Source organism: Streptomyces sp. NPDC046821 (genome assembly GCF_040645335.1).
Classification (GTDB): Bacteria; Actinomycetota; Actinomycetes; order Streptomycetales; family Streptomycetaceae; genus Streptomyces.
The window spans coordinates 228943-344285 of the sequence record NZ_JBEYYB010000010.1; the positions used below are offsets into that span (position 1 = coordinate 228943).

The 115343-nt window shown below is 69.9% G+C and carries 101 protein-coding genes, 8 tRNA genes and 1 other RNA gene (2 of these 110 only partly in view); 52 read left to right on the forward strand and 58 right to left on the reverse strand.

What is annotated here, in order from left to right:
• The 7 genes from pheA to ABZ893_RS22080 all read right to left on the reverse strand — a co-directional run.
• A protein-coding gene (gene pheA / locus ABZ893_RS22050) for a prephenate dehydratase (protein ID WP_361406341.1) crosses the window boundary here: on the reverse strand, window positions 1-779 show its 5' portion. Its footprint begins 157 nt before the window's first position; 779 of the gene's 936 nt are visible here — the first part of the coding sequence; its start codon is at window positions 777-779; the stop codon falls past the left edge of the window.
• 9 nt (window positions 780-788) lie between these two features.
• The gene (gene efeB, locus ABZ893_RS22055) at window positions 789-2042 is read right to left on the reverse strand and encodes an iron uptake transporter deferrochelatase/peroxidase subunit (protein ID WP_361406344.1); all 1254 of its coding nucleotides are present in this window, start codon (window positions 2040-2042) and stop codon (window positions 789-791) included.
• 8 nt (window positions 2043-2050) lie between these two features.
• Window positions 2051-4066 (reverse strand): copper resistance protein CopC, encoded by a 2016-nt coding sequence (locus ABZ893_RS22060; RefSeq protein WP_361406347.1) that lies wholly within the window; start codon window positions 4064-4066, stop codon window positions 2051-2053.
• A gap of 14 nt (window positions 4067-4080) precedes the next feature.
• The gene (locus ABZ893_RS22065) at window positions 4081-4644 is read right to left on the reverse strand and encodes a copper chaperone PCu(A)C (RefSeq protein ID WP_361406350.1); all 564 of its coding nucleotides are present in this window, start codon (window positions 4642-4644) and stop codon (window positions 4081-4083) included.
• Window positions 4641-5321 carry an SCO family protein gene (locus ABZ893_RS22070; protein ID WP_361406353.1) on the reverse strand — a complete coding sequence of 227 codons (681 nt, stop codon included), beginning with the start codon at window positions 5319-5321 and terminating at the stop codon, window positions 4641-4643. The genes ABZ893_RS22065 and ABZ893_RS22070 overlap by 4 nt, the downstream gene beginning before the upstream one ends.
• 128 nt (window positions 5322-5449) lie before the next feature.
• On the reverse strand, window positions 5450-6199 hold the full coding sequence (locus ABZ893_RS22075; RefSeq protein ID WP_361406356.1) for a YcnI family protein: 750 nt from the start codon (window positions 6197-6199) through the stop codon (window positions 5450-5452).
• Window positions 6200-6358: 159 nt separating this feature from the next.
• Window positions 6359-7174 carry a hypothetical protein gene (locus tag ABZ893_RS22080; RefSeq protein WP_361406359.1) on the reverse strand — a complete coding sequence of 272 codons (816 nt, stop codon included), beginning with the start codon at window positions 7172-7174 and terminating at the stop codon, window positions 6359-6361.
• 214 nt (window positions 7175-7388) lie between these two features.
• Here ABZ893_RS22080 and ABZ893_RS22085 point away from each other — a divergent pair, with 214 nt between their 5' ends.
• Complete coding sequence (locus ABZ893_RS22085; RefSeq protein WP_361406361.1) at window positions 7389-7850, forward strand: ATP-binding protein; 462 nt, start codon at window positions 7389-7391, stop codon at window positions 7848-7850.
• A 68-nt stretch (window positions 7851-7918) separates the two neighbouring features.
• Here ABZ893_RS22085 and ABZ893_RS22090 read toward each other — a convergent pair whose 3' ends face one another.
• Both ABZ893_RS22090 and ABZ893_RS22095 read right to left on the reverse strand, forming a co-directional pair.
• A complete protein-coding gene (locus tag ABZ893_RS22090; RefSeq protein WP_361406364.1) occupies window positions 7919-9388 on the reverse strand; it encodes an aminopeptidase P family protein in 1470 nt (489 codons plus the stop codon).
• Window positions 9389-9553: 165 nt separating this feature from the next.
• Entirely contained in the window at window positions 9554-11062 is a 1509-nt protein-coding gene (locus ABZ893_RS22095) for a PP2C family protein-serine/threonine phosphatase (protein WP_361406367.1), read from the reverse strand.
• Between the two features lie 461 nt (window positions 11063-11523).
• Between ABZ893_RS22095 and ABZ893_RS22100 the strand changes: the two genes are divergently transcribed.
• Window positions 11524-12219: a bifunctional DNA primase/polymerase gene (locus ABZ893_RS22100; protein WP_361406370.1), complete on the forward strand. Its 696-nt coding sequence runs from the start codon at window positions 11524-11526 to the stop codon at window positions 12217-12219.
• Between the two features lie 56 nt (window positions 12220-12275).
• Entirely contained in the window at window positions 12276-13004 is a 729-nt protein-coding gene (locus ABZ893_RS22105; RefSeq protein WP_361406373.1) for a hypothetical protein, read from the forward strand.
• 253 nt (window positions 13005-13257) lie between these two features.
• On the opposite strand, the gene ABZ893_RS22110 is transcribed toward ABZ893_RS22105, so the two are convergent.
• From ABZ893_RS22110 to ABZ893_RS22120, 3 genes are all read right to left on the reverse strand, one after another.
• On the reverse strand, window positions 13258-14220 hold the full coding sequence (locus ABZ893_RS22110) for a DUF5926 family protein (RefSeq protein ID WP_361406376.1): 963 nt from the start codon (window positions 14218-14220) through the stop codon (window positions 13258-13260).
• Window positions 14221-14347: 127 nt separating this feature from the next.
• Window positions 14348-14968, reverse strand: coding sequence for an ATP-binding protein (locus ABZ893_RS22115; protein ID WP_361406687.1), 621 nt, complete (start codon window positions 14966-14968; stop codon window positions 14348-14350).
• A gap of 80 nt (window positions 14969-15048) precedes the next feature.
• Entirely contained in the window at window positions 15049-15879 is an 831-nt protein-coding gene (locus ABZ893_RS22120; RefSeq protein WP_361406379.1) for a glycerophosphodiester phosphodiesterase, read from the reverse strand.
• A gap of 190 nt (window positions 15880-16069) precedes the next feature.
• Between ABZ893_RS22120 and ABZ893_RS22125 the strand changes: the two genes are divergently transcribed.
• Both ABZ893_RS22125 and ABZ893_RS22130 read left to right on the forward strand, forming a co-directional pair.
• Complete coding sequence (locus ABZ893_RS22125) at window positions 16070-17575, forward strand: trypsin-like peptidase domain-containing protein (protein WP_361406382.1); 1506 nt, start codon at window positions 16070-16072, stop codon at window positions 17573-17575.
• A gap of 63 nt (window positions 17576-17638) precedes the next feature.
• Window positions 17639-17723: transfer RNA gene (locus ABZ893_RS22130), tRNA-Ser, on the forward strand.
• A gap of 62 nt (window positions 17724-17785) precedes the next feature.
• On the opposite strand, the gene ABZ893_RS22135 is transcribed toward ABZ893_RS22130, so the two are convergent.
• Window positions 17786-18691 carry a bifunctional DNA primase/polymerase gene (locus tag ABZ893_RS22135; RefSeq protein WP_361406385.1) on the reverse strand — a complete coding sequence of 302 codons (906 nt, stop codon included), beginning with the start codon at window positions 18689-18691 and terminating at the stop codon, window positions 17786-17788.
• A gap of 332 nt (window positions 18692-19023) precedes the next feature.
• On the opposite strand from ABZ893_RS22135, the gene ABZ893_RS22140 reads away from it, so the two are divergent.
• From ABZ893_RS22140 to ABZ893_RS22180, 9 genes are all read left to right on the forward strand, one after another.
• A complete protein-coding gene (locus ABZ893_RS22140; protein ID WP_361406388.1) occupies window positions 19024-19338 on the forward strand; it encodes a hypothetical protein in 315 nt (104 codons plus the stop codon).
• A gap of 208 nt (window positions 19339-19546) precedes the next feature.
• A complete protein-coding gene (locus ABZ893_RS22145) occupies window positions 19547-20734 on the forward strand; it encodes an acyl-CoA dehydrogenase family protein (protein ID WP_361406391.1) in 1188 nt (395 codons plus the stop codon).
• A gap of 56 nt (window positions 20735-20790) precedes the next feature.
• A complete protein-coding gene (locus tag ABZ893_RS22150; protein ID WP_361406690.1) occupies window positions 20791-21735 on the forward strand; it encodes a bifunctional MaoC family dehydratase N-terminal/OB-fold nucleic acid binding domain-containing protein in 945 nt (314 codons plus the stop codon).
• A gap of 1 nt (window position 21736) precedes the next feature.
• On the forward strand, window positions 21737-22813 hold the full coding sequence (locus ABZ893_RS22155) for an acyl-CoA dehydrogenase family protein (RefSeq protein ID WP_361406394.1): 1077 nt from the start codon (window positions 21737-21739) through the stop codon (window positions 22811-22813).
• Between the two features lie 23 nt (window positions 22814-22836).
• Window positions 22837-23301: a MaoC family dehydratase gene (locus tag ABZ893_RS22160; protein WP_361406693.1), complete on the forward strand. Its 465-nt coding sequence runs from the start codon at window positions 22837-22839 to the stop codon at window positions 23299-23301.
• The gene (locus tag ABZ893_RS22165) at window positions 23298-24464 is read left to right on the forward strand and encodes a lipid-transfer protein (RefSeq protein WP_361406395.1); all 1167 of its coding nucleotides are present in this window, start codon (window positions 23298-23300) and stop codon (window positions 24462-24464) included. Before ABZ893_RS22160 ends, ABZ893_RS22165 begins: the two co-directional genes overlap by 4 nt.
• A gap of 52 nt (window positions 24465-24516) precedes the next feature.
• Entirely contained in the window at window positions 24517-25629 is a 1113-nt protein-coding gene (locus ABZ893_RS22170; protein WP_361406398.1) for a glycoside hydrolase domain-containing protein, read from the forward strand.
• 197 nt (window positions 25630-25826) lie between these two features.
• Window positions 25827-26441, forward strand: a complete 615-nt coding sequence (locus ABZ893_RS22175) for a SigE family RNA polymerase sigma factor (protein WP_361406401.1) — start codon at window positions 25827-25829, stop codon at window positions 26439-26441.
• Between the two features lie 151 nt (window positions 26442-26592).
• On the forward strand, window positions 26593-28242 hold the full coding sequence (locus tag ABZ893_RS22180; protein ID WP_361406404.1) for a long-chain fatty acid--CoA ligase: 1650 nt from the start codon (window positions 26593-26595) through the stop codon (window positions 28240-28242).
• A gap of 92 nt (window positions 28243-28334) precedes the next feature.
• On the opposite strand, the gene ABZ893_RS22185 is transcribed toward ABZ893_RS22180, so the two are convergent.
• Together ABZ893_RS22185 and ABZ893_RS22190 are read right to left on the reverse strand one after the other, a co-directional pair.
• Complete coding sequence (locus ABZ893_RS22185; protein WP_361406407.1) at window positions 28335-33140, reverse strand: PAS domain-containing protein; 4806 nt, start codon at window positions 33138-33140, stop codon at window positions 28335-28337.
• A gap of 274 nt (window positions 33141-33414) precedes the next feature.
• Complete coding sequence (locus tag ABZ893_RS22190; RefSeq protein WP_361406696.1) at window positions 33415-33861, reverse strand: SSI family serine proteinase inhibitor; 447 nt, start codon at window positions 33859-33861, stop codon at window positions 33415-33417.
• A gap of 322 nt (window positions 33862-34183) precedes the next feature.
• Between ABZ893_RS22190 and ABZ893_RS22195 the strand changes: the two genes are divergently transcribed.
• The 10 genes from ABZ893_RS22195 (at window position 34184) to ABZ893_RS22240 (ending at window position 42917) form a co-directional block, all read left to right on the forward strand.
• Window positions 34184-34277: transfer RNA gene (locus ABZ893_RS22195), tRNA-Ser, on the forward strand.
• A 374-nt stretch (window positions 34278-34651) separates the two neighbouring features.
• Window positions 34652-34724: transfer RNA gene (locus tag ABZ893_RS22200), tRNA-Arg, on the forward strand.
• A gap of 160 nt (window positions 34725-34884) precedes the next feature.
• The gene (locus ABZ893_RS22205) at window positions 34885-35061 is read left to right on the forward strand and encodes a hypothetical protein (RefSeq protein WP_361406410.1); all 177 of its coding nucleotides are present in this window, start codon (window positions 34885-34887) and stop codon (window positions 35059-35061) included.
• A gap of 66 nt (window positions 35062-35127) precedes the next feature.
• Entirely contained in the window at window positions 35128-35250 is a 123-nt protein-coding gene (locus ABZ893_RS22210) for a hypothetical protein (RefSeq protein ID WP_361406413.1), read from the forward strand.
• A 9-nt stretch (window positions 35251-35259) separates the two neighbouring features.
• A complete protein-coding gene (locus ABZ893_RS22215) occupies window positions 35260-36147 on the forward strand; it encodes a DUF2797 domain-containing protein (protein WP_361406416.1) in 888 nt (295 codons plus the stop codon).
• A complete protein-coding gene (locus ABZ893_RS22220; RefSeq protein ID WP_361406419.1) occupies window positions 36148-37017 on the forward strand; it encodes an amidohydrolase family protein in 870 nt (289 codons plus the stop codon). It begins immediately after the preceding gene.
• A gap of 77 nt (window positions 37018-37094) precedes the next feature.
• Window positions 37095-37844, forward strand: coding sequence for a response regulator transcription factor (locus tag ABZ893_RS22225; RefSeq protein WP_361406422.1), 750 nt, complete (start codon window positions 37095-37097; stop codon window positions 37842-37844).
• Window positions 37841-39481 carry a HAMP domain-containing sensor histidine kinase gene (locus tag ABZ893_RS22230; protein WP_361406425.1) on the forward strand — a complete coding sequence of 547 codons (1641 nt, stop codon included), beginning with the start codon at window positions 37841-37843 and terminating at the stop codon, window positions 39479-39481. The genes ABZ893_RS22225 and ABZ893_RS22230 overlap by 4 nt, the downstream gene beginning before the upstream one ends.
• Window positions 39482-39507: 26 nt before the next feature.
• Window positions 39508-40812, forward strand: coding sequence for a bifunctional glycosyltransferase family 2/GtrA family protein (locus ABZ893_RS22235; protein ID WP_361406428.1), 1305 nt, complete (start codon window positions 39508-39510; stop codon window positions 40810-40812).
• Window positions 40809-42917, forward strand: a complete 2109-nt coding sequence (locus ABZ893_RS22240; RefSeq protein WP_361406431.1) for a glycosyltransferase family 39 protein — start codon at window positions 40809-40811, stop codon at window positions 42915-42917. The genes ABZ893_RS22235 and ABZ893_RS22240 overlap by 4 nt, the downstream gene beginning before the upstream one ends.
• 4 nt (window positions 42918-42921) lie before the next feature.
• Here ABZ893_RS22240 and ABZ893_RS22245 read toward each other — a convergent pair whose 3' ends face one another.
• Complete coding sequence (locus ABZ893_RS22245; protein WP_361406434.1) at window positions 42922-43803, reverse strand: endonuclease/exonuclease/phosphatase family protein; 882 nt, start codon at window positions 43801-43803, stop codon at window positions 42922-42924.
• 230 nt (window positions 43804-44033) lie between these two features.
• Between ABZ893_RS22245 and ABZ893_RS22250 the strand changes: the two genes are divergently transcribed.
• Window positions 44034-45542, forward strand: coding sequence for an MFS transporter (locus ABZ893_RS22250; RefSeq protein ID WP_361406437.1), 1509 nt, complete (start codon window positions 44034-44036; stop codon window positions 45540-45542).
• Between the two features lie 130 nt (window positions 45543-45672).
• A complete protein-coding gene (locus tag ABZ893_RS22255) occupies window positions 45673-46458 on the forward strand; it encodes a TetR/AcrR family transcriptional regulator (protein WP_361406440.1) in 786 nt (261 codons plus the stop codon).
• Window positions 46459-46527: 69 nt separating this feature from the next.
• Here the strand turns inward: ABZ893_RS22255 and ABZ893_RS22260 are convergent, their stop codons facing one another.
• From ABZ893_RS22260 to ABZ893_RS22275, 4 genes are all read right to left on the reverse strand, one after another.
• Complete coding sequence (locus ABZ893_RS22260; RefSeq protein ID WP_361406443.1) at window positions 46528-46989, reverse strand: PPOX class F420-dependent oxidoreductase; 462 nt, start codon at window positions 46987-46989, stop codon at window positions 46528-46530.
• A 215-nt stretch (window positions 46990-47204) separates the two neighbouring features.
• A complete protein-coding gene (locus tag ABZ893_RS22265; protein WP_361406446.1) occupies window positions 47205-48023 on the reverse strand; it encodes a YceI family protein in 819 nt (272 codons plus the stop codon).
• A gap of 235 nt (window positions 48024-48258) precedes the next feature.
• The gene (locus ABZ893_RS22270; protein ID WP_361406449.1) at window positions 48259-50781 is read right to left on the reverse strand and encodes an MFS transporter; all 2523 of its coding nucleotides are present in this window, start codon (window positions 50779-50781) and stop codon (window positions 48259-48261) included.
• Window positions 50782-50794: 13 nt separating this feature from the next.
• Window positions 50795-51289 (reverse strand): MarR family transcriptional regulator, encoded by a 495-nt coding sequence (locus tag ABZ893_RS22275; RefSeq protein WP_361406452.1) that lies wholly within the window; start codon window positions 51287-51289, stop codon window positions 50795-50797.
• Window positions 51290-51464: 175 nt separating this feature from the next.
• Between ABZ893_RS22275 and ABZ893_RS22280 the strand changes: the two genes are divergently transcribed.
• Complete coding sequence (locus tag ABZ893_RS22280; protein ID WP_361406455.1) at window positions 51465-51674, forward strand: hypothetical protein; 210 nt, start codon at window positions 51465-51467, stop codon at window positions 51672-51674.
• Between the two features lie 76 nt (window positions 51675-51750).
• Here the strand turns inward: ABZ893_RS22280 and ABZ893_RS22285 are convergent, their stop codons facing one another.
• From ABZ893_RS22285 to ABZ893_RS22325, 9 genes are all read right to left on the reverse strand, one after another.
• Window positions 51751-52611, reverse strand: a complete 861-nt coding sequence (locus ABZ893_RS22285) for a hypothetical protein (protein ID WP_361406458.1) — start codon at window positions 52609-52611, stop codon at window positions 51751-51753.
• A 69-nt stretch (window positions 52612-52680) separates the two neighbouring features.
• Window positions 52681-53541 (reverse strand): RNA polymerase sigma factor SigF, encoded by an 861-nt coding sequence (locus tag ABZ893_RS22290; RefSeq protein ID WP_361406460.1) that lies wholly within the window; start codon window positions 53539-53541, stop codon window positions 52681-52683.
• Between the two features lie 244 nt (window positions 53542-53785).
• Window positions 53786-54601 carry an RNA polymerase sigma factor SigF gene (locus ABZ893_RS22295; RefSeq protein ID WP_361406463.1) on the reverse strand — a complete coding sequence of 272 codons (816 nt, stop codon included), beginning with the start codon at window positions 54599-54601 and terminating at the stop codon, window positions 53786-53788.
• A gap of 189 nt (window positions 54602-54790) precedes the next feature.
• Complete coding sequence (locus tag ABZ893_RS22300; RefSeq protein WP_361406465.1) at window positions 54791-55084, reverse strand: Dabb family protein; 294 nt, start codon at window positions 55082-55084, stop codon at window positions 54791-54793.
• 31 nt (window positions 55085-55115) lie between these two features.
• The gene (locus ABZ893_RS22305; protein ID WP_361406468.1) at window positions 55116-55289 is read right to left on the reverse strand and encodes a hypothetical protein; all 174 of its coding nucleotides are present in this window, start codon (window positions 55287-55289) and stop codon (window positions 55116-55118) included.
• 186 nt (window positions 55290-55475) lie between these two features.
• Window positions 55476-55560, reverse strand: a tRNA-Ser gene (locus ABZ893_RS22310).
• 124 nt (window positions 55561-55684) lie between these two features.
• Entirely contained in the window at window positions 55685-56116 is a 432-nt protein-coding gene (tadA, locus tag ABZ893_RS22315) for a tRNA adenosine(34) deaminase TadA (RefSeq protein WP_361406699.1), read from the reverse strand.
• A gap of 103 nt (window positions 56117-56219) precedes the next feature.
• The gene (locus ABZ893_RS22320) at window positions 56220-56768 is read right to left on the reverse strand and encodes a hypothetical protein (RefSeq protein ID WP_361406471.1); all 549 of its coding nucleotides are present in this window, start codon (window positions 56766-56768) and stop codon (window positions 56220-56222) included.
• Between the two features lie 152 nt (window positions 56769-56920).
• Complete coding sequence (locus ABZ893_RS22325) at window positions 56921-57115, reverse strand: hypothetical protein (protein ID WP_361406473.1); 195 nt, start codon at window positions 57113-57115, stop codon at window positions 56921-56923.
• 94 nt (window positions 57116-57209) lie between these two features.
• On the opposite strand from ABZ893_RS22325, the gene upp reads away from it, so the two are divergent.
• Window positions 57210-57845 carry a uracil phosphoribosyltransferase gene (gene upp, locus ABZ893_RS22330; protein ID WP_361406476.1) on the forward strand — a complete coding sequence of 212 codons (636 nt, stop codon included), beginning with the start codon at window positions 57210-57212 and terminating at the stop codon, window positions 57843-57845.
• A gap of 24 nt (window positions 57846-57869) precedes the next feature.
• Here upp and ABZ893_RS22335 read toward each other — a convergent pair whose 3' ends face one another.
• Together ABZ893_RS22335 and ABZ893_RS22340 are read right to left on the reverse strand one after the other, a co-directional pair.
• Window positions 57870-58511: a LytR C-terminal domain-containing protein gene (locus tag ABZ893_RS22335; protein ID WP_361406479.1), complete on the reverse strand. Its 642-nt coding sequence runs from the start codon at window positions 58509-58511 to the stop codon at window positions 57870-57872.
• Between the two features lie 162 nt (window positions 58512-58673).
• A complete protein-coding gene (locus tag ABZ893_RS22340) occupies window positions 58674-58970 on the reverse strand; it encodes a type II toxin-antitoxin system VapB family antitoxin (RefSeq protein WP_003955420.1) in 297 nt (98 codons plus the stop codon).
• Window positions 58971-59091: 121 nt separating this feature from the next.
• Here ABZ893_RS22340 and ABZ893_RS22345 point away from each other — a divergent pair, with 121 nt between their 5' ends.
• Entirely contained in the window at window positions 59092-60735 is a 1644-nt protein-coding gene (locus ABZ893_RS22345; protein WP_361406482.1) for a helicase HerA-like domain-containing protein, read from the forward strand.
• Here ABZ893_RS22345 and ABZ893_RS22350 read toward each other — a convergent pair whose 3' ends face one another.
• Together ABZ893_RS22350 and ABZ893_RS22355 are read right to left on the reverse strand one after the other, a co-directional pair.
• Window positions 60736-61329: an HhH-GPD-type base excision DNA repair protein gene (locus tag ABZ893_RS22350; RefSeq protein ID WP_361406485.1), complete on the reverse strand. Its 594-nt coding sequence runs from the start codon at window positions 61327-61329 to the stop codon at window positions 60736-60738.
• Window positions 61330-61379: 50 nt separating this feature from the next.
• Window positions 61380-62141, reverse strand: coding sequence for a sulfite exporter TauE/SafE family protein (locus ABZ893_RS22355; protein ID WP_361406488.1), 762 nt, complete (start codon window positions 62139-62141; stop codon window positions 61380-61382).
• Window positions 62142-62243: 102 nt separating this feature from the next.
• On the opposite strand from ABZ893_RS22355, the gene ABZ893_RS22360 reads away from it, so the two are divergent.
• The 5 genes from ABZ893_RS22360 to ABZ893_RS22380 all read left to right on the forward strand — a co-directional run bounded on the left by ABZ893_RS22360 (window position 62244) and on the right by ABZ893_RS22380 (window position 66479).
• Complete coding sequence (locus ABZ893_RS22360) at window positions 62244-63137, forward strand: LysR family transcriptional regulator (protein WP_361406491.1); 894 nt, start codon at window positions 62244-62246, stop codon at window positions 63135-63137.
• A gap of 78 nt (window positions 63138-63215) precedes the next feature.
• Window positions 63216-63542: a cupin gene (locus ABZ893_RS22365; protein WP_361406493.1), complete on the forward strand. Its 327-nt coding sequence runs from the start codon at window positions 63216-63218 to the stop codon at window positions 63540-63542.
• A gap of 113 nt (window positions 63543-63655) precedes the next feature.
• On the forward strand, window positions 63656-64543 hold the full coding sequence (locus ABZ893_RS22370; RefSeq protein WP_361406496.1) for an isocitrate lyase/phosphoenolpyruvate mutase family protein: 888 nt from the start codon (window positions 63656-63658) through the stop codon (window positions 64541-64543).
• Between the two features lie 34 nt (window positions 64544-64577).
• A complete protein-coding gene (locus tag ABZ893_RS22375) occupies window positions 64578-65396 on the forward strand; it encodes a PP2C family protein-serine/threonine phosphatase (protein ID WP_361406498.1) in 819 nt (272 codons plus the stop codon).
• 126 nt (window positions 65397-65522) lie between these two features.
• Window positions 65523-66479, forward strand: coding sequence for an MASE1 domain-containing protein (locus ABZ893_RS22380; RefSeq protein WP_361406501.1), 957 nt, complete (start codon window positions 65523-65525; stop codon window positions 66477-66479).
• A 317-nt stretch (window positions 66480-66796) separates the two neighbouring features.
• On the opposite strand, the gene ABZ893_RS22385 is transcribed toward ABZ893_RS22380, so the two are convergent.
• The 4 genes from ABZ893_RS22385 to ABZ893_RS22400 all read right to left on the reverse strand — a co-directional run bounded on the left by ABZ893_RS22385 (window position 66797) and on the right by ABZ893_RS22400 (window position 71435).
• Window positions 66797-67462 carry a contact-dependent growth inhibition system immunity protein gene (locus tag ABZ893_RS22385; RefSeq protein WP_361406504.1) on the reverse strand — a complete coding sequence of 222 codons (666 nt, stop codon included), beginning with the start codon at window positions 67460-67462 and terminating at the stop codon, window positions 66797-66799.
• 34 nt (window positions 67463-67496) lie between these two features.
• Entirely contained in the window at window positions 67497-69551 is a 2055-nt protein-coding gene (locus ABZ893_RS22390; RefSeq protein WP_361406507.1) for an NACHT domain-containing protein, read from the reverse strand.
• 500 nt (window positions 69552-70051) lie between these two features.
• Complete coding sequence (locus ABZ893_RS22395; protein WP_361406510.1) at window positions 70052-70189, reverse strand: hypothetical protein; 138 nt, start codon at window positions 70187-70189, stop codon at window positions 70052-70054.
• Window positions 70190-70535: 346 nt separating this feature from the next.
• Entirely contained in the window at window positions 70536-71435 is a 900-nt protein-coding gene (locus ABZ893_RS22400) for a hypothetical protein (RefSeq protein WP_361406513.1), read from the reverse strand.
• A gap of 360 nt (window positions 71436-71795) precedes the next feature.
• Here ABZ893_RS22400 and ABZ893_RS22405 point away from each other — a divergent pair, with 360 nt between their 5' ends.
• Complete coding sequence (locus ABZ893_RS22405; RefSeq protein WP_361406516.1) at window positions 71796-72236, forward strand: pyridoxamine 5'-phosphate oxidase family protein; 441 nt, start codon at window positions 71796-71798, stop codon at window positions 72234-72236.
• A 189-nt stretch (window positions 72237-72425) separates the two neighbouring features.
• On the opposite strand, the gene ABZ893_RS22410 is transcribed toward ABZ893_RS22405, so the two are convergent.
• The 3 genes from ABZ893_RS22410 to ABZ893_RS22420 are packed head-to-tail and all read right to left on the reverse strand — an operon-like array spanning window position 72426 to window position 74756.
• Window positions 72426-73076 carry a contact-dependent growth inhibition system immunity protein gene (locus tag ABZ893_RS22410; RefSeq protein WP_361406519.1) on the reverse strand — a complete coding sequence of 217 codons (651 nt, stop codon included), beginning with the start codon at window positions 73074-73076 and terminating at the stop codon, window positions 72426-72428.
• 55 nt (window positions 73077-73131) lie between these two features.
• Entirely contained in the window at window positions 73132-74391 is a 1260-nt protein-coding gene (locus ABZ893_RS22415; protein ID WP_361406522.1) for an RNase A-like domain-containing protein, read from the reverse strand.
• Window positions 74392-74393: 2 nt separating this feature from the next.
• Window positions 74394-74756, reverse strand: a complete 363-nt coding sequence (locus ABZ893_RS22420; RefSeq protein ID WP_361406525.1) for a hypothetical protein — start codon at window positions 74754-74756, stop codon at window positions 74394-74396.
• A 205-nt stretch (window positions 74757-74961) separates the two neighbouring features.
• Here ABZ893_RS22420 and ABZ893_RS22425 point away from each other — a divergent pair, with 205 nt between their 5' ends.
• Window positions 74962-75621 carry an HAD family hydrolase gene (locus ABZ893_RS22425; protein ID WP_361406528.1) on the forward strand — a complete coding sequence of 220 codons (660 nt, stop codon included), beginning with the start codon at window positions 74962-74964 and terminating at the stop codon, window positions 75619-75621.
• Here ABZ893_RS22425 and ABZ893_RS22430 read toward each other — a convergent pair.
• Window positions 75602-76873: a transcriptional regulator gene (locus tag ABZ893_RS22430; RefSeq protein ID WP_361406531.1), complete on the reverse strand. Its 1272-nt coding sequence runs from the start codon at window positions 76871-76873 to the stop codon at window positions 75602-75604. The genes ABZ893_RS22425 and ABZ893_RS22430 overlap by 20 nt on opposite strands.
• Window positions 76874-77489: 616 nt before the next feature.
• Here ABZ893_RS22430 and ABZ893_RS22435 point away from each other — a divergent pair.
• The 3 genes from ABZ893_RS22435 (at window position 77490) to ABZ893_RS22445 (ending at window position 79468) form a co-directional block, all read left to right on the forward strand.
• On the forward strand, window positions 77490-77717 hold the full coding sequence (locus ABZ893_RS22435; RefSeq protein ID WP_361406534.1) for a hypothetical protein: 228 nt from the start codon (window positions 77490-77492) through the stop codon (window positions 77715-77717).
• 121 nt (window positions 77718-77838) lie between these two features.
• A complete protein-coding gene (locus ABZ893_RS22440) occupies window positions 77839-78888 on the forward strand; it encodes a radical SAM protein (protein WP_361406537.1) in 1050 nt (349 codons plus the stop codon).
• A 34-nt stretch (window positions 78889-78922) separates the two neighbouring features.
• The gene (locus ABZ893_RS22445) at window positions 78923-79468 is read left to right on the forward strand and encodes a class IV adenylate cyclase (RefSeq protein ID WP_361406540.1); all 546 of its coding nucleotides are present in this window, start codon (window positions 78923-78925) and stop codon (window positions 79466-79468) included.
• Between the two features lie 244 nt (window positions 79469-79712).
• Here the strand turns inward: ABZ893_RS22445 and ABZ893_RS22450 are convergent, their stop codons facing one another.
• The 5 genes from ABZ893_RS22450 to ABZ893_RS22470 all read right to left on the reverse strand — a co-directional run bounded on the left by ABZ893_RS22450 (window position 79713) and on the right by ABZ893_RS22470 (window position 86472).
• Complete coding sequence (locus ABZ893_RS22450; protein WP_361406543.1) at window positions 79713-81014, reverse strand: GNAT family N-acetyltransferase; 1302 nt, start codon at window positions 81012-81014, stop codon at window positions 79713-79715.
• A gap of 119 nt (window positions 81015-81133) precedes the next feature.
• A complete protein-coding gene (locus ABZ893_RS22455) occupies window positions 81134-82858 on the reverse strand; it encodes a mobilization protein (RefSeq protein WP_361406546.1) in 1725 nt (574 codons plus the stop codon).
• Window positions 82859-83506, reverse strand: coding sequence for a plasmid mobilization relaxosome protein MobC (mobC, locus tag ABZ893_RS22460; protein ID WP_361406549.1), 648 nt, complete (start codon window positions 83504-83506; stop codon window positions 82859-82861). It abuts the gene before it with no gap.
• A 108-nt stretch (window positions 83507-83614) separates the two neighbouring features.
• Window positions 83615-84502, reverse strand: a complete 888-nt coding sequence (locus ABZ893_RS22465; RefSeq protein WP_361406552.1) for a DUF2637 domain-containing protein — start codon at window positions 84500-84502, stop codon at window positions 83615-83617.
• A gap of 449 nt (window positions 84503-84951) precedes the next feature.
• The gene (locus ABZ893_RS22470) at window positions 84952-86472 is read right to left on the reverse strand and encodes a DnaB-like helicase N-terminal domain-containing protein (protein ID WP_361406555.1); all 1521 of its coding nucleotides are present in this window, start codon (window positions 86470-86472) and stop codon (window positions 84952-84954) included.
• 279 nt (window positions 86473-86751) lie between these two features.
• Between ABZ893_RS22470 and ABZ893_RS22475 the strand changes: the two genes are divergently transcribed.
• From ABZ893_RS22475 to ABZ893_RS22485, 3 genes are all read left to right on the forward strand, one after another.
• Entirely contained in the window at window positions 86752-87291 is a 540-nt protein-coding gene (locus tag ABZ893_RS22475; protein WP_361406558.1) for a helix-turn-helix transcriptional regulator, read from the forward strand.
• Between the two features lie 166 nt (window positions 87292-87457).
• A complete protein-coding gene (locus tag ABZ893_RS22480) occupies window positions 87458-87754 on the forward strand; it encodes a helix-turn-helix domain-containing protein (protein ID WP_361406561.1) in 297 nt (98 codons plus the stop codon).
• On the forward strand, window positions 87754-89517 hold the full coding sequence (locus ABZ893_RS22485; protein ID WP_361406564.1) for a tyrosine-type recombinase/integrase: 1764 nt from the start codon (window positions 87754-87756) through the stop codon (window positions 89515-89517). Before ABZ893_RS22480 ends, ABZ893_RS22485 begins: the two co-directional genes overlap by 1 nt.
• A 119-nt stretch (window positions 89518-89636) precedes the next feature.
• Here ABZ893_RS22485 and ABZ893_RS22490 read toward each other — a convergent pair whose 3' ends face one another.
• From ABZ893_RS22490 to ABZ893_RS22505, 4 genes are all read right to left on the reverse strand, one after another.
• Complete coding sequence (locus tag ABZ893_RS22490; protein WP_361406567.1) at window positions 89637-92780, reverse strand: type I restriction endonuclease; 3144 nt, start codon at window positions 92778-92780, stop codon at window positions 89637-89639.
• Window positions 92780-94117: a restriction endonuclease subunit S gene (locus ABZ893_RS22495; protein ID WP_361406570.1), complete on the reverse strand. Its 1338-nt coding sequence runs from the start codon at window positions 94115-94117 to the stop codon at window positions 92780-92782. Before ABZ893_RS22495 ends, ABZ893_RS22490 begins: the two co-directional genes overlap by 1 nt.
• The gene (locus ABZ893_RS22500) at window positions 94114-96075 is read right to left on the reverse strand and encodes a class I SAM-dependent DNA methyltransferase (RefSeq protein WP_361406573.1); all 1962 of its coding nucleotides are present in this window, start codon (window positions 96073-96075) and stop codon (window positions 94114-94116) included. Before ABZ893_RS22500 ends, ABZ893_RS22495 begins: the two co-directional genes overlap by 4 nt.
• A gap of 378 nt (window positions 96076-96453) precedes the next feature.
• Window positions 96454-96541 (reverse strand) — tRNA-Ser (locus ABZ893_RS22505).
• Between the two features lie 121 nt (window positions 96542-96662).
• Between ABZ893_RS22505 and ffs the strand changes: the two genes are divergently transcribed.
• The 6 genes from ffs (at window position 96663) to ABZ893_RS22535 (ending at window position 105894) form a co-directional block, all read left to right on the forward strand.
• Window positions 96663-96757: signal recognition particle sRNA small type (ffs, locus tag ABZ893_RS22510), an RNA gene on the forward strand.
• Between the two features lie 83 nt (window positions 96758-96840).
• Entirely contained in the window at window positions 96841-99120 is a 2280-nt protein-coding gene (locus ABZ893_RS22515) for a DNA polymerase III subunit gamma and tau (protein ID WP_361406576.1), read from the forward strand.
• A 213-nt stretch (window positions 99121-99333) separates the two neighbouring features.
• On the forward strand, window positions 99334-100587 hold the full coding sequence (gene purD / locus ABZ893_RS22520; RefSeq protein WP_361406579.1) for a phosphoribosylamine--glycine ligase: 1254 nt from the start codon (window positions 99334-99336) through the stop codon (window positions 100585-100587).
• A 314-nt stretch (window positions 100588-100901) separates the two neighbouring features.
• Window positions 100902-102881 carry a hypothetical protein gene (locus tag ABZ893_RS22525; protein ID WP_361406701.1) on the forward strand — a complete coding sequence of 660 codons (1980 nt, stop codon included), beginning with the start codon at window positions 100902-100904 and terminating at the stop codon, window positions 102879-102881.
• A gap of 476 nt (window positions 102882-103357) precedes the next feature.
• Complete coding sequence (locus tag ABZ893_RS22530; protein WP_361406582.1) at window positions 103358-104899, forward strand: N,N-dimethylformamidase beta subunit family domain-containing protein; 1542 nt, start codon at window positions 103358-103360, stop codon at window positions 104897-104899.
• Window positions 104900-104997: 98 nt separating this feature from the next.
• Complete coding sequence (locus tag ABZ893_RS22535; RefSeq protein WP_361406585.1) at window positions 104998-105894, forward strand: phosphoribosylaminoimidazolesuccinocarboxamide synthase; 897 nt, start codon at window positions 104998-105000, stop codon at window positions 105892-105894.
• Between the two features lie 54 nt (window positions 105895-105948).
• Here the strand turns inward: ABZ893_RS22535 and ABZ893_RS22540 are convergent.
• From ABZ893_RS22540 to ABZ893_RS22575, 8 genes are all read right to left on the reverse strand, one after another.
• Window positions 105949-106024: transfer RNA gene (locus tag ABZ893_RS22540), tRNA-Gly, on the reverse strand.
• A 23-nt stretch (window positions 106025-106047) separates the two neighbouring features.
• Window positions 106048-106656, reverse strand: coding sequence for a response regulator transcription factor (locus tag ABZ893_RS22545; RefSeq protein WP_361406588.1), 609 nt, complete (start codon window positions 106654-106656; stop codon window positions 106048-106050).
• Window positions 106653-107987, reverse strand: coding sequence for a histidine kinase (locus ABZ893_RS22550; RefSeq protein WP_361406704.1), 1335 nt, complete (start codon window positions 107985-107987; stop codon window positions 106653-106655). Before ABZ893_RS22550 ends, ABZ893_RS22545 begins: the two co-directional genes overlap by 4 nt.
• A gap of 17 nt (window positions 107988-108004) precedes the next feature.
• Window positions 108005-108799 (reverse strand): ABC transporter permease, encoded by a 795-nt coding sequence (locus tag ABZ893_RS22555; RefSeq protein ID WP_361406591.1) that lies wholly within the window; start codon window positions 108797-108799, stop codon window positions 108005-108007.
• Window positions 108796-109758, reverse strand: coding sequence for an ABC transporter ATP-binding protein (locus ABZ893_RS22560; protein WP_361406594.1), 963 nt, complete (start codon window positions 109756-109758; stop codon window positions 108796-108798). Before ABZ893_RS22560 ends, ABZ893_RS22555 begins: the two co-directional genes overlap by 4 nt.
• Before the next feature lie 125 nt (window positions 109759-109883).
• Window positions 109884-109959: transfer RNA gene (locus ABZ893_RS22565), tRNA-Gly, on the reverse strand.
• 80 nt (window positions 109960-110039) lie between these two features.
• Window positions 110040-110111 (reverse strand) — tRNA-Gly (locus ABZ893_RS22570).
• A 124-nt stretch (window positions 110112-110235) separates the two neighbouring features.
• Entirely contained in the window at window positions 110236-110574 is a 339-nt protein-coding gene (locus tag ABZ893_RS22575) for an Lsr2 family protein (protein WP_361406597.1), read from the reverse strand.
• A gap of 339 nt (window positions 110575-110913) precedes the next feature.
• Between ABZ893_RS22575 and purS the strand changes: the two genes are divergently transcribed.
• The 4 genes from purS to ABZ893_RS22595 all read left to right on the forward strand — a co-directional run.
• Entirely contained in the window at window positions 110914-111180 is a 267-nt protein-coding gene (gene purS, locus ABZ893_RS22580) for a phosphoribosylformylglycinamidine synthase subunit PurS (RefSeq protein WP_100598945.1), read from the forward strand.
• Complete coding sequence (purQ, locus tag ABZ893_RS22585) at window positions 111177-111860, forward strand: phosphoribosylformylglycinamidine synthase subunit PurQ (RefSeq protein ID WP_361406600.1); 684 nt, start codon at window positions 111177-111179, stop codon at window positions 111858-111860. Before purS ends, purQ begins: the two co-directional genes overlap by 4 nt.
• Complete coding sequence (purL, locus tag ABZ893_RS22590; RefSeq protein WP_361406603.1) at window positions 111857-114106, forward strand: phosphoribosylformylglycinamidine synthase subunit PurL; 2250 nt, start codon at window positions 111857-111859, stop codon at window positions 114104-114106. Before purQ ends, purL begins: the two co-directional genes overlap by 4 nt.
• A gap of 165 nt (window positions 114107-114271) precedes the next feature.
• Window positions 114272-115343, forward strand: the 5' portion of a protein-coding gene (locus tag ABZ893_RS22595) for a hypothetical protein (RefSeq protein ID WP_361406606.1). 194 nt of this gene lie beyond the right edge of the window; only the first 1072 of its 1266 coding nucleotides appear in the window; the start codon lies at window positions 114272-114274; its stop codon lies off the right edge, out of view.

Here is a 115343-nt window from a genome sequence, read left to right on the forward strand (position 1 = left end):
CCCATCAGCGCCTCGCTGACCCGGCGGTCCGAGATGTGACCCTCCGCGTCGATGGCGAAGCAGTAGTTCCCGATGCCCTCACCCGTGGGCCGGGACTGAAGCAGCATGAGGTTGACGCCGCGGACCGCGAACTCCTGGAGCAGTTCGAGCAGGGCGCCCGGGTGGTCGTCGCGCTGCCAGATGACGACGGACGTCTTGTCCGCGCCGGTCGGCGCGGCGGGGCGGGCCGGCCTGCCGACGAGGACGAAGCGCGTCTGCGCGTTCTCCGCGTCGTGGATCTCGGTGAACAGCGGCACCAGGCCGTAGCGCTCCGCCGCGAACTCGCCGGCGAACGCGGCGTCGTAACGGCCTTCCTGCACGAGGCGTGCGCCGTCCGCGTTCGACGCGGCGGACTCCCAGGTCACGTCGGGTGCCAGATGCGTCTTCATCCAGTTGCGGACCTGCGGCTGCGCGGCCGGGTGGGCCGTCACGGTCTTGATGTCGGTCAGCTTCGTGCCGGGCCGGACGAGCAGCGCGAAGGTGATGGAGAGCAGCACCTCGCGGTAGATCATCAGCGGTTCGCCGGCGACCAGTTCGTCGAGCGTGGTCGTGATGCCGCCCTCGACCGAGTTCTCGATCGGCACGAACGCGGCCTCGGCCTCACCGTTGCGTACGGCGTCGAGCGCGGCGGGCACGGACACCATCGGGACGAGTTCCCGGGTGGCGGTCTCCGGGAGCGTGCGCAGGGCAACCTCGGTGAAGGTTCCCTGCGGACCGAGATACGCGTAGCTGGCTGGCATGAGGTCACCCTAATGGGCCTCGAGCAGCGCCTGCCCCACGTATTCGCCCTTCGCCGCCCCGCCGGGCACGGCGAACAGGCCGCTCGACTCGTGCCGGACGAAGTCCGACAGCGCGTCGCCCCGGTCGAGCTTGCGCTGCACCGGCACGAAGCCGCGCAGCGGGTCCGCCTGCCAGCAGACGAACAGCAGCCCGGCGTCCGGGACCCCGTCCTGGCCGATCCCGTCGTGGTACGAGAACGGGCGGCGGAGCATCGCCGCGCCGCCGTTCTGGTCGGGCCGGCTGATGCGGGCGTGCGCGTTGATCGGGATGACGAGATTGCCGTCGGGGCCCGTCTTCTCCAGGTCCGGCTTCGTGGTCTCCGTACCGCCCGTCAGGGGAGCGCCGTCGGACTTCCTGCGGCCGATGACGTCCTCCTGCGCCTTGGTCGACAGCTTGTCCCAGTCGTCGAGGAGCATCCGGATGCGTCGTACGACGGCGTACGAGCCCCCGGCCATCCAGGCGGGGTCGCCCGACGCGGGCACGAAGATCCGCTGGTCGAAGTCGTGGTCGGCGGGCTTCGGGTTGTCGGTGCCGTCGATCTGGCCCATGAGGTTGCGGCTGGTCATGGGGTGCGAGGTGGCGCCGGGCGAGCGGTTGAAGCCGTTCATCTGCCAGCGGACCCGGGCCGCGTCGCCCGCGTCCCGCTGCACCGCGCGCAGGGCGTGGAACGCGACCAGCGCGTCGTCGGAACCGATCTGCACCCACAGGTCGCCGTTGCTGCGCGTCTTGTCGAGGTGGTCGGAGAAGAAGTCCGGGAGCGGGTCGAGCGCCGTCGGCCGCTGCTTCTCCAGGCCCGTACGCGAGAAGAAGCTGTAGCCGAAGCCGAAGGTGAGGGTCAGCGAGGACGGGCCCGCGTCACGCGCGATGTCGGTGTCGGAGCTGTCGAGCGGCTCGCCGGCCATCAGCCGCTCGGCCGTGGCTGACCAGCGGCGCAGCAGCGCGGCCGCCTCCTTGCGGCCCTTGCCGGGTGCGAGATCGAAGGCGATCAGATGGCCGCGGGCCTGCATCGGGGTGGTGATGCCGGGCTGATGTTTCCCGTGAAACATTGCGCGGTCCGCGCCGAGGGAGGTCAGCGGGGCGGCGCCGTCGCCGGAGTTCGACGACGCTGCCGCGTATCCGGCGCCTGCGCCCACGGCACCCAGGGCGAGGCCGGTCGCGCCCGCGGTGCCGAGCAGCCGCCGTCGGGAGATGCCGGAGTCGGTCCGGTTCTCGGAGTCAGCCATGGTGTGGTTCAGCCGATCTTCACGTTCTTGGTGACGGTTACTTGGTCGATGTCGGAGGTGCGCACGGTGACGGCGATCGTCCACTTGCCGACGCCGGGGATCTGCACGCCGCTCGCGCTCCAGTGTCCGGTGGCGATGTGCGGCGGCTCGACGCGGAGCGGGCCGATCTTCTGCGCGGGGAGGGTGAGGGAGACCTTCACCTCCGGGATGTCGAACGGCTTCTTGTCGGGGCCCAGGATGTAGACGTGCATGTCGTTCCTGCCGGTGCGGCCGGGGTCCACGTCCAGGAGCACGGTGCCCTTGCCGTTCTGGCCGCCGGTGTCGAACGGCAGCTTCAGCGAGATGGGTCCCGACTGCTGGCCCGCCGCCGCGGTGGCGGCCGCGGCCTGCTCCTCGGTGCGGCCCGGCTCGGTGGAGGTGAGCACGGTCGTGACGGCGAGCAGGACGACGGCGACACCGGCCTCGGCGAGGACGGAGCGGCGCAGTCCGGAGCGACCGGGATCGGAGTCGCGGACCCGCTTCTCGCGGGCGACAGCCAGGGCGGCACGCTGCCGGGCGAGCTGGGCGGAACGCTTGTCGTCGACGGCTGTGGTGGTGGCTGAGGTTACGGAGGCTGAGGCCGTCGAGGAGTCGCCCTCGACGGAAGCCGAGCCGCCGGCCGAGTCGCCGTCCCCAGTAGCCGAAGCCGTCCCCGCCTCATCGCCCGGCACCGCGGCCGGCTCCTCCGTAGCGCTGCCCTTCTCCAGGACCTCAGCCTCGTCAGCGCCCTCCGTCGCGAGCGAATCCGAAAGCGACTCCGAAAGCGACTCCGAAAGCCGTCCCGTCCACTTCCGCGAGACCCAGGCGATGCCCACCAGTACGGCGACCAGCCCGACCTTGACCAGCAGCAGTTGCCCGTATCGCGTGCCGGTGAGGGCCGACCAGGAGCCGACCTGGCGCCACGACTGATAGAGCCCGGTCGCGGCCAGCGCGGCGACGGAGGCGAACGCGACCCGGGAGAAGCGCCGGACGGCCGACGCCTCGATCGACGGCGCCCGGTACAGGGCGACGAGCAGCGTGGTGAGCCCGCCCAGCCACGCCGCCACCGCGAGCAGGTGCAGTACGTCGACGGGCATCGCGATCCCGGCCTGGATGCCGGTGGACGCGTGCTCGGCCATCGCCCAGGTCGCGGCGAGACCCGCGGCCACGACCGTGCCGCCGATGGCGAGCCCGAACGTGAGGTCCTTCTTCTCCTTGGGGTCGGTCCGCTTCTCGTACGCACCGAACAGCACGGCGATGAAGAGGGCGGCCGCGGCAAGGAGAAGGAGCCGGGACACGAGGGCCGCGCCCGGCTTCGTCTGAAGGACCTGCCCGAGGAGCGAGAGGTCGAAGATGTCGCCGACCGCGCCGGAACCCGTATAGGAACCGCGCATCAGGAGCAGGGCGAGGGTCGCGCCGGTGAGCGTGATCCAGCCGCTCACGACGACCCGTTGCACCGGGCGGATGCCCGCCCCGCGCGGCCAGCAGGCGAGGATGAAGGCGGCGCCGCCGATCGCCAGGACGAAGCCCGCGTACGACAGGTAGCGGGCGATTCCGTAGAGCGCGCCGACGGCGCCGCCGCCCGCGGCCTGGTCGGGCAGGGCCGCGCTCGTCTTGGAGGGCGCGCCGATGGAGAACGTGAACGCCCCGGAGACGGGGTGGCTGTCGGCCGAGACGACCTGGTAGGCGACGGTGAACGTGCCGTCGGGGAGCCCGGAGTGGAGCTTCACGCCGTACGTCGTGCCGCCGAGGGAGGCCGCCTTCCCGGTGTCGACGCGCTTCCCGGCCGGGTCGAGGACCCGTACGGAGTCGTCGGACATGGCGACGTTCTCGGAGAAGGTCAGCGTGACCCGGGTGGGGGCCTGGTCGACCACCGCGCCCTGCTTCGGGTCGCTCCCGGTCAGCGCGGCGTGCGCGGAGGCGGGCGCGGCGCCGGCGAGCAGCGCGCCGGTGACGGCGAGGAGCAGCAACAGCAGATGCCGGAAGCGGGGAGCGATGGTCTTCACGAACGGTCAGCCCCTCAGTTCGACGTGTGCGACGCGTGCGAGGACATGGACATGTGCGCCGACGACATGGACATGTGCGCCGACGACTTGGACGCGTGCGCCGACTTCGCCGTCGGGTTGTACGTGGCGGCCTTCACCGGGAACGTCACCGTGACGGTGCCGGACTTGGCGAAGTGGAGTCGCACGGACACCTTGTCGCCCTCCTTCGGCGTGTGCTTCAGGTTTTCGAACATGAGGTGGTTGGCACCGCGTTCGAAGTCGAGCTCGCCGTCGGCCGGGACCGGGAAGGACGCCTGCTCCTTCATCACCCCGTCCTTGGTGGTGTGGAGGGTGACCTGCTGGGCGATGGAGCTGCTTACCGAGGTCAGCGTGTCGGCGCCGCCGCTGTTGTGGACGATGAAGAACCCGGCCGCCATGTCGCCGCCGGCCGGGGCCGGTATGAACGCTCCGTCGACCTTCAGCGTGGGCTTGCCGGCGGACGAGGACGCCGAGGCCGACGGGTCGCCGGAGCCGCACGCGGTGAGGGCGAGCCCGGCGGCGAGCACGGTGGCGCCCAGGGCAAGAGGTACGCGCCTCACGGCCGCTCCCCCTTGATGATCTTGGGGAGGTCCTTGGTGTAGTCGTCGACGGTGGCGTCCTCGCCGTACAGCAGGTACCCGCCGTCGGTCTTCGGCGAGAACGCGATGACCTGGGTGCCGTGCATCGAGACGAGCTTGCCGTTCTTGTCCTTCGTCGTCGGCTCGATGGAGATGCCGATGGAGCGGGCGGCGCCCTGGATCTTGGCGAAGTCGCCGGTCAGGCCGATGAAGTCGGGGTCCTGGGCCTTGAGCCACTTGCCGAGGACGGCCGGGGTGTCGCGGTCCGGGTCGGTGGTGACGAAGACGACGCGGAGCTTGTCCTGTTCGGCCTTGGGCAGGGCCTTCTTGGCGACGGCGATGTTGCTCATCGTCAGGGGGCACACGTCGGGGCAGTGCGTGTAGCCGAAGTAGATCAGCGTGGGCCGGCCCTTGGTCTGCTCGCGCAGGTCGAACTTCTTGCCGTGGGTGTCCGTGAGGACGACGTCCGGCTTCGCGAACGGCTTGTCGAGCACGGTCGCGGCCTTCTGCGTACCGGCATCGGTGGAGACGTCGACGACGGGCTTGCCGCTGTCGTCGCCACCGCCGGTGCCGCAGGCGGAGAGCGCCAGCGACGCGGCAGCCACGAGCCCGGCGGCGAGCAGCGCGGTCTTGCGGTTCTTACCGGTCATGCGGGTCATACGGGTCATACGAGGAGAGCGCATAGAGAAATGTCCCAGATGTGAGGCGGGCGGGTGAGCACCGGGGTCGGCGGCCGGCCGTCGGGGCCGGCGCTCAGTGCCGACCCCGGTGCCTACCCGCGGCTGGTTCAGCTGTTGGTACGACGACGTCCGGCGAGTACGCCGAAGCCGACGCCGGCCACGCCGACGACGATGCCGACGATGCCGAGAACGCGTGCGGTGGTGTCGCTGCCGGAGGAGTTGGCGGGGGAGGTGGAGGAGGAGTCGGCGGCCGTGGTCGCCTTGCCGTCACCCGACGTGGCACCGGCGGCGCCCCCGTGCTCGTCCGTCGCGGCGGTGAGCTGCAGGGTGGGCGCCGGATTCTCCGGCTCCGCCTGGCCCTTCTCCTGCGGCTCGATCCAGCGCACGACCTGCTTGTTGTCGTACGTCTGGATCGCCTTGAAGACGAGCTGGTCGGTGTTCTCGGGCAGCGCTCCGATGGAGAGCGGGAACTTCTGGAAGTAGCCGGGCTGGATGCCCGCGTCCTTGCCCTTGCCGTCGGCGGTCCAGGTGACCTTGGAGACGGCCTCGTCGATCTTCTCGCCGTGCATCTCCATCGGCTTGGCGAGCTTGGACTTGGTGACCTTCGCGGTCCAGCCGGGGACGGGCTCGGGCAGGACCGACGCCAGCGGGTGGTCGGTCGGGAAGTTGACCTCGACCACGGTGGTCGCGGCGTCGTCGCGCTCGTTCGGCACCTTGAAGTCCACTACGGCGTAACCGCCCTTGGCGGCGGCGCCCTCAGGCTCCACGGTGACGTGCGCGAACGCGGGGACGGAGAGCATCAGCACGGCGGACGCGGCGACGCCGCCGACGACGGAGGCGCGGGAAATCTTCTTCATGGCAGAAAGCACTCCACTTTGGCTCTTCGGCGGATCACGCGGAATCGATCGGTCCATCGATCCGGCGGATCCACGAACGGTGAGGTGTACGTGCGCCGTTCGACGGGCACGCGCGCGTGCCGCACGACAACCGCTCAGCGGGAACCGGAGGGTGTCGTGTCAGGCAGCGAGGCGGAACGCGTCGCCGGCGGGCGGCCCGCGCCTGATCACCGAGTGCTGAAGTGCCGTCGTCCGCAGGGGCTGCGGTACGAGGAGTGCGGTCGGAACCGCGTGGGGCGCCACGTCGGCCGCCCCGGGCAGCCCCGCCCTGAGCGCCCGTACGAGAGCGAGTGCGGCGCGCAGGGAGCGGGCGAGCGCCGCCTGGGCGACCGCGTGCGCCGAACGGGCCGAGTGCGCCGAGAGGCGGACCAGACGGCCGAGCGCGAGGTCCCCGTGACGCAGCAGCCAGCCCGCGCCGACCGCCGCGAGCAGGTGCCCGAGCAGCATCGGCAGGGACGGCAGCATGGGCATGGAGGCGGCCGTGTCGGCGGCGAGGTGATGGTGCGTCGCCGCCCCGGAGGAGGGTTCGACCCCGGCGTTCGTGAGGATCCGCTGCGCCTGCGCGGGGCTGATCGCCGCCATGCTGCTGCCGCACATGAGCCGCGCCGCGCGCTCGACGAGCGAGGGTTCCTGAGCCGCCTGTGCCATCGGCATGGTGCCGTGCTGGCCCATGCCGAAGAGGGTGTGCAGACCGGTCTGGCCGAGGGCGAGAGCGGCGGCGATGCCCGGCATCGAGCGCTCGCGCCCGGCGAGCGGAGCCGCCACGCAGAACACCGCGAGGAACCCGACGGCCAGCGTCCACAGGGGGACGCCGGCGCACGAGGCGAGCCCGTGCCCCGCCGCGGACAACGCGACGCAGACCGCGGTGAACACCGCGGCCCTCAGCAGCCGGACATCCGTGCCGGCACGCGCCTCGCGCGGGTGGGGGGCAGACATGGCGGCCTCATCATCGCACTGCGCTTACCCACCCCATACGGCAGGTCCGCAAGGTCCCGAATCTGTGCTCCCGCCCCATGGGCCCCCTCTGTACACCGATGCCACGGCTCCGCGCGTCCGCCGTATGGGCGATATCACGTGATCCGTGCGATTGTGCGGGAGCCGCCGCGGCAATACGTATCGGTATGTCGAGCCGCGGCCAGGAGGCTGGAGCATGAGCATCTGGTGGTCCCTCCACTTGCGGCGCGAGGCCGCGAGCGTTCCGCTCGCCCGACGTCTTCTGATGGGCACCATGGAGACCGCGGGCGTCGACCCCGACATCTCGTACGACCTGTCCGTCGCCCTCACCGAGGCCTGTGCCAACGCCGTCGAACACGGCGGCGACCCCGTCCCCGGTGACCGCGCGGGTGCGTACCGGGTCACGGCCTACCTCGACGGCGAGACCTGCCGCATCGAGGTCGCCGATTCCGGTCCCGGCTTCGCGGCGCCGCCCGCCCGTGGCACGGCGGTCCTGAAGACCGCTCCCGACGACGCCGAGAACGGCCGCGGACTCTGTCTCATCCAGCAGCTCGCGGACCACGTCCACTTCGTCAACCGGTCCGACCGGGGCGGCGCGGTGGTCAGCTTCGACAAGGTCCTCAAGTGGCGCGAGAACGCGCCGTTGGTGTCCGCCTGACCAGCCAGTGAATGACAGTGGCCGAGCACCGCCACACGGTGCCCGGCCACAGCGTCATCAGCGCGTGATCAGCCCTTGAGCCGCGCCATCCACGCCTCGACCTCGTCCGAGCGGCGCGGCAGCCCGGCGGAGAGGTTCCGGTTGCCGTCCTCCGTCACGAGGATGTCGTCCTCGATCCGGACGCCGATGCCGCGGTACTCCTCCGGCACGGTCAGGTCGTCGGCCTGGAAGTACAGGCCGGGCTCGACGGTCAGGCACATGCCGGGCTCCAGCGTGCCGTCCACGTACGTCTCCGTGCGCGCGACCGCGCAGTCGTGGACGTCGAGGCCGAGCATGTGACCGGTGCCGTGCAGGGTCCAGCGGCGCTGGAGACCGAGCTCCAGGACGCGCTCGACCGGGCCCTCGACGAGGCCCCACTCGACGAGCTTCTCCGCGAGCACGCGCTGAGCGGCATCGTGGAAGTCGCGGTACTTGGCACCCGGCTTCACGGCCGCGATACCGGCCTCCTGGGACTCGTACACGGCGTCGTAGATCTTCTTCTGGATCTCGCTGTACGTGCCGTTGACCGGGAGCGTGCGGGTGACGTCGGCGGTGTAGAGGCTGTGCGTCTCCACGCCCGCGTCCAGGAGGAGCAGGTCGCCGGAGCGGACCGGGCCGTCGTTGCGGACCCAGTGCAGGGTGCAGGCGTGCGGGCCGGAGGCGCAGATCGAGCCGTAGCCGATGTCGTTGCCCTCGACGCGGGCGCGCAGGAAGAACGTTCCCTCGATGTAGCGCTCGCTGGTGGCCTCGGCCTTGTCGAGGATCTTCACGACGTCCTCGAAGCCGCGGACGGTGGAGTCGACGGCCTTCTGCAGCTCGCCGATCTCGAAGGCGTCCTTCACGAGGCGGGCCTCGGAGAGGAAGACGCGCAGCTCCTCGTCGCGCTCGCCGGTGACCTTGTCGGTCAGGGCGGACTCGATGCCGGCGTCGTGGCCGCGCACGACGCGGACGGGACCGGTCGCCTCGGCCAGCCGGGCAGCCAGCTCGCGCACGTCGGACGCGGGGATTCCGTAGAGCTGCCCGGCCTCGGTGAGGGAGTGGCGGCGGCCGACCCACAGTTCGCCCTGGCCGTCGAGCCAGAACTCGCCGTTCTCACGGTTGGAACGCGGCAGCAGGTAGATCGTGGCGTCGTGCCCGGTGGCCGTCGGCTCCAGGACGAGGACGCCGTCCTCCGTCTGGTTGCCGGTCAGGTACGCGTACTCGACCGACGCGCGGAAGGCGTACTCGGTGTCGTTCGACCGGGTCTTGAGGTTGCCCGCGGGGACGACGATGCGCTCACCGGGGAAGCGCGCGGAGAGCGCGGCGCGGCGGGCGGCCGTCTCGGACGCCTGCGCGATCGGCTCCAGACCGTGCAGCTCCGTGTCGGCCCAGCCGGACTTCATACTCTCGGCGAGCTCGTCGGAAACGCCCGGGTACAGGCCGTTCTTGCGCTGCTTGATCGGCTCCTCGGCCTCGGTCGCCGAGATCTCCGGGTTCTCCGGGTTGAGCTCCTCCGACACGTGTTCCTCCTCGATACGGCCCCGGCCATGGGTGCGGCCCGGGTACAACGATGGACCCCCTCCATCGTACGGTCGTACGAGAGGGGGCCCGGGGTGCGAGATCGCGGACGCCGGGGTACGCGCCGCGGTCACTCGAAGCGTGCGGAATTCGGGGTTACGCGTCGCTCACTCGAAGCGCGCGGCGAGCAGGACGACGTCCTCGTTGCTGTCGGCCGCGTCGAGTCCGTCCGGCAGGACGGTGTGCAGGATGTGGTCGGCGATCGCGCCGGGGTCGTCGCGGATCGTCCGGGGGACACCGACGGCCGCCGCGTGCAGCCGGGCGAAGGCGCGGTCCATGGGGTCGCCGGTGCGGTGCAGCAGCCCGTCCGTGTACAGCAGCACGGTCTCGCCGGGCTCCGGGCTGAACTCGACGCTCGGCGCCTCCCAGCAGGCCAGCATCCCGAGCGGCGCGGACAGTGACGTCTCGATGAACTCCGTCCGCCTCTCGCCGATCACGAGTGGCGGGCTGTGCCCGGCCCCGGCCAGGACCATCTTGCGCAGGGCGGGTTCGCAGTACGCGAAGAGGGCGGTGGCGCTGCGCGCCGGCTCGGTCAGCCGGAGCAGCAGCTCCAGATCCGAGAGGACGGCGACCGGATCCTCCCCTTCCATGACGGCGTACGCCCGCAGGCTGGCCCTGAGCCGGCCCATCGCGGCGACGGCGCTCGCGCCCGAACCGGTGATGGAACCCACCGCGAGGCCGAGCGCGCCCTCGGGCAGGGGCAGCGCGTCGTACCAGTCGCCGCCGCCGCGCGGGCCGGTGCGGTGCCGGGCGGCGAGCTGGACGTCCGCGATCCGCGGGAGCCGCGACGGCAGCAACTCCTCCGCGATGGTGCGGGACTTGGCGCGCGTCCGCTCCAGTTCGAGCATTCGGGCGAGGTGTTCGGTGGCGTAGCGGGTGTACAGACCGACCAAGTGGCGCTGGCGTTCGACCGGTTCGGCGGGCTCGTCGTAGAGCCACACCACGGCGCCGAGCCGGCCGGCCGCGGTCGTGGCGAGGGGGAGGGCGAAGCTGGCCGCGTATCCGAGGCGCACGGCGACCTCGCGGTGGCGGGGATCGAGCCCGTCCTCGGACAGCAGATCCGCGTGCACCTCGGGCTTGTCGGACTGCTCCGCGCGGTCGAGGATCTGTCCGTACGAAGTGGCGGCGCGCGGCACCGTTTCGAGGTGGCCGAGATCGGAGCGGGCGAGGCCCAGTCCCACGGTGGTGTCGGGGCCCAGTCCGTCGGCCGGTTCCAGGGCGAGGAGTCCGCGGCGCGCTCCGACGAGGGCGGCTCCGGCGCGGAGCATTTCGTGCAGGGCGTCGTCCAGAGTGGCTGTCCTGGCGAGCCGTTCGGTGAGTTCGTGCAGCGTGGTGAGGTCGGAGACCCAGCCGGCGAGCCGGTCCTGGATCAGGGCTCCGGGGGCCGCGGAAGAGGAGGGAGGGGGCGCGGGCGTGGGTGACGCGGGCGCGACAGTGTGTGCCGGTGGAGGAACCGTTGAATCGATTCCGGCCACTTTCGGAAAGTGCGGGGCGGTCATGGCGTCCGGCTTTCCGACCGGTGCGTATTGCGCAAAAGCATCGCAAACCCCCATGTGATTCTGCGCCGCCAGCAGTGTCTCCACATCTACACGCACTGGTGAGGGGATGTCCAGCATTGTCCTGCTGGGATTCCTGGTGTCCAGGAGGCCCGTGCGGTATTTGTGATCTCTGGTCGAGCTTGGCCGAAAAATGCCTCGGGTAACGGCATATTGCGGTCAACTGACAACGTTCGACAGAGCGTCACAGCGGTCGGGATGGGTACGTACTCGGTGAAGGCCAGGGGTGTTTCGGAACTGCCCGGAACCTGGCGACGGACCCGGGCGTCCTAACCACCGACGACCGTGCCCCATCCTCCCGCGGTGGAGGCGGCGAGCAAGACGTGCGACGGTAAACGCCAGGTACCGCCACCCCACGCCAGCCTTTTCAAACATGCGGCCGACGCTCGGACTATAGGGGTTCCCCCAGATCCAGACCGGGGTGCGACGCTCCCCGGTAGGCACGCTCAGTGAAGTGATCTGCACATGGTGTGATGTGGCCCATAGCGTTCTCTTCGGTCAACGGAAAGGAACGAGCGCTCATGCGCGAGATCCCCGGAAGGCGACGCAGGCTCCTGTCCAGGCGAAACCACGGGAAGTCTGATCAGTTCAGCGCGGCCCTGACCTTCGCGACCGCATGGCAGTGGCCCGTGCTCCCGGGCGTCGGGCTCGAGAAGTCGGGACGCCAGGACGGCGCCGTCTGCGCCTGCCCCGACCCGGAGTGCACGGTGCCGGGCGCCCACCCCTTCGACCCGGGGCTGCTCGCCGCGACGGTCGACGAGCGCATGGTCCGCTGGTGGTGGACCAACCGTCCGACGGCGCCGATCGTGCTGGCCACGGGTGCCGGCGCGGGCAGCAGCGGCGGCCGCGCACCCTGCGCCGTGAGCCTCCCCCTGGACGCCGGCACTCGCGCCCTCGCGGCGTTCGACCGCGCGGGCATCAGGCTCGGCCCGGTCGTCGCCAACGCGGAGCGCGTTTTCATCCTCGTGGCGCCCTACTCCATGGAGCAGTTGGGCGAACTCCTCTACGCCCAGGACTGGGTGCCGGGGTCGCTGCGCTTCCACGGAGAAGGCGGCTACCTCGCACTGCCCCCGTCGGACACCGGCCTCGGCCAGGTCCGCTGGGAGCGCGCACCACTGCCCGGCTCGGCGGCCCCCTGGGTACCCGACGTGGAGGCCGTGGTGGACGTGGTCGTCGACACTCTCACTCGTACGGGTGTGAGCGCCCCCGAGTTGTAGGGGAATTGGGCGCGCGTGGCGGGGAGTGACGGGGCGGCGCCGATATCTTCGGCGCCATGCCCTCTCTCCCCAAGCTCTTGAACAGCCTCGAGCAGGGGAAACCCCACTCGCGCCTCCGTCTGTCCGGTCTTCTCACGGTCGTCGTCCTGACCGTTCTCCTCCCCCTCGCGGGCGCTTCCGCGGGACCCGTCCGCGACAGCGCCACGGAGGACATCCTCAACTCCGGTACGGCTCCCGCGCGCAGAGTCGCCGAGGTCGCGGGAACCACGGGTAACAGCGCCATCGCCGGCGCCGGCAAGATCGATGACAAGCCGGGTGGGGCGACCGGCGGTTCCCCTGCGAAGGACTCCGGACAGGCCGCCACCGACAACGCCACCAACGACGGCACCGCGCACCGGCACCCGGCGGGCACCACTCTGATCGACGGACTCGGGATCGTGACCACGGCCCGGTGCGGACCCGAACTCTCCTCTCCTGACGGCATCGAGGCACAGACCTGCGTACTCACCCAGGGGCGGGAGACATGGGCGAGGACCTACTACCGCAACGCGACAGGGGCCCCGCTGAGTTCCGTCCTGACGCTGATGGCGCCGGCCGGCCGCACCGTACAGATGCACTGTGCGGTGGGAGCGCGGGACGAACCGGGGACGTGTGACACACCGCGGGAGCGCACTTCGGGTGGGGCGGGCGACTACTCGGCGGTGGCGGAGTTCGCGGGGGCCGGGGACGAGGGGCCGCTGCTCCTGAGGTCGGGAAGCAACGCGGCGACGCCGGAAGGCCACTGACCGGGAAGGTGTCCTGGGAGAGTCCGGAGCGGGGGGCGACCAGGGTCAAGACCCGCGCGGACGCTCCGGAAAGAGAAGGACCCGGTTGCTGGCGACGGGGGATGCACCAGCAACCGGGCTACTCGAACGGTAACAAGAGATCGGCCGATAGCAAATTGGATCTCGGCTATTCGTCCATGGATTTACCTGCGGGTACGGGGAGTTGTGACAGGAGTCACCCGTTCCGCAGCCCTCTCCGTAGCTGACTCGTCAGTCAGCTCAGGGTCACCTGCCGGTTGGTGAGACCACCGCGCGCGCGGCGCTCCTCGACGGTCAGCGGGGCGTCGGAGGCGAGGGCCGGGGCGAGCCGCTCGGCGAACTCGGCGGCGGGCTTCTCGATGTCCTCGGCGCTCATCCCGGTGGGCAGGTCCCAGACCGGAACGGTCAGTCCGTGCGCCCGGAACGAGCCGACCAGACGCGTGCCTTCGCCGAGCGAGGACGAGCCGGCGGCGTGCAGCCGGGCGAGCGCGTCGAGCAGCTTCTCCTCGGCGTGCGGCATGACCCACCGCAGGTGGTTCTTCTCCGGGGTCTCGCACCAGTACGCGGCGTCGACACCCGACAGCTTCACGGTCGGGATGGCGGCCGCGTTGGCCCGCTCCAGGGACGCCGACACCTCGGGCGTGGCGTTCTCCGAGTCCGGCACCCAGAACTCGAAGCCCGTGTGCACGGCCGGCTCGAAGGCGGCGTCCGGGGCCAGCAGGTCCTGGAGGCGCGGGCCTTCGGCGGGCGCGCGGCGCGCCGGAACCGGAGTTCCCGGCTCGGCGGCGAGTGCGCGCTGCAGGGTGTCGGCCAGGTCGCGGCTCAGGTCGCCCGACGAGGTGTCGTTCTGAAGACCGAGCAGGATCGAACCGTCGTCGCGGCGCAGCGCGGGCCAGGCCATCGGCAGCACCGTCGCGAGAGTGACCGAGGGGACGCCGTCCGGCAGGCTCTCCTTCAGCGTGAGCTCGACCGTCGCCGCGGGCACCAGTTCCCGCAGGGCGATCCAGTCGCACTCGCCCGCGAGGCCCTCGAAGGGGCGCTGCACCAGCTCGGTCACCGCGTGCGCGGCGGCGCGCCCGTGGCACGCCTTGTAGCGGCGGCCGCTCCCGCAGGGGCAGGGTTCACGGGCACCGACGACCGGGATCTCCCCGCTGCCGACTTGCGACTTGCCCTTGTTCTGGGGGCGCTTCTTGGCCATCTTGGGTGTCTCCCGGTTACGGCGCTCGTACGTACTCGCGCGAGCCTAGCCCCTCGTACGGCCGGGGGCGGGGACCAGGCCGGGGCGTCCGGCCGGAGCGGATCCGGCCGACTGGTCAGAACGGGAGTCAGCCCAAGTCGTCGAAGGCGTCCGCGAAATCGAGTCCCCGTAGCGACGCGGCCGAGGGCGAGTTCACGCGCGTACTGAATTCGTCGCGCCGAAGGGCGTCTGTGCCGGAGCGGACGTCCTTCTGTACGACGACCCAGACCGTCACCTCGCCGGGGGTGTCGTCCCTTACGCCCCAGTCGTCGGCCAGTGCCGTGATGATGTTGAGCCCGCGGCCGCCGTGTGCGGTGACCGAGGGCGTGGCCGGAACCGGTCGGGTCGGACCACCACCGTCCGTCACCTCGACGGTGAGACAGCCGCGCTTGTCGACCCTCCAGGCGGCCCGGACGTCGCCGTCCCCGGCCAGTGCGCCACCCAGTGGCCTGCCGTGCCGGCAGGCGTTGCTCAGCAACTCGGAAAGGATGAGTACGGCATCGTCGATGACCGTTTCCGGCACACCGCCGACGCGCAGTTGATCACGCATCCGGTGTCTTGCTTCGCCCACGCCCGCAGGGCCATGGGGTATGGCCATGCTCGACGACGCCGGCACCTCCTGTGCCACCACCAACGCCACCCCCGAGACCTCCTTCGCCCCACGCCACGGTGTGAATGCCCCGATGGATTGGACCGGAAACCGGCCAATCCACGCTCAGTGACGCACTCGTGACGATCGAATACGGAGCGAACGCGCCGGAGCACTCCCCGTGAGGAGAGTGGCTGGTTTTAGTCCCTGCCGAGTTGGCGGAGAACCGCGCGGGGGCGATTGGTGATGATCGCGTCGACGCCGAGGCGGACGCACAGGTCGACGTCCTCCGGTTCGTTGACCGTCCACACGTGGACCTGGTGGCCCGCGCGCTTGAGCTTCTCGACGTATCCGGGGTGGCCGCGCACGATGCGGATGCCCGGGCCGGCGATCGTGACCCCCTTGGGGAGGCGTCCGTCGCGGTGGCGGGGGGAGACGAACTGCATCAGGTAGACCGTCGGCAGGGTGGGGGCGGCGGCCTGGACGCGGTGCAGGGAGCGGGCCGAGAAGCTCATGACGCGTACCGGGGACGGTTCGCCGGGGGCTCCGGAGGGGTTGTCCAGGCCGAATCGTCCGAGCAGGGCGAGCAGGCGTTCCTCGACCTGGCCGGCCCAGCGGGTGGGGTGCTTGGTCTCGATGGCGAGTTCCACGCGGCGGCCCGCGTCGGCGACCAGTTCGAGCAGGCGTTCCAGGGTCAGGACGCTGGTGTCCTCGCCGGTGGCACCCTCCCAGTCGGGGCCCTCCGCGCTGGTGCGGTCGGCCTCGCTGTTCTTCCAGGAGCCGAAGTCGAGGGCGGCGAGATCCGCGAGCTCCAGGGCCGACACCGCTCCGCGCCCGTTCGAAGTACGGTTGACGCGGCGGTCGTGGACGCAGACGAGATGGCCGTCCGCCGTGAGCCGGATGTCGCATTCGAGGGCGTCGGCGCCGTCCTCGATGGCCCTTCTGTAGGCGGCCAGCGTGTGCTCGGGGGCCTCGTCGGAGGCTCCGCGGTGGGCGACGACCTGGATCTGCTGCTGTCGTGCGAGGGTCACCGCGTCATGGTGCCATCGCCAGGCGCCGGGCCGCCCAGCGGATGCGTCCGTTTCGCCCGGAGTAAAGGATGGCAGCGGACACACAGGAACGCCTTATGGTGCCCTGACGTCTCGTGGGAAAAGCTGACCGCATACAAACAATGAAGCCGTTGGAATCAGCTGGTACAGCCGTGGATCGAGGAGAAGAGCTGTGAGCACCGAGAACGAGGGCACTTCGGTACCCCCGGCCCCGTCCGCACCTCCCGTGCCGGGGGAATCTCCGGCCACTCCCGCACCCGTCGCCGGACCTGCTGGTTCCGCACCTCCTCCGGAGGCCTCCGCTCAGCCTTCTCCGGGGCAGCCTTCTCCGGAGCAGCCGGACGATGGCGTGCCGGGTGAATCGGCCCCGGCTCCGGGGACACACGAAGCGCCTGGCGCGGCCTCGGGGGCCGCACCGGGCGCCGGCGGGCCGCACCCGGCGGCGGCCGCGGGCGGCTGGCCGCCTCCGCCGCCGGCCGTTCCCTCGTACGCGGACGGGGGCGGCGGGCACAACTGGGGCGCGTCGTACCAGCCGCCGCAGCCCAAGCCGGGCGGCAGACGCGGCGGTCTGCTCGCCGCGGTGATCGTGGCGGCCCTGATCGCGGGCGGCGTCGGCGGTGGCCTCGGCTACTGGGCGGCGGAGCGCGGAGACAACGGAGGCACGGGTTCGACGACGGTCGCCGCCTCGGACACCCCGTCCGACCTCAAGCGGGACCCGGCCTCGGTCGCCGGCATCGCGGCGAACGCGCTGCCGAGCACGGTCACCATCGAGGCCCAGGGCAGCGACGGCGAGGGCGGCACCGGCAGCGGCTTCGTCTACGACACCCAGGGCCACATCCTCACCAACAACCACGTGGTGGCCTCCGCCGCCGACGGGGGAAAGCTTTCGGCCACGTTCTCGAACGGCAAGAAGTACGACGCCGAGGTGATCGGCCGCGCCCAGGGCTACGACGTCGCGGTCATCAAGCTGAAGAACGCGCCGTCGGACCTGAAGCCGCTCGAGCTCGGCGACTCGGACAAGGTCGCCGTCGGTGACTCGACCATCGCGATCGGCGCGCCCTTCGGCCTGTCGAACACGGTGACCACGGGCATCGTCTCGGCGAAGAACCGTCCGGTGGCGTCCAGCGACAGCTCGGGCAGCAGCAAGGCCTCGTACATGAACGCGCTGCAGACCGACGCGTCGATCAACCCGGGCAACTCGGGTGGTCCGCTGCTCGATTCGCGGGGTGCGGTCATCGGCATCAACTCGGCGATCCAGCCCGGGAGCAGCGGCGGTATCGGCGGGTCCGGACAGTCGGGTTCCGTCGGCCTGGGCTTCGCGATCCCGATCAACCAGGCGAAGAACGTCGCCGCGCAGCTCATCAAGACCGGCAAGCCCGTCTATCCGGTGATCGGTGCCTCGGTCGCGCTCGATGACCAGGGCAACGGCGCGAAGATCACCGAGCAGGGCGCGGGCGGTTCGGCCGCGGTCACGCCGAACGGCCCGGCGGACAAGGCCGGTCTGAAGCCCGGCGACGTCATCACGAAGCTCGACGGCACGGTGATCGACAGCGGTCCGACCCTGATCGGCCAGATCTGGACGCACAAGCCGGGCGACACGGTCAAGATCACGTACGAGCGCGGCGGCTCGGAGCACACGGCCGATGTGGTCCTGGGCCAGCGCACGGGCGACAGCTGACCGAACCCCGGGCCGAACCCGCTACCCTGGTCCTCGCTCCTCCGGCTCTTCCGGCGGGGCGAGGGTGGGTTGCCCGAGCGGCCTAAGGGAACGGTCTTGAAAACCGTCGTGGCGCGAGTCACCGTGGGTTCAAATCCCACACCCACCGCACGTGAGTAGGTACCTGTCACGTCGGTACCTGTAAGGGGCGTTCGCAATGGCGGGCGCCCCTTACGCGTGCCCCTGGGAGGCCTGGCGGGTCTCCGCGTTGTGCCGTGTCAGGCGGCCCGCCGAGGCGATCGTCGAGCGGGCCTCGCGTTCGGTCAGGCCGGTGCGGGTCGCGGCGTCCACGAGGGCTTCCGTGAGCGTGTCACCGAGATCGCTCTCGTGGGCACGGCAAGCGGCCCAGAACAGACGGGTGTTGCGCTGGCCCTCGTGCGCCGCGAGGACGAACTGGACCAGACCGTGGCCGTGTTGGCCGGGGTGCGCGTGGGACGGATGGTGCGCGCGTGGCGGGGGTGTGAGCAGGCGCAGGAGCGCCGGCGGGCAGGGCGCGACGGGCAGGTGCGCGGTGCCGGGGACCGCGCTGTAGACGCCCTGTGCCGTGCGGGAACCGGGGCCCACGAGGTAGCCGCCCGCACCGCGGATGTCGATGCCCGGCGCCAGGCGGCCCGCCGAGTTGGGGACCACGGCGTCCGGCGGGCCGGAGAGCCACACGTGGCGGCCGCCGCTGGGGGTGGCCACGACGACGGTGTCCGGGATGGTGAACAGGTGGCGCAGCGCCAGTTCGCGCAGGGCGGCCGAGGAGTCCGTACCGGACTTGGTGTCGAGGTCGATGCCGATGAGGTGGTGCGGGGGCAGGCCGCACGCGATGCCGTAGCCGGTGGCGCGGGGTGCGGCGGCGAAGAGGGCGCGGATGCGGGCCGGGTCGGTCGTGGCGTCGTACACGCCGTGGCCGGGGAGGCCGCATTCGCCGTGGCAGGGGGCGGGGTCGGGGTCGTCGCGGTGCGGGGAGCGCAGCGCGGGGAGCTTCGTGCGGGAGAGCGGGATCACGGCCAGTCCACGCTCGGCGGTGGAGAGAGCGTGGGCGAGGGCCAGGGCCGCTGGGGGGACTGCGTGCCGGTCGGTGGTGGCCATGCCCTCCATGTTCGTACGAATGTTCGAGTAATGCCAGAGGGGCGCGCCCGGGTGGAGCGGATTCACCGAAAATGCGCCGAAACGCTTCAGCCCGTGCGGTGGCTGTGCCGCCCCGCGGTGGTAGCTCGTATTCCGCGCTGAACTGGGGCTTTGTGGAGGTGGGGCAGGTTTATCGACTTGTCCTCACGCTTGCGAGGGAATACCGCCATGCGCCCTGGTTCGGTGCGGATTCGGTGGGCAACTCTGATCTCGCGACGTCGAGAGCATCGACCGAGGCGGTCGGCCAACTGCCTTGGTGCAACCCGTAGTTAACGGTTTCTGGAGGAAATGACATGGCACGCATCCGTACCGCCCGCGCCCTCGCCGCCGTTGCCGCACTGCCCCTCGCGGCAGCCCTCTTCTCGGGGGTGGCGATGGCCGACAACGGGTCGTTCGCGGACAACGGATCGAACGCGGGTGTGGCGACCGTGACCGGCAGCGGTGTCGGCGGCAACAACCACGGCAACTCGTCCACCTCGCAGCAGCAGGCGGTGGGCTCCGGCGCCTCGAACCAGAACAACACCGCCCAGGTGAACGGCTCCGCGTTCACGGCGATCCACCAGTCGAACGAGAACGTCGCGGTGAACTTCTCCCCGCTCTGGTGGTGACTCGCCGGCTCCTGTCGGTCGGGGCCGCGCCAAGGGGTGGGTGACGTCTGCGCGGCGGTGCTTCGGCATCGCCGCACAGGCGTTTTCGCGTTCCGGTGCCCTCCCGGGTGCGCGCTGATCATTTGGCATCCGCTCTCTTGACACCCGCACCGAATCTGACGGACAGTCAGAAACCCTTGTTCGTACGAGGTCCGGGAGGGCCGCCGCCGTGCACCTCGCCCCTACCGCGCGTCAGCATGAGCTCCGTGCCGAACTGCGCGCTTACTTCCGGAAACTGATGCCGGACGGGCCGCCGGCCCACGACGACACGGAGGCCCAGCGGAACCTGCTGCGCCGCATCGGAGCCGACGGTCTCCTCGGCCTCGGCTGGCCCGTCGAGTACGGCGGGCAGGGCCGCGGGCCCGACGAGCAGTTCGTCTTCTTCGACGAGGCGTACCGCGCGGGCGCACCGGTCTCCATGGTGACCCTGAACACCGTCGGTCCGACCCTCATGAAGTACGGGACCGAGGAGCAGAAGGCGTACTTCCTGCCGCGGATCCTCTCGGGCGAGCTGATCTTCGCGATCGGCTACAGCGAGCCGTCGGCGGGCACCGACCTCGCCTCGCTGCGGACGCGGGCCGTCCGCGAGGGCGACGAGTGGCTGATCGACGGGCAGAAGGTCTTCACGTCGAACGCGCAGAACGCCGACTGGATCTGGCTGGCCTGCCGCACGGACCCCGAGGCCGCCAAGCACCAGGGCATCTCGATCATCCTCGTGCCGACCGACGCCGACGGGTTCACCTGGACACCCATCGAGACGGTCGGCGGGCTGACCACCACCGCCACGTATTACGACGGGATCCGCGTTCCCGCGTCGAACCTCGTCGGGGACGAGAACGGCGGCTGGGGCCTCATCACCAACCAGCTCAACCACGAGCGGGTCGCGCTCGCCGCGATCGGGATGCAGGCCGAGGACTTCTACGCGGCGGTGCTCGAAGCGGTCAGTTCACCCGATCCGGTGACGGGGGAACGGCGGATCGACTTGCCGTGGGTGCGGTCGCGGCTCGCCGAGGTGCACGCCCGTCTCGCGGCTACGCGCCTGCTCAACTGGCGTCTGGTGGGCGATGTCGGGGCCGGGCGGCTCGCGCCGGGCGATGCGAGCGGCGTGAAATTCATGGGAACCGAATCGGCGGTCGAGGTGTACCGAATGTGTCAGGAGATCGCGGGGGACGCGGCGCTGGTGCGGGCGGGGTCGCCGGGGGCGTTCGGGACCGGGACGGGGAGCGGTGCGGTCGAGGGGGAGCTGGAGCGGATGAACAGGGCGGCGCAGATCAACACGTTCGGGGGCGGGGTGAGCGAGGTGCAGCGGGAGATCGTGGCGACGATGCGTCTCGGGATGCGGAGGGGACGGCGGTGACCGGGGTGACGGGCACAGGCGCGTCGCCGGGTGCGCGCGGTGAGACGGAGGGCGGCGTGACGGGTGAGGGGGCGGGCGACGTGACGTACGAGGCGCTGAAGGCCTTCGAAGGGCTTCCGGCGGCCACCGCAGGCGTGGGCAAGGACCTCGTCAACGAGGCGATGATCAGGCACTGGTGCGAGGCGATGGGCGACACCAATCCCGCGTACGAGGGGCCGGAGGCGATAGCGCCGCCGACGATGCTCCAGGCCTGGACGATGGGCGGGCTCTCCGGCCACCAGGGGCGCAGTGACGCGTACGACGAGCTGTCCGCCCTGCTCGACGGCGCGGGGTACACCTCGGTCGTCGCGACCGACTGCGAGCAGGAGTATCTGCGCCCGCTGCGGCCCGGGAACGCGATCACGTTCGACGCGGTCATCGAGTCCGTGTCCGAGCGCAAGACGACGAAGCTGGGCACGGGGCATTTCGTCACGACGCGCATGGACGTCCGGGCGGACGGCGAGCTCGCCGGTACGCATCGCTTCCGCATCCTGAAGTACACGCCGGCGGCCCGGCCGAAGCAGGAGAAGAAGGCGCCGGCCAGGCGCCCACGCCCGGTGGTGAACAGGGACAACGCGGGCTTCTGGGAAGGCGTGCGCGAGCATCGTCTGCTCATCCAGCGCTGCACGTCGTGCGGGACCCTGCGCTTCCCCTGGCTGCCCGGGTGCGGCACGTGCGCCTCGCTGGAGTGGACCACCGTCGAGGCGAGCGGCGAGGGCACCGTCTTCTCGTACGTGGTGATGCACCACCCGCCGTTCCCGGCCTTCGACCCGCCGTACGCGGTGGGCCTGATCGAGCTGGCCGAGGGCGTCCGGATCATCAGCAATGTGGTCGGGGTGCCGTACGACAAGGTCCGGACGGGGATGCCGGTGCGGCTCGAATTCATGCGGGTGGACGAGGAGTTGGAGCTGCCGGTCTTCCGGGCGGACGACGGCGGCGCGGCTTCCGGAAGTGAGGGCTGACGTGGACTTCACGCCTACGCAGGACCAGGCGGCGGCTGCCGAGCTGGCCGCGCAGATCTTCGGTGACCTGTCGACGCCGGAGCACCTCGCGGCCGCCGGCACCGGCACGGACACCGCGTTGTGGAAGGCACTGGGCGCGGCCGGTCTGCCGGGCGCGGTGGAGGAGACCGGGCTGCTCGGCCTGGTGCTGATGCTGGAGGAACAGGGCAGGACGACGGCGCAGGTGCCGTTCGCCGCGAGCTGTGTGTACGGAGTGCTCGCGGTGGCGGGGCATGGGACCGCCGAACAGCAGGAGCGGCTGCTGCCGGGGCTGCGGGACGGGACGGAGGTGGCCACGGGGGCGTTCCCCGGGCGCGCCGGCGTGCGGGTCGACGAGGACGGGGCAGGCCAGGGGCGGCTCACCGGGGTGGTGCCCTGGGTTCCGTGGCTCCGGGACGCGTCCTGGGTCCTGGTGGCGGCGGCCGACCGGAGCCTGTGGATCGTGCGCACGGCCGACGCCGGGTGCGAACCCGTCGAGCTCACCGCGCCCTGGTCGGCGGGCCGGCTGGTCCTGGACGGGACGCCGGCCGAGCGACTGGGCGGGCCCGGTGCGTACGAGGACGTGCTGGCCTCGGCTCGGACGGCGTTCGCCGGACTCCAGGCCGGGGTGTGCGCGGGGTCGCTGGCGCGGGCGGTGGAGTACACGAACGAGCGCGAGCAGTTCGGGAAGCCGCTCGCCGCGAAGCAGGCGGTCCAACTCCGGGCGGCCGACGCCTATATGGACACCGAAGCCATCCGTGTCACCTCCTACGAGGCGGCCTGGCGGCGGGACGAGAAGCTGCCGTACGAGAGTCACGCGCTGACCACGGCCTGGTGGGCGTCGGAAGGGGGCCGGCGGGTCGTGCACGCGGGCCAGCACCTGCACGGAGGCATGGGTGCCGACGTGGAGCATCCCGTGCACCGGCACTTCCTGTGGGGCAGACAGCTCGACGCCTACCTGGGATGCGGGGGCGAGCTGCTGGCGGAGCTGGGTGAGGTGATCGCCGCGGGTGCGGACAGCGGCGCGGAGGAGGCGGGGACGGCGTGGGCGCGGAAGTGAATTTGGGGGGAGAGGGCGTGAGCGTGGGAGTCGGCGGCGTGGAGGTGGCGGCGCCCGGTGTGGGGGACGAGCTGGCGCCGCTGGAGATCGCGGTCACCCGGACGCTGATCGTCTCCGGGGCCATCGCGTCCCGCGACTACCAGGACGTGCACCACGACGCGGAGCTGGCCAAGGAGAAGGGCTCCCCCGACATCTTCATGAACATCCTGACGACGAACGGGCTGGTCGGGCGGTATGTCACCGACCACTTCGGCCCGACGGCGGTGCTGCGCAAGGTCGCGATACGGCTGGGAGCGCCCAACTATCCGGGGGACACGATGGTGTTGACCGGGACGGTCACCGAGGTCGAGGACGCGGGCGGAAGCGGTTCCGGGAACGGGAGCGGGGGTGCCACGGCGGTGGTGCGGGTTGTCGGGGCGAACGGGCTGGGGAAGCACGTCACCGGCACGGTGACGGTCACCCTTCCGAAGTCCGGGGGGCAGGCATGAGCGTGCGGGCCAAGGACAGTCTCGGCGGGCGGGCGGCCATCGCCGGGATCGGGGCGACGGAGTTCTCCAAGGACTCCGGGCGCAGTGAGCTGAAGCTCGCGGTGGAGGCGGTGGGGGCCGCGCTCGACGACGCGGGGCTGTCGCCCTCGGACGTCGACGGGCTGGTCACGTTCACGATGGACACCAGTCCGGAGATCACCGTCGCGCAGGCGTCGGGGATGGGCGATCTCTCCTTCTTCTCCCGGGTTCACTACGGCGGCGGTGCCGCGTGCGCCACCGTTCAGCAGGCCGCGCTCGCCGTGGCGACCGGGGTGGCCGAAGTGGTGGTCTGCTACCGGGCGTTCAACGAGCGCTCCGGGCGGAGATTCGGCTCCGGGGTGCAGCACCGGGAGCCGTCGGCGGAGGGGGCGGCGCTGGGCTGGGCCCTGCCGTTCGGACTGCTCACGCCCGCGTCGTGGGTGGCGATGATCGCGCAGCGGTACCTGCACACGTACGGCCTCGGGCCGGAGGCGTTCGGGCATGTCGCCGTCATGGACCGCGAGTACGCGGCCACGAACCCGGCGGCGTACTTCCACGGGAAGCCGATCACCCTGGAGGACCATGCGGCGTCGCGGTGGATCGTGGAGCCGTTGCGGCTTCTCGACTGCTGTCAGGAGACGGACGGCGGGCAGGCGATCGTCGTCACCAGCGTCGAGCGGGCCCGCGACCTGCGGCAGAAGCCCGCCGTGATCACCGCGGCGGCTCAGGGCGCGGGGCGTGGTCAGGAGCAGATGACGAGCTTCTACCGGGACGATCTGACGGGGCTCCCCGAAATGGGGGTCGTGGCACAGCAGTTGTGGCGGTCGGCCGGGCTCGGGCCGGACCAGATCGACGTGGGCATCCTCTACGACCACTTCACGCCGTTCGTGCTGATGCAGTTGGAGGAGTTCGGGTTCTGCGGACCGGGTGAGGCGGCGGACTTCGTCGCGGAGCGGCGGCTTCCGATGAACACGCACGGCGGGCAGTTGGGCGAGGCGTATCTGCACGGGATGAACGGCATCGCGGAGGCGGTGAGACAGGTGCGGGGCACGGCGGTGAATCAGATAGCCGGCGCGTCCACGGCGTTGGTGACGGCGGGGACCGGGGTCCCCACATCGGGTCTGATTCTGGGCGCGGACGGCTGAACGCGGGGTGTGTCCCGGGCCGGATCCGTGCTCCGGCCCCTTCACTCGGCGTATGCAACGCACTGGCCGTAAGTCCCGCACGCACCGTCTGCACGGCACCGGCCGTACGCGCGGCCCGCACCGCACCCGCGGCTCGCACCGTATGGACGGCTCACGTCGCGCGGAGGGTTCGCACCGTTCGCGCGGCACCGTCCGCAGGCACCGCCACAAGCTCCTCGCCGGGCTCGTGATGCTCCTGACGGCGCTGAGCGTCATCTCCGCGTCGGCGTGGGCCGATCCGGTCCGTCGTGATCCGGATCCGACCGGGGAAACCCGTGACGGACTCCTGGGCGGGCTCGATCTGTCCGACCTCGGCCTCGCGGGCCCCGCACTCGGCGAGCCGGCGCCCGGACCTGAGCAGGCCCGTGCCTCTGAGGAATCGAAAGCGCTGCTCCCCTCCCTCTCCGGGGCGAGGATGTTCCGCGGCTACGCGTTCGACACCTGCACGGCGCCGCCGCTCGACACCATGCGGCGGTGGCAGTCGTCGAAGTACGGAGCTGTGGGCGTGTACTACGGCGGGCGTGGCAGGGCCTGTCCGGACCAGCCTTCGCTCGATCGCACGTGGACGCGGGAGGTGCATCGGCTGGGGTGGCGGATCCTGCCGGTGTACGTCGGTTCGCAGTCGCCGTGTGTGACCTCGGGCGCCAAGAAGGCCTATCGCATCGGCAGTAAGCCTGTGACGCAGGGGATGCGGGAGGGGCAGGACGCCGTGAGCAGGGCGGAGGCGCTCGGTATCCGGCCGGGGAGCCCGCTCTATCTCGACATGGAGGCGTACAAGTACCAGCAGGAGAAGTGCGCCGAGACCACGCTCGCCTTCGTGCGGGGCTGGGACCGGCAGGTGAGGGAGGAGGGGTACGTACCGGGGTTCTACAGCAGTGCCGATTCGGGGGTGCAGCACATGCGGGCAGCGGCGTCGGAGGGGGTGCAGGATCTGCCGTCGGTGATCTGGTTCGCGCGCTGGCACACGCAGCCCCGGCTGGCGCGGGAGCCTCTGCTGCAGAGGTCCGTCTGGACTCCGGAGCGCAGGATCCACCAGTACGCGGGGAACGTGAAGGAGCGGCACGGCGGGCGCACGCTCGTCATCGACCGGAACCTGGTGCACGCGCCGGTTGCGCGCATCGGCTGAGCCCGCTCCGGGCCGGCCGGGACGACGGGAGACGACAGTTGCGGGGGGATGGCCATCGGGGATGAACCCCAGGGGTTCGTGGCGCGTCCTCCACCTTCAGGAGGTGGGGGTACCACCACTCCTACAACCTGAGGCGGACACCGCTTCGGGACCTCCGGCCGATCCGCGATCGTAGGGGACGCTCCTAGCGTGGAGCCATGACCGCAACCCTGGCGCCTGTCCGCTCCGGCGCATCGGATGCCGCGACGCGGAGCGCGCCGCGAGCCGTGACTACGCCTCACCCTTCCGTCCCGACGCCGTACGCGCCGCAGAAGGCGTATCCGTCGTTCGCCTCGTATGTGCGGGAGCGTCAGCCCGTGCTGCTGCGGACGGCCCGGTCGCTGACCGCGAACCCGTGCGACGCCGAGGACCTGTTGCAGACCGCGCTCACCAAGACGTATGTGGCGTGGGACCGGATCGAGGACCACCGGGCGCTGGACGGTTATGTGCGCCGGGCGCTGGTGAACACGCGTACGTCGCAGTGGCGTAAGCGGAAGGTCGACGAGTTCGTCTGCGACGAGCTGCCCGAGCCGGAGACCGTCGAGGCGGCCGACCCGGCCGAGACACAGGCCCTGCACGACGCCATGTGGCGCGCGATCCTGAAACTGCCGGCCCGGCAGCGCGCGATGGTCGTGCTGCGGTACTACGAGGATCTGAGCGAGGTTCAGACGGCGGAGGTGCTCGGGGTCTCCGTCGGCACGGTGAAGAGCGCGGTGTCGCGGGCTCTCGGCAAGCTCCGCGAGGACCCTGAGCTGGTTCCGGCCAGAGGCTGACCGGGACTGGCCGGGAGCCTGACCGGCGCTGACAGGGGCCTGACCGGGAGACTCGCTGATCGATCATTCCCTGGGCTAGTGACATACCAAGTGGTATGCGGCGAGAATCGGCGGAAACCTACTGCTCCGTAGCGCCCACCGGGAGGACGCCGTGCTGAGCACGATGCAGGACGTACCACTGCTGATCTCGAGGATCCTGACCCATGGGTCGACGATCCACGGCACCTCCCAGGTGACGACCTGGACCGGTGAAGGCGAGCCGCAGCGCCGGAGCTTCGCCGAGATCGGCGACCGCAGCGCCCAGCTCGCCCACGCCCTCCGCACCGACCTGGGCATCGTGGACGACGACCGCGTCGCGACCCTCGCCTGGAACAACGCGGAGCACGTCGAGGCCTACTTCGCGATCCCCTCCATGGGCGCCGTGCTGCACACCCTGAACCTGCGGCTCCCCGCCGAGCAGCTGACCTGGATCGTCAACCACGCCGCCGACCGAGTGATCATCGTCAACGGATCGCTCCTGCCGCTCCTCGCACCCCTGCTGCCCTCCCTGACGGGCGTCGAGCACATCGTCGTCTCCGGGCCCGGCGACCGCACGCTCCTCGACGGAGCGCGCCCCCAGGTCCACGAGTACGAGGAGCTCATCGCCGGTAAGCCGGTGACGTACGACTGGCCGCAGCTCGACGAGCGTCAGGCCGCCGCGCTCTGCTACACGTCCGGCACCACGGGCGACCCCAAGGGCGTCGTCTACTCGCACCGTTCCGTCTACCTGCACTCCATGCAGGTCAACATGACGCAGTCCATGGGTCTGACCGACCAGGACACCTCGCTCGTCGTGGTGCCGCAGTTCCATGTGAACGCGTGGGGCCTGCCGCACGCGACGTTCATGACCGGCGTGAACATGCTGATGCCGGACCGCTTCCTCCAGCCCGCGCCGCTCGCCGAGATGATCGAGTCCGAGCGGCCCACGCACGCGGCGGCCGTCCCGACCATCTGGCAGGGGCTGCTCGCGGAACTCACGGCGAAGCCGCGTGACGTGAGTTCGCTCGGGCAGGTCACCATCGGCGGTTCGGCCTGTCCGCCCTCCCTCATGAAGGCTTTCGACGATCTCGGTATGCGGGTCTGCCACGCCTGGGGCATGACGGAGACGTCGCCCCTCGGCACGATCGCCCGGCCGCCGGCCGCCGCGATCGGCACCGACGAGGAGTTCACGTACCGGCTCACGCAGGGCCGGTTCCCGGCGGGCGTCGAGGCGCGGCTCGTGGGACCGAGCGGCGAACTGCTGCCCTGGGACGGCGAGTCGGCCGGTGAGCTGGAGGTGCGCGGGCCGTGGATCGCGGGCGCGTACTACGCCGGTCCCGACAGCGAACCGATGCGCCCCGCCGACAAGTTCAGCGAGGACGGCTGGCTCAAGACGGGCGACGTCGGAACGATCAGCTCCGACGGCTTCCTCACCCTGACCGACCGCGCCAAGGACGTCATCAAGTCCGGCGGTGAGTGGATCAGCAGCGTCGACCTGGAGAACGCGCTGATGTCGCACCCGGACGTCGCCGAGGCTGCCGTCGTCGCCGTCCCCGACGAGAAGTGGGGCGAGCGCCCGCTGGCCACCGTGGTCCTGAAGGAGGGCGCGAGCGCCGACTTCGAGACCCTGCGCGCGTTCCTCGGCGAGAAGGTCGCCAAGTGGCAGCTCCCGGAGCGCTGGACGGTGATCCCGGCGGTGCCGAAGACGTCCGTCGGTAAGTTCGACAAGAAGGTGCTGCGCAAGCAGTACGCGGAGGGCGAGCTGGACGTCAAGAAGATCTGAGTCTGGTTTCACGTGAAACAGGGGCGGCCCGAACGGGCCGCCCCTGTTTGTCTGTTGCGGGTGTCTCAGGTGTGGGCGCTCAGGCGGGAGCCTCAGTTGGTGCCGATCTTGGCGAGCAGGTCAACGATCCGGCCCTGCACCTCGGCACTCGTCGACCGTTCGGCCAGGAACAGGACGCTCTCGCCCGCAGCCAGGGCCGGCAGCTCGGCGTCGTCGACGGCGGCCGTGTAGACGACGAGCGGGGTGCGGTTCAACTGGCCGTTCGCACGCAGCCAGTCGACGATCCCGGCCCGCCGACGACGTACCTGGAGCAGGTCCATCACCACGAGGTTCGGCCGCATCTGTCCGGCCAGCGTCACCGCGTCCGCGTCGGTACGGGCGTGCGCGACCTGCATCGCGCGCCGTTCCAGGGTCGCTGTCAGCGCGAGCGCGATCTCCTCGCGCTCCTCGATGAGCAGGACGCGCGGCGGGTGCTGCTCGCTGTCGCGGGGCGCGAGGGCCTTCAGCAGGATGGCCGGATCGGCGCCGTACGCGGCCTCGCGCGTCGCCTGTCCGAGCCCGGCCGTCACCAGGACGGGCACCTCGGCGGCGACGGCGGCCTGCCGCAGCGACTGGAGCGCGGTGCGCGTGATCGGGCCGGTCAGCGGGTCGACGAAGAGCGCGGCGGGGAAGGCCGCGATCTGGGCGTCGACCTCCTCGCGGGAGTGCACGGTCACCGGGCGGTAGCCGCGGTCGCTCAGGGCCTGCTGCGTCGAGGCGTCGGGCGCGGGCCAGACCAGGAGGCGGCGCGGGTTGTCGAGCGGCTCCGGAGGCAGCTCGTCGTCCATGGGCTGCGGCTGCGGCCGGTCGGCGACCTCGACGGCGCCACCGGGGCCGTCGAGCGGCTCGGGACCTTCGTCGGCGTTCTCGTCGGGGGCACCGATCGCGTACGAGCGTCCGCGGCCTTCGGAGGACGGGGACAGCAGGGACTGCGGGTGACCCGGCTGCGGCTGACCGGGCTGGGCCGGGGCCGACGCGGACTGGGCGGGCAGCGGCTGTCCGGCCTGGGGCTGGCCTGCCTGCGGCGTCGCCGGCGGGAGGGCCGGGGACGGCAGCGGCTTGGACGGCTGCGGCTGCGAGGCGGTCGGGGAGTTCGGGCGGGACCCGCTCTCCGGGCGGCCTGCCGCGGGGTCCGGCGGGGTGGAGAGCTTGCGGCGGCGACCGGAGCCGCCGAGGGTGCCGCCCTGCGACTGCTCCTGGGGCGCGGCCGGGGGCTGCGGGACCTGCGGGGGCAGGGGGACCTGGAGCGACGGGGTGCCGCCGGTCGACTGCGCGGGGAGCGGAGCCGAGGGGGTGCTCGAGGGCTGAGGCATCGGCTGGGCGGGCTGGGCGCCGGGCTGGGCGCTGGGCTGAGCGCCGGGCTGCGGCCTCGCCGGCTCGCCGGCCGGGGCGCTCGCCGACGGCTTCGGATGTGCCGCTGCCTGCTGGTTCGGCTGCGCGCTCGGGAGCGCGGGGGCGGAGCCGGGCAGCGGCTGCGCCGTGCCGGGGGCCGGCGGCTGGGGCCGGGCCGCGCGCTGCTGCTCGGCGATCTGACGGCCGAACGGAACGCCCTGGCCCAGCGTTCGCACGCTTATGGCGCGGCCCTGGGTCGAGTTGGGGTCGGCGGACCCGGAACCGGACTCGGCGGGGAGGGGCTGGGCGGCGCGGGGCAGGGCACGGTTCTCGGGCGGCAGCGCGGAGCGGGCAGCCGGAGCGGGCTGAACGGGGTGCGGCTGCGGAGGGGTGTGGTCGTCGGCGGGGTGCGCCGGAACGGCGTCGTGCTGCTCGGGTTCGGTGGTCTTGGGCGCGGCGGCAGGGGCGGCGGCAGCCGTGGCCGTAGCCGTGCTTGCGTCGGCACCTGCGTCCGCGTCGGCACCCGTGTCCGTATCCGGTGCCGTGTCCGTGGTCGGCTCGGGTGTCGTCCGGTCGGCCTCCGCCGGCGGCAGGGCGAACACGGTGCGCGGGGCGCTTGCCTGCTCGGCTTCCCGCTCCGCGGCCATCGCGAGGGCACGGCGACGACGGCCCGTGGGGGCGTTCGTTCCGGCCTGCGGCGCGTCGGAGGAACCGGCAGGAGTGGCTACGGGAGCGGAGGCGCCCCCACCACTGTCGCCACCGGCGGAAGCGTCCGCACCCGCGGATCCGCCCGCCGGAAGCGCAGCGGCCGCGGGCAGCGCGGCCTGCTCGGAGTTACGGCGTGCACGTCGGCCCGAGCCGGCCTCGACCGGCATACCCTGCGGCGGCACGGTCTGGCCCAGGGCGGGAGACCCGGCGGCGTGCTCGGCGGCGGTCACGACGGAACCTTCGGAGGGACCGGCGACCGCAACCGCACCGGCATCGGCCCCCGGACCGGCCACCGCAGGAAGCGCAGCCTCCGCAGGGTTCGGCCGAGCGCGCCGGCGCCCCGTACCCGTAGCCGTACCCGTCAGAGAACCGGCACCGGCACCGGAGTCCGGGTCGCCCGAAGTACCCGAGCCCCCCGCATCCGCAGGAGTCCCGGCAGCCGGAGTCCCCGTTGCCTGCGCCGGCAACTGCGCCTGCGCACCCCGCGGCGTACTCCCCGACGCACTCCCCTGAGACGAACCCTCCGTCCCCCCGGACCCGGAGTCCGCCTCCGCCGGAGCGGGCTCGGCCGGAGCAACCTCGGCCCGCCGCCGACGCCGTCCCGTAGGAGCCGCGGCCGTACCGGCGTCCGTCTGGTCACCGTCACCCGGCGCCGAGTCCGAGGCCGCAGCCTCCGCACCCGCACCCGAGACGCCGCTCTCCAGGAACGAGTCCACGGAAGGGCCCGAAGCGCGCCGGGCCCGCCGCCGTCCGCCGCGCGTGGCGGACGCCTGCTCGGGCAACTGGGCGGAGCCGGTCTCGGCCGCCCCCGCCGGAGCCGCCGACGAAGCCACCTCGACAGCCGTACCAGGAGTACCGGTGGCACCCGGAACACCAGCCGTACCAGGCCCACCTGCGGCACCGGGAACAACAGCCGCACCCGGACCACCAGCCGTACCAAGAGCCCCGGCCGCACCGGACGGATCGGCGGCCGAAACGACCCCCGCTCCCTCCCCGATCGGCAGATCAAGGACATACGCGCTGCCGTTCATCCCCGGCAGGGAATGCGTCTGCAGCACACCGCCGTGCGCGCGCACGATGCCGCGCACGATGGGCTCGTGCACCGGGTCGCCGCCCGTGTAGGGCCCGCGTACCTCGATGCGGACGCTCTCGCCGCGCAGCGCCGCTGCCACGACGACGGTCGAGTCCACGTAACCGCCGGCGCCGACCGTGGGCACGACGCCCACGCGCGCGTTGCCGGTGGCGTCGATTCCGGCGACGTCCGCGATGAGGTGGGCGAGGGCGGTGGCCAGACGCTCGGCGTCGACCTCGGCCTCGATGGGCGGCGCATGCACGGCGAACTGCGCGCGGCCGGGCCCGATCAGCTCGACGGCCCCCTCGACACCCGCGGCGACGACGGCGTCGAGCATGACCTTCGAACGGGTCAGCCGAGCGTCGCCGGAGTCGAGGAGCTGGTACCCGAGCACGTTGTCGACGAGCGTCGTCATGCGGGTGTAGCCGGCGGCGAGGTGGTGCAGGATCTGGTTCGCCTCGGGCCACAGCTGGCCCGCGTCGTCCGCGGCGAGGCTGGTGAGCTGGTGGCGCAGCTCGTCGAGCGGGCCGCGCAGCGACTGGCCGAGGACGGCGAGCAGCTGCTCGTACCGGGCGGCGAGCGCCTCGTAACGGTCCTTCTCGCGCTCGGCGAGAGCGGCGATCCGGTCCTTCTCCGTGGAGAGTTCCTCGGCGTGCTGCTCGGTGATCCTGGCGAGCTCGGCGGCGTGCTCCTCGGCGACCCGCGTGGTCTCGGCCTCGTGTTCCTCGACGGTCCGCGTGAACTTCTCGGTGTGCTCCTTGACCGTGCTTTCGAGCGTCTCCGTGTGCTCCTTGACGGTCCGCTCGAGGGTCTCCGTGTGCTCCTCGGTCGTACGCGAGAGCGTCTCGGCGTGCTCCTCGGCGAGACGGGCCGCCTCCGCGTCGCGGCGCTCGATCTCCTCCGCGTGCGCGTCGACGAGCTCGTCGTAGGGCCGCCGGTCGGTGAACGTCATCACCGCGCCGACCAGTTGGTCACCGTCACGCACGGGCGCCGTCGTCATGTCGACGGGCACCTTGTCGCCGCTCTTCGACCACAGGACCTGCCCCCGCACCCGGTGCTTGCGCCCGGAGCGCAGGGTGTCGGCGAGCGGGGACTCGTCGTACGGGAACGGATCGCCGTCCGCGCGCGAGTGGAGGAAGAGCTTGTGGAGCTCCTGGCCACCCAGGTCGCTGGCGCGGAAGCCGAGTATCTGCGCGGCGGCCGGGTTGACGAGGACGATGCGCCCGTCGGTGTCGGTGCCGACGACGCCCTCGGCGGCGGCGCGCAGGATCATCTCGGTCTGGCGCTGCGAACGGGCCAGTTCGGCCTCGGTGTCGATGGTCCCCGACAGGTCGCGCACGACGAGCATCAGCAGCTCGGAGGCGGCGCCGTACATCCCGTACGAGTTGTTGTTGCCGTAACCGTCGACGGCGGTGCGGCCGTCGGCGAGGCTGGCGCTCGTGACCTCGACGGGGAACTCGCTGCCGTCGGTGCGGCGGGCCATCATCCGGGTCGGCTTGGTGCGCCCGCGCTCGTCCGTGGTGTCGGGCCGGCGCATGGAGCCGGGGATGAGCTGAGAGTCGAACTGCGGCAGCAGATCGAGCAGTCCGCGCCCCACGAGCGCGGTGCCCGGGGCCTCGAGCGCCTCCAGGGCGATGGTGTTCGCGTTGACCACGGTCCCGTTGGCGTTGACGAGCACCAACGCGTCCGGGAGCGCGTCCAATATGGCTGCGAGGCGAGCAGCGCCTCGGGATGGCCTGCTGCTCACGAGACGCTTCCTCCCTGGTTACCGCACCTTGCCGACAGCGCGGGCCATTTTGCTACGTGGCTCGCGGCATGTCACGGGAAGGAGTCTACGGGCAGAGGTTGCGGTCGCGACGCCGGATGAGAGGGAGGTCGCACGCGGAAGATGTGACCTTGAAATGAAGACAGGTGGAGGCGTTCCTCTCCGGTGCGGGGAGATCGTGGGGCTTGTGGGGGCATATGCCCGGTCACGACGTGCCCGGGCACCCGGGAAACCCCACCGGGCCGCCCCGTACTGTTCACGCCCCGGTCGCGGGCAGGACAGGAACGAGCCCCTGCCAACGCGAGATCTCGCACCCGTCGGTCCTCTTGTACGTCGCGTCCACGGGCCGGCCGTGCCAGGTGCCGGTGATGCGAGCGGTCGCGGAGCCGCCGTACTGCATCGTGCACTGCGCGTCCGCCGGAACCGGGGCGAACGGGTCCTGGCCGGAGGCGGACATCTGATCGAGGCGGTCGCAGGCGTCGCCGGGCTGCGGATGGTTTCCGCCCACGGGCCCGCACTCCAGCTCGTACGTCCCGTCCCGCCCGTCCCCCGCGCCGCTGACGGCGATCTGGAGGTGGTCCTGCGCGGCGGGTTTGCCGAACAGGAGGGGCAGGCCGAGCGGCCCGGTGTCGGCGTGAGCGGCGGGGACGAAGGAGAGGGCGGCGGCCGAGGTGGCGGCGGTGACGGCGAGACGGCGCAACAACATGGGGGGCTCCTCGGGGCAGACGGATGACGGGAGACACCGACGGGTGATTCCGCAAACGGGTCGGTGACTGCCGGGAACGACGCTCGGACCGCGGGAGCCGTACGTACGGCTCCTTGGCCCGCCTCGTCTAACGCCGGGCGGCCCGCGATGTTGCGGTGGCCCCGGGAACGCCCGCGAACATCTCCGGAACACGAGGAGGGTCGGAAGGGCTTTGCTCTCGGGCCTGGCCTGCTAGTACCGTGGGGGCCGATTGGTGACGCGGCCCGCTGCTGTGTCATCATCTGGACGCACCACTCGCGCTCGCGCGGGAGGTCGTGCTGGAGGCGTCGCCTAGTCCGGTCTATGGCGCCGCACTGCTAATGCGGTTTGGGCCTTAAAGCCCATCGAGGGTTCAAATCCCTCCGCCTCCGCCACAAGATCCGAAGCCCCGGTCCTCATGGACCGGGGCTTCGGTGTTTCCCGGGTTTGGTGTCTCCGGGGTTCGGCGTTTCCCGGGTTTGGTGTCTCCGGGGTTCGGTGTTGCCGGCGTTCGAGGGATCCGCGTTCCGGGTGATCGGTGTTCGGGGGACCCGCCCCTCGTGTTCCGGAGATTCGCCCTCCTCTTCCGGGGATCCGCCTCCCGTCCCGGGGGATCCGCACCGGCGTTCCAGGGGGCTTCAGAGGGGTGTTTGCCCAGGTCACAACGGGTTTGGCAATCGGATTTCACATGACGGCGGCAGTCATGTAATGTTCTTCCTGTCGCCGGGAACGGGCCGCAAGGGCCGGGAACGAGACAACAACAGAACAAGCACTCGTAGCTTAACGGATAGAGCATCTGACTACGGATCAGAAGGTTGCAGGTTCGAATCCTGCCGAGTGCACACAGATCAAAGGCCCCGCCGGTTCGCCCGGCGGGGCCTTTGACATCAGTGGGTGGCATCAACGTCCCCGTCAGACTCCGGTCGTGGCCTTCGGGGGGAGGACCTGTGGATCACCCGCTTCAGCTCGTGTGGTGGCTCCCTCGTGGGTGTGGGCGGGATCGTGATCGCGCTGGACTACCGGAACATCGCGCTGAGGTTCTACGACCTGATGGCCGCACGCTCCCCGGGCGGCGGCATCGACCCGCGGTTCACTCCTGGTGTCCTGAGGGTGATTGCCGGCGCGCTCGGGGTTGTCTGCCTCGTAGCCGTCGCCGTTCAGGCAGTCTCCGCGTTCTGATCTCCCAGCGCGCGCTCCATGAGCTCGGCCGGTGCCCGTGGCGTCGTATCCAACACGTGCGCGTAGGTGTCGAGCGTCATCGTGATCGTCCTGTGCCTGAGCGTCTCCGTGATCGGGCGCGCGTCCACTCCCTGCGCGAGCAAGAGCGAGGCGGAGGTCGTCGATCCGCACGCGGCGCAGCGGGCGTAGCGTCGGGGTATGGCGTGGTGGTGTACCGGGGTGCGGTGGCGGGGTGGGCCTTCGTTGGGGTGGTTCGGGGAGGGGAAGGGGGAGCGGGAGAGTCCGCTCGGGTTCGGGGACGTGCTCGCTTTCCGGGCTCTCGGCGCGCGGCGGTGTCTCGGGGTCTGGCGGGGTGGGCGGCATACGGCCTGTCCGACGGGGGCTGTGCTGGGCGGGCGGGGGACGCGGGCTCAGTGCGGTGAGTGTGCCGCGGTCGACCGGGCTCATTCCGTTGCCGCCGACACCGTGGCCGGTGATCCGCGGCCGTATCACGTGTATCTCGCCTGGTTCGGGGACGGGATGGTGAAGGTGGGGATCACCGGGGTCGGGCGGGGGTCGGCTCGGTTGCTGGAACAAGGGGCCGTCGCGTTCACGTGGTTGGGGCGGGGGCCGTTGATGGCGGCTCGGCGTGCGGAGGAGCTGTTGCGGAGCGCGCTCGGGGTTCCTGACCGGATTCCGTACGCGCGGAAGCGGGCCGTTCGGGCGGAGTTGCCGTCGGCCGGGGAGCGGGCCGGGGAGTTGGCGCGGGCCCATGCGACTGCCGTCGCGCTCGACTTGTGGCCCGAGTCGTTGGAGCGGCTGCCGTGCGAGGTCGTCGATCACGCCGAGGTGTTCGGGATCGCCGACGGGATCCGGGGCGGGGGCGGCGGGTTCTCGGTGGTGAGTGAGCTGGTGGAAGGGGGTGTCGTCGCGGGGACTCTGGTCGCTGCCGCGGGGCCTGATCTTCATCTTCTGGAGGCAGGTGGCCGTGGGATCGTCGTCGACTGCCGGCTGCTCGAAGGCTGGCGGCTCGAGCGGGCTCCGGAGGGGGCCGTCACGTCCGTACCGGTGAAGGAGATGCCGGCGATGCAGGGAGGGCTGTTCTAGATGGGGGACGAGCCGGCGCAGTTCCGGGAGCGGCACGGGATCGACGGGTTCGTGGACGTGCATACGCACTTCATGCCCGAGCGGGTGCTGCGGAAGGTGTGGGAGTACTTCGATGCCGCGGGGCCGCTGATCGGGCGGGCGTGGCCGATCGCGTACCGGGAGGAAGAGGAGCAACGGCTCGCGCGGCTGCGGGAGTTCGGGGTGCGGGCCTTCACGTCGCTGCTCTATCCGCACAAGGCGGGCATGGCCGAATGGCTCAACGGGTGGGCCGCCGACTTCGCGCGCCGGACGCCCGGGTGTCTGCACACGGCGACGTTCTTCCCGGAGCCCGGCGTGGACCGGTACGTGCGCGAGGCGGTCGAGACGGGCGCGCGGGTCTTCAAGGCGCATGTGCAGGTGGGGGCGTACGACCCGAACGACGAGCTGCTCGAACCCGTGTGGGGGCTGCTCGCCGAGGCCGGTGTCCCCGTGGTCATGCACTGCGGGTCCGAGCCCGCGCCCGGCAAGCACACCGGTCCCGAGCCCGTCGCGCGGCTCCTCGCGCGGCATCCGCGGCTGCCGGTGATCGTGGCGCACATGGGGATGCCCGAGTACGCGGACTTCCTAGACCTGGCCGAGCGGTACGGGGAGGTGCGGCTCGACACGACGATGGCGTTCACCGACTTCACCGAGCGGGTCTCGCCGTTCCCGCGTGCGGAGCTGGGGCGGCTCGCGGACCTCGGTGACCGTGTTCTCCTCGGCACCGACTTCCCGAACATCCCGTATGCCTACGTCCATCAGTTGGAGGCGCTGGAGCGGCTGGGGCTCGGGAGTGAGTGGCTGCGGGCGGTGTGCCATGGGAACGGGGCACGGTTGTTCGGGCTGGGCTGAAGGGGCTGAGGCGTTTCTCAGGGAATTCACAGAAACCCGCAAGCCGGTTCTCAGAGCGGGCGGCCAGGGTGTGGAGCATGACCACGACCTCGCCCCAGGGGCGTACCGAACTGCTGAGGCCGGACGGGGGCCCTGTGCGGGTGCTCGTCGTGGACGACGAGCAGTCGATCACCGAGCTGCTCTCGATGGCCCTGCGTTACGAGGGCTGGCAGATCCGCAGCGCCGGGGACGGTACGAGCGCGGTGCGGATCGCGCGCGAGTTCCGGCCCGACGCGATCGTGCTCGACATGATGCTGCCCGACATGGACGGACTGTCCGTGCTCGGGCGGCTGCGCCGGGACCTGCAGGACGTACCCGTGCTGTTCCTGACCGCGAAGGACGCGGTCGAGGACCGGATCGCCGGACTCACGGCCGGCGGCGACGACTATGTGACCAAGCCGTTCAGCCTCGAAGAGGTCGTCGCCCGGCTGCGCGGACTCATCCGCCGCGCGGGCGCCGCCGACCGGCGCAGCGAGTCCGTGCTCGTCGTCGGCGACCTGATGCTCGACGAGGACAGCCACGAGGTCTCGCGCGGCGGGGACGGCATCCATCTGACGGCCACCGAGTTCGAGCTGCTGCGTTTCCTGATGCGTAATCCGCGCCGGGTGCTGAGCAAGGCGCAGATCCTGGACCGGGTCTGGAGTTACGACTTCGGCGGTCAGGCCAATGTCGTGGAGCTGTACATCTCGTATCTGCGGCGGAAGATCGACGCGGGGCGTGAGCCGATGATCCATACGCGTCGTGGCGCCGGCTATCTGATCAAGTCGGCTGTTCCCGTGGCGACATGACGCGTCTGCGGCGGCCGCGCGCCCCGCTCGGTGGCCTCCGTACGAGAAGGCCGCGCCAGCCGCGCACCCTCCGCAAGCGGCTCGTCGTCACCGCCGTCGCCCTGATCGCCGTCGTGTGCGCCGTCATCGGCACCGTCACCACCATCGCGCTGCGCAGCTATCTGTACGACCAGCTCGACCGGCAGGTGCGCGGGGTCGCCGTGCTGTCGACCGGCGGGCCCGGATCGGACCGGCACGCCCATGACCTGGGATTTCTCGCGGGACCTGGCCGCCCGGGAACCATCGGCGCCCTCGTCGGGCCCGACGGTGGCGTGACCGAGGCCGCCCGCAGCGTCGTGGGCCGGGACGCCCCGGTCGTCGCGCTGACCGGCGACCAGATCACCGCGCTGGAGGGCGTGGCGCGTGACGGGGAGCCGCACAGCGTGAGCCTGCCCGGCATCGGCGCGTACCGGGTCGTCGCGAGGCCCGGCGGGAACACGCTGGTCGGCCTGCCGGAGGCGGAGGTCGCGGACACTCTCGACACCCTCGTCGTGGTCGAGGTCAGCGTCACCGCCGCAGGGCTCGTCGCCGCGTCGCTCGCCGGCGCGGCCATGGTCGGCGTAGCGCTGCGGCCCCTGCGACGCGTCGCCGCCACCGCGACCCGGGTGTCCGAACTCCCCCTGCACTGCGGCGAAGTCGCCCTGAACGAACGGGTGCCCGACACGGAAGCCGATCCGCGTACCGAGGTCGGCCAGGTCGGCGCCGCCCTCAACCGGATGCTCGACCATGTGAACGGAGCGCTCGAAGCGCGCCAGCGGAGCGAGACGCGCGTCCGCCAGTTCGTCGCGGACGCCAGCCATGAACTGCGTACGCCCCTCGCCTCGATCCGTGGTTACGCCGAACTCACCCGCCGGGGCCGCGAGGAGACCGGGCCCGACACGCGGCACGCGCTCGGGCGTATCGAGTCCGAGGCGCAGCGGATGACCGGGCTCGTCGAGGATCTGCTGCTGCTCGCCCGGCTCGACGCGGGACGGCCTCTGACCTGCGAGGACATCGACCTCTCGCCGCTCGTCGTGGACGCGGTCGGGGACGCGCGGGCGGCCGGGCAGGGGCATACGTGGCGGCTCGAACTGCCCGACGAGCCCGCTCTCGTGCGCGCCGACGGGCCGCGCCTGCATCAGGTGCTCGTGAACCTCCTGGCGAACGCCCGTACGCATACGCCGCCCGGCACGACCGTGACCGCGCGCGTGCGACGGGACAAGGCGGCGGGATGGGTCTGTGTCGACGTCGAGGACGACGGGCCCGGGGTTCCGCCCGAGCTGCTGCCGCATGTGTTCGAGCGGTTCGCGCGCGGGGACACGTCCCGTTCGCGGGCGCACGGTTCGACGGGGCTCGGCCTCGCGATCGTGCAGGCGGTCGTGGAGGCCCACGGCGGGGAGGTCGGCGTCGAGAGTGCGCCGGGCAGGTCGGTGTTCACGGTGCGGCTGCCCGTGATCCCCCGGCCCACGACGCTCCCCCAGCCGGGGACGCTCGCCCATTCGGCGACGCTCACCCGGTCGGCGACGCTCCCTCAGCCCACGACTCTCCCCCAGCCGGGGACGGTCACCCGGTCGGCGACACACTCACAGCCCGGCCACAGTGTCACCACACAGGCCTGACAGCGCAGTTGGTGAATGTCGGTTTCATGCGAACCGACTCTTCACCGGGCACCGGGTCTTCTCCGGGAACCCGGCCCTCCCTGGGGGTGCTGCCCGCACGGGCGCACCTCCCGGCCGGCGCGGGTGACGCGCCGGTCCTGGACGTGGTGATCCCGGTCTTCAACGAGGAGAAGGACCTCGGGCCGTGCGTGCGCAGGTTGCACCAGCACCTCGTCGGCACCTTCCCCTACCGCTTCCGCATCACGATCGCGGACAACGCCTCCACGGACTCGACCCCCGACGTCGCCGCCGACCTGGCCGCCGAGTTCCCCGCCGTGCGGCACGTGCGCCTGGAGCTCAAGGGCCGCGGGCGCGCCCTGCGTACCGTCTGGTCCGCGTCCGACGCGCCCGTCCTCGCCTATATGGACGTCGACCTGTCCACCGGCCTCAACGCGCTGCTGCCGCTGGTCGCCCCGCTGATCTCGGGCCACTCGGACCTGGCGATCGGCTCGCGGCTCGCGCGCAGTTCACGGGTCGTGCGGGGGCCGAAGCGCGAGCTGATCTCGCGTGCCTACAACCTGATCCTGCGCGGCTCCCTCCAGACCCGGTTCTCCGACGCCCAGTGCGGGTTCAAGGCGATCCGGCGCGATGTGGCGCGGGTGCTGCTGCCGCTGGTCGAGGACAGCGACTGGTTCTTCGACACGGAGCTGCTCGTGCTCGCCGAGCGGGCCGGGCTGCGTATCCACGAGGTGCCGGTCGACTGGGTCGACGACCCGGACTCGACCGTGCACATCGTGCGGACCGCGACCGACGACCTCAAGGGCGTGTGGCGCGTGGGCCGGGCGCTCGCGGTCGGCGCGCTCCCCCTGGACCGGCTCGCCCGCCCCTTCGGCGACGACCCGCGCGACCGCCAGGTCCCCGGAGTGCCCGGAGGCCTCGCGCGCCAGCTGGTCGGTTTCTGCGTCGTCGGAGCCCTGTCGACGCTCGTCTATCTGCTGCTCTACTCCGGATTCCGTACGGTCACGGGAGCCCAGGTCGCCAACGCGCTGGCGCTCCTCGTCTCGGCGGTCGCCAACACCGCCGCCAACCGGCGCCTCACCTTCGGGGTCCGGGGCCGCGAGCGGGCCGTCCGCCATCAGGCGCAGGGCCTTGTCGTGTTCGCCATCGGGCTCGCCCTGACCAGCGGTTCTCTCGCCGCGCTCGCCGAGGCCACCCCGCACGCGGCCCACTCGACGGAACTCGCGGTGCTCATCGCCGCCAACCTCGCGGCGACTGTGCTGCGCTTCCTGCTCTTCCGGGCGTGGGTGTTCCCGGAGCAGGCCGCTCCGCGTGATCTGGAGACCGAACGATGACCTTCCGCATCCTCCCCGGCCGTGACGACACCCTCGGCGGCCGCGACGACGTGATCCGTGACCGTGACGCCAGGCTCCGCGGCCGTGACCGCATCCTCCGCGGACGCGACCGCATCCTCCGTGGCCGTGACGACGACCCCCGCTGGGCGCGCCCCGCGCTCCTCGGTCTGCTGCTCGCCGTCGGCCTCGCGTACCTGTGGAACCTGAGCGCTTCCGGTTACGCCAACTCCTTCTACTCGGCGGCCGTGCAGGCCGGGAGTCAGAGCTGGAAGGCGATGTTCTTCGGCTCGCTCGACTCGGCGGGCGCCATCACCGTCGACAAGCCCCCGGCCTCCCTGTGGCCGATGGCGCTCTCCGTACGGATCTTCGGCCTCAGCTCGTGGGCGATCCTCGTGCCGCAGGTCCTGATGGGCGTGGCGACGGCGGGCGTCCTGTACGCGGCGGTGCGCCGCCGGTTCAGCGCCGGGGCCGGGCTGCTGAGCGTCGTGGTCTTCGCGCTCACGCCCGTCGCCGCCCTGATGTTCCGCTTCAACAACCCGGACGCGCTCCTCGCCCTGCTCATGACCGTCACGGTGTACTGCGTCCTGCGCGCCATGGAGCACGGCCGCACGAAGTGGCTGGTGTGGGCGGGCGTCGCCATCGGTCTCGCGTTCCTCACGAAGACGCTCCAGGCGTTCCTGATCCTGCCGGCCCTGGCCGTCGTGTACGGGGTGTTCGCGCCGGGCAGGCCGCTCAGGCGGATCGGGCAGCTGCTGCTGTCCGGGGCGGTGACGGTCGTGGCGGGCGGCTGGTGGGTGGCGGTCGTGGAGCTGTGGCCCAAGTCCTCGCGCCCGTACATCGGCGGCTCCCAGACGAACTCGTTCCTCGAACTCACCTTTGGCTACAACGGGCTCGGCCGTATCAGCGGCGACGAGACGGGGTCCGTGGGCGGCGGGGGAACGCGTGGGGGTGCCGGGCACTGGGGCTCGACCGGGCTCGGCCGGATGTTCGGCGCCGAGGTCGGCAGCCAGGTCTCGTGGCTTCTGCCGGCCGCGCTCCTGCTGCTCGTCGCCGGTGTCGTCATCACCTGGCGGGCCGGCCGGACGGACACGGCACGCGCCGCGTTCCTCGCGTGGGGCGGCTCCCTGATCATGAGCATGGCCGTCTTCAGCTTCATGGCCGGGATCTTCCACCAGTACTACACGGTGGCCCTCGCCCCGTACGCCGCCGCGCTCGTCGGCATGGGCGTGAGCGTGCTGTGGCAGGAACGGGCCAGGTTCGCGGCGTCCGCCACGCTCGGCCTGACGGTGGCGGTGACGGCGGTGTGGTCGTACGTACTGCTTGGCCGCACCCCGGACTACGTGCCGTGGCTGCGGTGGGCGATTCTCGTCGGGGGTGTCGTGGCGGGGCTCGGCGTCGCCCTCGCGGGGCGGGTCAACCGTCAATTGACGCTCGGGGCAGCCGGGTTGGGGCTCGCGGCGGCGCTCGCCGGGCCGGCCGCGTACACCGTCAGCACGCTCGGTACCGGCCACAACGGATCCATCGTGACGGCGGGGCCGGCCGGGGCGAGCATGAGGGGCGGCTTCGGCGGAGGCTTCCGTGCCGGAGGGATGCGGCCGCCCGGGGTGCAGGCCCCGCCGAACACCCTGAAGGGCCGCACCCTGAACAACCGCACCCCGAACGGCCTCCGCAACTCCCGCCACACCATGGGCGGCGGCATGTCCGGCCTCCTCGACGGCGCCCGCGTGAGCGCCAAGGCCAAGGCCCTCGTAGCGGCGAACGCCGACCACTACACCTGGGCCGCGGCAACCGTCGGCGCCCAGAACGCGGCCGGCTACCAGCTCTCGACCGGCAAGCCCGTCATGGCGATCGGCGGATTCAACGGCAGCGACCCGTCCCCGACGCTCGCCCAGTTCAAGCGGTACGTCGAGGACGGGCGGATCCACTACTTCATCGCCGGCGGCAGGGACCGGATGGGCGGCGGCAGGGGCGGAACGGGCGGCGGCAGGGGTGGCCGTAGCGGTGCTGGCACCGCCGCCTCGATCCAGGCCTGGGTCGAGAAGAACTACACGAAGGTCACGGTGGGCACTGCCACCTTCTACGACCTCACGCGCCCCACGGCCTGAGGCGCTAATCCCCCGCGCGCGTGAGCGCCAAATCAGCGACAACCGGGCGGTGGTCCGAGGCAAGCGTCTCGGCCACCGCCGCGTCGCGCACCCGTACCCCCTCACCCACCGCGATGTAGTCGATCCGCTTGACCGGATTCGCCGCCGGGAACGTGTACGCGCCCGGGTCGGCCGGGGTCAGTTCCTTCCAGAGCGGGGCGAGTTCGGGCGCGCCGGGCTCCGCGTTGAAGTCGCCGAGCAGGATCTGCCGGTCCGCCGGCGACGTACGCTCCCCGGCCATGATCCGGCGTGTGTCGGCGACCTGCGCGGCCCGCACGGACGGGTCGCCCCGGTAGTCGAGGTGCGTCACGAACACCTGGACGGGCACCCCGCGCACGCTCAGTTCGACCTCCCCGAATCCGGGCGCGGGCGCCGGGACCGGGTTCGGGTCCTGTGTGGAGAGGCGGGTGATGTCGTGGTTGACGGCGCCCCGGACCGGATACCGGGACAGGACCGCGACCCCGTACTCGCGGCGCGGCCCTGACGGCTCCACCGGGTCGAGGCTGTATATCGGCGCGAACGAGACGCGCATCTTGAGGCGGCGCCCCAGCTCCTCGGCCACGTCCAGGTTCTGGCTGCGCGCGCCCCAGTGGACGTCGACCTCCTGGAGGCCGATCACGTCGGCGTCGAGCGCGCGCAGCGCGGCCGCCTGCCGGTCGAGGTCGAAGACGTTGTCCATGCCGGCGCCGGCATGGACGTTGTACGTGGCCACGCGCAGCGGCACGGGCGGAGCGTCCGCGTCGGCGGCCCTGGCGGGCGGCGCTGCGGCGAGCGCTCCCAGCAGCGCGGCGGCGGCGAGTGCGTGCGGAACGAGCGGTGTACGGCGGTGTTTCGCGTAGGTCGACATGCGGCCCCTCACTCGTACGGGTCGTCAGGTTCTCTGGCGGCACGCTAGCGCCGGAAAACGGCTTGGTGGCCGTGCGACGGTCACTGTACGGTGTACATCAATCATTCCCATACACCGTACAGGATCCGATCTCCGCAAGATCCGACCCGTACGAGGACCGATCCCCGCAGGATCCGACCCGTACGAGAACCGATCCCCGCAAGATCCGACCCGTACAAGGAGGGGCTCCTATGACGGCGACGACCGCCGAGAGTTCTCCGGCCGCCACCGGCGGCGGCCATCCGCAGCGCTGGCTGATCCTCGGCGTCATCTGCCTCGCCCAGCTCACCGTGCTGCTCGACAACACCGTCCTGAACGTGGCGATCCCCTCCCTCACCCGGGAGCTGGACGCCTCGACCTCCGACATCCAGTGGATGATCAACGCGTACTCGCTGGTCCAGTCGGGTCTGCTGCTCACCGCGGGCAGCGCCGCCGACCGGTACGGGCGCAAGAAGATGCTCGCGGCGGGGCTCGTGCTCTTCGGAGCCGGTTCGCTGGTCGCCGGACTGGCCGATTCCACCGGGCAGTTGATCGCGGCGCGGGCCGGCATGGGCGTCGGCGGAGCGCTCCTGATGACGACCACGCTCGCCGTCGTCGTGCAGATCTTCGACGACGCCGAGCGCGTCCGCGCGATCGGCCTGTGGGCCACCGTGAACTCCCTCGGCTTCGCCGCGGGCCCGCTCATCGGCGGCGTCATGCTCGACCACTTCTGGTGGGGCGCGATCTTCCTGGTCAACATCCCGGTCGCGGTGATCGGCCTGATCGCCGTCATCGCCCTGGTCCCCGAGTCCAAGAACCCCCTCGGCGACCGCCCCGACCTGCTCGGCGCGCTGCTCTCCACCATCGGCATGACCGGCGTCGTCTACGCGATCATCTCCGGGCCGCAGCACGGCTGGACGTCCGCCCACGTCGGCGTATCGGCGCTGGTCGGAGTGGTCGTCCTTGCCGCGTTCGTCGTCTGGGAGCTGCGCATCCCGTATCCGATGCTGGACATGCACTTCTTCCGGAACCAGCAGTTCACGGGGGCCGTGGCGGGCGCGATCCTGGTCGCGTTCGGGATGGGCGGCTCGCTCTTCCTGCTCACCCAGCACCTCCAGTTCGTCCTCGGCTACGGGCCGCTGGAGGCCGGACTGCGCACGGCGCCGCTCGCGCTCACCGTCGTCGCGCTCAACCTGTCCGGCGTCGGCGCGCGCATCCTGCCCAGGCTGGGCACCCCCGCGACGATCGCCGCCGGCATGACGTGCCTCGCGGCGGGCCTCGCCGCGATCGCGCTGCTCGGCGGTGACTCGTACGGGGGGATGCTGGCCGGGCTCGTCGTGATGGGCGCGGGCATCGCGGTCGCCATGCCGGCCATGGCCAACGCCATCATGGGCGCGATCCCGCCGGAGAAGGCTGGCGTGGGCGCCGGGGTGAACGGCACGCTCGCCGAGTTCGGCAACGGCCTCGGCGTCGCCGTGCTCGGCGCCGTCCTCAACTCCCGTTTCGCCGTGCTGGTTTCGGTCTCAGCGGCCTCGCTCCCGGCGGCGCTCGCCGCGGCGGGGTCGGCGGCCGAGCGGGCGCGGATCGCGGAGGCGTTCTCGTCCGGGCTGCGGACCAGTCAGCTGGTCGGCGCGGTCGCGGTGCTGGTGGGCGGGCTGCTGGCCGCCGCGTTGCTCAAGCGGGCGGAGGGGGCAGTATCGGAGGTGAAGGCTTCCGCGTAGCTGCGCATAGCATCGGCGGTGGCGGACCGGACGGTTCCGGTCCGCTGCCGAACCGGGCCGGTACCGCCCGGTTGGTTCCGGTCCGCTGCCGGAACCGGGCCCGGTACGAGGACTTTGGGAAGGTGCGCCCATGGCGAAGGCAGGCGACCGCGCGAAGGGGACGGCGCGGATGAGTGTCTGGCTGGAGGGCAAGGCCCCGCGCACCCGCAGGAGCGACCAGCCGAGCACGCTCGACCGGGACAGGATCACCGAGGTCACGGTGAAGCTGCTCGACGCGGACGGCCTCGCCAAGTTCTCGATGCGCCGCCTCGCCGGCGAGCTCGGCGTCACCGCGATGTCCGTCTACTGGTACGTGGACACCAAGGACGACCTGCTCGAACTCGCCCTCGACCATGTCTTCGGCGGCCTGGAGCTGCCCGAGTCACAGTCCCCCGGCGACTGGCGCGGCCGGCTGCGGGCGCTCGCGGCGCAGTACCGCGCGCTGCTCGTGCGCCACCCCTGGGTCGCCACGCTGCACGGCAACTTCCTCAACATCGGCCCGCATTCGATGGACTTCTCGCGCCGCGTGCAGACCGTCATCAAGGACACCGGGCTCTCGACCACCGGCCAGCGCGGCGCCATCGCCGCCGTCTTCCAGTTCGTGTACGGGTTCGGCACCATCGAGGGCAACTTCGTGCAGCGGTGCGCGGCGGCCGGGATGACCCAGGACGAGTACTACCGCGAGGCGATGGGCGCGTTCGGGCGGCGGCCGGAGCTGGCCGAGGACTTCCACAAGGCGGAGGAGCTGATGGAGGGGGCCGACGGCGAGACGGTCGAGGAGATCCGCGAGGCGGACTTCGGCGTCGCACTCGACGTGCTCGTCGCGGGCATCGAGGCACTGGTGGCGCAGGAAGCGGCGGCCGGCGCACAGGCGTGAGGCTCGGGCCGGCGCAGGGACGTAAGGCTCAGGCCGACCCGTATATGTAAGCCCGGCACACTCACCTGCTCATGCCAGCCGCGCCGGAAATCCCCCGGTGGCCACCGGCCCCCACCGCTCCGGCGTCACGCGGATGATCGACTTTCCCTGCCTGATCATCGCCGCACGGTACTCGTCCCAGTCCGGGTGCTCGCCCGAGATGTTGCGGAAGTACTCGACCAGCGGCTCGACGGAGTCGGGCGCGTCGATGACCTCCGCGGTGCCGTCGACCTGGACCCAGGGCCCGCTCCAGTCGTCACTCAGGACGACCACGCTGACCCGCGGATTCCGCTTGGCGTTACGGGTCTTGGCGCGTTCGGGATACGTGGAGACGACGATCCGCCCGGAGTCGTCGACCCCGCAGGTCAGGGGGGAGGCCTGCGGGGTGCCGTCGGCGCGGGCGGTCAGGAGGAGCGCGCGGTGGCGCGGGCGGACGAAATCGAGCAACTCGTCCAGGGAGACACGGGTGTTGGTCGCGATGGTGGGTGCCATGCCCGGCACCCTACGACCTGGACCCCACTAGGGCCTGTCGTCAAATTCCCGTCTGCCGGGCGACGCCTGGCACGCACGCTCGCGGCGTTGCCGAAACGTCCGAGTAGCTCCGCTACTAGGACGCTCCGGCGCCTTGCGATCGCACGCACCAGACGCCGCCCGGCCCGCCCTTCGGGCGGACGACGGGAATTTGACGACAGGCCCTAGGAGCGGGCTCAGGCCTGCGGCAGCGCGTCGCCCTGCACGGCCTGGATGTCGAGCTCCACCTTCAGCGTCGTGCCGATCGCGGAGATGCCCGCCTGCACGACCTGGTTGTAGTTCATCGCGAAGTCCTCGCGCTTCAGCTCGGTCGTCGCCCGGAACGCCGCCCGGGTGCCGCCCCACGGGTCCGCGCCCGTGCCGAGGTAGCTGAGGTCGAGGTCCACGGGCCGTACGACGCCGTGCAGCGTCAGCTCGCCGTGCACCGTCCAGCGGTCCGAACCGGCCGGCTCCAGGCCGGTCGAGCGGAAGGTGATCTCCGGGTACGTCTCCACGTCCAGGAAGTCGGGCGACTTCAGGTGCCCGTCCCGCATCCCGTTGCCCGTGTCGATGGTGGACGCCTTGATGACGGCCTCGACCCGCGACTTCTCCACGTCCTGGGCGATCTCGATACGCCCGCCGAACTCCGTGAACCGGCCGTGCACGCTGGAGATCCCGAGGTGCTGCGCGACCGCGGCCACCGTGGAGTGCACCGGGTCGATCGTCCAGGGCCCCGGCGGCGGCAGTTCCGCGCCGCCCTGCCGGCCCAGCACCACCGTGCCGATGTCGGCACGGCCGCTCGCCGTCACCATCGCCGTGGAGGCCGTCGGCGCGTAACCCACCGCCGTCACGATCACCACGTACGGGCCCGGGGTCAGCGTCGACGCGTCGTGCACGGCACCCTCGTCGTCGGCCTCGGCCCGCAGTACCTGCCCACCCGTCATGTCGGTCACCGTCACGACGGCGTGCGGCAGAGCCCATCCGTCCTTGGTCCGGATCCGCGCGCTCAGTCCCATGATTCTCCTTGCGCCTGAAGCGGCGCCGTTCTCGCGGACGGGGTCGCCCTCCGCGGTGGTTCCTCGGTCGTTCGCTGAGGTTCCTTGGTCGTTTATCCCCCTGAACGGGCTGAACCCCGGACCGGTGGCGGCCGGCCGTCCCCTGCCGTTCACTGCCGCCACCGGATCCGGGGTCCCTTTCCCACAACCGGGCGGGGGCGCGTCTCCGCTCGATGCGCGCCCCTGCCCGGGGTCGTCACTCGCCCGGGTGGGCGAGTTCGATGTCGTGGCCCTCGACGCCGGCACCGTTGACGGTGAGGCCGGTGGCCACCGGCGGGTAACCGGTCGCGATGACCGTGTAGTCGCCGCTGTCCAGGTCGGTGAAGGCGTACGCGCCGTCATCGCCGGTGGTGGCCGTCGCGACCACGTTGCCCGCCGCGTCGACGAGCGTGACCCGCGCGTCGTTCAGCGTGCCGCCCGAGGCCCGGACGACGCCGGTGAGCTGGGCGCCGGAGTGCAGCGCGATCTCGATCCGGGTGACCCCGGTGCCGCCGACCTCGACCGGGAGGGCGATCGGACGGTGACCGGCCGCGTTGACCGCGACGGTGACCGGACCGGGGACCAGCTCGGCGAAGGTGAACTCGCCCTGCTCACCGGAGATCCCGGTGGCGAGGACGTCACCGCGGACGTCGGTCACGATGACCATGGCGCCGGAGACCGGCTCCTTGGTGTCCACCGACTTCACGAGGCCGGCGAGCCCGCTGGTGCCGCTGAGGAGGATGTCGTACGTGACGGGCTCCTCGCCGACGACCACCGTGGAGGCCTGCGGCTGGTAGCCGTCGGCCGAGGCGATCAGGACGTAGCTGCCCGCGCCGGGGGCGTCGAGGCCGTAGCCGCCGTCGCTCTGGGCGACCGCACGGCCGAGCTGGCGCCCGCCGAGGGAGATCAGCGTGACCGCGGCCTGCGGGACCGGGGCGCTCTCGGCGCCGCGGACGAAGCCGCGGACCGGGGTGCCACCGCCGGTGGTCGCCGCCGGGACGTTCCCGGCGACCGAGGCCACGGCGGCCAGGCGCTGCGTCTGCGTGCCGGCGGCCGGCTCGGCGAGCGCGGGGGCGCCCACCAGGCTCGGGACCTTCTCGTCGTCCGCGGCCGGGGCGGCGGCGGGGGCGGTGTCGCCCTGCTTGGCCTGCTCCAGCGCACCGGACGTACGCAGCGGGACTTCCTTGATGAACAGCGTCACGAGGAACGCCAGGAAGGCGACCGGGGCGACGTACAGGAAGATGTCGGCGATGCCGTGCCCGTAGGCGCTCTCCAGCCAGTGACGGATGGGGGTGGGCAGCAGTTCCATGTCCGGGATCGAGCCGCCGCCGGCGGCCTTGGCGGCCGCGAGCTGGTCCTGCGGGGCCAGCGACTTGATGCCGTCCTTGGCGTGGTGGGCGATGCGGGTGGTCATCACGGAGCCGAGCGCCGAGACGCCGATCGCGCCACCGAGGGACCGGAAGAAGGTCACGACGGAGCTCGCGGAACCGAGGTCCTGCGGGGCGACCTGGTTCTGCGTGGACAGCACCAGGTTCTGCATCATCATGCCGATGCCGAGACCCATCAGCGCCATGAAGATCGCGAGGTGCCAGTACGGGGTGTCGTAGCGCATCGTGCCGAGCAGGCCCAGGCCCGCGGTCAGGAGCGCGCCGCCGGCGACCAGCCACGCCTTCCACTTGCCGGTCTTGGTGATGATCTGGCCGGAGAGGGTGGAGGAGACGAACAGACCCGCGATCATCGGGATCGTCATGACGCCGGACATCGTCGGCGTCTTGCCGCGCGCCAGCTGGAAGTACTGCGAGAAGAACACGGTGCCGGAGAACATCGCGACACCGACGAACAGCGACGCGACCGAGGCCAGCGAGATGGTGCGGTTGCGGAACAGCCGCAGCGGGATGATCGGCTCGCTCGCCTTGGACTCGACGAACAGGAAGATCAGCGCGAGCACGAGCGCGCCACCGACCATCGAGTAGGTCTGCCACGACAGCCAGTTGTACTTGTCGTCGGCGAAGGTGACCCAGACGAGGAGCAGGCAGACCGCGGCGGTGACGAAGAAGGCGCCGGCCCAGTCGACCTTGACCTTCCGCTTGACCACGGGCAGGTGCAGGGTCTTCTGCAGGACGACCAGGGCGATCAGCGCGAACGGCACGCCGACGTAGAGGCAGTAGCGCCAGCCGAGCCAGCTGGTGTCGGTGATCACGCCACCGATGAGCGGGCCGCCGACGGTCGCGACCGCGAACGTGGCACCCAGGTAGCCGGAGTAACGGCCACGCTCACGCGGGGAGATCATCGCGGCCATGATGATCTGCGCCAGGGCGGACAGACCGCCGGCGCCGATGCCCTGGATGACACGGGCGGAGATCAACATGCCGGGGTTCTGCGCGAGACCGGCGACGACCGAGCCCAGAACGTAGACGATCAGGGCTATCTGGACAAGGGCCTTCTTGCTGACGAGGTCGGCCATCTTGCCCCAGAGGGGCGTGGTGGCCGTCATCGCGAGCAGCGAGGCGGTGACGACCCAGGTGTAGGCGGACTGGCCGCCGCCCAGGTCGCTGATGATCTTGGGGAGGGCGTTCGAGACGACCGTCGACGAGATGATGGCGGCGAACATGCCGAGCAGCAGCCCGGACAGCGCCTCCATGATCTGTCGGTGCGTCATCGGAGCACTGCTGCCGTCGGGGGCTGCGCCTCCGTGCTTGGCATGGCTGCCCCGCACACCAGCCGGTGTGGTTGTTGCCATGGGAATCCTTTGCTTAAGCGGGTGTACGGGTGGTCTCTTCGGTTGCATCCGCGAGTACCTGGGCGTGACGCGGTGAGTAGCGGCAGTCGCCGAAGCTGTCGCGGAGCCGGCTCATCATCGAGATCAGCTGTCCGATCTCGTCGTCGGTCCAGTTGCTCAGCCGGTAGGCGAGCAGTTCGGCCGACCGCTCCGCGAGCAGTTCGTTCTGCCGCATTCCCTCGTCCGTGAGGGTCAGGATGCGGGAGCGCTTGTCCGCGGGGTCGGGGGACCGGTCGATCCAGCCGCGGTCGGCGACGTGCGCCACATGCCTGCTGGTCACGGACATGTCGACGGCGAGCAGTTCCGCCAGGCGGCTCATCCGCATCTCGCCGTACCGGCCGAGGAGCATGAGAACCGCGGCCGAACCGGCCGGACAGTCGTGGGGCAGGGACCGCTGGAGGTCTCGCTTCACGGCACCGAAGGCACTCAGCTGTCGTGCGAGCTCTGCGTACTGACTCTGCTCCGCCACGGCACCTCCTACGTTCGTTGCTTAGGGCAACCATACGGACAGTTGGTTGCCGCAGGCAAACGAAATTGCGGCAAGGGAGGCTAAAAGTTTGGCAAAGGCAAAGGGTTGCAACCGTAAAGTCGCAGCTCACCATGGCTATGGCGCCGTCAGCCCGGATTCGCTAGGGTCCTTCCCCATGGCACACAACCCCCAGGGCCCGGCCCCCGAAGGCAACTACGACCCCGCGGGGAGCACCCAGATGTTCCGCGCCTTCGTCGACGACCCGGCCACGCAGTCGCGGCAGCCGGCCGCCCCGGCGAAGTCGGGACCCGGCGCCGGACTGATCCTCGGCATCGTGCTCGCCGTAGTGATCGTCGCGGGCGTGGCCTGGCTGGCGCTGAAGTAGCCGTCCACCCCTAGGGGTGCTCACTTCCGGTCACCCCTAGGGGTGCTCACTTCCGGTCACCCCTAGGGGGTGCCGCTCACTTCCAGTCGACGGAGACGTCCAGCGTCTCCACGTGCATCCCGAGCGGCACCCGCCAGGCGTCGACGCACACGGTCCAGGTCTTCTTCTCCGTCTTCCCCGCGTCGATCGGTACGGGGAGGTCCTGGGTGGACCGGATCGTGGCCCAGTCGATGCCGAGGGCGCCGATGATGTGCGTCCCGAACGTCACCTTGCCGGAGCGCACCGCGCTGCCGCCGGTGTTGCGCAGCGTCAGGGTCACGTCCTCGCACCAGCGCTGGTCCGCGGCCTTGCGCACGGGGTCGCCGACGGCCTCGAGGGCGGCGGGGGCGTCGGTGTGGGGGGCGGAGGGGGTGGCGGTGTCGCCGCCTCCGGAACCAGTGCCTCCGGCCGAGCCGCTCCCGTTACTGCCACCACTGCTGCCGCTGCCGGCCGGTGCGCCGGGTCCGTCGGGCGCCGGCGTCACGCTCACACCGGAGCCGCCACCCGAGCCGTCGCCCGTACCGGCCTGAGCGCCGCCGGACCCGGAGCCGGACCCGCCGTCCGTGCCACCGCCGCCACCGGGGCTCGTGCCCGAACCGCCGCTCGCGTCACCCGACGGCGCACTCGAACTCCCGCCGCCGCCCGGCGACTTGGCGTCGCTCCCCGCAGGGGACCCCGAAGCCGCGTCCTCCAGCGGCACCAGCTTCACGTCACCCGTCGGCGGCACCGTGCTGTCCGGCGCTCTGTCGGGGGTGGGACCGGCCGCGCCGACCGCCACATAGCCGTCGCCGTCACCGCCGGAACTCCCGCACGCCGCAAGGAGACCGCCCAGGCAGACAACGGCCGCCGTGGCACCCGCGAGGGCGCCCCGGCGGCCGCGTATCGATGCTCGTCGCATCGCGCCAGTGTGTCTGACGGTCCGTCAATTAGGAACCCCGTCAACGACGTCGGCGCCGCGCCGGGTGGGTCAGTCGGCGGTCAGGCCTTCCCTGAGCTGCGTCAGCGTCCGCGTGAGCAGGCGCGAGACGTGCATCTGGGAGATGCCGACCTCCTCGCCGATCTGCGACTGCGTCATGTTCGCGAAGAAGCGGAGCATGATGATCCGGCGCTCGCGCGGCGGGAGCTTGGCGAGCAGCGGCTTGAGCGACTCGCGGTACTCCACGCCCTCCAGGGCCGTGTCCTCGTAGCCGAGGCGGTCCGCGAGCGAGCCCTCGCCGCCGTCGTCCTCGGGCGCCGGGGAGTCGAGGGAGGACGCGGTGTACGCGTTCCCCACCGCGAGGCCGTCGACCACGTCGTCCTCGGAGACGCCGAGCACCGCGGCCAGCTCGGGCACGGTCGGCGACCGGTCCAGCTTCTGTGCCAGCTCGTCGCTCGCCTTGGTCAGCGCGAGCCGCAGCTCCTGGAGCCGGCGCGGCACGCGCACCGACCAGGACGTGTCACGGAAGAAGCGCTTGATCTCGCCGACGACGGTCGGCATCGCGAACGTCGGGAATTCCACGCCGCGTTCGCAGTCGAACCGGTCGATCGCCTTGATCAGGCCGATCGTGCCGACCTGGACGATGTCCTCCATCGGTTCGTTCCGGCTGCGGAAGCGGGCTGCCGCGTACCGGACGAGCGGGAGGTTCAGCTCGATGAGGGTGTCCCGGACGTAGGCACGCTCCGGGCTGTTCTCGTCGAGCGAGGCGAGCCGCAGGAAGAGGGAGCGGGACAGCGTGCGGGTGTCGATGGCTTCGGAAGCCCCGGATGCAGGCGGGCTGTGAAGCACGGCGGGCGCGGGTTCGCTCTTGGTGAGCGTGAGCACCTTCGAGCTGCCCTGGTCTGCGGACATGCCACCCCCTTGAGGTCGCGGACGGTCGGCGGGCGCTCCCGTCAGGAAGGAACGCAGCCTCCACCTGAATACCGGAGGCGGGGCTCCGGCAAACGCGGTTCCCGCAGAATGTCACATGTCGGCAACGCGCTGTAGTGACATGTCGACATGGATGGGGTGAATCGGCGCAGGAAAAGGGGGGTGTGGCGCGGAACTTACGTATTTCGGCGGGGAAGTGCCGCAGAAGGCACTCCACCCGTTCCGGTTACGCTTCGATCCTGTTTGCGGATCTCAGCCTTGCGAAGCTTCTGGCCAGCAGTCTTGAAACGTGCATCTGCGAAACGCCCAATTCCGCGCTGATTTGTGACTGTGTCAGATTGCTGTAATAGCGCAGCAGGAGAATCCGCTGCTCACGCTCGGGAAGCTGGACGAGCAGATGCCGTACGAGATCGCGGTGCTCGACTCCGTCAAGTTCCGGATCCTCGTAACCGAGCCGGTCGAGGAGCCCCGGCATCCCGTCGCCCTCCTGGGCCGCCTCCAGTGACGTCGCGTGGTACGAGCGCCCCGCCTCGATGCACGCCAGGACCTCGTCCTCGCCGATGCGCAGACGCTCGGCGATCTCCGCGGTCGTGGGGGTGCGCCCGAAGGCGGTGGTGAGGTCCTCGGTCGCGCCGGTCACCTGTACCCACAACTCGTGGAGCCGGCGCGGGACGTGCACGGTGCGGACGTTGTCGCGGAAGTAGCGCTTGATCTCGCCGACGACGGTCGGCATCGCGAAGGTCGGGAACTGCACGCCCCGCTCGGGGTCGAAGCGGTCGATCGCGTTGATGAGCCCGATCGTGCCGACCTGGACGACGTCCTCCATGGGCTCGTTGCGGCTGCGGAAGCGGGCTGCCGCGTACCGGACGAGCGGGAGGTTGGCCTCGATGAGGGCGCTGCGGACCCTGGAGTGTTCGGGGGTGCCCGGCAGCAGATCCTTCAGCTGCTGGAAGAGCACCTGCGTGAGCGCTCGGGTGTCGGCGCCCCGGCTCTTCACGGCCGGTGCTTGAGGGGCAGTACTGGCCGGCACGGTCAACGCCACCTCAGTCTCCGTAAACTCGTCCGTCAACTCATCCTTCAAAAGCGGTCATAGCATCACAAGACATGTGCACTGTGTGCAAGCACCGTATAACCACGTGTTGACGGACAACTTGCGCATATAGCTTGGAGTGTGGGAAGCAAAAAGGCCCTTCACCGATCCGGTGAAGGGCCGCCGAGTCGTGCGTTCGGCTCAGAACTCGTAGTCCGCGATCACCCACGTGGCGAACTCGCGCCACTGCGCGACGCCCGCCTGGTGCGCCGGGTGCTCGAGGTACCGCTTGAGCGCGTCGGTGTCCTCGACCGCCGAGTTGATGGCGAAGTCGTACGCGATGGGGCGGTCGGTGATGTTCCAGTCGCACTCCCAGAACGTCAGCTCCGGGATCTGCTCACCGAGGGCGCGGAAGGCTTTGACGCCCTCGACGACGCGAGGCTCGTCGCGCTCGACGCCCTCGTTGAGCTTGAAGAGGACCAGGTGGCGGATCACGGGCACTCCTTGCAGACGTTTACAGGGGCGCTCAGCTTCCGCCGTTGGCGATCCAGGTCATGAAGTCACCGATGCCCTGGGCGGCGGCCGAGACGCCCTCGAAGCCTATCTGGACGTACTGGGCGGCCCGGTGCGGGTCGGTGATGATCACGTAGAGCACGAAGACCACGACGACGAAGAGACCTATCTTTTTCGTCTGCACCACGTTCTGGCCTCCCCGTGCCCGTGTCCCGTGTGACCCCTGTGTTTTGCCGGGCGTGAGTCTAACCCGCCTGTCCGTTCAGCTGGTTATCCCGTTTTCGGGGATGTTCGGGGCCAATCGCCCCGCGCGCGGCCGGACATGCAGAACGCCCCTCTTTCCCGGTCACCCGGGGAAGAGGGGCGTTGTCAGCGGTAGCGGAGGGATTTGAACCCTCGGTGACTTGCGCCACACTCGCTTTCGAGGCGAGCTCCTTCGGCCGCTCGGACACGCTACCGAGATGAACTCTAGCCCATGGGGGGCCATGGTCTGAAATCCGTATCCGGGAGGGTCGGCCGTAAGGCGCCGGGACGGGGTTCTGGCGGTCCGGTTCTGGCGGTCCGGTTCTGGCGGTCCGGGGTCTAGCGGTCGCGGAAGAAGGACGTGAGCTGTCGCGCGCACTCGTCCGCGAGCACGCCCTCGATCACCTCGGGACGGTGGTTGAGGCGCCGGTCGCGGATCACGTCCCACAGGGAGCCGGCCGCTCCGGCCTTGTCGTCGCGGGCCCCGTAGACGACCCGGTCGACCCGGGACTGGACGAGGGCGCCCGCGCACATCGTGCACGGCTCCAGGGTCACGACGAGCGTGCAGCCCGTGAGCCGCCATTCGCCGAGCACGGCTGCCGCCCGCCGGATGGCAAGCACCTCCGCGTGCGCGGTCGGGTCGCCGGTCGCCTCGCGTTCGTTGTGCCCCGAGGCGAGCACGGTCGTCCCGTCCGGGCCGAGCACGACGGCCCCGACGGGTACGTCACCGCCCTCGGCGGCGAGCGTCGCCTCCCCGACGGCGAGGCGCATGGCCTGCCGCCAGGGGTCGCGTACGGGGTCCGGTGCCTGGTCTGCGGTGCTCACGGGCGGAATCTAGCCCACCGGGGCCGGCGGGCTCTTGGCTGACGGGGGCCTATCGAACCGTTTCGAGGACCTCCGAGGCTCCCAGGGCCTCGGCGATCTCGCCGAGTGCGTCGGTGGTGTCGAGGGCGAGCAGCTCCTTCTCGGAGACTCCGAGGTCCGCGAGGATCCGGGTGTCCCCGATCGGGCCCGCGGGCACGGCCTCGGCCGAGGCCCCCGCGTCGTCGTCCTCGTCCCCGTCCTCGTCGGACCGGTCGGGCTCGCCGTCCTCGGTCCCGTCGAGATCCAGGGCGTCCAGCTCGTCCTGGTCGGGATCCTTGCCGAGCAGTTCGTCGGTGAGCAGGATCTCGCCGTACGAACTCCGGGCGGCCGCGGCCGCGTCGGAGACGTAGATACGAGGGTCCTCCTCGCCGTCCACACGGATGACGCCGAACCAGGCGTCCTCCTGTTCGATGAAGACGAGCACCGTGTCGTCCTCGGCGCCGGCCGAGGCTTCACGGGCCAGGTCGGTGATATCCGACATGGCCTCCACGTCGTCGAGCTCTGTATCGCTCGCTTCCCACCCGTCTTCGGTGCGCGCGAGCAGTGCGGCGAAGTACACCGTGACTCTCCCACTGGTCTCAGGTGTGCCGGTTGGACTTCCCCCCGGCGGACTCGGGAGGCGGGGTGTCCACTTCTAGTCCCGCCCAATCGGAATCGTGGCAGAAACCATCGCCTCAGAGGAGGTCTTCCGCCCCCTGTGTCCGCGCGGCGTCACCAGCGGAACGTCCGCATACGCATCTGCTGACGCATCCGGGCCGCCCTCGCGCGGCGTGGCTGGACCCGGTCGCGCAGCTCTCGCGCCTCCGCCAGATCCCGTAGGAACTGGGCGCGGCGCCGTCGGCGATCGGCGTCGCTCTCCTCCTGCTCCGGGTCCTGTCCCCGGTCGTGCTGTCCCTGATCCGGCATAGGCACACCACCCCAGTCGTGCTTCCCACTTTCCCTCCGATGGCGGGTTTGATGCCAGGGTGCAGGCGGCGGGGGCGCGGTTACTGTTGGGGACATGCGGATTCACGTCGTCGACCACCCGCTGGTGGCGCACAAACTCACCACCCTGCGCGATCAGCGCACCGATTCCCCGACCTTCCGGCGCCTCGCCGACGAGCTGGTGACCCTGCTCGCGTACGAGGCCACCAGGGACGTGCGCACCGAGCAGGTCGACATCGAGACCCCGGTCTCGGCGACGACCGGAGTGAAGCTCTCCTACCCGCGGCCCCTGGTCGTGCCGATCCTGCGGGCCGGCCTCGGGATGCTCGACGGCATGGTGCGGCTGCTGCCGACGGCCGAGGTGGGCTTCCTCGGCATGGTGCGCGACGAGGAGACGCTCCAGGCGTCCACGTACGCGACGCGGATGCCGGACGACCTGTCCGGGCGTCAGGTGTACGTGCTCGACCCGATGCTGGCGACCGGCGGCACGCTCGTCGCGGCGATCAAGGAACTCATCAAGCGCGGCGCGGACGACGTCACGGCCGTGGTGCTGCTCGCCGCCCCCGAGGGCGTCGAGATCATGGAGCGCGAGCTCGCCGGCACCCCGGTGACCGTCGTGACGGCCTCGGTCGACCAGCGGCTCAACGAGAACGGGTACATCGTCCCGGGCCTCGGCGACGCGGGCGACCGGATGTACGGGGCGGCGGAGTAGCCGCCACCCCTTCCGTACCTCTGCTCAGCAGTGCTTCTTCGACGCGGCGGGCGCAGGCTCGGGCTTGGTCAGTGCGGCCAGGGCCCTGTCGGCGTCCGCCTTCGTCGTGAGCTGCTTGAACGCGGTGCCGATGATCAGGTCGACCTCGGCCGGCTTGGCACGGCCGTCGGTCTTCAGCTCGGCGCCGGAGAGCTGCGTGCCGAGGACCGGCAGCGCGGCGTCCGTGGCGGACTTGGCGCCGAGCAGGACCGCGGGGCCCTTGACCTTCTTGTCGTACGCCGTCGTCGCGTTGCCGACGTCGCCGATCTTGAAGCCGCGCTTCTTCAGCTCGTCGGCGGTCGACTTGGCGAGACCGCTGCGGGGCGTGGCGTTCAGGACGTTCACCGTGACCTCGCCGGGCTTCGGCAGGATCTTGGCGGCGGGGCTGGGCGACGCGGACGGCTTCGCCCGGCAGTCGCTGCTTCCGCCCGCGGCCGAGGCCTTGTCGCCGCCGGTGAAGACGTCGACGAGCTGGAGCGTGCCCCAGCCGATCAGGCCGACCGCCACGACGGAGGCGACGACGGCGAGCACGATCCTGCTGCGCCCGCGGCTCCGGCGCATCCGCGGATACTTTGCTCCCGTGATGCGGTACTTGCCGCCCATGCCGGGGGGAGTGAGCATGCTCATGAGCGCAGCGTAGTGCGACCCGGCGGTGATTCCTACTAAATGATCATTGGTCGGCGCCGGGGAATACCCGAAAGGTGCAAGGCGGGCGCGGGGCCCGTGGGGGCGGCCCTGGTCGCGGGTGAGGGGTCGGCCCAGGTCAGGGGGTCGCGGGCCGGGCGGAGGTCAGCCCAGTTCGAGGACGCGGGCGTGGAGCACCTGGCGCTGCTGCAGCGCGGCGCGGACGGCGCGGTGCAGCCCGTCCTCCAGATACAGGTCGCCCTGCCACTTCACGACGTGCGCGAAGAGGTCGCCGTAGAACGTCGAGTCTTCGGCGAGCAGCGTTTCCAGGTCGAGCTGGCCCTTGGTCGTCACGAGCTGATCGAGGCGGACCGGGCGCGGCGCGACGTCCGCCCACTGCCGGGTGCTTTCCCGGCCGTGGTCGGGGTACGGCCGGCCGTTTCCGATGCGCTTGAAGATCACACGGAAAGCCTACCGGGCCCGGCTCTCCGGGCGCAGCCACGGAGACGCAGTGCGAGCCTGGGAAATGTCGCCCTGAACAAGGGCAAACCGGGAAGACCCAAGCCGGGGACAGGGGCGAGAAATGAGTGACAGAGAGCCGATCCCGGCCGGGCAGGCGAATGAGGGGGCCTCTTCGGGGGTAGGAGCGGCCGCCGGGTTGACGCCCGGGAGCGCGGCTTCGGCGGCGACGGGTTCAGTAGATGCGGCGCGTGGCGGGGAAGTTCCCGCCCCCGCCCAGGAGATCGCCGCCGGTTACGCCTTCACCGGCCCAGCCCTCGACCTCGGCGCGCTGGTGTGGGACGGGCGGTGCCTGCCCGGCGCGCAGATCCGCATCCCGCTCGGAATGCTCAACCGGCACGGCCTCGTCGCTGGTGCCACCGGCACCGGCAAGACGAAGACGCTCCAGCTCGTCGCCGAGCAGCTGTCCGCGCAGGGCGTCCCGGTCTTCCTCGCCGACATCAAGGGCGACATCTCGGGGGTCTCGGCCCCGGGCGAGCCCAACGCCCGCGTGACGCAGCGGGCTTCGGAGGTCGGCCAGGAGTGGCGGGCGACCGGCTTCCCCTGCGAGTTCTACGCACTCGGCGGCATCGGCCCCGGCATCCCCCTGAGGGCCACCGTCACGAGCTTCGGCCCGGTGCTGCTCGCCAAGTGCCTCCAGCTGAACCAGACTCAGGAGCAGTCCCTCGGCCTGATCTTCCATTACGCCGACCAGAAGGGCCTCGAACTCTTCGACCTCAAGGACCTGCGCGCGGTCGTCACGTTCCTCACCTCGGACGAGGGCCGGCCGGAACTCAAGGCCATCGGCGGCCTGTCGACCGCGACGGCCGGGGTGATCCTGCGCTCCCTGACCGCGTTCGAGCAGCAGGGCATGAGCGACTTCTTCGGCGAACCCGAGTTCGACAGCGGCGAATTGCTGCGTACGGCACCGGACGGGCGCGGCCTGGTCTCCGTACTCGAACTGCCCGCCGTGCAGGACAAGCCGCATCTGTTCTCGACGTTCCTGATGTGGCTGCTCGCGGATCTGTTCCACGATCTGCCCGAGGTCGGGGACGTGGAGAAGCCGAAGCTGGTGTTCTTCTTCGACGAGGCGCATCTGCTGTTCAACGGCGCGTCCAAGGCGTTCCTGGAGGCGGTCACGCAGACGGTGCGGCTGATCCGGTCCAAGGGCGTCGGGGTGTTCTTCGTGACGCAGACGCCGAAGGACGTGCCGTCCGACGTCCTCGCCCAGCTCGGCAACCGAGTCCAGCACGCGCTGCGGGCCTTCACGCCCGACGACCAGAAGGCGCTGAGGACGACGGTGAAGACGTTCCCGCGGTCCCCTTACGACCTGGAGGAGCTGCTGACCTCGCTCGGTACGGGCGAGGCCGTGGTCACCGTACTGAGCGAGAACGGTGCGCCGACCCCGGTCGCCGCGACCCGGCTGCGGGCGCCCGAGTCGCTGATGGGGCCGGTCGACGCGGGCGCGCTCGACACGGCGGTGAAGGGGTCGGAGCTGTACGCGCGGTACGCGGACGCGGTGGACCGGGAGTCGGCTTACGAGAAGTTGACGGCGCGTGAGGTGGAGACCCGGGCGGCTCCTGCGGAGAAGACCGCGAAGGCCGCCGATGAGCCGTCCCTCGTGGAGCAGGTCGTGGGCAGTGGCGTCTTCAAGTCCCTTGCCCGGTCGGTCGGTACGCAGTTGGGGCGGGAGATCTCGCGGTCGCTCTTCGGGACGCGACGCCGGTAGTTATCTGCCGGCGGCCTTCGCGGCCTTGGCCGCCGCCTTCATCTCCTGCTTGTGCGCCCGCACCTTCGTGAGCGACTCGGGCCCGGTGATGTCCGCGACCGACCGGAAGGACTTCGCCTCTCCGTACGCGCCCGCCGCCTCGCGCCAGCCCTTGGGGCGTACCCCGAGCTGCTTGCCGAGCAGGGCCAGGAAGATCTGGGCCTTCTGCTTGCCGTAGCCGGGCAGGTCGCCGAGGCGCTTGAGCAGTTCCCGGCCGTCCGTGACGCCTTCCCAGACGGCGGTCGCCTCCCCGTCGTAGTGCTCGACGAGGTACTGGCACAGCTGCTGGATCCGCTTGGCCATCGAGCCGGGGTAGCGGTGCACGGCCGGCTTCGTGGACAGCAGCGTCGCGAACGCCTCGGGGTCGTACGCGGCGATCTCGTGCGCGTCCAGATCATCGGCGCCCATCCGCTGCGCGATCGTGTACGGGCCCGCGAACGCCCACTCCATGGGCACCTGCTGGTCGAGCAGCATCCCCACGAGGGCGGCCAGCGGACTGCGGCTGAGCAGCGCGTCGGCGTCCGGCTCCTGGGCGAGGTGAAGGGTGACGTCCATACGTCGATGATCGCGCGGCGGGGGCCCCGGCGCAGTTCCGGGCCGCCTGGTCAGCCGCGTACGAGAAGGATCACCGACGCGGTGACGCCGACCACGACGATCACCGCCCGGAGCGCGGTCGGGGGCAGTCTGCGGCCGTATTTCGCGCCGACGACGCCGCCCAGGGTGGAGCCGGCGGCGATGACGGCGGCGACCGCCCAGTCGACGTCGGTGACGGCGATGAAGACGATCGCGGCGACGCCGTTCACGATCGAGGCCAGGACGTTCTTCACCGCGTTGAGCCGCTGGAGGTCGTCCTGGAGGAAGCTGCCGAACATGCCCATGAGCAGCACGCCCTGCGCGGCGCCGAAGTAGCCGCCGTAGACGCCGGTGCCGAGCACGCCGAGCCATATCGGGACCCCGGCGTCGGTGCGCTTCGCGGAGGCCTGGCGCCGCTTCGACCAGGCACTGAGCCGGGGCTGGAGCACGACGAGGACGCACGCGGCCAGGATGAGCACGGGCACCACCGCCGTGAACGCGCCGGGCGGCAGCTTCAGCAGCAGGAGCGCGCCGGTGAGCCCGCCGATCAGCGAGGCCGAGCCGAACCGTACGAGCCGCTTCCGCTGCCCCTTCAGCTCGCGCCGGTAGCCGTACGCGGCGCTGACCACGCCCGGCACGAGCCCGATGTTGTTCGACACGTTGGCGAGGACGGGCGGATACCCGAACGCCAGGAGCGTGGGGAAGGTGATGAGGGTGCCGGAGCCGACGACGGCGTTGATCGCGCCGGCGGCGACCCCGGCCGCCCCGATGGCCAGGGCTTCGAGTGCGTCCACGCCGAGATCGTTTCGGAGCCGGACATCCAAGTCAATCCTCGCAATTACTTGCAGAAGTCCAAGGTATGGCTTGGGTGTCGTCTCGCTGGCTACGTTGGCGCCGTGACCCTCGACGATCTTCGTGTCTACGTCGCCGTGTGCGCCGCGGGCAGCCTCAGCGCCGTCGCCCGCGACCTCTCCTGCACGCAGTCGGCGGTGAGCCAGCACATCCGGCGCCTCGAACGCGAGATCGGCGTCAGCCTCCTCGAACGGCACGCGCGCGGGGTGCTTCCGACGCCCGCCGGACGCATCCTCCAGACGGCGGCCGCGGAAGGCATCGGCGGCATCGACGTGGCGCTGCGCCGCCTGCGTGACCTGGCGCGCGGCGAGAGCGGAGCCGTACGCGTCACCACGGGCGCGACGACCGTGCGCCACTTCATGTCGGAGGCCATCGTCGGCTTCCGGCGCCGGCACCCCCAGGTCAGCCTGGAGTTCCAGACGGTCTCCTCCAGCCACAGCGCGTACGAGGCGCTGGCCGCGCACGATCTCGACCTCGCCTGGATCACCATCGGCGCGCCCGCACGCGGCATCGAACAGCGTCCCGTCGCCGAGCTGCCCTGGGTCCTCGCGGTCCGCCGTGACGACCCGCTGGCCGCGCGCGAGTACATCGAACCCGACGACCTGGGCACCGCCCAGCTCATCCGGCCGCCCGAACAGTCGACGTCCCGGTTCCATCTCGACCGGCATTTCGCCGGGCTCGGGATCGTCAGGACGGCCGAGTCGGACGCGGGGGTCGCCGACTGGGCCACCGCGGTCCACCTCGCCGAACTGGGCCTCGGGCACGCGATCGTCCCCGAGCTGCCCGGCTGGCGCGACCCGGCCCGTGTCGGCCCGGTCCTGGTCCCCGTACCGGCGCTGCCGCCGCTCGCGGTGGGCTGGGCGGTCCGGCGCTGGGCCACGCTGACACCGCTGGCCAGGGGGTTCGCGGATCTGGTGGCGGAGCATTGCGGGGGGTGACGGGCGGAGGCAAGGGGTGACCGGCGCGCCGGGCGGCGCTCTGTGGCGGGCGTCCGGCCGCCGGGAGACGCTGGAACTATGACCGTGACCTACGACCTGAAGACTCTCGCCGACAAACACCTCGCCGCCGCACGCAACGCCGCCCACGGCCGCAGCGCGCACCTCCTGCTCCGGGAGCAGCCCCTGCGGCAGAGCGTCATCGCGCTGACGGCCGGTTCCTCCCTGGAGGAGCACAACGCTCCGCCCGCCGCGACGCTCCAGGTGCTGCGGGGCGAGGTCGTCCTGACGGCGGTGTCGGGTGACGTGACCCTCAAGGAGGGCCGCCTCCACGCGATCCCGCACGAACGGCACGGGCTGCGCGCCGTCACGGACGCGGCGGTGCTGCTGACGGCGGTCAACGACTGAGAGGCGCCGGGCGGAGGCGGGAGCGCGTACGGATACGGGGACTGGGGCCGCGGAATCACGGGCAGTACGCCAACCAGGAATTCGGAACTACGGGGACCACGGGGATGGCCGGTATGACGACGACGCGCTTCAGCGCCCTGCACGACGACTCCGGCGGGCCCCTGCTCCTGCCCAACGCCTGGGACCACGCCTCCGCCGCCGCGCTCGCCGGTCAGGGGTTCACGGCGATCGGCACGACGAGCCTCGGCGTGGCCGCCGCCGCGGGCCTGCCCGACGGCGCCGCCGCCACCCGCGAGGAGACCCTGCGTCTGGCCCGGGGCCTGGGCGGGGGAGCGTTCCTGCTGTCGGTGGACGCGGAGGGCGGCTTCAGCGACGACCCGGAGGAGGTCGCCGAGCTGGCCCGAGAACTGGCCGGGGCGGGCGTGGCCGGCATCAACCTGGAGGACGGCCGACCCGACGGAACCCTCACCCCCGCCCCCGTCCACACCGCGAAGATCGCCGCGGTCAAGGCCGCCGTACCGGACCTGTTCGTCAACGCGCGCACGGACACGTACTGGCTCCCGAAGACGTCCGCGGACCCCGAGGTGGAGCCGGAGCGGGACCCGGATCCGGTGACGGAGACGCGGCGCCGGCTCGACGCGTACGCGCGGGCCGGCGCGGACGGAGTCTTCGTACCGGGCCTGAGCGACCCCGCCGCGATCTCGGCCCTGGTGGCGCACCTGCGCCCGTCCGGCCTCCCCCTGAACATCCTCTACTCCCCCAAGGGCCCCACCGTCCCCGAACTGGCCGCCCTCGGCGTGCGCCGGGTCAGCCTCGGCTCGTACCTGTTCCGGGAGGCGCTGGGCGCGGCGGTCACGGCGGCACTGGACGTACGGGCGGGAGGCAAGGGCGCCGCAGCCTGGAACGTGGCCGCTCCGACGTACGACGAGGTCCAGCGGCTGAGGTTGGGCGGCACCGCGGACGTGAGGTTGGGCGGCAGTGCGGACGGGGCAGAAATATGATGTTTCCGGGGTTTTCCGTAGCGCGGAGCGGTCCATGACGCAGCGTCGTCCCAGCCAGCCCGAGAGCGCCGACGACCTGCTGACCAGGCTCGGGCGGCTCGCGGCGCAGGCGCGGGCCGGAGCGGAACTCCAGCACGCGCGCGTGGAGCTCGCGGAGGCCCTGCAGCGCGAGATGCTCCCGGCGGCCCTGCCGGCCATGCCGGGCATACGGACGGCTGCCCGTTACGCGCCGGCGCGCAACGGCCTGGACATCGGCGGCGACTGGTACGACGGCTTCCCCTCCCTCGACGGAACCCTCGGCTTCTCCATCGGGGACGTCCAGGGGCACGACGTGGAGGCCGCCGCCTTCATGGGCCAGATCCGTATCGCCCTGCGCGCGGTGGCCGCCTTCGCGCCAGACCCGGGCGAGGCGCTCGGCCAGGCCAACGACCTGCTCCTCTCCATGCACCGCGATCTCTTCGCGACGTGCAGCTTTCTCCGGTTCGACCCGGAGACGCGGGTACTGGAGAGCGCCCGGGCGGGCCACGTCCCCGCGATCTGGGCCACGATCGACGGCCGGCACGGCATATCGGACGACCCCGGCGGGCTGCCGCTGGGCATGTTGCCCGCGTCGGAGTACCCGGTGACGCGGCGCCGCCTCACGACCCCGGGCGCGGTCGTGCTGGTCACCGACGGGGTCGTGGAGGGGCCGTCGTTCCCGATAGAGGCGGGTCTGGCGCGGGTGACGGAAGTGGTCGCGGCGGGCGCGGGCGCCGACGCCGCGGAACTGGCCGCCGAGGTGATGAAGGTCGCCGACTGCACGGGCCACCAGGACGACGCGGCGGTACTGGTCCTCAGGCATGACGCGCCATGACGCCCGGGTGACGTGACGGGGGTCCTGGCAGGGTGACGGACGTGACGGGGTCCTGGCAGGGTGACGCCGGGCGCGGCCCGAGCGTGTCACGCTCCGCCCCGGGACGAGGGCTGATTATGTGTTGCGGTGGTCCGCACCGAGGAATCCCGACGACGTCTCAGCTACCTTCTGCGGATTATCGCCATCGCGGCCGCCTACTACGTGGCAGGCCGGATCGGCCTCTCCCAGCAGATCGTCCTGAGCGGCGCGACCGTCACGCCGCTCTGGCTGCCGACGGGCATCGCGGTCAGCTGCCTGCTGTGGTGGGGCCCGCGGATCTGGCCGGGGATCGTGATCGGCGCGTTCTTCATCATCCAGACGATCACGTCGTTCTCCCTGAACGTCGACACGATCGGGATCGTCGCCGCGAACACGCTCGCCCCCATGTTCGCCTACGTACTGCTCCGGAGCGTGGGCTTCCACGTGGAGCTGGACCGGTTACGGGACGGAGTGGCCCTGGTATTCCTGGGCGGCCTGCTGCCGATGCTGCTCAGCTCGACCGTCGGCGCGTGCGTGCTGGCGCTCAGCGGCAGCCTCTTGTGGCACGACTTCTGGCCGGTGTGGGCGGCGTGGTGGGCGGGCGACGCGATGGGCGTACTGGTGGGCGTCCCACTCCTCGAGGTCCTGCGCAGGGTCCGGCTGCCGTGGGACATGCGCCGCTGGCCGGAGGCCGTCGCCCTGCTCGCCACCGCGCTCGTCTTCACCCCACTGGCCACGAGGAGCACGCTCGCGCTGCTCTTCCTCGTCTTCCCGCTCCTCACCTGGGCGGCACTGCGTTTCCAGCTCGCGGGCGCGGCCCCGTGCGCACTGCTCGTATCGGTCCTCGCGATCTCGGCGGCGACGGACCACGTGGGCCCCTTCGCCAACCACACCCTCTTCGAAGTCATGGTCAACCTCCAGGCCCTCAACGGCTCAGCAGCCCTGACCGCCCTCCTACTGGCAGCGATCGTCACAGAACAAAAAAGCGTCCGCCTGAAGATCGAACAGGCCGTCAGAGACCTGACAGAAGTGGTGGAACACCTGATGCCACACCACGAGGACTGAGCTCAGCCAGAACGGTTCGATCCGCATACGTCGATCCGCATACGTCGAAGGGCCCCACCGCGAACGGTGGGGCCCTTCGACAACGTGCCCGGTGAGGCACTGGCGGAGGATACGAGATTCGAACTCGTGAGGGGTTGCCCCCAACACGCTTTCCAAATGTTCGTCCGGGGGTCCTGGGGTGTGCGGGGGCGTTCTGACCTGGGGTGGACGCGGAGTCGGCAAGGTCGATGAACGGGCCTGGACGTATGCGAATGAGACCAGAACTGAGACTGCGTTTCTTCCCGGCTGGGGGCACCGGGCCCCGTGAGGCAGGTTGGCTACGGACGCCTGTGGTGCCGAAGGATGCCTTGAATATCGACGAGCCATTGGCGCAGTGTCACGTTGTCGGGTGGGGTGATGCGAAGACCGAGTACCCGGGCAGCCTCGTGCAGTTCGTCGTCGGTCGGGTTGACGGCCAGGAAACCGTCGACTTCGTGGGCGGCGGCTTGCTGGTCTTCCGGATCCTCGATCGAGAGGTAGTCATCGATGGCCTCGGCCCGGGATTGGTACTCCAGCGCGAAGTCCTGGTGGAAGTAGGAGGTCAGGAGGTGGGAGAGGGACGCGAAGCGGTGGCGCCATTCCCAGGACGTCCGTGGACGGATGTCGGCCCGGGGGGCTGGGCGAGTGGCCAGGAAATCGCCCAGGTGGTGTCGTATGACGCGCAGGCAGTCTTCGACGCTGACGCCTGTGGGCGGCTCGATGTGGGGGAGGAGATCCACGTCGTCGGCGATCTCGTCGTTGAACAGGCCGATGGCGAGCAGGTCGTCGATCTCTAGCGCCGCGGCGTGAGCTCGCTCGGGGGCGAACGCTGTCGTGCGCAGGTAGGAGCTCAGTGCCGCACCGGGAGCTTCCAGGGTGTCGTCGAAGGTGATACGGGTCGACTCGTAGGCGCGTAGCAGCTCACGCAGCTCGCGGAATCGGTCGTCGGCGGGCGTCGGAGTCATGGGGTGCCTGTCCGGTTGAACCGGCTCGGTGCCATCAACACCTAGCTCGGCCCTCCGCTGCGAGGTGTCTCCGAAGTTCGACGTGCCGGAACTCATAGGTTCCGCCCACCTGTCGAAGTACGCCGCGGTGGTGCGCGTCGTCCAGGAAGACCAGGAGCCGGAACGGGGTGCGCCCGGTGAGTCCGTGCCTCAGACAGGCGAGGGCGAACTGCCCACACGCGGTCTGGAAGTACGCGGCGATGAAACCGGCGGCCATTCCGAACCCAGTGAAGTACACAAGGGCATGGCCGAGTGCGAGGAGCAGCTCCCCGTACCCCATGTCGGCCCGGTCGAGCATCGTCAGGCTCGACCAAACCGGTGGTGCCACCATCGAAAAGAACGTCAATGTGATCACGAGCGTCCAGGTCAGCTGGTACGTGAGAAACGTGCGGCGGTCCTGACGCAGCAGGGACGATGGTGTGACCGGGCGGTCGCGCTCGGCCTGGCGGGGGCGCCACCCGCAGATGACGGCACCGAGGAAGGCGAACAGGGCGGCGAAACCGGCGTACGGTACGGGTCCTTCACGGAGGTAGCCGGTCTCGATGTGCATATTGGCCATTGCTGCGCCCATGAGGGCGCCGATGCCGGCGGGGACGGGAACCCACCGCCAGTGCCAGCCGAGTCTGTCCGCTGGTCCTCGGCCGGCCGCAGGATGCCGGAGGACGGCATGGATCATGCCGGTGAAGATGAGGGACAGGAATAGAGCGGAAGGCAGGACAGCTAGGTTCTTGACGCCGACCAGGACGCAGGGAGCTGCGACCACGAGCGACGTCGCCCACGCGAGGCGGCGGCGGATTCGCGGACCGAGATGGTGGATCTGCCACCACGAGAGGTCGGTACCCGAGCCGACGATGGACGCGGTGTCATGTCGATGGCGGGCCAGGTGGCGGAGTGCGCGATCGGCCTTCGTGGCTGACCACGGTGGCTGCTCTCCCGTCCTGCTCTCCCTGTACACCGCCGGAAGGAATGCTTCAAAGAGATGGGTACGCAGGGCACGTTCGTCTGGGAAGCGCGCGGTGTCCATGAGTTCGCTCGGCGATGCCCCAGGAGTCCGTGTCGGCCGCTCGTAGGCGGTGCGGCACAGAAAGAGCGTCAGTGGGCTACTCAGAGCGGAGCTCACCGTGCTGTCCGAATCGAGGCTCTGACATAGTCCGTCCCAGTCGCCTCCCTTCTGGCGCAGGTACTTTGCGGCCTGGTCTGACGGTACGGGCAGCAGCTCGATACCCGCAGCACCGGGGAGCAGATGGCGGTCTGAGCCGTCCGGAGTCTCGACCGCCTCGCGGTAGCCGTCTGGGCGGCTCACGAGTACCAGCGGCTGCTTCGCTCGCAGCGCTGCGCTGATCTTTCGCAGCACGTGACGTCGTGCGCTGAGCGGTAGTTCGTCGAAGCCGTCCAGGACGGGCACGATCAGACCCTCCTCCAGGAGAGCGTCGGCCCGACGGACGTGCTTGCCATGGCTGCGTGGTGCCAGGTAGCGAAGGGAGGGTTCGATCCGGATCAGGTATGACGCCATCCAAGAGTCCAGGTCCGGCCCCTCCAACGGCCAACTCCCGAGTGGGATGCGGACATGGACTGGACCGCCCTCCGAGCGCCACCCCAGCGTGCCGTGCAGCAAGCGCTCGACCAGTACCGTCTTCCCGGACCCAGCTTTGCCGAGGATGACGAGGCGGCCGGTCGGTACCCGGTCTCGCAGGATCTGGGAGAGATCAGCGCCCTCGCCTGCGAGTTCGTCCCCGTTAGTGGGGGGAGCCGTTGCGTTGGGTGGCTGCTCGGCTGCCGGTTCCCACGTCGCGGCTACTTCGCGCACGGTGGCGAGATCGAATGAGAGACCTGAGGTATCGCTGCGCCAGGCGACGGACAGAGCATGGGTGTCGTTGAGCCGGTGCAGGTCCTCGGCGGCCTGCCACTGCTCACGCATTCGCTTGGCTAGTAGGTCCGCGCTCGTACTCAGCGGCTGCTCGCGCTCCTCCTCCTGTCGGCCTTCGAACCGGGACCAGAACTCCCAGACGAGGGTCGCCAGAGCCAGCGCGATCGCGAGACGGCCCGTCACATCTCCATCTTCGAGTCCTTGCTGCTTGGCGTGGTAAGACCACAAAAAGGACGCTCCCGCGGTGGCCGATGCTACGGCCAGGAGCGTGAGAACGACCCGCTGTGATCTGCGCATGCTTGTGATGCTGTCATGGGCGCCGAGAGGCACACGGGGTTTTTTACGATCAGCCGGGCTGAGCCGGATCGCTGGGGACGACCCTGGGCGGAGGCGGCCTCGTGCCCCGTTCGAACCCGCATTGGCACCTTCGGCGGACGTGTCGATCTGAGCTCGGCGAGCGGGTCGATCCCGCAGAGTCCCTAACCCTTGGCAGCAGGATCCATACCAGTTCGGGTGTGGCGCTGGAATCGTATGAGCGCACCGCTGCCAGCCAGGCGAAGTCATGATGACGTCCGGACCCAAGACCAGAGCAACGGTGAAGGCGTCAGCGCGGGCGCGTTCGTGTGGACCGTATTTAGGTCGGGTCGAACAGCCTGATTCGCCGGAGACAGCGGCGCGCGATGTCACAGTGATCTCAGGTACGCCTCACCGTCTTCGGTGATCCGCATAGCGTTGTCGATCATCGAGCGGTTGGCGTACGTCTGTCGGCTCAGGCCCTTGAAGTGGCTCTGCGAGGGCAGCGGAGCGGCGCGGTGATGCACCACCGGAGGTTTCGCCCCGAAGCAAGGGCGGGCGATTGGGTGGTCACATCGAAGCAGCGGACCGGGGCGGTCTCGAAGTTGTCGAGAGAGCTGGTCAGGCGTTTAAGTCGAGCGGGTTCGCGCTGGACGAGGCGCCGCTCGCGTAGCGTCCGTCGCGTGACTGATGTGGACGCGGCGGACCGGGCTTACATCTCCGTCAGCTGTCGACAATTACGATTTTGGTTCAGGCCGCGATTCCGTGAATGCCCAGGGCAGCAAGTGATAGCAGGCTCAGGATGGTGGGCCAACTCCTTGGTGGCCATCTCGCCGGCGAGCCGATCGTTGGTCCGGCCGAGTGCGCCGCGCCTTAGCGTTCGCCCGACCCCTCCAGGCGTCGCCGCCACTGACTCTCTTCGGGGGCCCAGTAGACAATAACGATACGACCCTGTGGGTCGGGGGCGGCCAGGGTTTCCAGGTCAGCCTCGGCGAGTTTGGCCAGAGCCTCATCGGTGGGGCGACCACGCATCTCAAGCCAGGTGTTGGTCCTGCTGTCCCCGACGATGTGCAGAGCTACTTCAGTCCTTGCGGTCAACTCGTTACTCTTCCGCCCCACAGCGCGCCCAAAGAGTTGTCGCACCCAGTCGTAAACATCACCGCCCGCCTTCGTCGCGACGGTCTGCACGAATGGAACGGCGGCTGCGGCTCCCACGAGTGCTGCCGCATCATCGAAGCCGAAGTCCATGGCCGCCGGATCCGGGCCACGCAGGATGCTCCCCGCCTTGTACTCAGCAAGCAGGGCACGGCGCCTCAGGTCACGCCCCTCTTGGTCGCTAGGTAGGTCTTCCAGAAGCTCTTTCAGCCTCGCCCACTGTGTCCAGACCTCTGAGCTCTTCGACCGCCCCCAGTGGCGAGCCACCTCTGATTCCACGGCCATGCAGCGCCATCTGACAGCGGCTATCGGGTTGTCGTGGTCGATGGCGGTCAGCTCTCCGAGGGCTTCCTCCCGTGACTCCTGTTTCTTTGTCAGGTCGATCAGGATGCGTTGGGCGTCGGTCTCTCTACCTGTCCAAGACCGCATCTCGTGAGCCAGCCGCAACAGCCACTCGTACCCCTGAACCTCGGCCCAGGCCCGCAGTAGATCTTCGGCCCATGGCTGGTAGTGGGAGTCAGCGCGGGCCAGTGAGATCACCAATTCGGTGAACTGCTCCTGGGCGCGGCCGTTGCCTGCTTCAGCCAGCGGCCGCAGGTACTCCAGCGCCTGCGTCAAATGTCCGTGCTCGGCATACCATTCGCTGAGTTCGAGCTGCGCATCTTCGCTGCCCTGCTCTGCCCGACGGTGCAGACTCTCTGGCCCCCGTGACGCTGTCATACGGTCCCCCTGAGTCACCTGTATGCCGCAGTGACCTTGATAGCTGCTTTTCGGCTCTGGCGCACGCGAATCGGGCATCTGTGAACGACGGCGATGTTGGTTCAGGCCGCGATTTCCCTAGGGCCAACGTCACGTAATTACCGACCTCCCTGGGGCATCCGTGACACAGGTGTCCGCGTCTCGGTGCCACTCGGCCTCCGTGCTGCTCTGGTCGTAGGTCGGTAGGCAAGAGACGCATGGCAGCACAAGATTGGCGATGTGACATCTCGTAGCTTCGATGTGGACACGTTCCTGCAGCAGCCGCTCACCGCTCGCCTTGCCACCAGTGGGCCCACCGTGCGTCCTGTCTGGTTCCTGTGGGAGGACGGCGCCTTCTGGGTGCTGACCGGCCCTTGGACCCGATTGTTCGACCGGGTGAAGAACGACCCGAAGGTCGCGCTCGTGGTGGACGAATGCGACCTCGTGACGGGACGTGTTCAACAGGTGATCGCCCGGGGGGAGGCTGAGCTCGTGCCGTTCGACGTGCCGAGAGGCCGACGTAAGCTCGTCCGTTATCTGGGAGAGGACGAGACTCGGTGGGATGACCGGTTCGTGGGCTATCTGTATGACGAGCCGAGCGAACGAGGCACGATGTGGCTGCGTTTGACGCCTGTCTCACTCGCGGTCCAGGACCTCAGCTATTCCGTCGTTCCGTCCTGAGACTGGCGCCGCCGGCGGAGGGGAGAGGCGCTTCCGCCCCAGGCTCGTTCCGGGTGCCCGATGACCGTCAGGGGGCATTCGGTGATGCTGATCATGCAGATCGTGGGGGTTTTGACCGTTGGCAGGCGGCGACCTCGTCGAGCCGACCAGGGGTTTTGGCCTGGGAAAAGTGCACCATCATCGCTTTGGCTATGGACGTTGATGGTGCAGAAGGATGCCTTGGATGTCTTGGAGCCAGCGGCGCAGAGAGACGTTCTTAGGCGGGTAGACCTGGAGTCCCAGGATCTGTGCCGCCTGGCCGAGTTCGCTGTCGTCCTCGACCGAGGTGAGGAAGGAGCCGATTTCCTTGGCTGCCTCGTCGATCGTCTCCGGGCCGTTGGCGTCGAGGTAGTCCTCCATGGCCTCTCGATGCGATGCATAGAACCGAGAGAAGTCCTGATGGAAGTATCCGCCTAGCAGTCCCTGGAGTTCGGGGTACTGCTTGGCCCACTCCCAGTCCGTGCGGGGATTCTCCGCATGCTCGTAGTTGCCCCCGCGCCGGATCCGGTCGAGATGGTCCCGGGCAAGGGCAAGACACTGCTCGACGGTGCGATCGGCGGACGGCCTGATGTGAGGGAGGGTGTCGACCTCGTCGGCGATCTCGTCGCTGAACAGGCCGACGGTCAGCAGGTCGTCGATCTCGGCGATGACAGTGTCCAGCAAGCCAGGGGTGCGGACGGCTTGGCGGATGTAGGACTGGAGGGCATCGCCCGGCGCTTGCGGTGTGTCCGTGAAGACGTATCCGGCTGAGGCGTAGGCGTGGAGCAGGTCGTGGACTTCGGGGAATCGGATGTGATCCAAGAAGCCTTCGGGTTGGGGCACGGGCCGGTCCTTGGTATCTAGTCGGTGCTCGGGGTCAGGCGACGGGGTAGGACGTGTGGATGCGGAAGCCGCTGGGCATGTCCGGATCTCGACGCAGGACGAGCTTCACCTGATGCACGTCGTGGGGCCCGGTGCCACGGATGAAGTCCTCGCGGGAGATGCTACGACCGGTGACTTCGTCACCGAAGTCCACCTTGATGACCTTTTGCCCGCTGGACGTGTTCTCCAGCCAGCGTCGTACATCGTGCTGCTTCTGGACGATCGCCCGGTCAGTGAGGTCTTGGGCCGACTGCTCGTTGATGAAGCTGGAGCTACCGGTGATCTCCTTGTCGGAACGCAGCCGGCCACGCAGCTCGCGGTCTGTCTTCTCAACGTGCCGCTCGATGGTGTGGGCACCTTTCTGCCCCTCATCACCCGCGAGATCACCTCTGTATTTCGGCCGCTGCGCCCCCTTGCGCTTGCTCCGTGGCCAGGCGTTGGGCTCCCCGTCGCCCTTGATGAGTAGGCCGAGGTCGTCGAGGGTTGCCGATTCGCCGCCCGGGATGGCGACCTGCGGTACGAAGCCACGCACGCGCATACCACCGAGCAGTTCGGTCATTCCGCCGGCGTTCGCGGCGCGGTAGGTGGCGCCCGCGCCGCCGAGGGCTCCGCCGGTGAGGGCCCCGTAGAGCATGGCGTCATGGGCCTCATCAAGGTTGAGGCCCTTGCTCTCTCCGGTAGCGATGGAGACGGGCTGGGTAACGGCCAGGTCGACAGTGATCGATTCGATGCCCGCCATGGCCGCGGTGGCCAGGGTGGTGCCCGCGATGGTGGCGATCTCGGTCGAGACGGTCACGCCGAGGGTGGCAGCCAGCTCGACGATCGTTGTGGTGGCCGCGCCTGCGGCGGCTTCGGAGATGCCGCCGGTGAAGACGGCCAGCAGGGTTCCGACGGCGATGGTCGCGCCGACGATCTCCAGCTCGTGTTCCAGCTGCTTCACGGCGTGGTGGACGGCATCGGCGTACTGGTCGAGCGACTTCGCCATGTCGCGAGCGCCGTCGATCATGTCCTGGAGCCAGCCGTGGCCGTCGTAGTAATAGCGGCGCCAGTACGGGTCGTCGAAGGCGGAGATCGCCTCGCCCTTGTTGTGCGTGATGATGCCGCGGGCCGACTTGTTCGCGGCGGCCGTGACGTCTTCGAGGTCGTCGGCGAAGTCCCGCCACACCTTGGCCGCGTGGCGCAGACCGTCCTCATCGGCATCCGGCCACCACATGCCGGTCATGTCCAGGACGATCTTCTTCGCCTTGTCGGCCACGCTCACCGGTCGGTTCCGTGACTGTCGTGAGGCGTGGCCTTGATCTTGCTGAACATGAAGCGGATGAGCTCTTCGTTGTCGATGTGGCCGTCCGCCATGTCCTTCATGGCGTCGTGGATGCTGGCCAGGCCGTCGGCAAGGATCCCGGCGGCGTGCTCCATCTTCTTCACGTTCGGGCCGTAGTGCCCGTGGAACTGCTTGCCCTGCTTGTCGTCCCCCCACGGTGAACCAGCTGCCGCCAGGCCCGTCTTGAGCTTGGTCAGCGCCTTGGCCAGGTCCGTGCTGTGCGTGTGGAAATGCGGGGCCGTCGCCTTCAGGTCGGCGATCTTGATGTCAAGTATCTCGCCGTCGCTTCTATCGCCCATAGCGTTGCTTGCTCCCCCTGAGTCGGCTGACCGGCCCGAAGACGGTAGTTCACCGAGTGGGTTTGCGGACGCGATCCCTATAAAGGGAGGGCAAAGTTCCGATCAAGTCCGGCAAAGGGCCCGGCCATGGTGACGACGGCGCTCCAGGAACTCGTTTTGAAGGGACGGGTGTGAGGGTTCAGACCCGTGTTCTACGCTTCCGCCCATGATTCGCGCAGTGGTGTTCGACGTCGGTGAGTGCCTGGTGGACGAGACCCGTGAGTACGGGACCTGGGCGGACTGGCTGGGGGTGCCTCGGCACACCTTCGCGGCCATGTTCGGGGCGGTGATCGCGCAGGGGCGGGACTACCGCGAGACGTTCCAGGTGTTCCGGCCGGGCTTCGACCTGACCGAGGAGCGGGAGAAGCGGGCCGCGGCGGGCAAGCCCGAGTGGTTCGGCGAAGACGATCTGTACTCGGACGTGCGCCCGGCGCTGACGGCGTTGCGCGAGGCCGGGCTCTGGGTGGGCATCGCCGGAAACCAGACCGTCCGCGCCGGCGGGCTCCTTCGTGGCCTCGACCTGCCCTCCGACCTGATCGCCACGAGCGACGACTGGGGTGCGTCGAAGCCGGACGTGGCGTTCTTCGAGAAGGTCATCGAGGCGACGCCGGCCGAGCCTCGCGAGATTCTGTACGTCGGCGACCGGCTCGACAACGACATCCGGCCCGCCGTGCAGGCCGGACTTCTGACGGCACTGATCCGGCGTGGCCCGTGGGGCACCATTCAGCAGCACGATCCGGACGCGGACGCGATCACGACGATGCGGATCGATTCGCTGGACGAACTGCCGGAGCGGATCGCGAAGTTCAACGCTGGAGAGCGCTGACCGTGGTTCCCCAGTCGTAGAGGCGGTCGTCAAGGTCACGGACGCATTGCTCGTTCTGCCAGGGAGCGAGCGTGCGCCGGACTTCGCGTACGCGGTCCATTCCAGTGGCGTACCAGGTGATGGCGAGCTGGTCGAGGGCTTGTCCGGCGTAGGCGCATGCCTGCTGTGCGTTGCTGTCGGCGACCTCGACAGCCGCTAGGTCGCCGAGGACGACGGTGCGCTGTTTGTCGGACTCGGGCGGCAGGTCTTCGAGGACTTGTCGGAGGGTTTCGCGGGCCTGAGGTAGGTGGCCGGCCTCCAGTTGGGTGTTGCCCTTGAATGCGGCTAGGCGGGTGGGGCTGAACCAGTCCATCCAGAGCGGCGTGGTGTGTTCGGAGCCTTCGGCCAGGATGTCTTCGGCGTGGCCGATGAGGTGCAGTGCGATGCGGGCGTTGCCGCAGCGGGTCTCGCATTCGGCTTCGACCGCGTCGAGCCATGCCCAGAATTCTGCGGATGCAGGGCCGCGGCGGGCGTAGGTGCGGGCTGCGATCATGCGCTCCACCGCTGCTTCGCGGTCTTCGGCCCAGCCTGGGATAAAGGCGGTGTGCGCGAGGACGGCTGCGCCCATGAGTGGGGCGTCTGCCTCGCCTGCGGCCTGTAGGGCCCGGAGCAGCGTCTCTCCTGCCTGGTCGGGTTCGCGCAGATCGAAGAACTCGATGCGTCCGGCCAGCAAGTACGTCTCGGCTAGCGCGGCAGCGAGGCGTGGGCGGGCCGCAGGGGTGACTTCGGGCAGGAGAGCGCAGCCGAGCCGGGAGTGCTCCAGGACGGCTGGGTGGAGGGTGGCCGGTGCGACGGACCAGTACAGGTGCCGGTGCGATCGCGTGACTGCTTCGAAGTCCGTGCTGACCGTGGCTGGTTGAGTGATCGCCACGGTCTGGGCGGGGACGTTGGTACGTGGCGTCCGCGAGATGGGGGTCGGTGAGGCCGCGCGGTTGGATTCATTTGGCGCCTGGCCTGCAGCCCAGGGGGCTGTGAAGCCGAGCGCCTCGGCGTCCTGGCCCAACAGGTGGGTGAGGACCCGGCGGACGTCGGGCTGGGGCCAGGGCGGGTTGGCGGACTCCCAGCGCCGTACCTGACGTACGCCAACGGCCAGTCCTCGCACACCGAGTTGGGGTGCAGCCCTGGTGATGGCATCGGCGAGTGCCTGCTGCGAGTTGTACCCCGCTGCTACGCGGGCGGCCTTGAGACGGGTGTTTCCTATGGGCCGGGGCATCGGCTGACCTCCGTGGAACATGGACTCTCGCTTGAGCGTCCCATTCAAGGTCCCAGTTGAGGTCGAGTATCACCAACAGGCACGCAGAAAAGCCCTATTGAGGCCCTTCAGGCGACCTACAGAAGCCCTCGAATGGGACCTAGATGGTCGCGACGATGACAGCTCCTCAATTCCAGCCTCACTTTCCCGGCTAGGAGCCGTACGTCATGCCACGGTCAGGCGAGACCCTGCAAGCGAACTCGATGGATACTGTCGGCGGCTACAAGATCCAGGCTGCCGGCATCAGTTGGGATGCAGTGCGCGTACCGCGCAGTGCCGGCCTCCGCGTGCTTGAGCTGCTTGGTCCGTGCAGCGGAGCTGTCATCGAAGACCCGCATGAGCCCGCTCTGTACTGGTTCGTGCCGACCGGCGTCGCGGCCACATGGGCCGTCGCAGGTACTCGGCCCCTCGGCCTGACCCAGTACCTGGTTGTTCCGCCGCCGCACCGTGTGCAGGGACCAGGGCCGCATTGGCACATCGCCCCCGTCGGCGGTCAGATGCTCACCCATGCTGACGCCCTTTGCGCCGCGGTCCAGGACGCGATGGCTCCTCTCCGGGCACCGATCACGGAGACGACATGACCCTCCATGCATTCCCCCATCCCGGCCGGCAGGTCCTGGGGGCCCTGGTTCCCGCCCCGAGCTCTGAACGCGACGTGCTCGGAACGGTCCTCGGCGCCATCTGGGCCCTCGGCTCGCTGATCGCCGTGTGCGGCCTCGGCTACGTGGTGCAGCACAACGTCGAGCACGGAGCCGACGCGCAGGCTACGGCGGCCGCGGCGGACACGCCGCCCTCCGCCCTCTGACCAGCCGACCGCCTGGAGGTGCGGCTCTTCCCCCTCCATGTCATGAACCACTCCCGTCTCGAAGGAGTAGCGGCTCATGTTCCAGCACCGTGCCCTGCAACAGATTGGCAGGGACGTCCCCGTGCGCGTCTCAATGGACCGCACTCTGCGGGTCAAGGTCATCGACTCATGCGGCCTGACCTGCACTTTCTGCCACAACGAGGGAACCCCCGTCAGCGCAGACAATCACGGCCGCGCATCGGCCCCCTTCCTGCCCGCCGGACGCTCCGGACGGGTTTCTATCTACCTTGGAACGAACGGGGCCCGTTTCGTCAGTGCTCCCGTCATCCCAGACGAGGCGTTTCGCACGGCCCTCGCTCAGCTCCGCGACGCACTCGGTTTCGACGAGGTGCACCTCACCGGTGGTGAGCCGACCCTGCACCCCCGGCTGCCACAGATCATCGCGCTGGCGAAGAGCGCCGGGTACAAGGCCAGCGTCACCTCGAACGGCGAGAACGGTGCCAGGTCCCTGCCCGAGTGCGCACGGGCAGGACTGGACCACGTCAACTTCTCGATCTTCGGTACCACGACCGAGGAGCTCGCTCAGGTGCAGGGCTCTCGCTACCGGTCACGGCAACGAGCCGCGCGGAAGATGACGGCCTTGGAGGAGTCGATCCGGCTAACGCTGGCCCTCGGGGCCGAAGCACGTGCGAACGTCGTCATCCCTGACCACACTCATGTCCGCCGGGTCCATCGGCTCCTTGAGAGGTACTCCCCGCAGTTGTCCGTACGCGTCCTTACCTCGCTGGCCGACGGAGATGCCTCCCTCGACGCGGTCGACCAGCTTCTGAAGGAACTCGATGCCAAGCCCGAGGCGGTACGGCTGATCGCGGGCACCTCTGGGTTCCGCATCGCCTACCGGCTGCCCAACGGCAGGCCCCTGTTCGTCAAGCACATACGGCCGTTGCGGTTACCTGAGACCTGCGCGGGCTGCCGCTTCAACAACAGCGCCGACTGCGAGGAGGGCTACTACGGCGTCCGGCTGTACCGCGACCCGCACGGCACGTTCCACGTGGGCGTGTGCATACAGCGCATGGACCTCTGCCTGCCCGTGGAAGAGTTCGTGGGAAGCGACGTGTGCGCCGAGATCCGGAAGATGCGCGAGCAAGACCTGCACGACCTGACTGCCTGAATTTGTCCGCCAACTCACTGAGATGGAGAAAGCGTTGGCTCAGAACGAGTACGAAGCGAAGTTCCTGGAGATCGACGTGAACGCCGTCCGCGACCAGCTGCGAGCGGCCGGAGCGCAACGGGCCTTCGACAAGACCATGTTCACCCGGCTCATCTTCGAGAACGACGCTGTCCAGGGTGAGCAGTGGCTGCGCCTGCGCGACGAGGGCGGCAAGACGACCCTCACGCTCAAGCAGGTCAGCGACGCCACTCACATCAACGGCACGACCGAGATCGAGATCGAGGTCAGCGACCTGGTGCGCACTGCGGAGCTCCTCGGAGCCCTGGGCCTGCGCCAGGTGCGGTACCAGCAGAACTACCGTGAGGAGTGGCAACTCGGCGGCGTCACGTATGACTTCGACACGTGGCCTGACCTCCCCACGTTCCTGGAGATCGAGGCAGACTCCGAGGACGCCGTACGCAAGGCAGTTGCCGAGCTCGGCCTGGACTACACCGAAGCCCGATTCGGCAGCATCGACCTGATCTACCAGAGCGAGAAGAACAGGGACATCCTCGCCGAGCCCACACTGCTCTTCGCCTGACGGGCCATGTGAGCCTGCTGTTCCTTGCAGCCGGCGAAAACCCAGCCTGTCGCCTTACGGCCGACCTCAAGCTGCGGGTGATTCTCTGCAGCTTGAGGTCGGGCCGGCTGGCAATTTTGGACCGCGCCGTGGGTCTGCGGCGACACTGACAACTGAGGGGAGTGATCTCCTGCGTCCAACGAGAGACGGGATGGCCCTTCAGCGCCTGCGGCCTGCCTGTCGGACTCATTCGGAGAGTTTGGCGTCAACTGATCCAGATGCCTTCGGGTGAGACTCGGCGGGCAAGGCGCAGCCCGGGCGAACTGACTGGGGTTGACCAGGACACGTCGGCGATTTGGCAGCCAAAGTCTTCGGCGAGTGCCTCAAGGAGGGTGGCGCCCACGCCTTGGCGGCGATAGACGTCGGCAACCCAGATCAGGTCGATTCGCGGGCGCAGGGTGTTGTCCTCATCATGCTCCTGCGACTCTTCAAGCAAGTCCCACCAGCGGTGCTCGCTGGTGTCGTGGGCGGACAGGTAGCCGATGACGTGTCCGTTCGCCTGCAGCAAGTAGGCCCGCATATTGTCCGGTGTCACTTCGGGCTCGCCGAGGTGGGACCACGAGTTGAAATCGTAGTGATCTTCCTTCTGTGGCATACGCGCCACTCGGTGGGCCAGCCTTCGCCACGCGATGGGTGACTGCGTCGTCACAACAGCCAAGTCACTCCACCAGTCCAGGTTCTTGGGTGCCCGGACGCCGAAGGCCCATGCCGTGTGGTGTGAGGCGTGCTCGTTGTTCTCGTCGCCGAGATCGATCAAACGCATACCGCAGGGGCACTCGTCGTTGCGCGGTGTCGTCACTTCACGGAACTGGACGCGAGTCGCACCGCGGCTGAGGTCCTGGGATCGGCTGCCCACCCAGGGGCGGGTGGCCGCATCGTCCGGCTCGACATAGCCGGACCAGCGATCCACCCACCCGGGGTACTGATCGGGGAGCCTCTCCCGTATCTGCTTCTGGAGGGGCGACAGCGTGGGGCGGACCCACAAGCTGCCGGCAGTCGCTCGAGCATTGAGGCGCACGCCGTGTCGCTTGGCCGTGGCTCGCAGAAACCGCAGAAACGCGTGAGGCGGTGGGTCAAAGTCGACACCGCGGAACAGCTCTCGCTCGCCGGGAGCCAGCCAGTCGTCGATGGGCAGGGCCAGTCGGTCGGCGAGTTCCTGAAGCATGCCGTAGTCCTGGTCGAGCTCGGCGACGCGTAGCGCTTCGACCGTGGTCTCGACATGAGGGAAGGGAACGAACATATTGACCCAGCGCGGGTCATTGCTCCACGAGAATGCGTCTCGGCGGCCTTCGTACCGGATGCGGTCGATGGCCGCGATGCGCGCCCTATCAACGGCCTCGGTGTAGGCATCGGGCAGTTCGGGGTCGTAGCCCTGGGAGCGTGCAGCGTCGACGTAACCGTCGCGGTCGAGCTCGATGGTGGCGTACCAACGGGAAGGCTGGACCCGGATCTTCCGAGAGCTCCAGTCTTGTGGATCGGGATCGAGGTAGACAGTCCGCTCGGTCATACGCTCTGCTCCATTGCTCTTCAGACTTCGGCCATGGGACGTCATCCAGGCTGCCGCGTCGACCGTTCGCGCCGCAGGTTGTTGCGGATCTTCCCCCGCTGTTCTGCGGTCGAGGGCCCTCATCGCGACCGCTGAGGACGGGGAGCGGACACAGTCCGTACAGCAACAGTGCCGGTCGTGCTGCGGCCTGCTGGCGGAGTGCCGTTGCGGAGTGTGCTGCGTGCCAGGGCAGCCTGGGCTTGTGCCGTCGGACCCGGAGCGTGGCGCGTACCGAGACGTTGGATGCGCCAGACGAGGACCTCGGATACTGAGTTCGCATCGTCCAAGGAGCGTTGCTGTGCTGCTTGTTGGAGAACGGTGGCGGGATTGTGGCCGGCGGCTTCCGCGGCGGCGAGGGTGGCGGTGAGCGCGGGCCAGGCGTCTTGAGCGAGGATCTGTTCCGCGTGAGTGGGAACAAGGTCATGGAGGTGGCGGGCGTAGCGGCGGACGGCATCGCCGGTTGGGCGGTGTCGGGCGAGGGCGTTGAGGGCAGTTGGGGCGGTCTGGTCGTAGGCGGCCTGAAGGTGGATGAGGGTTTGGCGGGCTGCTGCGACCTGCCGGTCGTGGCGGCGCATGGCGCTGCGGCGCTGGGCGGCGAGGACGACGAGGATGGCCGCGTCCAGGAGCATGGCCAGTCCGGTGCCGTCGGCGGGCTGGTAGCGCATGGCCTTCAAGGCGCCGCGTAGGGCGCGAGCGTGTTGGTGGTCGGCGCGGGCGCGAGTGTGAGCGGTGTGTTCGAAGGCGAGCGCGGCTCGGTGGAGTTCCGCCCTGAGGTGGGCCGGGGCGTGGGCGGGCAGGGCGTAGAGGACTTCGCTGAAGACCGTCAGGTGGGCCTGAGCAGCGGGGTCGTCGGCGTGATCGAGGTGGTGGGGGATACGTTCTGCGGCCGCGGTGGCCTGGTGCCATGCGTTGGGACGGCGTCCGGCCGGCGAGGCCGCGAGGGCGGTAGGTGCATCGGCGGCGGCGAGGCGCTGCCTGATCTGAGGGAGGGAGAGATCGGTGGCGAGGCTGGAGCCGGAGTACCAGATCGGCGGGCCGTCGTCGGGCAGGGCGACCTTGTAGCCCTGGAGGTCGCCGGACGGCAGCGTGCGAGTCTCGACCTGTATGCCGGCGTCGGAGAGCAGGTTGAAGAACTCGTCCAGGTCCGTCGCGTGGGAGAGCGCGGCGCGCACGGTGTGCCGCAGGCGCTCGCGTGCCGTCACGCCGCGACCCTGCCGCTTGGCCTTCTCCTGCTCGGCGCGGGTGAGGCGCTTCGCGGTCGGGGTGCCGGCGGCGGCTTCAGGGCCCCGCAGAACCTGAGTGAGACCGAAGTCCTTCTCGACCGCCGTGAGTTCGATCATGGCCCGGTGGTAGTCGTTCCAGTTCCGCGGTGGGCGCAGGTCTCCGCGGACTTTGGTGGCGACGATGTGGATGTGGTCGTCGGCATGCCGGACGGCGACCCAGCGGCAGCCGTCCGGGTCGCCTGTCGGCGCGATGCCGGTCGCGTTCACCATGCGGCGAGCGATCGTCGCCCACTCGGAGTCGGTGAGGAATCGGTCCCCTGGTGCGGCACGCACCGAGCAGTGCCACACGTGCCCCTCGGGTGCCTTGTCGCCGGCCTGCTTGACCCGCAGGTCCAGGGCTTTGGTGAGCTGATCGAGGCGTTGCTTGTGACCCGGGCTGTCGTAGGGGCCGGGGTCAGGGATGAAGTCGTCCCAGGACGCGACGATGTGCTGGTTGGTGTGCTCGTTGGCGCGCCCCTTGTCGAAGAGGTACTTCACGACGCCGTACGTGTTGTTACCGGGCTTGACGATGTTCGCGATCACTCAGGCCGCCGCCTTCTGCCCAGCTGCCCGGAAAGCGGCGTCGTCGATCGCGCGGACCGTGTCGTAGGAGGTGGCGAGCAGACGATCCGCACGCAGAAGGATCGCTGCGTCCACAGGATGTGGATCGCCGTCGGCGTTGAGACGACGGGCGATCTGGTTCACGTTGTTGCCGATCCGGGCGATCTGGGTGCGCAGGGCGGCGAGCTCGTCGATCGCGTCGTCGTAGACCGTGCGCGGGGCGGCGACAGCGATGTCGCCGTTGACACGGGCCATGGTGGCGTCGGCGATGTAGCGGGCCATCCTCACGTGCTCGGCCTTCGCAGCCGTCTGGATGCTGTGCTTCTCGTGGGGAGCGAAGCGCACGGTGACGCGCTTGGATCGCTGGGTTTCGAGGTTCGCGCGGCGGTACGGCGTGCGTTGCTTGTCCCCAGTGGCATGGACGGTCGGCGCACTGCTGGCCCCCACCTGCCCTTGCTCTGGCACGCCCTCGTGCCGGAGCTGCTCCTCCGCCACCCCCGGGGCGGAGGAGCTCGCGATGGACCGGCCTGTGGACGGTCCATCGCCATTGCTTGCTCCCGCTGTGAGGGCTGTTGAAGTCGTGGTCATCTCCTCGAACATGGCGGGCAGACGGTGGTGCGCGTCAGGCATAGAGACCTACTCGGTGAGGTGGGTAATGGTGTCGGGTTGATCCGTCATGGAATGCGGTCTCGTCTCCGCGCTGATGTGCGAGGAGACGAGAGCTGCGGGACGCCGGTGTCAGGAGGCGACGGCCGTCGGCTCGGGCTCGCTGGGCCGTCCGACGGCGACTTCGTCGACGTCCCCTAGGAGCGCGTCCTCGACGCGTTCCGCCTGGAGCTGGTCACGCAGGAGGCGGGCGCGCCTCTGGCCGATACGCAGTTCGCTGCGCAGGCGCTCGGCGGTCAGCTGGTCGGCACGCCAGCCGGCTGTCAGGAGTCGGGCCTCGTCGAAGACTTCGGCGTCCGTGCGGATGCGGTCGGCGGTCGACTTGGCGGCAACGGGGACCCGACCGGTCGGCCGACGTGGGGCTGCTGCGGTCGGCTCCGGCATGGTGGCCGACTCGTCGGCCTTGATCGGCTCTGGCGCTGGCGCCTGGGTGTCCTTTGCGAGGGTCGACTCGGACGGTCGGACTGGAGGCAGTTCGTCCTGGTCAGGCGTCGACTGTCCAGCTGGGTCGGGGGCTTGTCGGCCAGCCGACTCGTCAGCTTGCCGGCTGGCGGAGTGGGCGGGGACCGGCTCGGGGGTGTGGTGCAGCACCTTCGCCACGAGGTCCGACCCGAAGTAGATCGACCCGACCGGGAGTGAGGTCGCCAGGAGCACGAGGGCCCAGTTCGCAGGGGCCCAGTCGGCCAGTCGACCCCAGTGAACCGACTCGGTATGCAGGGCCGGAATGAGGCCGTGGACGTAGTTCAACAGGAGGCTGGCGATCGTGTAGGCCGCCAGGACGCGCAGCGCGAATTTCCGATCGGTGCCGGTCAGTACCAGGGTGGCGATGAGCGCGAGGGCCATCAGCCCGTCGATCACGATCGGGTAGAGCAGGGCGGCGGTGGAGTCGGCTCCGATGGCCCGGGCTACGTCGGACAGCGCGTTCCATGAGACTCGGAAAGCCATGAGGACCACTGCCACCAGGCCGAGGACGAGGATGGCCCGCCCGCTGCGCGCGCGACCTTCAGCGGGAGCTCGGCGAGCGTCGTCACGATGCTCGTCACTTCGTCCCCGCCGGCCGAGACGAGTAAGAGCGGGTTTGGAGGCGATGCGAGTGTTGCGGCTGCCGCGTGAGGCTGACGGGGCGCTCGGTGCAGGGGAGTGCAAGGTGGTGGGCTCCAGGCGGAGTGGTGGGGTTTGTGGGGTAGGTACAGGGGGCGTTCACGGAGGGGGCGTACACGCGGGCCCCCTTCTAAAGGGGGCCCCGCGCGTGATCGCCTGCGTGCGTGTACGGCGTGGACGCTCTCGTGATCGCTTGACCTGCGGTTTTGCAGTGAGCGTGTACGTCGTGAGCGGTTCATGGCGTCGTGTACGCCGGAGGGCCGCGTGTACGGTTCCGTGATCGCTTCGTGCGGGCTGAAGGGCTGGCCTCAGCCGACGGCGGTGAGGTGCCTGGCGGTGGCGTAGTAGCGGGCTTGCTGGCCGCCTCCGGCTCCTCCGGCGATGCCGTCGGCTTTGGTCGCGAGACCGCTGTTGACGAGGCGTTCCAGGTGGCGGCGCGCCTTTTCGACGTCGGCGCGCTCGGGGTCGCCTCCGCCGATCAGGACGGTTGCGAGCTCACGAGTGCTCAGACCGTTGGGGGCGTTGCGCAGCAGGACGGCGGGGTCCTTGCTGGGGTCGACGGTGGTGGTGCCGCGTCGGTGGTCGTGGGTCACGTCCAGCGGGCCGACTTCGCCGGTGGGGGTCTTGAGGTGGTGCAGGGTGACGGCGGGATCTCCTGCGCGGCCGGTGACGAAGAGGACGCTGCCCGCGCCGGCGGTGAACCAGGTGGAGCCGTAGACCTGGTCGAGTGCGGGGCGCTGGCCGCGTGGGGCGTCGGCGGTGGCCTTGCGCTGGTGGTGCAGCTCCATGATCTCCACGCCGTTACGGAGGGCGCGCATGCGGGCGTTGTGGAAGGCGACGGCGAGGCTGTCGTCGACCATGGTGCTGACCGCGTCCTTGAGGCTGTCGATCACGATGGTGTCGGCCTGGTGTGCGGCGGCGAGGTCGGCGAGGAGGTCGGGCTCCTTGTCGAGGGTGGCAGGGAGTGGGCCCTCCCAGACGACGAGTCCTTCGCGAAGGATCTTCTCGTCGGTGTCGAAGACGCGGCGGTGCATGGCCTTGGCGATCTGCTTGGGCCGGTCCATGGCGAGGTAGAGCACCCGCCTGCTGGGCGCGACCGGCATTTCCAGGACGGTCTCCTGGAGACCGAGTCGGGCGAAGATCACCTGGTGGGCCAGGGTGGTCTTGCCGACGCCGGGTGCTCCGACGATCATGAGGCTCTCGCCGGGGGACCAGACCGTCTTGTCCGGGGTGCCCCACAACGGCTCGGCGTCCGCACCGGTCTCCTTGACGAAGGACCAGCCGTCCCTGGCGAAGCGGTTGAGGCGGCCCTGGCCGGAGGCCAGTGCCCGCTCCCGCTCGGCCCGCATCTCTGCCTCGACCTCGCTGCGTATCGCCTCAGGATCAGAGGCCGGTTCCTGGGCGCGCTGGACGGTGCGTACCGCGGAGGCGAGCAACCGGCGGCGGCTGGCCTTGTCGCGGATGATCTCCGCGTGGTGCTCAGCGCTGGCGGCGTCATAGAGCGCACCGGCGAGCTGGTGCAGGTAAGAGGCACCGCCGACGCGCTTCAAGTCCCCCTGCTGCTCGAGCAGCTCGGCCAGGACGATCGGGTCGGTCGGCCTGTCCTCGCGGCGCAGGGTGAGCAGGGCGTGCCAGACCGTCTCGTGGGCGGGCCGGTAGAAGGCGTCGTCACCGACGATGTGCCGGACCGTGTCGATGGCGGCGCTGTTGTGCATACAGGCGCCGAGCACCGCCCGCTCCGCGTCCACGTTGAACGGAGGCTCCACCGTGGCGGCGTCCTCGCCGAAGTGGGATGGCATCTGGGGCGGCAGGGTCGTACCCTCAGGCATAGAGCTCCTCACCCGGCAGGCCATTACGGGGCGGCAACCCCGGCCGGTGCCGGTTTCGATCGTTCAGGGATGGATGGTTGTGCGGTGGAGCTTCTACTTGGCCCCGGTGTTCGTAGCACCGGGGCCGCTTGCATGTGCGGATCCGTCCACCGCTGTACGGGGACTAAGACCATAGCCCAGAATTTCGGCAGCGCAACGGCTTGCATTTCACTGTGCAATGACGTTTAGTGGTGGACGCTGGCCCCAATGGACCCGTATGCCGTGTGAAGGGAGGTGCGAATGAGCGATGAGGAAGGTGCTGAGCGTGCTGGCCCCGGCCGTCCGGCGCCAGAGGATCACGTCGCTACCCGCATCAAACTGGAGCGCGAGGTCCGTGGTTGGAGCACGGTGAAGCTCGCCGAGGAGATGGCCGCAGCCGGCCATCCGATCAACCAGTCGGCGATCTGGCGCATCGAGAGCGGCAAACCCCGTCGCAGGGTCAACCTCGACGAGGCGCTGGGCTTCTGCAAGGTCTTCGACATCACGATGCAGGACCTGACCGGACCGCCAGGAGAGCTGGCCACGCCTCGCATCCGCCAGCTTGCCCATGAGTACGTCGAGATGACGCTGGAGTACCGCCAACTGCGAGCGGCGATCGATCGGAACCAGATGCACCTGCACGAGGTCCAGATGGAACTCGATGCTTACGCGGACAAGGGGCCCGAGCAGAGAGGGCAGGTCGACGAACTCCTCCGGCTCGAAGAACGAGCCGCGATGAGAAGCCGTCACCCGTCCCGGGCGCACCTGCGAAACCAGGAACAGCCACCAGCCGGCGAGTAGCCGGCCGTTCCAATTCACGGCGCTACGAACGCCGAGAAACCCACCCGAGGCGACTTCCGCCGCCGACGGACACCCGTCTATCCATCCGTCCCTGAACGACACCACCGGCCAGGCCGACGGGAGTTGCCGCTCCCGCGACGCCACGATGCCGGCGGGAGGAGTACCCATGCCGCAGCCCGTGCTGCCCATTTCCCAGATAGCCCAGCTCCTGGACGTCCCCGAAGATGCCCTGCGCACGCTGATGGCCGAGCGACGACCCACCGGCGACGCAACCCTCGTCGCCCTCACCGTCGCTGAGGCCGCCCGCCGGATGGGCATCGGCCGCACCAAGCTGTATGAGTACGTCTCTTCCGGCGAAATCGCCTCCATCAAGATCGGCAGCTTGCGCCGCATCCCAGCAGAGGCAGTCAACGAATTCCTGGCCCGCCGTCTGTCGGCGACCGACTTCGGGGCCGCCGCGTGATGCGAACCTCCGCACCGAAGTCCCGCCAGCCCAACGGCGCCTCGTCCATCTACTTCGGCAAGGACGGCCGCTGGCACGGCCGCGTCACCGTCGGCGTCAAGGACAACGGCAAGCCCGACCGCCGACACGTCAGCCGCAAGACCCGCGCAGAGGTCACCAAGGTCGTCCGCGAGCTGGAGCGCCAGCGCGACAACGGCGCTGTCCGCAAGGCCGGCCAGTCGTGGACGGTGAAGACGTGGCTCACCCACTGGGTTGAGAACATCGCTGCCGCGCATGTCTCCGAGAACACGATCGACGGCTACCGCGTCGCGGTCTACCACCACCTCATTCCGGGCCTCGGGGCCCACCGTCTGGAGAAGCTTGAACCTGAGCACCTGGAGCGCTTCTACAAGAAGATGCAGGACAACGGCAGCGCCGCCGGTACCGCCCACCAGGCTCACCGGACGATGCGCACGGCGCTGAATGAGGCCGTGCGCCGCCAGCACCTCAACTCGAACCCGTCCTCTATCGCCAAGGCTCCCAAGGTCGAAGAGGAAGAGGTCGAGCCGTACACGGTCGAAGAGGTCCAGCACCTTCTCGCCGAGGCCGCCAAGCACCGCAACACCGCCCGCTGGGTCATCGCGCTCGCCCTGGGCCTGCGCCAGGGCGAGGTCCTCGGCATGAAGTGGGACGACGTAGATTTCGAGCTCGGCGTCATCCGCGTCCGCCGTGGCCGGTTGCGGCCTCGCTACAAGCACGGCTGCGGAGACCGCTGCGGGCGCAAGCCCGGATTCTGCCCCCAGAAGATCAACACCCGGCGCGAGACGAAGAGCGCGAAGTCCCGCGCCGGCCAGCGACCTATCGGCGCCCCCGACGAAATCCTCCAGCTCTTGCGCCAGCACAAGGACGAACAGGCACGCGAGCGAGCCCGGGCCCGCGACCTCTGGACGGAGAAGGGGTACGTGTTCACCTCGCCCATCGGCGAGCCTCTGAACCCGAACACGGACTACCACAAGTGGAAGGATCTCCTGAAGGCCGCCGGCGTCCGCGATGCCCGTCTCCACGACGCCCGTCACACCGCGGCGACCGTCCTGCTCATCCTCGGCGTCCCCGACGCGGTCGTCGACGCCATCATGGGCTGGGAGCCTGGCAAGTCGGCGCGGATGCGCCGCCGCTACCAGCACCTGACCAGCCGAGTTCTCAAGGACACCGCCGCCAAGGTCGGCGGCCTCCTGTGGGGCTCGGGCCAGGTTGCGGGAAGTGCCGCGCCGGAGGCTGGCCAGAGCCCCGTCCCCGCCGAACTGGTGGTCCACGTCGCCCGCCTCGGCGAGCGGCGCGTTCCCTTCCTCCACCGCGAGCACGCCGACGAGGTCGTCACACGCTGGAGCCGGGACTGGCCCGACCACGTCGCCGAAGTCGAGGAATGGGACGTGTGGCGCTGGGACCACCGGGTCCCCGGCGGCGCGAGCGCCATCCGTGAAGCCGTGCCAGAGCGGGCCGTGATCTTCCATGCCCGAGCGCTGTTCCTCCCCGGCGGGGAGCGTGCGGCATCGGGACTTTCCGAGCAATGGTCGGTACCGGCCTGGGACTTCGAGACCGACCGCTACACCGACCGCGCCTCGGCCTGGCGCACGGCCCGGCGCCCCGGCTCAGGCCAGGAGGTCGAGGCGCAGGTGCGAGGCACGGACAAGACGGCCGTCGAGGCGGCCTTCGCCGAAGCATGTGCAAAGGCTGCGGATCGCGCCCGGCACCCGGGAAAGTACGGCGACACCGACGAGTGGTAGCGCCGGCGGCATGCTAACGGACAGGCCAAGAGCGCAGGGGTGGGATGGGCGAGGCAGCACCATCCCACCCCTGCCGCGTCCCAGCGGAACTCGCTCCTTGGGTGTCCGAACCACCAGCATTACTGCGGGACGGGATCCGTGCCCTCGTCGCTGCTCTCCACCTGATCGTCCACCACGGCGTAGAACCACTTGGCCAACTCGACGACGAGCTGGGCCCGCCCCGGGGTGCTGGTGAAGAAGTAGTCGCTCATCTTGTTGTGCGCGCCCTGGTTGTCCGCGACTGCTCCGGTGACGGCATCGTCGAAGTCCGGGGACTCGGCGAACTGGGTGGGGCTGTTGACCTTGGCCTGCTGTACGAGGTCCTGGTCATCCAGCAGAGAGCCGAGCAGGGCCTCTAGGAAGGACACCTTCTGGGGGGCCGTGAAGTCCTCGTTTCCGAAGAGATCGTTGAGCCGCTCCAGGACGGTCTGGAACGCGACCATCTTGGGGTCCTTCTTGCTTGCCGACCCTGCGCCCGTCATGCCTTTGAGCGCGACATCCTGGTCGCCCAGAGAGATGTCGACCTTGCCCTTGTCGATCTGCTTCACGTTTTGGAGCACCACATCGGACAAGTCGATCGGGGCGGTGTAGTTGTCGGGCTGGATTCGGCGGGCCAACAACCGAAGGTAGATGCTGCGCTTCTCCAGATCTGCATCGCCGTAGTCGATGATCTGGCTCATGAAGTCGTATAGGCGCACGAAGGTGCCAACGTCCTTGCGGAACATGTCGAGCTCTTCCAGGACGGCCTTGTCCCCCTCGCCGCCGTTCGCGAGAAGGGCGGCGGTATACCGGTCCTGGAATCGCTTCTTCCCAGGGTTCACTGCAGCCGTCAGGGCGTTGTTGCCCTTGTTCTTCACGAACGCTTCGGCGCACTGGTCGATCTCGGCAGGCGTGTAGATCCCAAAGGTGTCCAGCTTGGCGGAGAGGTCGTGGACGAGGTTCGGATCGGTGGCCTTCTCTAGGTGTGCGTCGGTGTAGTAGGGCTCGAACGCCTTCTGGATGACGTCCGGAGGCGTGACGAAGTCCACGATCTGCGCCATCGCCGACGTCTTGTGGATGCCCGACGGGGTCACGTACGTGCGATTGAGACGGGAGAGCGTCTGCACCGCCGTCACACCCGACAGCGGCCTGTCGACGTACATGGCGCACAGCAGCGGCTGGTCGAAGCCAGTCTGGAACTTGTTGGCGACGATCATGACCTTGTACTCGCCGCCCTGGAATGCGGTGCGCAAGTCGTATATCCCGGGGTTCATCGAGGTTTCGGTGAAGTCCGTCGGGCCGGAGTCGGGATCGTCGACCTTGCCGGAGAAGGCCACTAAGGTGCCGTATCCGAGGCCCTTCTTGGCTATGTAGTTGTCGATCTCCAGCTTGAAGCGCACGGCCGCCTTGCGGGAGTCGGCCACGACCATGGCCTTGGCATGTCCGTCCAACAAGTGGGCGACGTTGGACCGGAAGTGCTCGACGATGATCGCGGCCTTCTGCGCGATGGTCTGCGGGTTGAGCTTCACCCACCGCATGACCTGCTTGGTCGCCTCGCTCTGATCGACCTCCGAGCCGCCGACCACGTTCTGCCCGACCTGAAATGCCAGCTTGAACGAGTGGTAGCCCCGCAGGACGTCGAGGATGAAGCCCTCCTCGATGGCCTGCTTCATCGAGTACACGTGGAACGCCTGCGGTGGCAAGGCCGTGCCCTCGGGTGCCCGCCCGAACAGCTCCAACGTCTTGCCCTTGGGCGTGGCGGTGAACGCGAAGTACGAGATGTTCTCGCTGGCGGCCCGCTCGGATGCCTCGGCGGCCAGGACCGACTCCACGTCGATCTCGCCGCCCTCCTCGATCTCCTTCAGCTCCTCGGACGTCAGCACGGCCTTCAGCTTGTTGGCCACCTGCCCAGACTGAGAGGAGTGCGCCTCGTCGGCGATGACGGCGAACCTCTTGCCCTTCAGCCCCTTGGACTGACGGATTTCGTCCATAGCGTGGGGGAAGGTCTGGATCGTGACCACGATGATCAGCTTGCCTTCGGCCAGCGCCTTGGCCAGCACTCCCGACTTGGAGGAGCCCTCACGGGCTGCCAGCTTCCGGTCGATGGCCAGCACGATGCCCTGATCGTTGTCGATCTGCTTGATCGCGTCCTGCAGCTGCCCGTCCAGCACGTTGCGGTCGGTGACGACGATGACGGAATCGAAGACCTTGGTGTTCTCCACCTGCAACCGCGCCAAGCGGTGAGCCAGCCAGGAGATCGAGTCGGTCTTGCCCGACCCCGCCGAGTGCTGGATCAGGTACCGTCGGCCAGCCCCCTCCTCGATGACCTTGTTCGTCACCTCGGTGACGGCCTCCCACTGGTGGAATCGCGGGAAGCGCAGTGTTGCTGAGCGGGTCTTCTTGCCGGTGATCGGATCGGTGTGTTGGTCATGCTTGATGTACATGAACCGGCCGAAGATGTTCAGCCATGCGTCCCGCTGCAGCACGCGCTCCCACAGGTACGACGACGGCGACCCTTCCGCGTTGAGCGGGTTGCCTGCCCCGCCGTCCTCAGTACCTCGGTTGAACGGTAGGAAGACCGTCTTCTCGCCAGCCAGCTTCGTGGTCATCCAGACCTCGTCGTTGGACACCGCAAAGTGCACCAGTGCGCCGCGTCCAGAGGTGAACAGCGGCTGCACATGCTTCGTGCCGGGGTCCTTCGGGTGCCGGCTGCTCTTGTACTGTTGCTTGGCGTCTTCGACCGTCTGCGTGAAGTCGGTCTTCAGCTCGGCCGTAGCCACCGGCAGGCCATTGATGAAAAACACCAGGTCAGTGCTGCGCTGGTCCGCCGTGGAGAAGTGGACCTGCCGCATCACACGCAGGCGGACCTTCCCGTAGTTCTCCACCGTCTTGGCGTTCAGGGCGGACTCGGGCATGAACTGACACATGCGGAAGCGGGCCGACAGGTGCTTGAAGCCGTGGCGCAGCACGTTCAGTGTGCCGCCACCGTTCTCCATGTCGATCGTCAGTAACTTCACCAGCCGGTCTAGGACCTGATCTCGCTGCTTGACCTCGTTTGCGGCGTCGACCTTGACGACCTTGGCCAGTTCCTTCAGCTGGGTGTCCTCGAGCCAGCCGAAGACGTCCGCTGGGAACAGGGCACGCTCACGGTCGTAGCCGCTGTCATCCTTTGAGTACAGCCAGTCGTTTGCAGCGAGGTACTTGGCCAGCTCCTTCTCGAACTCAACCTCATTGTGCTGTGCCATTAGCCCTCCCGCCGGACATCGAGCTGACCGGTTACAGCAGCAGTGACGAGTGCGGAACGCCGCTCCTGAGAGAGCTCGATCAACCGCTCGGACTCTGAGATCAGGGTATCGATCTGCCCTGTCTCTCGAGTGGCAAGATCGACGATCTCGCGTTGCTCGACCATCGGCGGGAGAGGCACCTTGAAGGACTTCAGATGCCCCATTCCAATGGTGCGAATCGTGGACCCATTGGTCAGAGAGTCGAAGTAAGGCTGCATCGCAGAAGTAAACAGCAGCCAGAGGTATCGCGGGTCAATCTCAGGCCCACACACCCAGTCAGCGAAGTGCTGAGACGTAGCCATTGGGATTGCCATGATGCTGCTGCGGCCGACAGTCGCATCACGGGAGAGAACTACCGTTCCAGCCGGAAGGATGCGGGCAGAACTTGCAGCGATTCCGGACTCGCTGATGAGGTTCGTCGTGTCCGAGATAAATTCCTGGTCCGATAGTTTGCTTACATCATTGAGACTGATCCACGGGATGTCGCAATTTTCCCACAGTTCAGAACGCGAGCGGCTGGGCGTGTGACCGCTTTCCAGCCTGGCGACAGAGATAAGCGGCACGACCTTCCAGTGCTCCGGGAGCTCCCCGGCCCAAAACAGTCCGCTCTCTCGGGTGGGAGACGTCTCCCGCGTCCCCTTCGTCGCAATGTTTGTGCGAACTGCATTCCTGCGCTCGCGTAGAAGGGTCACCAAACGCCGCTGCTCATCGATCAGTGTGTCGATCTGGGCGGTCTCGCGGTCGAGGTAGTCGGCGATGGCGACCTGTTCCTCATAAGGTGGGAAGGGGAACAGCTCGTCGAAGTAAGAATCCTGGTCAAGATTTTGGATCCCAGTGGTCTGTTTGACGGAGCGAGCTGTCAGACGTGTGACGTAACTCGCGGCGTGTGCGTAAAGCCAATACTGCGGATGTTGACCCTTCGCAAGGCGAAGCCGCGTGAGAAAGTTCGATGATATGGCTGGACTTTTTGCTCCCTCGAAGATGCCCACGAACCCCACTGGGTTGACGGCGGTACCACCGGACTTTTCAAGCAGTAGGTCGCCCTGCTTAAGAATGCGGTGAACTTGATCGGACTTCTTCACGGAGCGGACGGTTGGAATTTCATCCGAGACCTTAAGCCTGGGTCGATCAAAGTCGGCAACTCGCACGCAAAGGACGTCATCTTCGCCGCCCGTCGGCTCACTTCCCCAGAAGCCCGTCTGAGTTGAGGAAATGGAGAACTTGAGTCGCTTGACTTCCCAGTGTTCGGGAACAGCTCCGATCCAAGGCACATCTGTCTGCTTGAAGGTCCTTTTCATGACTCGACTCCCCGAAGCAGTCTGATGATCTTGGCGACCTGCGTTTCCAAGTCGGCGTCGATTTCCGAAAGTGCGCGCGGAGGGGTGTACTTATGAAAGAGCCGGGTGAACGGGATCTCGTAGCCGACCTTCGTCTTCTTCGTGTCGATCCTTGCGCCTTGAACGTGCAGAGCTACTTCGGCCTCGAAGTACGCTTCGATGGTCTCGTTTCGCCCAGCATCGCCGAGGGTATTTCCACCATAAGTGAACGGGACGTTTTCCGTGTCGCGTTTGCCCGGCTCGGGGTTGCCCTTGGCATCTGTGACGATCTCCGCTGACTCATCCGGTTCGCTCAAGGCGGTGGCAAGGTGGCGGTACTGAGCAGGGGTCAGCTTCAGCTTGGCCGCGCTGAACTCCTCGCGGACGGCCTGAATGAACTTGTCTCGGTTTAGGTAAGTCTCCTCGCCCATGGCTGCCAGGAGATTCAGGAAAGGAGCTGAGTCTGAACCGTTGCCGAACACCTTGGACAGCGCCTTGTCGTCCAAGGCTGTGGCGCGAGACGCTGAAAAGTTCAGGCGTAGCGGGCGTTCAACCGTGATCGTCCAGTATCCGAAGTCAGAGTTCTTAAGAACCTTAGAGTTCTCGGCCTCGGTGAAATCGTCATACGTCTTCACAATCTGCCTGCGGGCGGCTTCATCGACCTCGCGGCGCTTTGACCCAAGGCTCTTGCGCATCTTGGTCCACATGCCGGAAGCGTCGATCAGGTGGACCTTGCCTCGGCGCTCGGCCTGCTTGGTGTTGTCAAGGATCCAGACGTAGGTGGAGATATTGGTGTTGAAGAACATGTCGGTGGGCAGGGCGATGATCGCGTCTACCAGGTCGTTTTCCAGCAGCCAACGGCGGATCTCTGACGGGCCAGATTCGGCGGCGCCGTTGAACAAAGGGGAGCTGTTCAGGACGATGCCTGCGCGGCCTCCGCCCTCGTGTGTTGGGCGCATCTTGTGTGCCAAGTGGACCAGGAAGAGCATCTGGCCGTCGGAGATCGGTGGCAGACCAGGAGCGAAGCGACCATTCGGGCCGCCTTTCTTCCACTCTTCCTTGACGGCTGTCTCCGAGGCTTTCCAATCCATGCCGTAAGGAGGGTTGGACATGCAGAAGTCGAAGGTCTTGTCGAAGAACTGGTCGTCGGCCAGGGTGTCTCCGAGCCGGATGTTGCCGACATCCTGTCCCTTGCCGATCATGTCGGACTTACAGATGGCGTAGGACAGGTCGTTGATCTCTTGCCCGTACAGGCGCAGGCGAGCCTGCGGATTGCGCTCCAGTAGACGCTCCTCGGCAACGGAAAGCATGCCACCCGTGCCGGCGGTCGGGTCGTAGATCGTGCGGATGGTGCCCGGCTCCAGCAGGGCCTCGTTCTCCTCCGCGAACAGTAGGTCGACCATGAGACGGATCGCGTCGCGCGGCGTGTAGTGCTCGCCGGCCTCTTCGTTGGAGGCTTCCGCGAACTTATAGATCAGATGCTCGTACAGATCGCCCATCGCCGCGTTGGGGACAGTGTCGGGGTGCAGGTCGACCTCGGCGAACTTGGAGACGATCAAGTACAGCCGGTTCTTCTCTTCGAGCCTGTTGATCTCGCCCTCGAAGCCGAAACGCTCGAAGACGTCGATGTTGCTGGAGAAGTGGGAGATGTAGTCGATCAGGTTGGCGCGCAGGCCCTCGGGATCGTCAAGCAGTCGGGCGAAGTCATAGTGCGAGGTGTTGTAGAAGGTCAGGCCGGTCTTGCGTTTGACCTGGACGTCCAGGGCGCCGCCCTCGAACTCTTTGGCCAGGGCGCGAACCTCGTCACGGGTGGGCTCGAGTAGGCAGTCCAGGCGACGCAGAATCGTGAAAGGGAGGATGATGCCGCCGTACTGGTGTGGCCTGTAGACGCCGCGCAGCTGGTCAGCGATCGACCAGACGAAGTTACCCAGGGTGCTCAACTCGGTCCTGCTCTCTGACTGCTGGTGGTGTGGGCCAAGCATGGCAGAGCCAACTGACACGGTCGGGCGGGTTCGGTGACTCCGGCAGTGGGGGTTCAGCGCCCTTGCTGATGCCGGCTTGCGAGTGGCGAGGGCACGGTGTGGTGCTGTGCTGGAGCGATGTGGCCGTGGTGCAGGCGGCGGCATTCCTGTGTCGGCTTGCGGGGGCCTGGCCTTCTCCGCGATGTGGATAGGTCCAGGGCAGGCTCCCCGGTACCGGTCGCACGTTCAGCAGATCCATCACATCATCGGTCTACTGAGACCAAAACTGAGACCACACACGTCGAAGGGCCCCACCGCGAACGGTGGGGCCCTTCGACAACGTGCCCGGTGAGGCACTGGCGGAGGATACGAGATTCGAACTCGTGAGGGGTTGCCCCCAACACGCTTTCCAAGCGTGCGCCCTAGGCCACTAGGCGAATCCTCCGCCGCAAACAATACAAGACGTTGGGGGGTGCTCGCGAACATGATCGGGGGCGGGGGTCCGGGAGCGGATCATGGCGGGGGCCGGGGTCGTGATTCCGGGCGGGCATCCGCTACTGTTGAGCCCAGCCCCTCACGTGGCGCTATCTGACTGAACTCCCCCAGGGCCGGAAGGCAGCAAGGGTAGGTCGGCTCTGGCGGGTGCGTGGGGGGCGTCTTGCGTTCCGGGGGCGGTTTCCCCTCCGGTGGTCGTGAGGCCGGCGGCGGGCGTGGTTGTCAGTGGGCGCCATTAACCTCGTATACGTGTCGTCTCTCGCGCTCTACCGCCGCTATCGCCCGGAGTCGTTCGCCGAGGTCATCGGGCAGGAACATGTGACCGACCCGCTGCAGCAGGCGCTGCGGAACAACCGGGTCAATCACGCGTACCTGTTCAGTGGCCCGCGCGGCTGCGGCAAGACGACGAGCGCGCGCATCCTCGCGCGGTGTCTGAACTGCGAGCAGGGGCCGACGCCCACGCCCTGCGGCGAGTGCCAGTCCTGCCGTGACCTGGCGAGGAACGGGCCGGGTTCGATCGACGTCATCGAGATCGACGCCGCTTCGCACGGTGGCGTCGACGACGCCCGTGACCTGCGGGAAAAGGCCTTCTTCGGGCCCGCGAGCAGCCGCTACAAGATCTACATCATCGACGAGGCCCACATGGTCACGTCGGCGGGATTCAACGCACTTCTGAAGGTCGTCGAGGAGCCGCCGGAGCACCTCAAGTTCATCTTCGCCACGACCGAGCCCGAGAAGGTCATCGGGACCATCCGCTCGCGTACGCACCACTACCCCTTCCGGCTCGTGCCGCCCGGGACGCTCCGGGACTACCTCGGAGAGGTCTGCGGCCGCGAGGGCATCCCCGTCGCGGAGGGTGTGCTTCCGCTCGTCGTGCGGGCCGGTGCCGGATCCGTGCGTGACTCGATGTCCGTCATGGACCAGCTGCTCGCCGCTGCGGCCGAGGACGGTGTGACGTATGCCATGGCGACGTCGCTGCTCGGGTACACGGACGGTTCGCTGCTCGACTCCGTCGTGGAGGCCTTCGCCTCGGGTGACGGTGCCGCCGCCTTCGAGGTCGTCGACCGTGTCATCGAGGGGGGCAACGACCCGCGCCGGTTCGTCGCCGACCTGCTGGAGAGGCTGCGTGACCTGGTGATCCTGGCCGCCGTTCCGGACGCGGCCGAGAAGGGGCTCATCGATGCGCCGGTCGATGTCGTGGAGCGGATGCAGGCGCAGGCCGGCGTCTTCGGAGGCGCCGAGCTCAGCCGCGCCGCCGACCTGGTCAACGAGGGGCTCACGGAGATGCGCGGCGCCACCTCGCCCCGCCTCCAGCTCGAGCTGATCTGCGCGCGCGTGCTGCTGCCCGCCGCGTACGACGACGCCCGGTCGGTCATGGCCAGGCTGGACCGCCTGGAGCGCGGGGGGAACTTCGTGCCCGGCGGTCAGGGCGCCGGTCCTGCCATGGGGTACGTGCCTGCGCCGGATGCCCATCCGGGTGCGGCTGCGGCTGCCGCTGCGCCGGCGCAGGTTCCTCCGGGGGGCGGTCCGGCTGCGGCTCGGGCGGCTGTTCGGGGGGCGGGGCCGGGGGGTCCGGGTGGGGAGGCTGTTGCGGCTGCGCCCGCGCCCGCGCCTGCCCCTGCTCCCGTACCCGCGCCGGTGCCTCAGGCAGCGCAGCCTGCCGCGCCTCCGGCTCCCGTCGAGCCCGCTCCCGCGGCGGCACCGCCCGCACCCGCGCCCACGGGTTCGGCCCCCGGCGCCTGGCCCACCGCCGCTCCGGCCGGTGGCGGCAGGCGGCCCGGCGGGTGGCCCACGGCCGCGCCCGCCGGCGGTGGTGGCGGCCAGGCCTCCGCCCCGAGCGGCGGCGGCACCATGCAGCCCCCCGCCTCGGCACCCACGCCTCCCCCTGCCCAGCCTCAGGCCCCGGCACAGCCCCCCGTCGCGGCTCCCGCCGCCGGTGGGCTCGACCCCCGCACCCTGTGGCCGAACATCCTCGAGGTGGTGAAGAACAAGCGTCGCTTCACCTGGATCCTGCTCAGCCAGAACGCGCAGGTCACCGGCTTCGACGGGACGACCCTCCAGCTCGGCTTCGTGAACGCGGGAGCCAGGGACAACTTCGCGAGCAGCGGCAGCGAGGACGTCCTGCGCGCGGCGCTCTCCGAGCAGTTCGGCGTGCAGTGGAAGGTCGAGGCAGTCGTCGACCCCTCGGGCGGTGGCGGCGGCCAGGCTCCGCCCCCGGCTCCCGGAGGCGGTTTCGGTTCAGGCGGCGGCTTCGCCCCGAGCGGTGGCGCCCCCGCCGCCCCGGCCCCGCGCCCCGCGACCCCGCAGGCTCCGGCCCCCGCCGCGCCACGCCCCCCGGAGCGCCAGGCCGCACCGAACCCCCCGGCGCCCGCGCCGAGACCGCCCGTCCAGGAGGCGCCCCCGGTCTCCATCGAGGACGACATCCCCACCGACGACGACCCGGACCTCGACGAGTCGGTCCTGTCCGGCCACGACCTGATCGTCCGCGAGCTGGGCGCGACGGTCGTCGAGGAATTCACGAACGAGTAAGCCCGTAGGGGTCGGCCGTGGAGGAATCCGCGAACGCGTAAGCGTGTAAGGGGCCGCGACCGTGCTTCCCCTAGCGGCGCCTGACGCGCGGCCAGTTGCTCCGTATCCGGCCCGCCCGGGCGGACGCGGATGGAGGAACGTACGAACGCGCGCCGCCCCCGCTCTGGGCGGCCCGTACAAGAGCACTCCGGGCCGCCGCCTATGCTGGCTGGCGTGAAGGTCCTTGTCATCGGCAGCGGCGCCCGCGAACACGCCCTGTGCCGCTCACTGTCCCTCGACCCCGACGTCTCCGCGCTGCACTGCGCGCCCGGCAACGCAGGAATCGCCGAGGTCGCCGAGCTGCACGCGGTGGACGCCCTCGACGGCGCCGCCGTGGCCCGGCTGGCCGGTGAGCTGGCCGCGGACCTCGTCGTGGTCGGCCCGGAGGCCCCCCTCGTCGCCGGGGTCGCCGACGCCGTACGCGCCGCCGGCATCCCCTGCTTCGGCCCCTCCGGGGAAGCCGCGCAGCTGGAGGGCTCGAAGGCGTTCGCCAAGGACGTGATGGCCGGCGCCGGTGTGCCGACCGCTCGCTCGTACGTGTGCACGACCCCGGCCGAGGTCGACGAGGCGCTCGACGCCTTCGGCGCCCCGTACGTGGTCAAGGACGACGGGCTCGCCGCCGGCAAGGGCGTCGTCGTGACCGACGACCTCGAGGCCGCCCGCGCGCACGCCAACGCCTGCGACCGCGTCGTCATCGAGGAGTTCCTCGACGGCCCCGAGGTCTCCCTCTTCGCGATCACCGACGGCGTCACCGTCGTCCCGCTCCAGCCCGCGCAGGACTTCAAGCGCGCGCTCGACGGCGACGCGGGCCCGAACACCGGCGGCATGGGCGCGTACTCGCCGCTCCCGTGGGCCGACCCGAAGCTCGTCGACGAGGTCATGGACACCGTCCTGCAGCCGACCGTCGACGAACTGCGCCGCCGCGGAACGCCCTTCTCCGGCCTGCTGTACGCGGGTCTCGCGATCACGTCGCGCGGCGTACGGGTCATCGAGTTCAACGCCCGCTTCGGCGACCCGGAGACCCAGGTCGTCCTGGCCCGCCTGAAGACCCCGCTCGCGGGCGTCCTCCTCGCCTCCGCCGACGGGACGCTCGCGGACCTCGCGCCCCTGCGCTGGAGCGACGAGTCGGCCGTGACCGTGGTCGTGGCCTCCCACAACTACCCGGAGACGCCGCGCACCGGCGACCCCATCACCGGCCTCGACGAGGTCGCGGCGCAGGACGCGCCCCACGCGTACGTCCTGCACGCCGGGACGAAGCGGGACGGGGAAGCCGTCGTCAGCGCCGGTGGCCGCGTGCTCTCGGTGACGGCGACCGGTTCGGACCTGACGCAGGCCCGCGAGCGCGCGTACGCGGCGGTCGGGCGCATCGGTCTCGACGGCTCGCAGCACCGCACGGACATCGCGGCGAAGGCGGCTGCGGAAGCCTGACCCACCCGGCCTCCCGGCCTCTACGGGGGCCACCCCTCTGCGTGAACCTCAGGCCCTGGATCCAACCGGATCCAGGGCCTGACTGTCATCCACCTCTGCCCAAAGCCATTCCATCGAGTGACCGCTGGCCCATCCGGCTGACGTCGCCTTGTGCCCCAACTAGGGTGCGGCGCAAGCGTTCCCGCACTTGGTCCACCGGTGGCCCTCTGGCATTGCGATGTCAGTGACGGGTGCCACAGTGGGGGAGTGGACAACGCCATGGGTGCACGCGACAGAGGGAGCAGGGGGTGACATCGGCCGTGGCCGTTACCGGTATGGGTGCGGAGGTGGGCGCGCAGGCCGCGCGTTCCCGGGCTCTCGCGGTGCTGCGCGTCCGCGGCAGGGCGCTCGCAGTGGCCCTGCTGCCCGCGGCCGTCGCGGTCGTGCTGGCCGCGGGCGCCGCCACCGGGCACATGGTCGGCGCGGGCTGGCGCGTGGCTCTGTGGATCATGACGGTCGTGGCCCTCGTGGTCCTGGCCGCGGCGGCGGGCGTCGCCCTCGTGGTCGCCCGAGCCCGCCCGGCCGTCAGCCCGACGGTTCCGATCGCCGAGCAGCGGGCCCCCGATCTGTACCGGCTCGTGCGCGATCTCGCCGACCGGCTCGACGTCCCCGCCCCCTCCGCGATAGCGCTCACCCCGGACTGCGACAGCTGGCTGGAGGACCGTACGCATCCGGCGCACGGGCCGCCGAAGTCCCGGTCCCGGGGTGACGAGGGCGGGGCGCCGCGAGACGGTGACGATGCGGGTGGCCGGGGCGCCGGTGCGGGCGCCGGTTCCGGTCGTGGCCGGGAGCCCGCCGCCCCCGTCCTGGTCATCGGCTCGCCCTTCCTGTGGTGGATGCGCGTGGGCGAGCTGCGCGCCGTACTGGCCCCGGTCGTCGCCGGTACGGGGCCCTCGGCGCACCCGGACATAGCCGCTGCCCGGCGGTTCGTGCGGGGGCTTGACGCGGCGGTCGCCGTCGCGTCGGCGCCGGGCCGCGGACCCCTCGGGCGAGTGGTTCTCGGAGGCGTCGGCTGGGTGGCGCGGCTGTTGCTGCGCAGCTGCCGGGTGCACGCGGGCGAGATGGAGCGCGGGGTCGCGGCGGCCGCCGCCGAGCGGGCGCAGGCCGTGGACTACGGCGTACGGATCGTGGCGCAGGAGCAGGTCGGCCTGGCCTACGCGGGCTGGGACCGGCTGCTGACCCGGGTCGCGCTGCCCGCCTGGCGCATGGGGCGCTGGCCCGCCCGGCTGGACGCGGGAGTCGTGGCCGCCCTCACGGAGCTGTCCCGGCGCGACCGGCTCGCGGAGGGCTTCGCCTCCCGCCTCGGAGAGCGGCCCGCCTGCGATCTGCTGGAGGAGCCGGGCATGGTGGACGAGGCGGCGTCGCTGCTCGCGGCGCGGCTGTTCCACGGGGGTCCCGCCGAGCAGGGGCCGGACTGGGCGCCGGTCGGCTGGGACGAGTATCCGGACGAGGTCGTCGACCGTAAGTGGCGCATGGACGCGGCCCGCCTCCACCGCGTACTCGACACACTCGGCGTCCACGGCTCAGCGGACCCCACGGCGCCCGACCCGGGCGGCCCCACCCTCGCCCGCGTCATGGCCCATCTGACGGCGGAGCGGGTCCCGGCGACGGCTGTCGTCGAGGTGGCGGTTGTGACTGACATCGCTGATACGGCCGGGGTGCCGGCGGCGGATACGGCGGGTGCGCCGGCCACGGACACGGTCGGTGGGTCGGCCACGGGTACGGTCCCCGAAGCCGACCTCGCCGCTCTGGAAGGCGACTTGGCGGACGCCGACCTCGACGGCGCCCCCGAAGAGGCCCTGGGCGATGGCCTCGAAGACGCCCTCGAAGACCAGGCCGACGGTCCCGCCGGGCTCCTCGCCGCAGGGCTCACCGCCGAGTCCGCCCGCGAGGAGAGCGAGGCGGCGGCCCGGCGCCCCGCCGCCCACACCCCCTCCGCCGGACAGGGCGGCCCCGACGACGCCCTCTGGGACGTGGGCAGCCTCCCGCTCTTCCCGCTCCAACCACCGCGTACCGGACGCGAGTTGGTGGTCGACCACGTGACGGCGATGGTGTGCTGCGCCGCGATCGACTCCGCCGGGGCGGCCCCCGGGCTCGACTGGCTGGACGGCCCGTCGCTCCTGGTCGACGGGGTGCGCGCCAAGGACCTGGCCCCGCGCGTCCTGAGCCTCGTCGAGGAGGGCGACCCGGAACCCCTGCGGGCCTGGCTCGCCGGCCTGGGCATCCGCCCCGAGAAGCCGGTCCGCCTGGTGTAGGCCCCACGCGGGCCCGCACGCCCGCTCCCGGCCCACGCCCGCCTGGCCTGCACCCCATCCCGCAGGCCCACCACGCACGCCCACCGGTGAGGCCCGCACGCCCGCTCCCGGCCCACGCCCGCCTGCACCGCACCCGGCACGCCCGCCCGCGCCCGCCTGCACCGCACCCGGCACGCCCGCCGCGCCGCGTGCCCACCCGCCCCCGCCGACACCTCACCCCCACCCCCGCCCACGCCCGCCTGCCTGCACCCCACCCGGCACACCCGCCACACGCGCCCACCCACCCCCGCCCACACCCACCACTCCCGCCCCACTCCCCGACCCCCACACCCCCACCCCGCCCGGAGGGCCCCGTTCCGTTCCCGTCAATTCGCGACGAACGGTGACGGAGTGCGTGCGTAATGTGATGTGCTGGGGCCGGTAGCTGAACAGACGGCGCGCGCAAGGGCTCGGGGGAGCGAGGGAGGGGGGCGGGCATGGGGCCGGAACGGGAGGACCGACGGGCGGCACGGAACGGGCGCACGCGCTCCCCCGGCGCCATCCGCCGCTGGGAGTCCGGCGCACTCGCCCACGCCGTGAGCGACCCCTTCGGCCAGGGCCCCCTGCCGTGGCTGCGCGGCAGCGAGCACTACTTCGACGACACCGGCCAGGTCGTCCCCTGGTACGTCGACCACGTCCCCCAGCCCGGCGCCAGCACCCTCGCGACCACCATCCCGGGCCCCCGCGCCGGCGGCCCCCGCATGGCGGACGACGTGCACCGCCAGATCAAGGGCTTCACCTCGACCGGAGCGGCCGCACCCGGCGAGTCGATCGACTTCCACGTCACGGTCGACCCGCCGCAGCAGTTCACCGTCGACATCTACCGGATCGGCCACTACGGCGGCGACGGCGCCAGCAAGATCACCACCAGCCCGCGCCTCTCCGGCATCGTCCAGCCGCCCCCGCTCACCGCCGACCGCACGGTCTCCTGCCACCACTGGTGGCTGTCCTGGCGCCTCCAGATCCCCTCGTTCTGGAACGTGGGGGCATACGTGGCCGTCCTCACGACCGTCGACGGCTACCGCTCCCACGTCCCCTTCACCGTCCGCGACAGCAGGCCCGCCGACCTCCTGCTGCTCCTCCCGGACGTGACCTGGCAGGCGTACAACCTCTATCCGGAGGACGGGCACACCGGCGCGAGTCTCTATCACGCGTGGGACGAGGACGGGCGGCTGCTCGGTGAGGGCGACGCGGCGACGACGGTCTCGTTCGACCGCCCGTACGCAGGCGCCGGCCTCCCCCTGCACGTCGGCCACGCCTACGACTTCATCCGCTGGGCCGAGCGGTACGGCTACGACCTCGCGTACGCCGACGCCCGTGACCTGCACGCGGGCCACGTCGACCCGACCCGCTACCGGGGCCTCGTCTTCCCCGGCCACGACGAGTACTGGTCGACGCCGATGCGCCGCACCACGGAAGCGGCCCGCGAACACGGCACCTCCCTGGTCTTCCTCTCCGCCAACACCATGTACTGGCAGGTGGAGTTGGGCCCGTCCCCGTCCGGCGTACCGAACCGGCTGCTCACGTGCCACAAGCGCAGGGCCCCCGGAAAGTCGGCCCTGTGGCGCGAGATGGACCGCCCCGAGCAGCAGCTCATGGGCATCCAGTACGCGGGCCGCGTCCCCGAGCCGCACCCCCTCGTCGTACGGAACGCCGACCACTGGCTGTGGGAGGCCACCGGCGCGCACGAGGGCGACGAGATCGAGGCCCTCGTCGCAGGCGAGGCCGACCGCTACTTCCCGCGCACGGCGCTGCCCGAGCACGAGGAGCGGATACTGCTGGCCCACTCGCCGTACCGCGACAGCGAGCGCGCGGCGCGGCACCAGGAGACGTCGCTGTACCGGGCGCCGTCCGGTTCGCTGGTCTTCGCGTCCGGCACGTTCGCCTGGTCCCCCGCCCTCGACCGCCCGGGCCACGTGGACCCCCGCATCCAGCGCGCGACCGCCAACCTCCTCGACCGCATCTGCAAACGCGACTGACCCCGCCCCCACGCCCCACCCCGCCGGACCCCTGGCCAAAACCCGTCCCCGTATGAGCGAGAATCAGGTGCACTCGTACATATCCACGGGGAGGAACCGTGTCCGGATTCGTCGAAAAGCCCGAACCCCTTCAGGTGCCGGGCCTGGTACACCTCCACACCGGCAAGGTGCGGGACCTGTACCGGAACGAGGCGGGCGACCTCGTGATGGTCGCCTCCGACCGCATGTCCGCCTACGACTGGGTCCTGCCGACCCCCATCCCCGACAAGGGCCGCGTCCTCACGCAGCTGTCGCTGTGGTGGTTCGACCAGCTCAGCGACCTGGCCCCCAACCACGTCCTGTCGACGGAGCTGCCCGCCGGCGCCCCCGCGGACTGGCAGGGCCGCACCCTCGTCTGCAAGTCGCTGCGCATGGTGCCCGTGGAGTGCGTGGCCCGCGGCTACCTCACCGGCTCCGGCCTGGTCGAGTACAACGAGTCCCGCACGGTCTGCGGCCTCTCGCTGCCCGAGGGCCTGACCGACGGCTCCGAGCTGCCCGCCCCGATCTTCACGCCCGCCACGAAGGCCGAGGTCGGCGAGCACGACGAGAACGTGTCGTACGAGGAGGTCGTGCGCCAGGTCGGCGAGGAGACCGCCTCCGCGCTGCGCGAGATGACGCTCGCCGTCTACGGCCGGGCCCGGGACATCGCGCGTGAGCGCGGCGTGCTCCTCGCGGACACGAAGTTCGAGTTCGGCTACGACGACGAGACGCTGATCATCGCCGACGAGGTCCTCACCCCGGACTCGTCCCGCTTCTGGCCGGCCGACTCCTGGCAGCCGGGCCGCGCCCAGCCGTCCTTCGACAAGCAGTTCGTGCGCGACTGGCTCACGTCCGCCGAGTCCGGCTGGGACCGCAAGAGCGAGCAGCCCCCGCCCGCGCTCCCGCAGCAGGTCGTGGACGCGACGCGCGCCAAGTACATCGAGGCGTACGAGCGTCTGACCGGCGTCAGCTGGTAGTCACCGCCCCGCGGACACGCGAAAGCCCCCCGGCACTGCCGGGGGGCTTTCATATGGAGCGAACGACGAGGTTCGAACTCGCGACCTCAACCTTGGCAAGGTTGCGCTCTACCAACTGAGCTACGTTCGCACTGCGCCGTGGCGCGAGAGCAACTATACCCAACCTCGCTCCCGTGCGAGACGCACCGCCGTGTGCCGGTTCTCCGCCCCGAGTTTCATGGCGGCGGACGACAGGTAGTTCCGCACCGTCCCGGGGGAGAGCGCGGCCCGCTCGGCGATCTCCGCGACGGGCGCGCCGTCGGCGGCGAACTCCAGCACCTCGGCCTCGCGCGCGGTCAGCGGGGAGTCGCCCGCGGAGATCGCGTCGGCCGCCAACTCCGGGTCCACATAACGGTTTCCGGCGTGCACGGTGCGGATGATCTCGGCGAGCCGCTGGGCGCTGACGGTCTTCGGGACGAAGGCGCGCACACCGGCGGACAGGGCTCTTTTCAGGTGTCCGGGCCGCCCGTGACTCGTCACGATCATGACCCGGCAGGCGGGCAGTTCGCCGCGCAGCACTGTGGCGGCCTTCACACCGTCGGCGCCCGGCATCTGCAGATCGAGCACGGCGACGTCGGGTTCGTGGGCGCGGGCCATGGCGAGGGCCTCGGGCCCGGTGGCGGCCTCGGCGACCACGACGAGATCGTCCTCGAGCCCGAGCAGCGCGGCGAGCGCGCCCCGGATGAGGTGCTCGTCATCGGCGAGCAACACGCGCACGGTCACCGGGCGCTCCTTTCGTATTCGTTGTTGGTGAGGCCCTGCGGTGGCTCGTCGTACGTGGCGTTCGTGAGGCCCGGCCGTGGCTCGTCGTACGTGGCGTCGTGCCGCGGCTCAGCGGCCGGTTCCGTCAGAGGCACCTCGGCGATCACCCGGAACTCTCCGTTCACCAGACCCGCCTCCAGCGTCCCGTCGACCTCGGCGAGCCGCTCCCGCAGCCCGGCGAGCCCGGACCCGTTACCGACGGCCCCGGATGCCCCGGAGGCCCCGTCGTTCTCCACACTCAGCACCACGACCCGCCCCGCCTCCACCCGTACGGCGATGTCGCAGCGCCGGGCGTCCCCGTGCCGCAGGACGTTCGTCGTCGCCTCCCGCACGACCCAGGCGAGCGCGGACTGTACGGGGCCGGGCAGCGCCGCGTCCGTCCCGGTCACCTCGCAGGTGATCCCGGCCGCCGTCAACACGCCCTGCGCACCGGCCAGTTCGACCGACAGGTCGGCCTCTCGGTAGCCGCGTACGACGGCCCGTACGTCCTTCTGGGATTCCTGGGCGATGCGCTGCACCTCGATCATCTGCTCCACGCCCTCGGGCCGCCCGCGCCGGGTGAGCTGTATGGCGAGCTCGCTCTTGAGCGCGATCACGGCCAGGTTCCGGCCCATCACGTCGTGCAGATCGCGCCCGAACCGCAGCCGCTCCTCGGCCACCGCGAGCCGCGCCTTGGTCTCGCGGGCCTCGTCGAGTTCGTAGACGGTGTTGAGCAGCCAGACGGACAACCCGGAGGTCAGCGCGAAGACCCCGGTGCTGAACAGGACGGTCGCCGCCAGGACGAGCGCGACGATGGACGGAAGTCCGGACGGCACGGCCGCCACCCCGGCCCCGACGGACGCGCCGAGCGCCGTGGCGATCACGCGCCGGCGGGTGCGCAGGCCGGGCGTGACCATGCCGGCGCCGACCATGAGGATGCCGACGAAGAGCACGATCGCGTTCGAGGCGCCGCCGCCCGGGTTCCCTTCGCCGGGCACCCGCAGCAGCACGGCCAGCGTCGCGACGGCGAGCACGGCGGTGACGGTGCCGTACGCGACGACCAGGCGGACCGGCTGCTCGCGCCGGCCCCGCGTCCAGTCGAGAGCCCTGGACACGGTCACCGAGCCGAGTACCGCGTGACCGCACAGAGCCAGGAGCAGGGCCCAGGCGAGCGCGCCCGGCACCTCGCCGAAGGGGAGCGGCCCCAGCCAGAACAGCTCGACAAGAGCGAAGGACCGCAGCGACCAGCGCGTGTACGTCTCGACTTTCGCCGGTGTGCTCTTCCCCCGCCACCACGCGCCCGGCCGCTTCATGTCCCCGCCCCGTCGGTTCACCGTCGTGGCTCCCAGCGGAACCACCGTCGTACAGCAAACACGGCGAGCACGGTCCAGGCCACCGCCGTGGCGGCCGCGCCCAGGGCGTCGTAGGCCGACAGGTTCCCGGTCCAGCCGCCCCGCAGCAGGGTGATCACCGGGGTGAGAGGCAGCGATTCGCAGACCAACGCGAGGCGGTCCGGGAGGAGTTCGAGGGGTACGACGGTGCCGGAGCCGGCCAGGGACAGCAGGAGCAGCGGCATGACCGCCACCTGCGCGCTCTCGACGCTCTTGCTGAGGCCCGCGGTGACGGCGGCGAGCGCGGGCCACATCACGAGCCCCAACAGCAGCCCCAGGACGACGAGTTGGGGCGAGCGCGGCGCACCCACGCCGAGCAGCGCCGCACTCGCGGCGACGAGGACGCAGGACTGCACGACGGCCACGGTGACCGCGGGCAGTGCCGCGCCCGCGAGGATCTCGGCGTCGCGCAGCTCGCCGGTGCGCAGCCGCTTGAGGACGAGCTCCTCGCGCCGGGCCACGTACACGCCGACGAGCGTGCTGTAGACGGCGAAGAGGAGAGAGAAGCCGATCGCGGACGGCAGGAGTACGGAGCCCATGCTGAGCCCGGCGGCCTTGAGATCCATGCCGTCCATCGACGAGCGCACCGTGAACGGCAGCGCCAGCGGCACGACTACCGCCGTGAACAGCGTGCCTTTGCCACGGCCGAGCAGGGTCAGCTCCGCGCGGGCCAGGGTCCGCATCCGCCCCGCGGCCGTCGTCGTGGCCCCGCGGGCCGTCATCACCGTGCTCATCGCGCCGCCACCTCTTCCTTGTCGTTCACGGCATTCGTACGCGCGTCGCGTGCGATCCGCAGGAACGCCTCTTCGAGGGAGGCGCTGCGCGCGTCGAGCCCGCGCAGCTCGACCCGGGCGTCCCTGGCCCACAGGAGGAGGCTCGTGGCGGTCCGCTGGAGTTCGTTCGTCAGCAGCCGGACCTTGCGGCCGTCCGTCTCGTGCCCGCTGACCCCGAGTCCGGCGAGCGGCGGGAGGTCGCCGGGCAGGTACCCGCCGGGCAGCTCGAAGGAGATGTGCGAGGGCTGGGCGGCGACGACCTCGTCGACGCGCCCCTCGGCGGCGATCCGCCCCTCGTGGAGGATGGCGAGCCGGTCGGCGAGTTCCTCGGCCTCTTCGAGGTAGTGGGTGGTCAGCAGCACGGTGGTGCCGTCGGCGCGCAGCTCGCGCACCAGGTCCCAGGTGGCGCGCCGGCCCTCGGCGTCGAGTCCGGTGGTCGGTTCGTCGAGGAAGAGGACCTCGGGCCTGCCGAGCAGCGCGAGCGCCAGGTCCAGGCGCCGCTTCTCACCGCCGGACAGCGCCTTCACACGGACCTTGGCGCGCCGTTCGAGCCCGACGATCTCCAGCGCTTCCCCAGCGGGCCGCGCGCCGCTGGTGCATCCGGCCCACAGCCGGACGGCCTCCGCGACGGTCAGCTCGGACGGGAACCCGCCTTCCTGGAGCATGACCCCGACCCGCGGCCTGACCAGGTCGCGTTCGGTGTACGGGTCGTGCCCGAGGACGCGGACGCGGCCGCCGGCGGGGGCGGCGAGTCCTTCGAGGAGTTCGACGGTGGAGGTCTTGCCCGCGCCGTTGGTGCCGAGGAGGGCGAAGAGTTCTCCCCGGGCGACGGAGAAGGTCACCCCGCGCACCGCCTCGTACGAGCCCCCGTACACGCGTCGCAGATCGGTGACGTCGATCACGCGCTCGTTCGTTTCCATGAGTACGAGCGTTCCGTGCGGCCGGGCCGGTGGTCAGTGCGTGCTGTCACCGGAGGGCATGACAAATGTCAGAAGCGGCTTCGCACATGCAGAAGGCCCCGGTCCGATGGACCGGGGCCTTCAACTGGAGCGAACGACGAGGTTCGAACTCGCGACCTCAACCTTGGCAAGGTTGCGCTCTACCAACTGAGCTACGTTCGCACTTGCCTCCGACCGGCTTTCACCGATCGGCGCGAGCACCAGCCTACCGCACTCCGGGGAGTGATCGGTACGCGATGCGGAGCGGGTGACAGGAATTGCACACTGCGCCTTCCCCCTGGAAGGGGGATGTTCTACTACTGAACTACACCCGCACGACTCCGTGAGGTTCGGCTTTTTGCGGCCTCGCCCCTCGGCGTGTTCCAGACTCTAGCTGATCAGCAGGGGTGCAGCGCAAGTCGCCTGCTCCGCGGGGTGCCGACGGGTGGGCCACTCGGGTCAGTTGGCGGCTTCGAACGCCTCGTAGACCTTCTTGGGGATGCGGCCGCGCGGCGGGACGTCCATCTTGTGCGAGCGGGCCCAGGCGCGGACGGCGGCCGGGTCGGCGGAGACCGCCGTGTGCTTGTAGCTGCCGATGGCCCTGCCGGAGGCGCGGCCCGCGCCGTGCTGCTTGCGGCCGGCCTCGAGGTACGGGGCCAGTACCTTGCGAAGCTTCTTGGCATTGGCGGGATTCAGGTCGATCTCGTACGACTTGCCGTCGAGACCGAAGACGACCGTTTCTGCGGCTTCTCCGCCGTCGATGTCGTCGGAGAGAGTGACCACGACACGCTGCGCCACGAATATCGGTCCCTTCGTGCGACCTCGCCGCTTTGACGTGCGCCGATGTCGACTGTCCGGCTGTTATGGGGCAAAGCTCAGTGTAAAGCTCAGGCGAACCGACCGCTTTCGCATTTCCTTTTTACCTTGCCGAGTATTGCATTGTGAAGACCGACGAAATCGCCCCGCGTGTCCGTGCCGCAATGGGTATCCGAAGTCTTTCCCCGAATTTTTCCCGGGAGTACCGCGCTGTTGCGCTAACGTGATCCGGCTCTCGTAGCTTCCTACGGTCTACGCGAGTAGAAATTTTGTCCGGGTAGTCTGAAGGAACCTGCTCAGCACCACACACCGGGAGTGCCAGTGGCACGCGTCGTAGTCGACGTCATGCTCAAGCCGGAGATCCTCGACCCCCAGGGCCAGGCGGTGCAGCGTGCACTGCCGCGCCTCGGTTTCGAGGGCATCTCCGACGTACGTCAGGGAAAGCGTTTCGAACTCGAGGTGGACGGGCCTGTCGATGACGCGGTCCTCGCCCGTATCCATGAGTTGGCCGACACGTTCCTCGCCAACACCGTGATCGAGAACTTCACCGTGAAGGTCGAAGAGCCCGCGGTGGGGGCAGAAAAGTGACCGCTCGTATTGGCGTCGTCACTTTCCCGGGTTCCCTCGACGACAGGGACACTCAGCGCGCGATCCGTCTCGCCGGCGCCGAGCCCGTCGCCCTCTGGCACAAGGACAAGGATCTGAAGCAGGTCGACGCGGTCGTCCTGCCCGGTGGATTCTCCTACGGCGACTATCTGCGCGCCGGTGCCATCTCCCGGTTCTCGCCGGTGATGGAGACCCTGATCGAGCAGGCCAAGGCGGGTATGCCGGTTCTCGGTATCTGCAACGGCTTCCAGATCCTGACCGAGGCGCACCTGCTGCCCGGCGGGATGCTCGGCAACGACCACCTCCACTTCATCTGCCGTGACCAGAAGCTGCGGGTGGAGAACGCGGACACCGCCTGGACCGCCGACTACGAGGCCGGCCAGGAGATCCACATCCCGCTGAAGAACATGGACGGCCGCTACGTCGCCGACGAGCGCACGCTGGACATGCTGGAGGCGGAGGGCCGGGTCGCGTTCCGTTACGTCGACTACAACCCGAACGGCTCGCTGCGGGACATCGCCGGCATCACGAACGAGGCGGGCAACGTCGTCGGTCTCATGCCGCACCCCGAGCACGCCGTCGAGCCGCTCATCGGCTCCGGTCGCACCGACGGCCTCCCCTTCTTCACCTCGATCCTCAAGAAGCTGGTCGCCGCCTCATGAGCCTCGACACCGTTGAGAACGCCGCACAGACCCCCGACGTCGAGCTCCCCTGGGCCGAACTCGGCCTGAAGAAGGACGAGTACGAGCGCGTCGTGGAGATCCTCGGCCGCCGCCCGACCGGCGCCGAGCTCGCCATGTACTCGGTCATGTGGTCCGAGCACTGCTCGTACAAGTCGTCGAAGATCCACCTGCGCCAGTTCGGCGAGAAGGCGCCGCAGTCCGACGCCATGCTCGTCGGCATCGGTGAGAACGCCGGTGTCGTCGACGTCGGCCAGGGCTACGCCGTGACCTTCAAGGTCGAGTCGCACAACCACCCGTCGTACGTCGAGCCCTACCAGGGCGCGGCCACCGGCGTCGGCGGCATCGTGCGCGACATCATCGCGATGGGTGCCCGCCCGGTCGCCGTGGTCGACCCGCTGCGCATGGGCGCCGCCGACCACCCCGACACCAAGCGCGTCCTCCCGGGCGTCGTCGCCGGCATCGGCGGCTACGGCAACTGCCTGGGCCTGCCCAACATCGGCGGCGAGGTCGTCTTCGACTCCTGCTACCAGGGCAACCCGCTGGTCAACGCGGGCGCCATCGGCGTCATGCGGCACGAGGACATCCACCTCGCGAAGGCCTCGGGCCCGGGCAACAAGGTCATCATGTACGGCGCCCGCACGGGCGGCGACGGCATCGGTGGCGCCTCGATCCTGGCCTCCGAGACCTTCGACGACGCCAAGCCGTCGAAGCGTCCGGCCGTGCAGGTCGGTGACCCCTTCCAGGAGAAGCTGCTCATCGAGTGCACCCTGGAGGCCTTCCAGGAGAAGCTCGTCGTCGGAATCCAGGACCTGGGTGCCGCCGGTATCTCCTGCGCCACCAGCGAGCTGGCGTCCAACGGCTCGGGCGGTATGCGCGTCGAGCTGGACGACGTACCGCTGCGCGACTCCACGCTCTCTCCTGAGGAGATCCTCATGAGCGAGTCGCAGGAGCGCATGTGCGCGGTGGTCGAGCCTTCGAAGGTCGACCGCTTCCTGGAGATCTGCGAGAAGTGGGACGTCATCGCCACCGTCATCGGTGAGGTGACCGACGGCGACCGCCTCGAGATCTTCTGGCACGGCGAGAAGATCGTCGACGTCGACCCGCGCACGGTCGCCCACGAGGGCCCGACGTACGAGCGCCCCTACGCCCGCCCGTCGTGGCAGGACGCGCTCCAGGCCGACGACGCGAACAAGCTGCCGCGGCCCGCGACGAGCGACGAGCTCAAGTCGCAGGTCCTCGCGCTCGTCTCGTCGCCGAACCAGGCGTCGAAGAAGTGGGTCACCTCGCAGTACGACCACTTCGTGCAGGGCAACACCGTCCTCGCGCAGCCCGAGGACTCGGGCATGATCCGCATCGACGAGGAGACCGGCCTCGGCGTCGCCATCGCGACCGACGGCAACGGCCGGTACGCGAAGCTCGACCCGTACCACGGCGCTCAGCTCGCCCTCGCCGAGGCGTACCGGAACGTCGCGACGACCGGCGCGAAGCCGCTCGCGATCTCCGACTGCCTGAACTTCGGCTCGCCCGAGGACCCGGACGTCATGTGGCAGTTCGTCGAGGCCATCCGTGGTCTCGCCGACGGCTGCCAGATCCTCGGCACCCCGGTGACCGGCGGAAACGTCTCGCTGTACAACCAGACGGGCGAGGCGGCGATCCACCCGACCCCGGTTGTGGCCGTGCTCGGTGTCATCGACGATGTCGCCCGCCGCACGCCGGTCGCCTTCAGGGAAGAGGGCCAGCTCCTCTACCTGCTCGGCGACACCCGCGAGGAGTTCGGCGGTTCGGCCTGGTCGCAGGTCGTCCACGACCACCTCGGCGGTCTGCCCCCGCAGGTCGACCTGGAGCGCGAGAAGCTGCTCGCCGACATCCTGATCTCGGCGTCCCGCGACGGCATGATCGACGCCGCGCACGACCTGTCCGACGGCGGTCTGGTCCAGGCCGTGGTCGAGTCGGCGCTGCAGGGCGGCAAGGGCGCGCGGCTCGTCGTGCCCGACGGCCTGGACGCGTTCACGTTCCTGTTCTCCGAGTCGGCGGGCCGCGCGGTCGTCGCCGTCCCGCGGAGCGAGGAGCTGCGCTTCACCGACATGTGCGGCGCGCGTGGCCTGCCGGTCACCCGCATCGGCGTGGTCGACGGCGACACGGTGGACGTGCAGGGCGAGTTCGCCCTGTCGCTGACCGAGCTGCGCGAGGCGCACGAGGGGACGATTCCGGGGCTGCTGGCGTAGTCCTCCGTAGTCCTTGGGAGTCCTCCGGACCGTACGGTCATGAAGTCCCCGTCTGCTTCGGCAGGCGGGGACTTCGTATTGGCGGAGGGCTGTCGGCAGCGTTGGCGGCGGCGCTGGCGATGGCCTTGCCGGTGGCGTTGTCAGTGGCGGTTGATAGCTTCGGCGGTGCTGGAAGTCACGGGGGACGGGGGAGCGGTGCGGGTACCGGACGGTGTGCGGGCGACCGCCAATTTGCTGCTGTGCGTGGTGGCTGTCTTCGGCATCGGCTGGGGCGGCAGGGAGATATGGCAGGTCCTGAGCGCCCGGCAGCAGATCAACGCGGTGTGCGACGGGCTCGTACCGGCGGGCCGGGTGCTCGCGCTGTCCGCGGCGGGTGGCACGGTCACGCACCGGGTCTCCTACGATCCCATCGACGTCGACAACCTGGCCTCGGGCCAGCAGTGTGAGCTGTTCAGCGCGGAGGCAGCGGAGAAGCACGGGTCCGACGGCGAACGCATGTTCTTCGTCGGCACCGTGGGCGTTCTGCCGAACTCGCGTGAGGTGATCGCCGACGGCCCGTTCAAGGACGTCGTCAACTACTACGACGGGCGCGCCTACGCGTCCCAGCCGCTGGGCGGCGGTATCGCGGGCGCCGTCACCGACTCCGGGGTCGTCGTGCAGTTGCAGTGCCCCGAGGGCAAGGAGGGCACACGGCCGATCAAGGCCCTGTGGGCCCGTGCCGAATTCGTCGACCCGAAGCGGTCGATGATGGGCAGCGGCCAGCTGAACGCGTCGGACCGCTCCGTCCTCGCGGACACCGCCGTGGTCACCGCCAACAACCTCGCCGAACGGCTGGGCTGCGCCGACCGCCTCCCCGACGCCCCGGACGACGTCCCCGCCCTGCTCGAGTGGCCGGTACCGGCGGCCCGCGCTGAGGGCACCTGCGCCTGGTACGGCAAGGCGGGCTACGCCGCGCGCGGGTCGCGCTATCCGGACCAGGTCGTCGAGAGCCGTACGGACGCGAAGCTCTGGGACGAGCGGTGCGCGCTGATCCTCAGCCAAGGCCGGGCGGGCGCTCTTTACCACGCGACCCCGGACGAACATAAAAACCTCAACCAACCAGACCGCCCCGGCAAGTGGTTCGTCTCCCTGCACACGTACTCCGGTCCGGACGCGACCAAGGTCATGCTGACCAGCACCTCCGTCGACGAGCGTCCGGAGCCCGCCGAGCCCGGGAAGGCCGGCCGCAGCAGAAAGG

What these genes read in the sequence shown, in the direction of transcription:
- efeB (WP_361406344.1), bottom strand. Translation starts at nt 2,042, where the DNA reads ATGGCTGACTCCGAGAACCGGACCGACTCCGGCATCTCCCGACGGCGG.
- ABZ893_RS22070 (WP_361406353.1), bottom strand. Translation starts at nt 5,321, where the DNA reads ATGACCCGCATGACCGGTAAGAACCGCAAGACCGCGCTGCTCGCCGCC.
- ABZ893_RS22075 (WP_361406356.1), bottom strand. Translation starts at nt 6,199, where the DNA reads ATGAAGAAGATTTCCCGCGCCTCCGTCGTCGGCGGCGTCGCCGCGTCC.
- ABZ893_RS22080 (WP_361406359.1), bottom strand. Translation starts at nt 7,174, where the DNA reads ATGTCTGCCCCCCACCCGCGCGAGGCGCGTGCCGGCACGGATGTCCGG.
- ABZ893_RS22085 (WP_361406361.1), top strand. Translation starts at nt 7,389, where the DNA reads ATGAGCATCTGGTGGTCCCTCCACTTGCGGCGCGAGGCCGCGAGCGTT.
- ABZ893_RS22095 (WP_361406367.1), bottom strand. Translation starts at nt 11,062, where the DNA reads ATGCTGGACATCCCCTCACCAGTGCGTGTAGATGTGGAGACACTGCTG.
- ABZ893_RS22100 (WP_361406370.1), top strand. Translation starts at nt 11,524, where the DNA reads ATGCGCGAGATCCCCGGAAGGCGACGCAGGCTCCTGTCCAGGCGAAAC.
- ABZ893_RS22105 (WP_361406373.1), top strand. Translation starts at nt 12,276, where the DNA reads ATGCCCTCTCTCCCCAAGCTCTTGAACAGCCTCGAGCAGGGGAAACCC.
- ABZ893_RS22110 (WP_361406376.1), bottom strand. Translation starts at nt 14,220, where the DNA reads ATGGCCAAGAAGCGCCCCCAGAACAAGGGCAAGTCGCAAGTCGGCAGC.
- ABZ893_RS22135 (WP_361406385.1), bottom strand. Translation starts at nt 18,691, where the DNA reads ATGGCCACCACCGACCGGCACGCAGTCCCCCCAGCGGCCCTGGCCCTC.
- ABZ893_RS22140 (WP_361406388.1), top strand. Translation starts at nt 19,024, where the DNA reads ATGGCACGCATCCGTACCGCCCGCGCCCTCGCCGCCGTTGCCGCACTG.
- ABZ893_RS22165 (WP_361406395.1), top strand. Translation starts at nt 23,298, where the DNA reads ATGAGCGTGCGGGCCAAGGACAGTCTCGGCGGGCGGGCGGCCATCGCC.
- ABZ893_RS22170 (WP_361406398.1), top strand. Translation starts at nt 24,517, where the DNA reads ATGCAACGCACTGGCCGTAAGTCCCGCACGCACCGTCTGCACGGCACC.
- ABZ893_RS22175 (WP_361406401.1), top strand. Translation starts at nt 25,827, where the DNA reads ATGACCGCAACCCTGGCGCCTGTCCGCTCCGGCGCATCGGATGCCGCG.
- ABZ893_RS22215 (WP_361406416.1), top strand. Translation starts at nt 35,260, where the DNA reads ATGGCGTGGTGGTGTACCGGGGTGCGGTGGCGGGGTGGGCCTTCGTTG.
- ABZ893_RS22220 (WP_361406419.1), top strand. Translation starts at nt 36,148, where the DNA reads ATGGGGGACGAGCCGGCGCAGTTCCGGGAGCGGCACGGGATCGACGGG.
- ABZ893_RS22225 (WP_361406422.1), top strand. Translation starts at nt 37,095, where the DNA reads ATGACCACGACCTCGCCCCAGGGGCGTACCGAACTGCTGAGGCCGGAC.
- ABZ893_RS22230 (WP_361406425.1), top strand. Translation starts at nt 37,841, where the DNA reads ATGACGCGTCTGCGGCGGCCGCGCGCCCCGCTCGGTGGCCTCCGTACG.
- ABZ893_RS22235 (WP_361406428.1), top strand. Translation starts at nt 39,508, where the DNA reads ATGCGAACCGACTCTTCACCGGGCACCGGGTCTTCTCCGGGAACCCGG.
- ABZ893_RS22240 (WP_361406431.1), top strand. Translation starts at nt 40,809, where the DNA reads ATGACCTTCCGCATCCTCCCCGGCCGTGACGACACCCTCGGCGGCCGC.
- ABZ893_RS22245 (WP_361406434.1), bottom strand. Translation starts at nt 43,803, where the DNA reads ATGTCGACCTACGCGAAACACCGCCGTACACCGCTCGTTCCGCACGCA.
- ABZ893_RS22250 (WP_361406437.1), top strand. Translation starts at nt 44,034, where the DNA reads ATGACGGCGACGACCGCCGAGAGTTCTCCGGCCGCCACCGGCGGCGGC.
- ABZ893_RS22255 (WP_361406440.1), top strand. Translation starts at nt 45,673, where the DNA reads ATGGCGAAGGCAGGCGACCGCGCGAAGGGGACGGCGCGGATGAGTGTC.
- ABZ893_RS22260 (WP_361406443.1), bottom strand. Translation starts at nt 46,989, where the DNA reads ATGGCACCCACCATCGCGACCAACACCCGTGTCTCCCTGGACGAGTTG.
- ABZ893_RS22265 (WP_361406446.1), bottom strand. Translation starts at nt 48,023, where the DNA reads ATGGGACTGAGCGCGCGGATCCGGACCAAGGACGGATGGGCTCTGCCG.
- ABZ893_RS22270 (WP_361406449.1), bottom strand. Translation starts at nt 50,781, where the DNA reads ATGGCAACAACCACACCGGCTGGTGTGCGGGGCAGCCATGCCAAGCAC.
- ABZ893_RS22280 (WP_361406455.1), top strand. Translation starts at nt 51,465, where the DNA reads ATGGCACACAACCCCCAGGGCCCGGCCCCCGAAGGCAACTACGACCCC.
- ABZ893_RS22285 (WP_361406458.1), bottom strand. Translation starts at nt 52,611, where the DNA reads ATGCGACGAGCATCGATACGCGGCCGCCGGGGCGCCCTCGCGGGTGCC.
- ABZ893_RS22290 (WP_361406460.1), bottom strand. Translation starts at nt 53,541, where the DNA reads ATGTCCGCAGACCAGGGCAGCTCGAAGGTGCTCACGCTCACCAAGAGC.
- tadA (WP_361406699.1), bottom strand. Translation starts at nt 56,116, where the DNA reads ATGCGCCTCGCCGTCGGGGAGGCGACGCTCGCCGCCGAGGGCGGTGAC.
- ABZ893_RS22325 (WP_361406473.1), bottom strand. Translation starts at nt 57,115, where the DNA reads ATGCCGGATCAGGGACAGCACGACCGGGGACAGGACCCGGAGCAGGAG.
- upp (WP_361406476.1), top strand. Translation starts at nt 57,210, where the DNA reads ATGCGGATTCACGTCGTCGACCACCCGCTGGTGGCGCACAAACTCACC.
- ABZ893_RS22335 (WP_361406479.1), bottom strand. Translation starts at nt 58,511, where the DNA reads ATGAGCATGCTCACTCCCCCCGGCATGGGCGGCAAGTACCGCATCACG.
- ABZ893_RS22345 (WP_361406482.1), top strand. Translation starts at nt 59,092, where the DNA reads ATGAGTGACAGAGAGCCGATCCCGGCCGGGCAGGCGAATGAGGGGGCC.
- ABZ893_RS22350 (WP_361406485.1), bottom strand. Translation starts at nt 61,329, where the DNA reads ATGGACGTCACCCTTCACCTCGCCCAGGAGCCGGACGCCGACGCGCTG.
- ABZ893_RS22365 (WP_361406493.1), top strand. Translation starts at nt 63,216, where the DNA reads ATGACCGTGACCTACGACCTGAAGACTCTCGCCGACAAACACCTCGCC.
- ABZ893_RS22370 (WP_361406496.1), top strand. Translation starts at nt 63,656, where the DNA reads ATGACGACGACGCGCTTCAGCGCCCTGCACGACGACTCCGGCGGGCCC.
- ABZ893_RS22375 (WP_361406498.1), top strand. Translation starts at nt 64,578, where the DNA reads ATGACGCAGCGTCGTCCCAGCCAGCCCGAGAGCGCCGACGACCTGCTG.
- ABZ893_RS22385 (WP_361406504.1), bottom strand. Translation starts at nt 67,462, where the DNA reads ATGACTCCGACGCCCGCCGACGACCGATTCCGCGAGCTGCGTGAGCTG.
- ABZ893_RS22420 (WP_361406525.1), bottom strand. Translation starts at nt 74,756, where the DNA reads ATGGGCGATAGAAGCGACGGCGAGATACTTGACATCAAGATCGCCGAC.
- ABZ893_RS22425 (WP_361406528.1), top strand. Translation starts at nt 74,962, where the DNA reads ATGATTCGCGCAGTGGTGTTCGACGTCGGTGAGTGCCTGGTGGACGAG.
- ABZ893_RS22430 (WP_361406531.1), bottom strand. Translation starts at nt 76,873, where the DNA reads ATGCCCCGGCCCATAGGAAACACCCGTCTCAAGGCCGCCCGCGTAGCA.
- ABZ893_RS22435 (WP_361406534.1), top strand. Translation starts at nt 77,490, where the DNA reads ATGACCCTCCATGCATTCCCCCATCCCGGCCGGCAGGTCCTGGGGGCC.
- ABZ893_RS22450 (WP_361406543.1), bottom strand. Translation starts at nt 81,014, where the DNA reads ATGACCGAGCGGACTGTCTACCTCGATCCCGATCCACAAGACTGGAGC.
- mobC (WP_361406549.1), bottom strand. Translation starts at nt 83,506, where the DNA reads ATGCCTGACGCGCACCACCGTCTGCCCGCCATGTTCGAGGAGATGACC.
- ABZ893_RS22470 (WP_361406555.1), bottom strand. Translation starts at nt 86,472, where the DNA reads ATGCCTGAGGGTACGACCCTGCCGCCCCAGATGCCATCCCACTTCGGC.
- ABZ893_RS22475 (WP_361406558.1), top strand. Translation starts at nt 86,752, where the DNA reads ATGAGCGATGAGGAAGGTGCTGAGCGTGCTGGCCCCGGCCGTCCGGCG.
- ABZ893_RS22480 (WP_361406561.1), top strand. Translation starts at nt 87,458, where the DNA reads ATGCCGCAGCCCGTGCTGCCCATTTCCCAGATAGCCCAGCTCCTGGAC.
- ABZ893_RS22485 (WP_361406564.1), top strand. Translation starts at nt 87,754, where the DNA reads ATGCGAACCTCCGCACCGAAGTCCCGCCAGCCCAACGGCGCCTCGTCC.
- ABZ893_RS22490 (WP_361406567.1), bottom strand. Translation starts at nt 92,780, where the DNA reads ATGGCACAGCACAATGAGGTTGAGTTCGAGAAGGAGCTGGCCAAGTAC.
- ABZ893_RS22495 (WP_361406570.1), bottom strand. Translation starts at nt 94,117, where the DNA reads ATGAAAAGGACCTTCAAGCAGACAGATGTGCCTTGGATCGGAGCTGTT.
- ABZ893_RS22525 (WP_361406701.1), top strand. Translation starts at nt 100,902, where the DNA reads ATGGGTGCGGAGGTGGGCGCGCAGGCCGCGCGTTCCCGGGCTCTCGCG.
- ABZ893_RS22530 (WP_361406582.1), top strand. Translation starts at nt 103,358, where the DNA reads ATGGGGCCGGAACGGGAGGACCGACGGGCGGCACGGAACGGGCGCACG.
- ABZ893_RS22550 (WP_361406704.1), bottom strand. Translation starts at nt 107,987, where the DNA reads ATGAAGCGGCCGGGCGCGTGGTGGCGGGGGAAGAGCACACCGGCGAAA.
- ABZ893_RS22555 (WP_361406591.1), bottom strand. Translation starts at nt 108,799, where the DNA reads ATGAGCACGGTGATGACGGCCCGCGGGGCCACGACGACGGCCGCGGGG.
- ABZ893_RS22560 (WP_361406594.1), bottom strand. Translation starts at nt 109,758, where the DNA reads ATGGAAACGAACGAGCGCGTGATCGACGTCACCGATCTGCGACGCGTG.
- purL (WP_361406603.1), top strand. Translation starts at nt 111,857, where the DNA reads ATGAGCCTCGACACCGTTGAGAACGCCGCACAGACCCCCGACGTCGAG.